The 111503-nt window shown below is 68.6% G+C and carries 109 protein-coding genes, 2 tRNA genes, 1 other RNA gene and 2 pseudogenes (2 of these 114 running past the window's edge); 35 read left to right on the forward strand and 79 right to left on the reverse strand.

Annotated elements, in window-relative coordinates; genetic code table 11:
• Positions 1-146, reverse strand: partial view of a glycosyltransferase family 39 protein gene (locus tag J5226_RS21040; RefSeq protein WP_215836730.1) — the 5' end (the start) only. It extends 1699 nt beyond the left edge of the window; 146 of the gene's 1845 nt are visible here — the first part of the coding sequence; the start codon lies at positions 144-146; its stop codon lies beyond the left edge, outside the window.
• A gap of 240 nt (positions 147-386) precedes the next feature.
• Here J5226_RS21040 and J5226_RS21045 point away from each other — a divergent pair, with 240 nt between their 5' ends.
• The 4 genes from J5226_RS21045 (at position 387) to J5226_RS21060 (ending at position 4897) form a co-directional block, all read left to right on the forward strand.
• On the forward strand, positions 387-1355 hold the full coding sequence (locus tag J5226_RS21045; protein ID WP_215836731.1) for an AAA family ATPase: 969 nt from the start codon (positions 387-389) through the stop codon (positions 1353-1355).
• Positions 1356-1429: 74 nt separating this feature from the next.
• A complete protein-coding gene (locus tag J5226_RS21050; protein ID WP_215840520.1) occupies positions 1430-2362 on the forward strand; it encodes a DUF58 domain-containing protein in 933 nt (310 codons plus the stop codon).
• The gene (locus J5226_RS21055) at positions 2355-4415 is read left to right on the forward strand and encodes a DUF3488 and transglutaminase-like domain-containing protein (RefSeq protein ID WP_255322876.1); all 2061 of its coding nucleotides are present in this window, start codon (positions 2355-2357) and stop codon (positions 4413-4415) included. Before J5226_RS21050 ends, J5226_RS21055 begins: the two co-directional genes overlap by 8 nt.
• Entirely contained in the window at positions 4412-4897 is a 486-nt protein-coding gene (locus J5226_RS21060; RefSeq protein WP_215836732.1) for a Slp family lipoprotein, read from the forward strand. The genes J5226_RS21055 and J5226_RS21060 overlap by 4 nt, the downstream gene beginning before the upstream one ends.
• A 93-nt stretch (positions 4898-4990) precedes the next feature.
• On the opposite strand, the gene J5226_RS21065 is transcribed toward J5226_RS21060, so the two are convergent.
• From J5226_RS21065 to dnaX, 5 genes and pseudogenes are all read right to left on the reverse strand, one after another.
• The gene (locus tag J5226_RS21065) at positions 4991-5344 is read right to left on the reverse strand and encodes a histidine triad nucleotide-binding protein (RefSeq protein WP_215836733.1); all 354 of its coding nucleotides are present in this window, start codon (positions 5342-5344) and stop codon (positions 4991-4993) included.
• 159 nt (positions 5345-5503) lie between these two features.
• Positions 5504-6100 (reverse strand): recombination mediator RecR, encoded by a 597-nt coding sequence (gene recR / locus J5226_RS21070; protein WP_215836734.1) that lies wholly within the window; start codon positions 6098-6100, stop codon positions 5504-5506.
• Positions 6101-6134: 34 nt separating this feature from the next.
• Complete coding sequence (locus J5226_RS21075) at positions 6135-6368, reverse strand: hypothetical protein (protein ID WP_215836735.1); 234 nt, start codon at positions 6366-6368, stop codon at positions 6135-6137.
• 17 nt (positions 6369-6385) lie between these two features.
• The gene (locus J5226_RS21080) at positions 6386-6706 is read right to left on the reverse strand and encodes a YbaB/EbfC family nucleoid-associated protein (RefSeq protein WP_215836736.1); all 321 of its coding nucleotides are present in this window, start codon (positions 6704-6706) and stop codon (positions 6386-6388) included.
• Between the two features lie 926 nt (positions 6707-7632).
• Positions 7633-9288, reverse strand: a pseudogene (gene dnaX, locus J5226_RS21085) (DNA polymerase III subunit gamma/tau); the annotation flags it as partial.
• A 289-nt stretch (positions 9289-9577) separates the two neighbouring features.
• Here dnaX and J5226_RS21090 point away from each other — a divergent pair.
• A tRNA-Ser gene (locus tag J5226_RS21090) sits at positions 9578-9670 on the forward strand.
• A gap of 285 nt (positions 9671-9955) precedes the next feature.
• Here J5226_RS21090 and J5226_RS21100 read toward each other — a convergent pair.
• The 6 genes from J5226_RS21100 to J5226_RS21125 form a co-directional block, all read right to left on the reverse strand.
• On the reverse strand, positions 9956-10195 hold the full coding sequence (locus tag J5226_RS21100; RefSeq protein ID WP_215836738.1) for a hypothetical protein: 240 nt from the start codon (positions 10193-10195) through the stop codon (positions 9956-9958).
• Complete coding sequence (locus J5226_RS21105) at positions 10192-10401, reverse strand: hypothetical protein (protein WP_215836739.1); 210 nt, start codon at positions 10399-10401, stop codon at positions 10192-10194. Before J5226_RS21105 ends, J5226_RS21100 begins: the two co-directional genes overlap by 4 nt.
• Before the next feature lie 14 nt (positions 10402-10415).
• On the reverse strand, positions 10416-10646 hold the full coding sequence (locus J5226_RS21110; RefSeq protein ID WP_215836747.1) for a hypothetical protein: 231 nt from the start codon (positions 10644-10646) through the stop codon (positions 10416-10418).
• A gap of 258 nt (positions 10647-10904) precedes the next feature.
• Positions 10905-11561: a hypothetical protein gene (locus tag J5226_RS21115; protein ID WP_215836748.1), complete on the reverse strand. Its 657-nt coding sequence runs from the start codon at positions 11559-11561 to the stop codon at positions 10905-10907.
• A 66-nt stretch (positions 11562-11627) separates the two neighbouring features.
• Positions 11628-14324 carry a toprim domain-containing protein gene (locus tag J5226_RS21120; RefSeq protein WP_215836750.1) on the reverse strand — a complete coding sequence of 899 codons (2697 nt, stop codon included), beginning with the start codon at positions 14322-14324 and terminating at the stop codon, positions 11628-11630.
• A 31-nt stretch (positions 14325-14355) separates the two neighbouring features.
• Positions 14356-14637, reverse strand: a complete 282-nt coding sequence (locus tag J5226_RS21125) for an ogr/Delta-like zinc finger family protein (RefSeq protein WP_215836752.1) — start codon at positions 14635-14637, stop codon at positions 14356-14358.
• A 297-nt stretch (positions 14638-14934) separates the two neighbouring features.
• On the opposite strand from J5226_RS21125, the gene J5226_RS21135 reads away from it, so the two are divergent.
• The gene (locus J5226_RS21135; RefSeq protein WP_215836763.1) at positions 14935-15405 is read left to right on the forward strand and encodes a helix-turn-helix domain-containing protein; all 471 of its coding nucleotides are present in this window, start codon (positions 14935-14937) and stop codon (positions 15403-15405) included.
• Between the two features lie 559 nt (positions 15406-15964).
• Here J5226_RS21135 and J5226_RS21140 read toward each other — a convergent pair.
• The 12 genes from J5226_RS21140 to J5226_RS21200 all read right to left on the reverse strand — a co-directional run bounded on the left by J5226_RS21140 (position 15965) and on the right by J5226_RS21200 (position 27448).
• Positions 15965-16951: a phage late control D family protein gene (locus J5226_RS21140; RefSeq protein ID WP_215840522.1), complete on the reverse strand. Its 987-nt coding sequence runs from the start codon at positions 16949-16951 to the stop codon at positions 15965-15967.
• Positions 16951-17352 carry a phage tail protein gene (locus J5226_RS21145; RefSeq protein ID WP_215836765.1) on the reverse strand — a complete coding sequence of 134 codons (402 nt, stop codon included), beginning with the start codon at positions 17350-17352 and terminating at the stop codon, positions 16951-16953. The genes J5226_RS21140 and J5226_RS21145 overlap by 1 nt, the downstream gene beginning before the upstream one ends.
• Before the next feature lie 2 nt (positions 17353-17354).
• Positions 17355-20324 carry a phage tail tape measure protein gene (locus J5226_RS21150; RefSeq protein ID WP_215836767.1) on the reverse strand — a complete coding sequence of 990 codons (2970 nt, stop codon included), beginning with the start codon at positions 20322-20324 and terminating at the stop codon, positions 17355-17357.
• Positions 20325-20445: 121 nt separating this feature from the next.
• Positions 20446-20799, reverse strand: coding sequence for a phage tail assembly protein (locus tag J5226_RS21160; protein ID WP_215836778.1), 354 nt, complete (start codon positions 20797-20799; stop codon positions 20446-20448).
• Between the two features lie 53 nt (positions 20800-20852).
• A complete protein-coding gene (locus J5226_RS21165; RefSeq protein WP_215836780.1) occupies positions 20853-21365 on the reverse strand; it encodes a phage major tail tube protein in 513 nt (170 codons plus the stop codon).
• Between the two features lie 15 nt (positions 21366-21380).
• Positions 21381-22547 carry a phage tail sheath protein gene (locus J5226_RS21170; RefSeq protein ID WP_215836782.1) on the reverse strand — a complete coding sequence of 389 codons (1167 nt, stop codon included), beginning with the start codon at positions 22545-22547 and terminating at the stop codon, positions 21381-21383.
• A gap of 10 nt (positions 22548-22557) precedes the next feature.
• Complete coding sequence (locus J5226_RS21175) at positions 22558-22920, reverse strand: GPW/gp25 family protein (protein WP_215836784.1); 363 nt, start codon at positions 22918-22920, stop codon at positions 22558-22560.
• Entirely contained in the window at positions 22917-23489 is a 573-nt protein-coding gene (locus J5226_RS21180) for a phage baseplate assembly protein V (protein ID WP_215836786.1), read from the reverse strand. Before J5226_RS21180 ends, J5226_RS21175 begins: the two co-directional genes overlap by 4 nt.
• A gap of 84 nt (positions 23490-23573) precedes the next feature.
• On the reverse strand, positions 23574-24197 hold the full coding sequence (locus J5226_RS21185; protein WP_215836788.1) for a hypothetical protein: 624 nt from the start codon (positions 24195-24197) through the stop codon (positions 23574-23576).
• Positions 24197-26002 carry a hypothetical protein gene (locus J5226_RS21190; protein WP_215836790.1) on the reverse strand — a complete coding sequence of 602 codons (1806 nt, stop codon included), beginning with the start codon at positions 26000-26002 and terminating at the stop codon, positions 24197-24199. The genes J5226_RS21185 and J5226_RS21190 overlap by 1 nt, the downstream gene beginning before the upstream one ends.
• Positions 25999-26565 (reverse strand): phage tail protein I, encoded by a 567-nt coding sequence (locus J5226_RS21195; RefSeq protein ID WP_215836800.1) that lies wholly within the window; start codon positions 26563-26565, stop codon positions 25999-26001. The genes J5226_RS21190 and J5226_RS21195 overlap by 4 nt, the downstream gene beginning before the upstream one ends.
• Positions 26558-27448 (reverse strand): baseplate J/gp47 family protein, encoded by an 891-nt coding sequence (locus tag J5226_RS21200; protein WP_215836809.1) that lies wholly within the window; start codon positions 27446-27448, stop codon positions 26558-26560. Before J5226_RS21200 ends, J5226_RS21195 begins: the two co-directional genes overlap by 8 nt.
• Before the next feature lie 143 nt (positions 27449-27591).
• On the opposite strand from J5226_RS21200, the gene J5226_RS21205 reads away from it, so the two are divergent.
• On the forward strand, positions 27592-28059 hold the full coding sequence (locus tag J5226_RS21205; protein ID WP_215836811.1) for a hypothetical protein: 468 nt from the start codon (positions 27592-27594) through the stop codon (positions 28057-28059).
• Positions 28060-28188: 129 nt separating this feature from the next.
• The gene (locus tag J5226_RS21210) at positions 28189-28995 is read left to right on the forward strand and encodes a hypothetical protein (protein ID WP_215836813.1); all 807 of its coding nucleotides are present in this window, start codon (positions 28189-28191) and stop codon (positions 28993-28995) included.
• Between the two features lie 72 nt (positions 28996-29067).
• Here the strand turns inward: J5226_RS21210 and J5226_RS21215 are convergent, their stop codons facing one another.
• The 13 genes from J5226_RS21215 to J5226_RS21275 all read right to left on the reverse strand — a co-directional run bounded on the left by J5226_RS21215 (position 29068) and on the right by J5226_RS21275 (position 37361).
• Entirely contained in the window at positions 29068-29229 is a 162-nt protein-coding gene (locus J5226_RS21215) for a hypothetical protein (protein WP_215836815.1), read from the reverse strand.
• Positions 29230-29308: 79 nt separating this feature from the next.
• Complete coding sequence (locus tag J5226_RS21220; RefSeq protein ID WP_215836817.1) at positions 29309-30988, reverse strand: diguanylate cyclase; 1680 nt, start codon at positions 30986-30988, stop codon at positions 29309-29311.
• 97 nt (positions 30989-31085) lie between these two features.
• The gene (locus tag J5226_RS21225) at positions 31086-31550 is read right to left on the reverse strand and encodes a phage virion morphogenesis protein (protein WP_215836819.1); all 465 of its coding nucleotides are present in this window, start codon (positions 31548-31550) and stop codon (positions 31086-31088) included.
• Positions 31547-31963 carry a phage tail protein gene (locus J5226_RS21230; RefSeq protein WP_215836829.1) on the reverse strand — a complete coding sequence of 139 codons (417 nt, stop codon included), beginning with the start codon at positions 31961-31963 and terminating at the stop codon, positions 31547-31549. The genes J5226_RS21225 and J5226_RS21230 overlap by 4 nt, the downstream gene beginning before the upstream one ends.
• A complete protein-coding gene (locus J5226_RS21235) occupies positions 31960-32505 on the reverse strand; it encodes a hypothetical protein (protein ID WP_255322877.1) in 546 nt (181 codons plus the stop codon). Before J5226_RS21235 ends, J5226_RS21230 begins: the two co-directional genes overlap by 4 nt.
• On the reverse strand, positions 32502-33140 hold the full coding sequence (locus J5226_RS21240) for a glycoside hydrolase family 19 protein (protein ID WP_215840524.1): 639 nt from the start codon (positions 33138-33140) through the stop codon (positions 32502-32504). The genes J5226_RS21235 and J5226_RS21240 overlap by 4 nt, the downstream gene beginning before the upstream one ends.
• The gene (locus J5226_RS21245; protein ID WP_215836831.1) at positions 33130-33549 is read right to left on the reverse strand and encodes a hypothetical protein; all 420 of its coding nucleotides are present in this window, start codon (positions 33547-33549) and stop codon (positions 33130-33132) included. The genes J5226_RS21240 and J5226_RS21245 overlap by 11 nt, the downstream gene beginning before the upstream one ends.
• Positions 33546-33944, reverse strand: coding sequence for a hypothetical protein (locus J5226_RS21250; protein ID WP_215836833.1), 399 nt, complete (start codon positions 33942-33944; stop codon positions 33546-33548). The genes J5226_RS21245 and J5226_RS21250 overlap by 4 nt, the downstream gene beginning before the upstream one ends.
• An 8-nt stretch (positions 33945-33952) precedes the next feature.
• Positions 33953-34162, reverse strand: coding sequence for a tail protein X (locus J5226_RS21255; RefSeq protein ID WP_215836835.1), 210 nt, complete (start codon positions 34160-34162; stop codon positions 33953-33955).
• Positions 34162-34635 carry a head completion/stabilization protein gene (locus J5226_RS21260; RefSeq protein WP_215836843.1) on the reverse strand — a complete coding sequence of 158 codons (474 nt, stop codon included), beginning with the start codon at positions 34633-34635 and terminating at the stop codon, positions 34162-34164. Before J5226_RS21260 ends, J5226_RS21255 begins: the two co-directional genes overlap by 1 nt.
• A gap of 116 nt (positions 34636-34751) precedes the next feature.
• Positions 34752-35486, reverse strand: a complete 735-nt coding sequence (gpM, locus tag J5226_RS21265) for a phage terminase small subunit (protein ID WP_215836845.1) — start codon at positions 35484-35486, stop codon at positions 34752-34754.
• Between the two features lie 3 nt (positions 35487-35489).
• Complete coding sequence (locus J5226_RS21270) at positions 35490-36497, reverse strand: phage major capsid protein, P2 family (protein WP_215836855.1); 1008 nt, start codon at positions 36495-36497, stop codon at positions 35490-35492.
• 51 nt (positions 36498-36548) lie between these two features.
• Positions 36549-37361 carry a GPO family capsid scaffolding protein gene (locus J5226_RS21275; RefSeq protein WP_215836857.1) on the reverse strand — a complete coding sequence of 271 codons (813 nt, stop codon included), beginning with the start codon at positions 37359-37361 and terminating at the stop codon, positions 36549-36551.
• 141 nt (positions 37362-37502) lie between these two features.
• Here J5226_RS21275 and J5226_RS21280 point away from each other — a divergent pair, with 141 nt between their 5' ends.
• Entirely contained in the window at positions 37503-39263 is a 1761-nt protein-coding gene (locus tag J5226_RS21280; RefSeq protein ID WP_215836859.1) for a terminase ATPase subunit family protein, read from the forward strand.
• The gene (locus tag J5226_RS21285) at positions 39263-40267 is read left to right on the forward strand and encodes a phage portal protein (RefSeq protein WP_215836861.1); all 1005 of its coding nucleotides are present in this window, start codon (positions 39263-39265) and stop codon (positions 40265-40267) included. The genes J5226_RS21280 and J5226_RS21285 overlap by 1 nt, the downstream gene beginning before the upstream one ends.
• A gap of 19 nt (positions 40268-40286) precedes the next feature.
• Here J5226_RS21285 and J5226_RS21290 read toward each other — a convergent pair whose 3' ends face one another.
• The 7 genes from J5226_RS21290 to J5226_RS21320 all read right to left on the reverse strand — a co-directional run bounded on the left by J5226_RS21290 (position 40287) and on the right by J5226_RS21320 (position 49506).
• Entirely contained in the window at positions 40287-41156 is an 870-nt protein-coding gene (locus J5226_RS21290; RefSeq protein WP_215836863.1) for a hypothetical protein, read from the reverse strand.
• Between the two features lies 1 nt (position 41157).
• On the reverse strand, positions 41158-41526 hold the full coding sequence (locus J5226_RS21295) for a tetratricopeptide repeat protein (protein WP_215836864.1): 369 nt from the start codon (positions 41524-41526) through the stop codon (positions 41158-41160).
• Between the two features lie 11 nt (positions 41527-41537).
• Positions 41538-42137: an RHS repeat-associated core domain-containing protein gene (locus J5226_RS21300; RefSeq protein WP_215836866.1), complete on the reverse strand. Its 600-nt coding sequence runs from the start codon at positions 42135-42137 to the stop codon at positions 41538-41540.
• Positions 42134-43147, reverse strand: a complete 1014-nt coding sequence (locus J5226_RS21305) for a transglutaminase family protein (protein ID WP_215836868.1) — start codon at positions 43145-43147, stop codon at positions 42134-42136. The genes J5226_RS21300 and J5226_RS21305 overlap by 4 nt, the downstream gene beginning before the upstream one ends.
• A 38-nt stretch (positions 43148-43185) precedes the next feature.
• A complete protein-coding gene (locus J5226_RS21310) occupies positions 43186-46776 on the reverse strand; it encodes a peptidoglycan-binding protein (protein ID WP_215836870.1) in 3591 nt (1196 codons plus the stop codon).
• 47 nt (positions 46777-46823) lie between these two features.
• Positions 46824-47462 carry a DUF1629 domain-containing protein gene (locus J5226_RS21315; RefSeq protein ID WP_215836872.1) on the reverse strand — a complete coding sequence of 213 codons (639 nt, stop codon included), beginning with the start codon at positions 47460-47462 and terminating at the stop codon, positions 46824-46826.
• A gap of 880 nt (positions 47463-48342) precedes the next feature.
• Entirely contained in the window at positions 48343-49506 is a 1164-nt protein-coding gene (locus J5226_RS21320; RefSeq protein WP_215836874.1) for a site-specific integrase, read from the reverse strand.
• 635 nt (positions 49507-50141) lie between these two features.
• Here J5226_RS21320 and J5226_RS21325 point away from each other — a divergent pair.
• Entirely contained in the window at positions 50142-51467 is a 1326-nt protein-coding gene (locus J5226_RS21325) for a glycosyl hydrolase family 28-related protein (RefSeq protein WP_215836876.1), read from the forward strand.
• A 150-nt stretch (positions 51468-51617) separates the two neighbouring features.
• On the opposite strand, the gene J5226_RS21330 is transcribed toward J5226_RS21325, so the two are convergent.
• Positions 51618-52352: a metallophosphoesterase family protein gene (locus J5226_RS21330; protein WP_215836878.1), complete on the reverse strand. Its 735-nt coding sequence runs from the start codon at positions 52350-52352 to the stop codon at positions 51618-51620.
• Positions 52353-52601: 249 nt separating this feature from the next.
• On the opposite strand from J5226_RS21330, the gene ffs reads away from it, so the two are divergent.
• Positions 52602-52698, forward strand: an RNA gene (gene ffs, locus J5226_RS21335) — signal recognition particle sRNA small type.
• Positions 52699-52816: 118 nt separating this feature from the next.
• Here ffs and J5226_RS21340 read toward each other — a convergent pair.
• Positions 52817-53716 carry an NAD(P)H-binding protein gene (locus J5226_RS21340; protein ID WP_215836880.1) on the reverse strand — a complete coding sequence of 300 codons (900 nt, stop codon included), beginning with the start codon at positions 53714-53716 and terminating at the stop codon, positions 52817-52819.
• Between the two features lie 198 nt (positions 53717-53914).
• Between J5226_RS21340 and J5226_RS21345 the strand changes: the two genes are divergently transcribed.
• Positions 53915-54889 (forward strand): AraC family transcriptional regulator, encoded by a 975-nt coding sequence (locus J5226_RS21345; protein ID WP_215836882.1) that lies wholly within the window; start codon positions 53915-53917, stop codon positions 54887-54889.
• Between the two features lie 12 nt (positions 54890-54901).
• Here J5226_RS21345 and J5226_RS21350 read toward each other — a convergent pair whose 3' ends face one another.
• The 8 genes from J5226_RS21350 to J5226_RS21385 form a co-directional block, all read right to left on the reverse strand.
• Positions 54902-55909, reverse strand: coding sequence for a YncE family protein (locus J5226_RS21350; protein ID WP_215836884.1), 1008 nt, complete (start codon positions 55907-55909; stop codon positions 54902-54904).
• A 199-nt stretch (positions 55910-56108) separates the two neighbouring features.
• Entirely contained in the window at positions 56109-56540 is a 432-nt protein-coding gene (locus tag J5226_RS21355; protein ID WP_215836887.1) for a molybdenum cofactor biosynthesis protein MoaE, read from the reverse strand.
• Between the two features lie 3 nt (positions 56541-56543).
• Entirely contained in the window at positions 56544-56786 is a 243-nt protein-coding gene (gene moaD / locus J5226_RS21360; protein ID WP_215836889.1) for a molybdopterin converting factor subunit 1, read from the reverse strand.
• On the reverse strand, positions 56783-57319 hold the full coding sequence (moaC, locus tag J5226_RS21365) for a cyclic pyranopterin monophosphate synthase MoaC (RefSeq protein ID WP_255322878.1): 537 nt from the start codon (positions 57317-57319) through the stop codon (positions 56783-56785). The genes moaD and moaC overlap by 4 nt, the downstream gene beginning before the upstream one ends.
• Positions 57316-57996, reverse strand: a complete 681-nt coding sequence (locus tag J5226_RS21370; protein ID WP_215836895.1) for a phytanoyl-CoA dioxygenase family protein — start codon at positions 57994-57996, stop codon at positions 57316-57318. The genes moaC and J5226_RS21370 overlap by 4 nt, the downstream gene beginning before the upstream one ends.
• Positions 57997-58029: 33 nt before the next feature.
• A complete protein-coding gene (gene moaA, locus J5226_RS21375) occupies positions 58030-59070 on the reverse strand; it encodes a GTP 3',8-cyclase MoaA (RefSeq protein ID WP_215836896.1) in 1041 nt (346 codons plus the stop codon).
• On the reverse strand, positions 59067-59828 hold the full coding sequence (locus J5226_RS21380) for an MBL fold metallo-hydrolase (protein WP_215836897.1): 762 nt from the start codon (positions 59826-59828) through the stop codon (positions 59067-59069). The genes moaA and J5226_RS21380 overlap by 4 nt, the downstream gene beginning before the upstream one ends.
• A 49-nt stretch (positions 59829-59877) precedes the next feature.
• Entirely contained in the window at positions 59878-60627 is a 750-nt protein-coding gene (locus J5226_RS21385; protein WP_215836898.1) for a 3-deoxy-D-manno-octulosonic acid kinase, read from the reverse strand.
• Between the two features lie 37 nt (positions 60628-60664).
• Here J5226_RS21385 and J5226_RS21390 point away from each other — a divergent pair, with 37 nt between their 5' ends.
• Together J5226_RS21390 and J5226_RS21395 are read left to right on the forward strand one after the other, a co-directional pair.
• Positions 60665-61726 carry a glycosyltransferase family 9 protein gene (locus J5226_RS21390; RefSeq protein ID WP_215840526.1) on the forward strand — a complete coding sequence of 354 codons (1062 nt, stop codon included), beginning with the start codon at positions 60665-60667 and terminating at the stop codon, positions 61724-61726.
• Between the two features lie 114 nt (positions 61727-61840).
• Positions 61841-62395 carry an NADAR family protein gene (locus tag J5226_RS21395; protein WP_215836899.1) on the forward strand — a complete coding sequence of 185 codons (555 nt, stop codon included), beginning with the start codon at positions 61841-61843 and terminating at the stop codon, positions 62393-62395.
• A gap of 3 nt (positions 62396-62398) precedes the next feature.
• Here the strand turns inward: J5226_RS21395 and J5226_RS21400 are convergent, their stop codons facing one another.
• Positions 62399-63079 (reverse strand): hypothetical protein, encoded by a 681-nt coding sequence (locus J5226_RS21400; RefSeq protein ID WP_215836900.1) that lies wholly within the window; start codon positions 63077-63079, stop codon positions 62399-62401.
• Positions 63080-63083: 4 nt separating this feature from the next.
• Positions 63084-63488 carry a DUF6165 family protein gene (locus tag J5226_RS21405; RefSeq protein ID WP_215836901.1) on the reverse strand — a complete coding sequence of 135 codons (405 nt, stop codon included), beginning with the start codon at positions 63486-63488 and terminating at the stop codon, positions 63084-63086.
• 165 nt (positions 63489-63653) lie between these two features.
• Here J5226_RS21405 and J5226_RS21410 point away from each other — a divergent pair.
• Both J5226_RS21410 and J5226_RS21415 read left to right on the forward strand, forming a co-directional pair.
• A tRNA-Ser gene (locus J5226_RS21410) sits at positions 63654-63744 on the forward strand.
• Between the two features lie 353 nt (positions 63745-64097).
• Complete coding sequence (locus J5226_RS21415) at positions 64098-64802, forward strand: protein phosphatase 2C domain-containing protein (protein WP_207523894.1); 705 nt, start codon at positions 64098-64100, stop codon at positions 64800-64802.
• A 367-nt stretch (positions 64803-65169) separates the two neighbouring features.
• Here the strand turns inward: J5226_RS21415 and dnaQ are convergent, their stop codons facing one another.
• The 3 genes from dnaQ to J5226_RS21430 all read right to left on the reverse strand — a co-directional run bounded on the left by dnaQ (position 65170) and on the right by J5226_RS21430 (position 67496).
• Positions 65170-65910: a DNA polymerase III subunit epsilon gene (gene dnaQ / locus J5226_RS21420; RefSeq protein ID WP_215836902.1), complete on the reverse strand. Its 741-nt coding sequence runs from the start codon at positions 65908-65910 to the stop codon at positions 65170-65172.
• Between the two features lie 108 nt (positions 65911-66018).
• A complete protein-coding gene (gene rnhA, locus J5226_RS21425; protein ID WP_255322879.1) occupies positions 66019-66489 on the reverse strand; it encodes a ribonuclease HI in 471 nt (156 codons plus the stop codon).
• Between the two features lie 260 nt (positions 66490-66749).
• Positions 66750-67496 carry a methyltransferase domain-containing protein gene (locus tag J5226_RS21430; protein WP_255322880.1) on the reverse strand — a complete coding sequence of 249 codons (747 nt, stop codon included), beginning with the start codon at positions 67494-67496 and terminating at the stop codon, positions 66750-66752.
• 171 nt (positions 67497-67667) lie between these two features.
• Between J5226_RS21430 and gloB the strand changes: the two genes are divergently transcribed.
• The 4 genes and pseudogenes from gloB to J5226_RS21450 all read left to right on the forward strand — a co-directional run bounded on the left by gloB (position 67668) and on the right by J5226_RS21450 (position 71410).
• A complete protein-coding gene (gene gloB, locus J5226_RS21435) occupies positions 67668-68450 on the forward strand; it encodes a hydroxyacylglutathione hydrolase (RefSeq protein WP_215836903.1) in 783 nt (260 codons plus the stop codon).
• Positions 68451-68782: 332 nt separating this feature from the next.
• A pseudogene (locus J5226_RS21440) lies at positions 68783-69388 on the forward strand (lytic transglycosylase domain-containing protein); the annotation flags it as partial.
• A gap of 531 nt (positions 69389-69919) precedes the next feature.
• Positions 69920-70168 carry a LysM domain-containing protein gene (locus J5226_RS21445; RefSeq protein ID WP_215840528.1) on the forward strand — a complete coding sequence of 83 codons (249 nt, stop codon included), beginning with the start codon at positions 69920-69922 and terminating at the stop codon, positions 70166-70168.
• Between the two features lie 123 nt (positions 70169-70291).
• Complete coding sequence (locus J5226_RS21450; RefSeq protein ID WP_215836904.1) at positions 70292-71410, forward strand: acyltransferase; 1119 nt, start codon at positions 70292-70294, stop codon at positions 71408-71410.
• Between the two features lie 36 nt (positions 71411-71446).
• On the opposite strand, the gene J5226_RS21455 is transcribed toward J5226_RS21450, so the two are convergent.
• The 5 genes from J5226_RS21455 to grxC all read right to left on the reverse strand — a co-directional run bounded on the left by J5226_RS21455 (position 71447) and on the right by grxC (position 75853).
• Positions 71447-72793 (reverse strand): Na+/H+ antiporter NhaC family protein, encoded by a 1347-nt coding sequence (locus J5226_RS21455; protein WP_215836905.1) that lies wholly within the window; start codon positions 72791-72793, stop codon positions 71447-71449.
• Between the two features lie 426 nt (positions 72794-73219).
• Positions 73220-73456, reverse strand: a complete 237-nt coding sequence (locus J5226_RS21460) for a hypothetical protein (protein WP_215836906.1) — start codon at positions 73454-73456, stop codon at positions 73220-73222.
• 351 nt (positions 73457-73807) lie between these two features.
• Positions 73808-74821, reverse strand: a complete 1014-nt coding sequence (locus tag J5226_RS21465; RefSeq protein WP_215836907.1) for an isocitrate dehydrogenase — start codon at positions 74819-74821, stop codon at positions 73808-73810.
• 352 nt (positions 74822-75173) lie between these two features.
• The gene (locus J5226_RS21470; RefSeq protein ID WP_057946948.1) at positions 75174-75575 is read right to left on the reverse strand and encodes a carboxymuconolactone decarboxylase family protein; all 402 of its coding nucleotides are present in this window, start codon (positions 75573-75575) and stop codon (positions 75174-75176) included.
• Positions 75572-75853 carry a glutaredoxin 3 gene (gene grxC, locus J5226_RS21475; protein WP_215836908.1) on the reverse strand — a complete coding sequence of 94 codons (282 nt, stop codon included), beginning with the start codon at positions 75851-75853 and terminating at the stop codon, positions 75572-75574. Before grxC ends, J5226_RS21470 begins: the two co-directional genes overlap by 4 nt.
• Before the next feature lie 300 nt (positions 75854-76153).
• On the opposite strand from grxC, the gene J5226_RS21480 reads away from it, so the two are divergent.
• The 5 genes from J5226_RS21480 (at position 76154) to ppx (ending at position 84038) form a co-directional block, all read left to right on the forward strand.
• Positions 76154-77782: a M48 family metalloprotease gene (locus tag J5226_RS21480; protein ID WP_255323132.1), complete on the forward strand. Its 1629-nt coding sequence runs from the start codon at positions 76154-76156 to the stop codon at positions 77780-77782.
• 509 nt (positions 77783-78291) lie between these two features.
• Complete coding sequence (gene phoB / locus J5226_RS21485) at positions 78292-78999, forward strand: phosphate regulon transcriptional regulator PhoB (RefSeq protein WP_057946945.1); 708 nt, start codon at positions 78292-78294, stop codon at positions 78997-78999.
• A gap of 9 nt (positions 79000-79008) precedes the next feature.
• Complete coding sequence (gene phoR / locus J5226_RS21490) at positions 79009-80367, forward strand: phosphate regulon sensor histidine kinase PhoR (RefSeq protein WP_215836910.1); 1359 nt, start codon at positions 79009-79011, stop codon at positions 80365-80367.
• Between the two features lie 40 nt (positions 80368-80407).
• Positions 80408-82492: a polyphosphate kinase 1 gene (ppk1, locus tag J5226_RS21495; protein ID WP_215836911.1), complete on the forward strand. Its 2085-nt coding sequence runs from the start codon at positions 80408-80410 to the stop codon at positions 82490-82492.
• Between the two features lie 16 nt (positions 82493-82508).
• Positions 82509-84038 carry an exopolyphosphatase gene (gene ppx / locus J5226_RS21500; RefSeq protein WP_215836912.1) on the forward strand — a complete coding sequence of 510 codons (1530 nt, stop codon included), beginning with the start codon at positions 82509-82511 and terminating at the stop codon, positions 84036-84038.
• An 18-nt stretch (positions 84039-84056) separates the two neighbouring features.
• On the opposite strand, the gene J5226_RS21505 is transcribed toward ppx, so the two are convergent.
• The 3 genes from J5226_RS21505 to J5226_RS21515 form a co-directional block, all read right to left on the reverse strand.
• The gene (locus J5226_RS21505; protein WP_215836913.1) at positions 84057-85763 is read right to left on the reverse strand and encodes an AMP-binding protein; all 1707 of its coding nucleotides are present in this window, start codon (positions 85761-85763) and stop codon (positions 84057-84059) included.
• Between the two features lie 70 nt (positions 85764-85833).
• A complete protein-coding gene (mdoH, locus tag J5226_RS21510) occupies positions 85834-87756 on the reverse strand; it encodes a glucans biosynthesis glucosyltransferase MdoH (RefSeq protein ID WP_215836914.1) in 1923 nt (640 codons plus the stop codon).
• Positions 87753-89279, reverse strand: coding sequence for a glucan biosynthesis protein G (locus J5226_RS21515; RefSeq protein ID WP_215836915.1), 1527 nt, complete (start codon positions 89277-89279; stop codon positions 87753-87755). The genes mdoH and J5226_RS21515 overlap by 4 nt, the downstream gene beginning before the upstream one ends.
• A gap of 277 nt (positions 89280-89556) precedes the next feature.
• Here J5226_RS21515 and J5226_RS21520 point away from each other — a divergent pair, with 277 nt between their 5' ends.
• Both J5226_RS21520 and J5226_RS21525 read left to right on the forward strand, forming a co-directional pair.
• Positions 89557-90747, forward strand: coding sequence for a glycosyltransferase family 1 protein (locus J5226_RS21520; protein ID WP_215836916.1), 1191 nt, complete (start codon positions 89557-89559; stop codon positions 90745-90747).
• On the forward strand, positions 90744-91295 hold the full coding sequence (locus J5226_RS21525) for a phosphatase PAP2 family protein (protein ID WP_215836917.1): 552 nt from the start codon (positions 90744-90746) through the stop codon (positions 91293-91295). The genes J5226_RS21520 and J5226_RS21525 overlap by 4 nt, the downstream gene beginning before the upstream one ends.
• 119 nt (positions 91296-91414) lie before the next feature.
• Here the strand turns inward: J5226_RS21525 and J5226_RS21530 are convergent, their stop codons facing one another.
• The 3 genes from J5226_RS21530 to creD all read right to left on the reverse strand — a co-directional run bounded on the left by J5226_RS21530 (position 91415) and on the right by creD (position 94456).
• Entirely contained in the window at positions 91415-92308 is an 894-nt protein-coding gene (locus J5226_RS21530; protein WP_215836918.1) for a carbon-nitrogen hydrolase family protein, read from the reverse strand.
• Positions 92305-92913, reverse strand: a complete 609-nt coding sequence (locus J5226_RS21535) for a GNAT family N-acetyltransferase (RefSeq protein ID WP_215836919.1) — start codon at positions 92911-92913, stop codon at positions 92305-92307. The genes J5226_RS21530 and J5226_RS21535 overlap by 4 nt, the downstream gene beginning before the upstream one ends.
• A gap of 103 nt (positions 92914-93016) precedes the next feature.
• Positions 93017-94456, reverse strand: coding sequence for a cell envelope integrity protein CreD (creD, locus tag J5226_RS21540; protein ID WP_215836920.1), 1440 nt, complete (start codon positions 94454-94456; stop codon positions 93017-93019).
• 219 nt (positions 94457-94675) lie between these two features.
• Here creD and J5226_RS21545 point away from each other — a divergent pair, with 219 nt between their 5' ends.
• On the forward strand, positions 94676-96550 hold the full coding sequence (locus tag J5226_RS21545; RefSeq protein WP_215836921.1) for a DUF1266 domain-containing protein: 1875 nt from the start codon (positions 94676-94678) through the stop codon (positions 96548-96550).
• A 30-nt stretch (positions 96551-96580) separates the two neighbouring features.
• Positions 96581-98611, forward strand: coding sequence for a DUF4034 domain-containing protein (locus J5226_RS21550; RefSeq protein ID WP_215836922.1), 2031 nt, complete (start codon positions 96581-96583; stop codon positions 98609-98611).
• Between the two features lie 53 nt (positions 98612-98664).
• Here J5226_RS21550 and creC read toward each other — a convergent pair whose 3' ends face one another.
• Together creC and creB are read right to left on the reverse strand one after the other, a co-directional pair.
• On the reverse strand, positions 98665-100107 hold the full coding sequence (creC, locus tag J5226_RS21555) for a two-component system sensor histidine kinase CreC (protein WP_215836923.1): 1443 nt from the start codon (positions 100105-100107) through the stop codon (positions 98665-98667).
• Positions 100108-100117: 10 nt separating this feature from the next.
• Positions 100118-100822, reverse strand: coding sequence for a two-component system response regulator CreB (gene creB / locus J5226_RS21560; protein WP_215836924.1), 705 nt, complete (start codon positions 100820-100822; stop codon positions 100118-100120).
• A 176-nt stretch (positions 100823-100998) separates the two neighbouring features.
• On the opposite strand from creB, the gene rlmJ reads away from it, so the two are divergent.
• Positions 100999-101859: a 23S rRNA (adenine(2030)-N(6))-methyltransferase RlmJ gene (rlmJ, locus tag J5226_RS21565; protein WP_215836925.1), complete on the forward strand. Its 861-nt coding sequence runs from the start codon at positions 100999-101001 to the stop codon at positions 101857-101859.
• A gap of 192 nt (positions 101860-102051) precedes the next feature.
• Complete coding sequence (locus tag J5226_RS21570) at positions 102052-102252, forward strand: hypothetical protein (protein WP_215836926.1); 201 nt, start codon at positions 102052-102054, stop codon at positions 102250-102252.
• A 39-nt stretch (positions 102253-102291) separates the two neighbouring features.
• Here J5226_RS21570 and J5226_RS21575 read toward each other — a convergent pair whose 3' ends face one another.
• The 3 genes from J5226_RS21575 to J5226_RS21585 all read right to left on the reverse strand — a co-directional run bounded on the left by J5226_RS21575 (position 102292) and on the right by J5226_RS21585 (position 104889).
• The gene (locus J5226_RS21575; RefSeq protein WP_215836927.1) at positions 102292-103305 is read right to left on the reverse strand and encodes a DUF1963 domain-containing protein; all 1014 of its coding nucleotides are present in this window, start codon (positions 103303-103305) and stop codon (positions 102292-102294) included.
• 99 nt (positions 103306-103404) lie between these two features.
• Complete coding sequence (locus tag J5226_RS21580; protein WP_215836928.1) at positions 103405-104319, reverse strand: cation diffusion facilitator family transporter; 915 nt, start codon at positions 104317-104319, stop codon at positions 103405-103407.
• Between the two features lie 363 nt (positions 104320-104682).
• A complete protein-coding gene (locus tag J5226_RS21585) occupies positions 104683-104889 on the reverse strand; it encodes a hypothetical protein (protein WP_215836929.1) in 207 nt (68 codons plus the stop codon).
• A 400-nt stretch (positions 104890-105289) separates the two neighbouring features.
• Here J5226_RS21585 and J5226_RS21590 point away from each other — a divergent pair, with 400 nt between their 5' ends.
• On the forward strand, positions 105290-105865 hold the full coding sequence (locus J5226_RS21590; protein ID WP_215836930.1) for a GNAT family N-acetyltransferase: 576 nt from the start codon (positions 105290-105292) through the stop codon (positions 105863-105865).
• A 69-nt stretch (positions 105866-105934) separates the two neighbouring features.
• Here the strand turns inward: J5226_RS21590 and J5226_RS21595 are convergent, their stop codons facing one another.
• Genes J5226_RS21595 through J5226_RS21605 form a run of 3 tightly spaced genes read right to left on the reverse strand, consistent with a single transcriptional unit; the run spans position 105935 to position 106910 of the window.
• A complete protein-coding gene (locus tag J5226_RS21595; RefSeq protein ID WP_215836931.1) occupies positions 105935-106225 on the reverse strand; it encodes a hypothetical protein in 291 nt (96 codons plus the stop codon).
• A 35-nt stretch (positions 106226-106260) separates the two neighbouring features.
• The gene (locus tag J5226_RS21600; protein WP_215836932.1) at positions 106261-106512 is read right to left on the reverse strand and encodes a hypothetical protein; all 252 of its coding nucleotides are present in this window, start codon (positions 106510-106512) and stop codon (positions 106261-106263) included.
• Positions 106509-106910 carry a hypothetical protein gene (locus J5226_RS21605; RefSeq protein ID WP_215836933.1) on the reverse strand — a complete coding sequence of 134 codons (402 nt, stop codon included), beginning with the start codon at positions 106908-106910 and terminating at the stop codon, positions 106509-106511. The genes J5226_RS21600 and J5226_RS21605 overlap by 4 nt, the downstream gene beginning before the upstream one ends.
• A gap of 92 nt (positions 106911-107002) precedes the next feature.
• Between J5226_RS21605 and mfd the strand changes: the two genes are divergently transcribed.
• Together mfd and J5226_RS21615 are read left to right on the forward strand one after the other, a co-directional pair.
• Complete coding sequence (gene mfd / locus J5226_RS21610) at positions 107003-110479, forward strand: transcription-repair coupling factor (RefSeq protein WP_215836934.1); 3477 nt, start codon at positions 107003-107005, stop codon at positions 110477-110479.
• Between the two features lie 304 nt (positions 110480-110783).
• Positions 110784-111266 (forward strand): heme-binding protein, encoded by a 483-nt coding sequence (locus J5226_RS21615; RefSeq protein WP_215836935.1) that lies wholly within the window; start codon positions 110784-110786, stop codon positions 111264-111266.
• A 229-nt stretch (positions 111267-111495) separates the two neighbouring features.
• Here the strand turns inward: J5226_RS21615 and J5226_RS21620 are convergent, their stop codons facing one another.
• Positions 111496-111503: the 3' portion of an alpha/beta hydrolase gene (locus tag J5226_RS21620; protein ID WP_255322882.1), read on the reverse strand. 1375 nt of this gene lie beyond the right edge of the window; 8 of the gene's 1383 nt are visible here — the last part of the coding sequence; its start codon lies beyond the right edge, outside the window; its stop codon occupies positions 111496-111498.

Raw genomic sequence — 111503 nt, forward strand, 5'->3', positions numbered from 1 at the left:
AGTCCCGGCAAATCGGAATAGGCCGCGGCCGGATGCCGGCCTTCCTGCCAATAGAAGGCTTCGTCGACGAACAACGGCAGCTTGGCGGCGACGGCGAGCTTGAGCAGCAGCACCAACGTCCACAGCGCCCAGAACACATTGCGCATCGCGCTGGCTTCGTCCCTGTCCCGCATCGGCACCCGACCTCGCTACACTCTGGAACTTGGGGGAACGTCTCGGCTCAAAGCATCGTCGTCGCACTGCGTTTTATTGACACCCATCGCAGAAGCGGGTTCCGCGCAACGACGGCGACGCTCACGAACCTGACAAAAACGACAGTTTCGACGCCTTGCGTTTCACGGCATCGAGGCTTCATCCACATCACGCTTTCTACGACGGCAGGCCCGATGAGCGCAGGCAAGATCACCGCAAACGGCGCGACGAACGACGCGATCATCCTAACCGATGCGCTGCGCGGCGCTCTCGAACAGGCGCAGGCGCAAGTCAACGCGCTGGTGCTGGGCAAGGCGCAGGCGGTGCGGCTGGCGTTCGTCGCGCTGCTGTCCGACGGGCATCTGCTGATCGAGGATTTGCCCGGATTGGGCAAGACCACGCTGGCGCACGCGCTGGCCGCGACGCTGGGGCTGGAGTTCCAGCGCGTGCAGTTCACCTCGGATCTGTTGCCGGCCGATGTGGTCGGCGTGTCGGTGTTCGATCCGACCTCGCGCCAGTTCCAGTTCCACCCCGGCCCGGTGTTCACCCAAGTGCTGCTGGCCGACGAGATCAACCGCGCGCCGCCGCGCACCCAGAGCGCGCTGCTGGAGGCGATGGCCGAGCATCAGGTGACCATCGACGGGCGCACCCATCCGCTGCCCGATCCGTTCTTCGTGATCGCCACGCAGAATCCGGTGGACCTGTCGGGCACCTACCCGTTGCCGGATTCGCAGCTCGACCGCTTCCTGCTGCGCCTGCATCTGGGCTATCCCGACGAAGCCGCCGAACGCGACCTGCTCGCCGGCACCGACCGCCGGCATCTGATCGCGCAGGCGCGCGCGGTGCTGTCGAGCGAGGACGTGCTGGCGATCCGCCGCGCGGTCGATTCGGTGTACGCCGGCGAATCGCTGATCGCCTACGTGCAGGCGCTGCTCGCGCGCAGCCGCAAGCACCCGGGCGTGCGCGTGGGCCTGTCGCCGCGCGCCGGGCTCGCGCTGCTGCGCGCGGCGCGCGCGTACGCGCTGCTGCTCGGCCGCGCGCACGTGGTGCCCGAGGACGTGCAGGCGCTGTTCGCCGCGGTCGCCACCCACCGTCTGGTCGCCGAGGCCGATGCGGCGGCCGATCTGGCCAAGTCGATCCTCTACGCCGTGGCCGTGGATTGAACGCGGCGATGGCCGGCACCGACGAGGCGCCCGCCTCCGCGCTGCGCGCGCTGTGGCGGCGCTGGCGCCTGCGCATGCACGCCTGGACCCGGCCGCGCCGGCCCGAAACCCTGCCCGTGCAGTTCGACCGCCGCCGCATCTACGTGCTGCCGACCGGTTTCGGTGCGTTCTACGGCGCCTTGCTCGGCGCGATGGTGCTGGGCGCGCTGAACTACAACAACAATCCCGCGTTCTTGCTGGCGCTGCTGCTCGGCGGCGCCGGCCTGGCCAGCCTGATCGCCGCGCAGTTGCAGCTCTCGGGCCTGCGCGTGATCGCGGTGGACGCCGAACCGGTGCCGGCCGGCAGCGCGATGCGCGTGCGCGTCCACGTGCGCGCCGCGCCCGACCGGCTGCGGCGCGGCTTGCAGGTCGACGACGGCATCGCGCGCGAGATCGAACCGGCGCGGCTGGACCTGGACCACGGCGTCGGCGAAGCCGAGCTGCACATCGCCACCCACCGACGCGGCTGGCTCGACCTGCCCAAGCTGCGCGTGTCCACCACCCGTCCGCTCGGATTGGCGCGGGCCTGGTCGCACCTGTGGCCGGAAGCGCCGCTGCTGGTGTATCCGGCGCCGGAAGCGCACGGCCCGCCGCTGCCGGTCGGCGGCGGCGATCAGACCGTGACCCGGGTCCATCCCAGCGGCGACGACGTGCACCACCTGCGCGGTTATCGCCCCGGCGACGCGCGCCGGGCGATCGCCTGGAAGCATTCGGCGCGACGCGACATGCTGTTGGTGCGCGAGTACGAACAGCCGCTCGGCGCCGACGTCGAACTGGAATGGCAGCGCCTGCACGGGCTGCAGCACGAAGCGCGGATCGCGCGGCTGGCGCGCTGGATCGACGAGGCCGAGCGCGACGGTTGCCGCTATCGCCTGAGCCTGCCCGGCCATCCCGCGCTCGGCCCCGGCAACGGCGCGGCGCATCGCCACGCCTGCCTGCGCGCGCTGGCGCTGCTGCCGCATGGCTAAGTCCGCGTCCGCCGCCGTCGCGCCCGCCGCGCCGATGCCGCCGATACGCGGCGGCAAGCCCGCGGCGATCGCGCTGGAACCCGGCGTGCGCCGCTGGGCGCTGCTGGCCGGCGCCAGCTGCCTGTTGCCGCTGCTGCTGCAGTTGCCGCCGTCGATCGCCGCGGTGATCGCCGTGGTCGGCATCGGCGTCGGCGCGCTGTCGTGGCGGCGCGCGCAGCCGGCGCTGCTGCGGCTGGTGCTGGTGATCGCGCTGGTCGGCACGGTGCTGGTGCTGGCGCGCTTCTCCTTCGGCCGCGACACCGGCTGCGCGCTGCTGGCGGCGATGTTCGCGATCAAGCCGGCGGAAACCTACACCTTGCGCGATGCGCGCAGCCTGATCGGTTTCGCCTTGTTCGGACCGTTCGCGACCTTCCTGCTCGATCAGGGGCCGCTGTCGCTGGCGTTGGGCCTGGCCGCGTCGGTGTTCGCCTTGGTCTCGCTGCAGCGGCTGGCCGAACTCGACGGCGTGGCCGCGCCGGGCCAGCCGCGCGCGCCGGCGCCGCCGGCGCGGCAGCAGCTGTGGTCGGTCGCGCGCCTGATCGGCATCGGCCTGCCGCTGGCGCTGGCGGTGTTCTGGCTGTTCCCGCGTCTGGCCGCGCCGCTGTGGGGCGTGCCCGACCGCGCCCTCGCCCGTCCCGGCCTGTCGGACCGGATGTCGCCGGGCGAAATGGTCGATCTGATGAACGACGAGACGGTGACCCTGCGCGCGCGCTTCAACGGCGACGCGCCGCCGACCTCGCAGATGTATTGGCGCGGGCCGGTGCTGTGGCACTTCGACGGCCGCAGTTGGACCCAGGCGGGCTGGTTCCGCGGGCTGCCGCCGCCGGCGTTCCAGCCTTCGGCCACGGTCTGGGACTACGAACTGGAGGTGGAGCCCACCGACGACCGCCAGTTCGTCGCCCTCGACCTGCCGCTCAACACGCCAGACGGTTCGCGCCTGAGCCACGACTACGGCCTCTACGCGCGGCGTCCGCTGGCCGCGCTCAGCCGCTGGCATCTGCGCTCCTCGCCGCCGCGCAAGTTCGAGCTGGACCTGCCCGCGCCGCTGCGCCGCGCCGCGCTGGAACTGCCGGTCGGCTACAACCCGCGCACCCTCGCGCTGGCCGCGCAGTGGCGGCGCGAGGCCGGCGGCGACGACGCGGCCATCGTCAAGCGCGCGCTGGACATGTACCACCGCCAGTTCGCCTACACCTTGGCCACGCCGCTGCTGGGCCGGCATTCGGTCGACGAATTCCTGTTCGAGCAGAAGGCCGGCTACTGCGAGCACTTCAGCTCCTCGTTCGTGGTGCTGATGCGCGCGGCCGGCGTGCCGGCGCGGGTGGTCACCGGTTATGCCGGCGGCTACTACAACCCGGTCGGCGGTTATTGGCTGGTGCGCCGCTCCGACGCGCACGCCTGGGCCGAGGCGTGGTTGCCGGGGCGCGGCTGGACCCGGGTCGATCCGACCGCCGCGGTCGCGCCCGAACGCATCTACGACACCCTCGCCGACCGCACGCCCGGCGCCGGCGGTTTGTTCGGCGGGATCGGCGCGGTCACGCCCTTGTTCAATCTCGGCGACTGGGCGCGGCGCGGCTGGAACGACTTCGTGCTCGGCTTCGACGCCAGCCGCCAGGAACGCCTGCTGCAGCCCTTGGGCGTGGACCGGCTCGACGGGCCGCGCCTGATCGGGCTGTTCGTGCTGTTCGCCAGCCTCGCCGGCGCCTGGATGGTGTGGCTCAGCAGCCGCGGCGAACGCCAGCGCGATCCGGTCCTGCGCGCCTGGCACGCGCTCGGCCGGCGCTACCGCCGCCTGGGCCTGGAGCGCGCGCCGCACGAGCCGGCCCTGGCCTGGGCTGAACGTGTCGGAAAGGCGCGGCCGGATCTGGGCGTGGCGCTGCTGCGGCTCAGCCAAACTTTCAGCGATTGGCGGTACGCTGGCAGCCAAGCCGGGCGGCGCGAGGCCCGAGAACTGCGCAACGAACTGGTCCGGGCGCTCCGCGCGCACCGCCCCGGCCGCACAGGAGAACCCCGATGAAGCTCCGACTTGCCTTGTTAGCCGCCGGCGTGGCGTTGCTCAGCGCCTGCGTCTCGGCGCCCCAGCCTTTGCAGGGCGCATTCACCGCGATCACCCCGTCCGACGCGGCGGCCCGCGATTCCACCGGCGCGACGGTGCGCTGGGGCGGCCGCATCGTCAGCGTCGAACCGCAGGCCAACCGCACCTGCTTCGAAATGATCTCGACCCGCCTGGGCGACAGCGCCCGGCCGTACTGGGCCACCGACGACACCGGCGGCCGCTTCCTCGCCTGCCGCACCGGCTTCTACGATCCGGCGCTGTTCGAGAAGAACCGCGAAGTGACCTTCACCGGCCGCATCGCCGGTTACGAGTCGCGCCGCATCGGCGAATACGACTACCGCTTCCCCAAGCTCGACGCCGACGTCGTGTACCTGTGGCCGGTGCGCCAGCAGGTCGACGTGATCGAACGCCCGGCGCCGTGGCCGTGGTGGGGTTGGTGGTGACGCCGGCGCGGAGCTGAGGCTCCGCCGCCCGGATGCGACGAAGGCGCCTTACGGCGCCTTCGTGCGTTTTGCGGCCGCGGAAATTTCGCGAACTCAGCGCGGCGTGCCGAAGCGGCCCAGGTGATCGCCGGCGAGCAGGTGCAGATGCAGTTGGAACACGGTCTGGCCGCCGTGCGCGTTGCAGTTCATCACCACGCGGTAGCCGTCGTCGGCGAAGCCTTCGCGCTTGGCGTACTGCGCGGCGGCATAGGCCAGCTTGCCGACCACGGCTTCCTGCTCGGGCTTGAGCTCGTTGAGCGTGGCGATCGGCGTCTTCGGCACGAACAGCACGTGCACCGGCGCCTGCGGGGCGATGTCGCGGAACGCGATCAGGTCGTCGTCTTCGTAGACGATGTCGGCCGGGAGTTCGCGGCGGATGATCTTGCCGAAGATGGTCGGGTCGGTCATGGGTCGAGGGCCAGGGGAATGAGGGGAATGAAGGGAACCGGGAATGGTTGGATCGTAGCAGCGTGATGCGGCTTGCAGGCTTCGGGTTCGCCGAACGGCCACTGAAGTCGCGAAACCCGCCATTCCCCGTTCCCCTCTTTCCCCTTACTCCCCTCGCCCTCAACCCACTTCCGTGCGGCTGCCGAACGCATGCGACAGCGTGCCGCGATCCACGTACTCCAGCTCGCCGCCCAGCGGCACGCCGTGGGCCAGCCGGCTCGGCTTGACCCCGTGCTGGCGCGCCAACTGCGCCAGATAGTGCGCAGTGGCCTCGCCTTCGACCGTGGGATTGGTGGCGATGATGAGCTCCTGCACCTCGCCCTCGCCCAGGCGCGCGGCCAGGGTGTCCAGGCCGAGTTCGCGCGGGCCGATGCCGTCGAGCGGGCTGAGCCGGCCCTGCAGCACGAAGTACAGGCCGCGGTAGCCGGTGGCCTGTTCGATCGCCAGCCGGTCGGCCGGCGATTCCACCGCGCACAGCAGGTGCGCGTCGCGCGCGGCGCTGGCGCAGGTCGGGCAGACCGGCGTTTCGCTGAAGTCGCGGCAGCGCGCGCAATGGCCGATCTTCTCGATCGCCTCGCTCAGCGCCTGCGACAAACGCTGGCCGCCGGCGCGCTCGCGTTCGAGCAGGTGGTAGGCCATGCGCTGGGCCGATTTCTGGCCCACGCCCGGCAGCACCCGCAGCGCGTCGATGAGTTGTTCGAGCAGGGCGCTGCTCATGCGCGCGCCCCGCCCGCGACCGCGGCGCCGGCGTTCACTCGGAGGTGGTGAAGGTGCTGCGCGCGGCCGGCTCGCGGTTCATCGAGCGCACCACGTTGAGCACGACGATCGCGCCGAGCAGCGGCAGCAGCCAGACCATCGCCGACTGGAAGCCCTTCTGCGCGCCGGTGAGGTCGGGCTCGCGCCAAACCGCCCAGGTGGCGTAGAGGTCCAAGCCGAACAGGCCGGCCGCGACCAAGAGCGCGGTGATACCAAAATGGAGTCCCATGATTCGGCCCGTCGCGATCAGAACGGCAGCTTCATGCCGGGCGGCATCGGCATGCCGGCGGTGGCCGCCGACATCTTCGCCTGCGACTCGGCGTTGATCTTGTTGACCGCGTCGTTGAACGCCGCGGCGATCAGGTCCTCGGCCATTTCCTGGTCGCTCAGCACGCTCGGGTCGATGCGCACCTTGCGGCACTCCATGCGGCCGGTGACGGTGACGTTGACCATGCCGCCGCCGGCGCTGCCGGTGACTTCGATCTTGGCCAGTTCTTCCTGGGCGCGCTGCACGTTTTCCTGCATCCGCTGCGCCTGTTGCATGAGTTGGGCGATGTTGCCGCGCATGGTGGTGGTCCTGCTGTGTCGTGAAAGGGTCGGTGGGCCGAGGGATACGGCGCCCAGTGAAGCACGGCGCGATGTCGGTCTAGGTGTTGGGCCGGCGGCGGCCGCGCGCAAGGGCGCGCGGCGCCGGCGGCTCAGGGTTCGTCGAAGGGGCGGATCGAATCGGGTACGACCTTGGCGCCGTATTGCTCGATCAAGCGGCGCACGTCGGGATCGTTCATGAACATGTCCTCGGCCCGCGCCTGACGCTCGTCGCGCGCGCGCAGGTTGCGCTCGTGGACCGATTCGCCGTTGCCGGCGGCGGCGCCGTCCGGCGCGGTCTCGAAGCGGATCTGCGGCGCCGCGCCGAGGCGCTGCGCCAGCGCGTCGGCGACCAGCTTGACCAGCGCCGGCGCCTTCAGGTGCTCGTCGTTGGGCCCCAGCGCCAGGGTCAGCACGCCGTGGGCGTAGCCGAGGAAGGCGGCGTGCTCGGCCAGGATCCGGGCCGGGCCGCGCAGGCCGCTGCCGTCGATCAGGGCGTGCCAGGCTCGGTCGTCGGCGATGCCGGCGCCGGCCGCCGGCGCGGCGGCGCGCGCGGGCATGGTGATCGGCTCGGCCGGGGCGAGGATCGCCTCGCGCGCGGCGGGCGCCGCAGCGACAGGCACCGGACGCGCGGGCGCGGCCTCGCGCGGCGGCGGCGCGTCGCGCGGGTCGTCTTGCGGCAGCGGGCCGGGCGACGACGCGGGCGCGGCGAGGCTGTCGGCGTCGCGCGGGTCGTCTTCGAACGGGTTGGCGCGAACCGGCGCGACGGGCTTCGCTGCGGCCGGCGCCGCCGCCTCGCTCTGGGCTTCGTCGAAAGGATTGGCGCGGGCCGACGCGGCGGGCTTCGACGCGACCGGCGCCGCCGCTTCGCGCGGATCGTCTTCGAACGGATTGACGCGGGCCGGCGCGACGGGCTTCGCTGCGACCGGCGCCGCCGCTTCGCGCGGATCGTCCTCGAACGGATTGGTGCGAGCCGGCGCGGCAGACTTCGCCGCGACCGGCGCCGCCGCTTCGCGCGGAACGTCCTCGAACGGATTGACGCGAGCCGGCGCGACCGGCTTCGGCGCGGCCGGCGCCGCCGCTTCACGCAGATCGTCTTCGAACGGATTGACGCGAGCCGGCGCGGCCGGCGCCGCCGCTTCGCGCGGATCGTCTTCGAACGGATGGGCGCGGGCCGGCGCGGCAGGCTTCGGCGCGGCGACCGCTTCGCGCACCGGCGCCGCCGGCTGGGCCGGTTCCGGCGCCCACGGCGGTGCGTCGTTGCGGTCCGCTTGCGCCGGCGCATCGGTGCGATACGCCGCCGGCGCCTCGCGCACCATCAGCGGCGCGCGCGCTTCGGCCGCGGGCTGGGCCTGAGCCGCCGACGCCCCGCCCATCTCGCGCATCGCCGCGGCCGCCTGGGCGGCGGCGTTGGCGTGACGCGCCGGTTCGGCGCGTCCGCCCGAACCCGGCGGCGGGGTCGCGTCGCCGCCCGCGCTGGGGCGGAAGGCCAACATGCGCAATACGCTCATCTCGAAGCCGGCGCGCGGGCTCGGCGCCAGCGGCAGGTCGCGGCGGCCGCTCAGGCACATCTGGTACCACAGCTGGATCAGCTCCGGCCGCAGTTGCGCGGCCAAGCCGTCGACGTCGACGCCGTCGGCTTCCACCGCCGCCTCCGGCACCAGCTGGCGCACCTGGATACGGTGCAGCGCATCGCCGAGCGACTCGAGCACGTTGCCCCAATCGGGCGAAAACTCGGCCAACGTCGCCACCTCGTCGAGCAGGCGGCGGCCGTCGCCGTCGGCCAGCGCCGACAGCACCGCGCCGACCCGGGTGCGGTCGACCGAACCGAGCATCGCCGCGACCGCGGCGCCCTGCAGCGCCTGTTCGCCGCCGGCGCCGCCGTAGGCGATGGCCTGATCGAGCAGCGACAACCCGTCGCGCAGGCTGCCGTCGGCGGCCTTGGCGAGTTGGCGGATCGCCGATTCCTCGGCCGGAATCTCTTCCGCCGCGAGGATGCGGGTCATCTGCCCGGCGATCTGCTGCTCGTCCAGGCGCTTGAGGTTGAACTGCAGGCAGCGCGACAGCACCGTCACCGGCAGTTTCTGCGGGTCGGTGGTGGCGAGCAGGAATTTCACGTGCCCCGGCGGCTCTTCCAGCGTCTTGAGCAAGGCGTTGAAGGCCGACTTGGACAGCATGTGGACTTCGTCGATCAGATAGACCTTGACCCGTCCGCGGCTGGGCATGTACTGCGCGTTGTCGATCACCTCGCGCACGTCGTCCACGCCGGTGTTGCTGGCGGCGTCGATTTCCAGCAGGTCGATGAAGCGGCCGGCGTCGATGTCGCGGCAAGCGTTGCACTCGCCGCACGGATCGGCCGAGGTGCCCTGCTCGCAGTTGAGCGACTTGGCGAAGATGCGCGCGATCGTGGTCTTGCCCACGCCGCGGGTGCCGGTGAACAAGAACGCGTGGTGCACGCGTCCGGTGCCGAGCGCATTGGTCAGCGCGCGCACCACGTGCTCCTGCCCGACCAGTTCGGCGAAACGCTTGGGGCGCCATTTACGGGCGAGGACGAGATAGGACATCGGATCCTTAAGACACGTTGGGCGGGGACACGGTGGACGGAGGCACGGTGGACATGACGCGTGGGCGGTCCGCGCGGCCGTCGAGGCGCCGCGGGGGCCGGCGACGGCGCCGCGAGCGGCGCGCGCCGGCCGGCGGCGCGATGCGCGCGGACCGGCCCCGCATTGTGCCACGCCCCACCCCCGCTCCCCAGATCGGCGGCGTCCGCCGGCACGGCAACTTGTCCATCGGCGCCGCGCCGGCTAGAATCCCTGGCCCTGCACGGCCCGCCGCTGGCGGCCGGACAGTTCCGGAGAGGTGTCCGAGTGGTTGAAGGAGCACGCCTGGAAAGTGTGTAAGCGTCTAAACCGCGCTTCGGGGGTTCGAATCCCCCTCTCTCCGCCAAACCAATGAAAAAGCCCCTAGAAATAGGGGCTTTTTTGTTGCCTACGTTTTCCTACCCATGTTTCTACCCACCGCCGCGAGCACGCTTTCTGCCCGCGATGTAGGCCCGAATTTCGGAGTCCAGCCAACGCACAGTTGTTCCGTCTTCGTCGGGAACTGGGACGGGGAACACGCCCTTTGCGATGCGCTGATAGATCGCCGTTTTCTTGAGGCCCACTTTCTCCTCAACCTCTTTGCGCCGCAGCAGACGTTCATTTGCCGGCACTCGACCTTGCGCTGTTCGCATCACGCCTCCCGCCAGCTCGCCGCCAGTTCGCGGCGGCGCCGTGGATCGGTGCGGACGGCGTTGTACCGCCGCAGCCAGATAAGGAAGGCCCGCAAACGGCACCAGCGATTCACGTCGCCGCCTGCGCTGTAGCAAATTCGGCCATTCAGGCAGGCCACCACGCGGCGGGAAGGGGTGCGGGTGCGCCGCTTACGCGCCACCCACACCTGCCCCGCCCCGATATCGGGGGATCGGCTCACTTGCAGCACTCCGCGCAGGTGAATTCGTTGACCCGGTGGCCGCGCCGCAGAACGATCCGCACCCGCCCGCCGCCGACGCCCTTGGCGGCGTTGCAGCGATGGCAACGCCGGGCGATGACCGTCAGCGGCGACGGCACAGCGGGGGTGAGCCTGCCGGGAACAGCAACGTCCTGGCGGGGCGTCTGCCGCCCGCCAAAGCGGTTCATGGTCCTGGCCATCCTCAAGCCCCCCTCGCGAACGCCAAAGGGAACTGAACGACCCCGGCGACGACCTGGGGCGCGGCCGGGGTGACCGCGGTCGGCTCCGGCCGCCGGACGGGCGCCCGCCGCTTGGTGTTGAGCCGGCGCCACTGCGCGAGCGCGTCGCCCACGCTCGGGTGCTTGGCGGTCTGCCGGCACTCGCATTCCAGAAGATGCCCGCCGCCCGCCTGGGGACGGCGCAGGTCGTGCATGTGGCGCACTGCATGACCCTCGGCGCAGGGCGGCAAGGTGACTTGGTGGGCAATCTGCCGTTGCGTCATACGGCCTCCCGGACGCGGCGCACGGCCTGTGCCTGGGCCGGGGCACGCAAGCCGATGGCGGACGCGGCGCAGGCGTCCAGGGCGAGCCGCAGTTCGCGCCCGGCCTGAGCCTGGGCGCGCCGACGCGCCCAGGCACGCCCAACCCCACAAACCCCGCTCACGCACCCGCGAACGGCTTGGGAAAGGCGCTCAAGCATGGGCGCCCCCTTCGGCCGGCAGCAGGTCGGCGAGCGGCGCCGGAAGCGGCCAAGCGTCGAGCGCGGTTTGCAGCGCCGCCGCGATGCCTTCCAGCGAAGCGGACTTGAACTCATAGCGTCCGAAGGGGCCAAGGTCACGAACCTCGTTCGCGACGCCGCCGTGACGGACGATCAGCAGCCAACCGTTCTCATCGCGGCTCCAAATCTCATTGAAACCGACACTTCTCGCGCCGCCTTCGTAGATCGCTGTTCGGTGGATGCAATCGTTATGGACTTCCGCCGTCAAGCGAATGCACGGTTCGGCGCGCAATTCGGGATTGAACTTGCGCATCCGTTCCGCCCTGGCGGCGTAGCCTGCCGCTGCCTTGTCCGCGATTCGCGCCCTGGCCTCATAGTCCGCCGCCGACACATGCCGCTTCCGCAGCGACAAGAGCGGGTGCAACAGCGCAGCGGCCGCCGCTGCGCGGCGTTGTTTGGCCTCGGCCAAATAGCGTTCGTGGGCCGCATCCAGATAAAGCACGCAGGCGCGGGCGTGCGTGGTCAAAACGCTGTCGAGATTCCCGGCCGTGATAGCCTGAGCCCCGGTCCCGGTGCCGTGATCCGCGTGGCGTGCGTCCGCTGCCGGCTGCATGTCGGTCGTGTGTTGCATAGGTTTCTCTCCGTTGCTTCGTGGTGATGGCCTTGGGGAGAGCGGCAACTCTCCCGCCGGGACCGCTTAGGATTCGCGCTGGAACACCCAGCACTTTTTCGCCCCGTTGTTGATACGGGAATTGATCGTCTTGTGATCGACGAACTTGCGCGCACGCGATGTGCGCAAAATGGATTTGAGTTCGGACAGGTCGCAGGGCATCCGACTGCCGGCGCGCATGACCCGCGCCTCAAACTCGACCAAGCTGATAGCGATGAGGTTCGGGTCGCGCGAGTGATTCAGCGTCGTGCCGTCGTGGTCTCCGCCCAGGAAGTCGTAAAGCTCCCAGAACGTTTGCACGTGGGCGTGATCGATATCGAGCGCTACTTGTCGCGCTAGGGCCATCTCGATCAAAGCCGCGTGCGTGGCGCGGTGCTGTTCGTCCGTCAACGGCGCCACCAGCTTCAAGGCGTCGACCAATGCCATCATTTGCGCATGGTTGTGCGCGAGGCGCACGTTCTTCATATCGCCCAGGCCCAACAGTTGGTTAGCGTAGTCCTTGGCTGCATCGTTGACGATGCGCAACACCTCGGCCTCACGCTGGGTCGCCATCAGCACGAAGGCCGACACCTCCGATACGTCGATAGCGGCCAACTGCTCGGCAATGGCCTTGTTCTCGCGACTGTGCAACGACTTGTCGAACGTCATATGCACGATGCGCTCCAACACGGCGCGGCTCGCGGATACCGGCGCGTTCTGTTCGATCAAGAGCGCGCCGCGAAACGGCGGGTCGTGGGTGTCGGTGCCGGTGTTCTTGACACCGATCGCGCGGCCAATGTGCCCATTGAACATGGGCTTAATTTCTTCCCAATCGAACTTCTTTTGCTTCAAGTCGTCCTCTTTGCCGCGATCCGCTTCGATCAGGACGACCGGCAAATTGCCGACCTGGGTATAGGTGCGAATGCGCCCCGCGAGCGAGGATTTCGACGGGTCGATGCCTTCGTGCCCGACCCGGCCAACCAGCTTCCACAAAAAATCGATCAGCGTCGATTTGCCGGTGCCGGGCTCGCCGGACATTTCAAGAAACGGATAGCTCTGTTGCTTGGCGCGGATTTGCTCCACGAACAGCGAGCCGAACCAAAACGCGGTTGCCACCATGCCTTTGACGCCGTAGCAGGCCCAAATCATGTTCAGCCAATCGCTTCGGTAGTCCTCGCGCTTGCGGTTGATGGTCAGGGTCGTGCTAAGGCTCAGGCTCTTTATCGAGAGCTTGTTCATATCAAAATAGTCCTCGTCGTTGCGTTTGTAGACGGCGCCGTCTTTGACGGCCACGTCGCCGAACACGTAGCAGCCGTGTTCGCGGGCGTAGCCAATGAAAGGGATGGTTTCGACCGTTTTCAGGCCGTACAAGGTCGCTTTCGCGATGCGGATAACCTGCGCGGTGGTGCCGTCCCAGAACGCGCCGGACGCCAAGTCCAACAGGCGATTGCGGAACTCGGTCGCCGACGTAAGTTGATTGGACTTGAACGTGCCTTTGATTTCGGTTCCGTGATACGGGCCGGGCGGGAACGTCACGCGGTAGTAGTACCAACTTTCGCCGGTTAGCCGATTGGCTTGGTAGTACAGCGGTTGCGGATAGCAGTTGCAGATTTCGGACACGCACAGCGCCTCGGTCAACGCCGCGTCGCGCACTTCATCGTCGGACATGTCGTCGGAGTCGCTTTTCAACTTTTCGCGTGCTTCGTCGTAGGCTTTTACGTCGAAGCTCGACCAATACAGGCGGCGACCGTGTTCAAAGTAGAACGTGGCGCGCCCGACGCGCTTGTGCATGAGCCGGGCTTTCTCGCTCGGCGTCGTGGCTACCAGCAACGCGCCGTGGTACAGGAACGTTTCCAGATCGACCGGACCCAGCGTGTTGCGCAGGTGCAAATCGTTCCAATCGATTTTTTGCGATCCAGACTGCGGAATCTGCGCCGCCTTGGATTTCCAGCCATCGGCCAGTGCCCGCGCATGCCACTTGGCGGTGTAGTCGCGCCCCGCCTTGTCGCCGTCCAGCGCCCACACCAGCACCGGAAGCGGTCGGCCGGCGGCTTCATAAGCGGCGCGCAGTCGCGCTAGCGCAACATCCGGGTAGTTGTTGCACGACAACAACGCGCGGGCGGCGACGCCGTGGTGTTCCAGCGCGATTGCATCAAAGATGCCCTCGACCAGCCACAGTTCCGCAGGCCATTGCGCGCTGTCCAGCATCTGCCACCATTCGCCCGCGCGGTCTTTTCCGTAGGCGAATTTCGCTTTTTGCTTGCCGAACCGTTCGGCGCGGTCAATGAAGCGTTCCCACCAACTGCCGCCGGGCAGCGGGAAACGGACGGTCGCCGTCGTGATCTTGAGTTCGGCGTCGCGGTGCCATTCCTGGGTATACAGGCCGCGCAGCCGCGACAGATCGAAGCCCCGCGACTCGGACAGGTAGGCATCGGCGGCGGCGTGCGGCTTGTCGGCCGTCTGCGGGTTGCGGTCGGAGTACGCCTCGAACAGATCGGGGTACAACTGGCGCACCGACACCCAGGCCCCGCAGTTGTTCGCACGGCCGCATTTGAGCGTGTTCGGCTTCGCCTCACTGGTGAACAGTTCCTTGTGGCCGCACTCGGGGCATTTGCCCTCCTGCAAATAGCCGCTGCGCGACTTAAACCCAAAGTCGTTGCGCAGGCGCTTCACAATGTCGTTTACAAGTGCTTCGTTCATTTCTTCAGGCAACAAGGGGCCGTGCCCGGCCAAAGTGCCGCGCAAAGGCAAGAGCTAGGGAGAGCCGCCGAAGCGGTTACGCGGGGTCGTTCGCGGCGTCGCGGAACGCCAGTTCCAATTGCAGACTCAGATTGCGCAGCTTCACGGTCTTAGCGAAGGGCAACGTAATTTCGGGGTTGGGGCAAGCGGACGGCGAGACGGTGCGAACGGCCACAAGGTCCGCGACAAACACATGCCCGCACAGATCGTTACTGCACCGGAACACAAGTTGACGATAAAGCGCCGTCATGGGTTGGCTGGAGCGCACATAGGCGATGACTTCGCAGTGCGGGCACAGCATCGTGACGATGCGGCTCACTCGTCCCCCTGATCGATGACCCCGCGCTTGATGCCCAGTAGTACGGCCGCGCGGTGCGCCTCGCCCCGAACGGCAGGGCTCACGCCGCTGAGGACGTGATAGACGGTTCCCGCTGAAAGGCCGTGCTTACGTGCGAACTGAGCGACGCTAACGCCGCGTCGGTGTAGATCGGCCTTGGCCTGTTTCTTGGTGCGGATGCGTGCCGGATTTGACATTGGTGTGAACAAAGATAAGTTCGTACAAGTTCCGAGACATGATTGTCTCGTTTTGTTTACATGTCAATAGCTGGAGTTCGTTTTGTTTACTATCGCAAGTCGCCTCAAGGAAGAACGTGAACGCCTGGGGCTCAAGCAGGCCCCGATGGCGGACGCGTGCGGCGTATCCCGTCCTACTCAGGTCGCATACGAAAGCGGCAACCGCGTTCCCGACGCGGCCTATCTCGCGCTTGCCGCGTCGCTGGGTGTGGACGTGGGTTACATCATCACGGGCATGGCAACCGCGATGCCGCGTCCCGAGGAAGTCGAGTTGTTGCGACGCTACCGCAGCGCGTCAGCGGAATATCGCAATGCAGCGATGGCCGTCCTTGGCGCCGCGCTGCAACCGATGATGGCGGCGCAGGCTCCGAACGATCAGCAAACGCGAGGCGGCGCAGTCGTTGGCGGCGACGTTCACGGACAAGTTTTGTCGGGCAATCAGACCATCGGAAGCCAAACTTTGCACATCGGCGGCGCCGGCCAGAAGGCCAAAAAAAAGGGCGCGACGAAGTGACGCACGGCGTCAACGTCAATCACTACATTGGCGGTGACGTACACATCGGGTCATTCGTCATGTATGCGGATTTGCCGCATGCGCTGCATGGCTTTGCGCGAGCAGCTTTGACGGGTTCGCCGGAATGGTCGCAATGCGCGCTCATGCAGCGAGCCGCGAACGAACCTGCACGCGGTCGGCGCAGCGGCAAAGGGCGGCGCCAACCGTGCGACCGACCGTGCGCAGTTCGCGCAAAACAGCCCAGCCCGCGCCCGGTGTTCGGGTACGAACAGCGCGACACCGCGTCGGGAAACAGCGCGCCGACGTGTAGGAAAAATCCTAGTCCGCAAATCACGGTGTGGCGTCAGGAAAAAACGCCCCTGCTGCACATGCTGCCGGGGCGGGTTGTTGACCAGGGAAGAGAGAGGACGCCGGCGCTTGGGGTCCATGCGGTCGATTCGTCGCGATCCATCGCAACGCGAAGTGGCCGAGGCGTCCGCGCACAGTATCGCGGCGGACGGGGTGCGCTGCCTAGCGGGCTCGTGCCCGCCTACGGGTAAGAAAACACCCTCGCCCGGCATCAGCCCCCGCCGGCTTCCAGGTCCAGGCTAGTGCGCAATCCCTCCGATGGATTCATGGTGTGCGTAGCTTTGGCGATCAGCCACGACACGCCGTCGATTTCCGGTTTGAACCCGCGCACGCGCACGCGCTGTTCGGGATAGAGTTCCGGCCGGCCGACCGCCAGGGTTAGGCCGAACGTCGCCGCGCCGCGCTGCACGCGCGCCCATTCGGCTTGCGCATGTTCGCGGGCCTGCGTTTCGTTCGGGAACGTTTCGCCCAAGCGCTTCGCGTTCCCACTCTCGCCGACCAGGACGGATTTGCGGTTCGCCCCCTCGCGGTCGGACCAGTACGCGCGCACGCCGCTGTAGCGGTCGCGGTCGGCGTAGGCGAAGCGGTGCCGCTCGCAGTCCTTGCGCTGCACGGTGGCTTCCGGGATCGCGGCGCCGCTTGCGGTGCGCCCGCTGCCGACCGGCGCGAACAGCAGGCACCCGGCTTTGACCGTCGCCACGGCGTCATAGCGCTTGCCCAGGCGAGCCAACAGCGCCACGTCGCTTTCGGTTTGGTCTAGGTGCGCGACGGCGACGCCGGCCAGCGCGGGCGCGATACGGGGCTGCAAGCCATGTTCGCCCGCAATCTCCCGCAGCACCGTGCCCAGCGTGGCGCCGTGCCACGAACGCTCACGGCGGATGCGCAGCGGCTTGGTCAGGTCCGCGCTACGGCCGCGAATCGCGATCACGCTCGGCGGCCCCGAATGCTCCACCTCGTCAACCGTAAACGTCCCCTTGTCCACCAGCCCGCCATCGCGCCAGCCCAGCGCGACCGAAAGCGCGACGCCGCGACGCGGCAGCGCCATCGCGTTATCCGGGTCCAGCACGGTCAGGTCCAGTTGGTCGGCTTCGCCGTCGCGGGATTCGATCAGCGTCAGGTCGAGCAAGTGCGGGTCGATGCGGTCGGTCAAATCCTTGCCGTCGAGCGTGACCCGCCACGCCGGGATCGCATGCGCGATCATGCGCGCCGCTCCGCGTCGCGGTTGTCGTCCACGCGGGTCAACGTCATGGTGAACTCGATGCGCCACGCCGCGCCATCCGCAAAGAACTGTGTTTTGACTTCGTTGACCTCGCCCACCGTGAACGCGCCGTAGACCACGCCCGTACCTTCCACCAATGCATACGCGTTGCCGTCGTCGGCCATCGCCCGCAGTACGTCGAGCGAGGCCGCCATGCCGGTCAACTCCGGTGCGATCAAGCCCGATAAGCGGATGGTGTCATCGCCGGGACCGACGAACTGTCGCGACGGGCGGGCGCCGAGGCGGTCGGCCGCGACGTGTCGCCATGTGGTGCTGCGTTCCAGACGGTCATAGGCGAGCGTCGGCAGGGAGAAAACGAACGTATCCAGGGCCATCAACATCGTTAGTCGTAATCGGCGTAAGTCGAGCGTTGGCGAGCGGCGCGCTCGCGTTCGATGCGTTCCAGTTCCGCGCGGACGGCGGCGGCGATGGCCTGTCCGGTGTCGGTGTCGCGCACATGAATGTGAATCTCAATCGGTGCCGGCGGCGGCGCGGCCGATACGGCGGCTGCACGCGGCGCCAGCGGCGGGCGTTGATCGATCGCCACGGCCGGCGCGGTCGCCGCGGTCGTTAGCGCCAGCGCCGCGCCGGCTCGCTGCATGCCGCCGGTCACGCGCGTCAACGCCGCCAGCGGCGCCGACTGGCTGCGGTCCAGGCCGACCGCAAGGCCGGTCATGGTGTGATCGCCGAACCGCGCGAACACCCGCGACGGGCTGCGAATGTCCAGGCGCTTAGCGAACCATCCGGCGACGTTGCCGGCGACGTTGGTCACCGTGGACTTGAGCGCATCCAGACGGCCCAACACGCCGTTGATGAGCCCTTGCACCATGTCCGCGCCGAACTGCACGAAGCGCGCCGGCCAGCCCAGAAACACGCCGTTGATGCCGTTCCAGAGCATACCCAGCGCATCGCGCAGCCGCGCCCCGTCGCCTGTGAACACGCCGACCAGCACATTCCATCCGCCGCGCACGATGTTCTGCAGGGCGGCCCACAGGCCGACGAAGTAGCCGCGCAGCGCGTCCCAGTTCGCCGCGATGAGCCCCAGCGGCGAATAGGCGAACAAGGTTTTGAACCATCCGGCCAGCGTGGTCACCACAGCGATAACCGCGCGGACCTGCCCGGCGACGAACGAACCCAGCACCGCGCCGAACGCGCGGCCGTTGGCGGTCGCCCCGGCGAGTTGGTCGGCGGTGGCCTGGAACGGCGTAAACAGATCCCGCACCCAGCCGCCGACGACGGCCAGCGCGGCGCCGACCGCTTCCCACAGCGGGCGCAGCGGCGACAGCGCATCGGCCAGGATGGCGCCCAGCGGCGCCAGCTCGGCCAGGACCGGCCGCAGCGCATCGGAGAAGCCCGCCCACAGGCCGATGAAAAACGCCTTGATCGGCGCCCAATACTTCCAGACCGCCAGGGCTACGGCCGCCAGCACCGCCAGCAGCGCCAGGACGGGCGCGGAGAGCCCGCCCAGGACCGGCAGCAAGGCGCGAGCCCCGTTCATCAGCAACGGCAGCACGCGCCCGCCCAGGCCGCTTAGCGCGGTCTGTGCCTGGGTCAGCGCCGGACCCAGCGACGCGAGGCCATAGCGGATCACGGCCAGCGGTCCGAGCAGGCCGGCCAGGACCAGGGCCAGACCGCCGACGACGGACAGCAGCACCGCCCCGGCCGCCGCCGCTTTGACCAGGCCGGCGGCCATCGCCGGATTGGCCGCGATCCAGGCGCGGGCGGCCTGGGTCGCGCCCTTGAGTTGGTCGCCCAGGCCGCGCAGTTCCGGGGCCAGCAGCGCGCCGGCATCGCTGGCGAAATTGCGGCCGGTATCGCGGGCGTTGGCCCAGATCGCCGACAGGTTGTTTGCGCGGGCCGACGCCTCGCGCTGCGCCGACCCGCGCGCCTTGGCGCTCTCGGTCAGCGCGATTTGCTTTTCGTACTCCTTGAGGTTGTTTGCGAGCTTCGCCGCGTCGTCGCCGAACTCCTTTCCGAAAAGCTGGGTCGTGACGGTCAGTTGATCTTTGCCCGGAAGCGACTTGATCGCCTTCAACACCGACAGAATCGTGCCCTGCGCATCGTTCACCATGCGCTGTTGCACCGCGTCCGCGTCCAGGCCCAAGGCGCGCAAGCCCTGTTGAAAGCGCTTGCCCTGCATCGTCGCCACGGCGAGTTCGCGCACCATCGCGTTCGCGGCGCTGGCGGCGACCTCGGGCGCGCTGCCCAGCGACAGGAACGTGCTACCCAGCGCCGCCGCCTGCTTGTAATTGAGCTTGTCGGCCACGCCGCCCAGGCGCTGCATGACCTCGATAATGTCGCGGCCCTGCGACTGCGCGTTGTCGTCCAGATAGTTGATCGCGTCGCCGAGGTCGTCGATGTTCGCAATCGGAATCTTGTAGAGATTCGCGATTTTGCCCATGCTCTCGCCGATTTCATCGGTCGGCAGATTGAACGCGTCGGCCAGGATGGAAACGGACTTGGTGAAGGCAAGAATGTTGTCCTTGCCCTGGACGCCCATGCGTGCCGCGCCCTCGGCAATCGCCGCCAATTCTTCGGCGGTGCCCGGCAGGCGTTCGGACAGCGCTTGCAGCTCGCGGCCCATTTCGTAATACAGCGGCGTCAGCTTGCCGAACTCGTCGCGCGTGCCTGCAACCTGCCGCGCAACGCCGGTCATCGCATCTTCAAACGACGAATAGGAGCGCACCGCGAACGCGACCGGCGCGGCCAGCGTCGCACCGGCCGCGCCAATGCCGGCGCCAGCCCCGGCCAGCGCGCCGGCTCGCTGCTGCGAGCGGGCCATGCGCTGCTGCGCGGCCTGGGCTTGGCGGGCCTGCTGCGACAGCCGGCCGAGTTCGGCCCGCTGCGCGGCGACGCGCTGGGTCGTTTGCGCCACATCGTGCGCTAGGCGGCGCTCATGCTCGCCCAGGCGCTTGACCTCCACGCCCGACGCGGCCAGCCCTTCGCGTGCGCTCTTGAGCGCTTGCAGCTTGCGAATGTGCGCGGAGCGCAGCCGTTCGGTCGCCCGCTCGGCCTTCGCGTAGTCGCGCGACATGCGTTCGCTGGCGACGCCGACGCGCTGCATCTCGCCGCGCATCGCGTTCAATTTCTGCTGCGCGGCCTTGAGCGCAAGGCCGCTGGCATCGGTTTCGTTCTTGAGCCGGCGGAAGCCGGCAATCTGCTGTTGTGCGCGCTCCAAGCCCTTGAGCTTGTCTTGCGTCTCGCGCAAGGCGCGGGAAGCCGCTTGCGCGGCGGCGGCGACCTGCTGCATCGGCTTCGTGGTGCGGTCAAGCACGTCAAGCCGCAGTTTCAACGCCAGATCGCCGCCGCTCATTCCTCAACACCGCTCCGCACACGGGCGCGCTCGCGCCATGCGACTAACTCACTTAGGGAGAAGTCCCCCATGACGGCGGGGGACCAGCCGAACACGGCGGCAATGTCCGCCATCGCGTTTTCTACGCAGTCAGGGAGCCCGCCCGCTGCGCCCTCGTCAGAAAAAAATCCGCAATCGCCATCGCGAACTGCGCGGTATCGGCGGGGTCGAGCTGGGCCACGTCGAACGCGGTCAGGGTCGGCAGGGTGACGCGCGGCAGCACCTTATGCACGGCGTCGACCTCCATGCGCATCAGGTCGAGCATGGACAGGCCGCGCAGCTCGCCCGAGGCCGGGCGGCGCACGGTGACGGCGGTGATTTCGCTGTCGCCGCGCTTGAGCGGCTGTTCCAGGGTGATGACGGCGGAGCCGACCGCCGTGGCGTGCGCAGCGGCGGCGCTGGCGGCGGCCACGGCCGCCGGGGAAGACTTGGACATTCGGGGAATTCCTTGCAGGGAGAGAGAAGGCCCGGCACGACGCCGGGCAGAACTTACAGGCCGAGCGCGGCGCGGCGCTGCGCGAGCCGATCCACGCCGCCGACGATTTCGATCATCGAAAGGCGGTCGCACTCGATCTCGGTCGCACCGTTGACGGTGAGGCGGTAGTAACTGCACGTGGTCTTGATGGCGAATTCGGTTTGTTCGCCAACCTTCGCCGTGCCCAGCGCGATTTCCTTGTGCCGGCCGCGCACGACGATTTCCACCGCAAGCACTTCGCCGGTATCGGCGCGCTGGTAGGCGCCCGCGAACCGAATCTGCACCGCGTCGTGGCGAACGGCGCCGTACTGGCGCAGCACGTCCACGACCAAGCCGCCGCACTTCCATCCGAACTCAATCGGGCCATCGGGGCCGTTGTCCAGATCGACGGGGCCGGACATGCCACCGGCCAAATACGGCGTCATGCTGCGCACCAGCGGCGGCAATTCGACCTCGGTCACCAAGCCGGCGTAGCTGGTGCCGTTGTGGAACACATGAAAATTACTCAGTACAGCAGGCAGTGCCATGCATTCTCCAAAGGATCAGGCGACAAGACGGTTTGCGAAGTCTTGGAAATACGTATCGGTGATGGACTGATAAAGCGTGATGTCTTCGGCGGGCGGCACGGGCGTGAAGTTGTGTGCCAACGAGAGCTTTCCGCTGAACAATCGCTCTTTGGAGTTCAACTCATCGTCGAACCAGCACTGGCCGCCGATCAGGTATTGCCGGCGCGTCCAGTCGCGAAAGCGCGCATTGCCCTCATCGAGAATGTCGCGAACGAGCATCGTCGTAAGCGGGCCGTCCACCATTCGCCCGCTGATTTCGGCGAGCGTGTCCGCGACCACGTGCGCGGTTCGCACGAACGGCTCAAACGCGAACTGCGGATCGTCGCTGCACGTGCGCGAGCCCCAAAAGCGATAGCCGTTGCTGTTGATGAGCGTCGTCACGTCGCCCGCGTTGAGATAGCCCGCGTCCGTGCTGGGGTCTTGCAAGTCCCAAAACACGTCGCGCGACAGGCCCGTGACGCCCGCGACCGCGACGTTCGACAGCGATTTGTGCCAGCCCTGTTCCTGATCGATCATGGCGCGCAGGCCGAGGGCGCGAGCCGTCGCGTAGGCGTTGTGCGCGGTGCTGGTCGTGGTGTCGAACGACACGAAGTCCGGCCAGATGACCATCAGCTCACGCTGCGCGAAGTTCTTGCGGTACAACACCGCGTCTTCCTTCGTCGCGCTCGCTGCCGCGCTCACATAGGCCATTGCGCGCAGGCGCTTGGCGATCACGGCCAGGGCCACCGCGACCGGCTGGGTATCCAGACCGGGCGCGCCGAGGATGCGCGGGCGCACGCCGAGCTGCGCCTGAGCCGCCAGCAGCGCATAGAGGCCGGTGAAGCTGGCGCCCTCGGCGCTGCCGATAACGGCGCTGGTCGTCGCGGCGTCGTCGCTGCCGGTCGGCACGCGAACCACGATGGTCGGCGTATTGCATTGGTCGGAAATGGCTTGCAGCGTCGGCCGCAGCGTGCCGGTCTTGCCCGCCTTGGCGAGCGCGCGGCGAACGTCGGTCAGGACGACCGGCCGATCAATCGGGAACGTCGCGGCGTCGGCGTCGGTCGAGGTGCAGACCACGCCGATAACGGACGTGGCGACGGCGCGGACGGTGCGGGCACCGCCCTTGACCTCGATGACGCGAACGCCGTGGTGAAAATCATCCAAAGGGAAACTCCTAGGGGAACAAGCGCAGGGGGAGCGGGACGGAAAGGGACGCGGGCACGCGCCGGCCGCCGGGGTCGATGCGTTCGACGGTCAGGGTCAGTTCGGCGGCGCCGGGCCGTGCGCCCGGTTCCAGTTGGATGCGGCGCACACGCACGCGCGGTTCCCAACGCTGCAACGCCGTCGCGGTCGCGCCGTAAATGCGCGTGCGCGTGGCCTCGTTGAGCGCTTGGTCAATCAGTTCCGGCAGGCGCGACCCGTAGTCGCGGCGCATCACGCGCGAGCCCAGCGGCGTACACAGAATGTCCGCGATGGATTGGCGCAGGTGCGCGTCGCTGTCGAGCGCGCGGCCGGTAGCACGATCCATGCCCGTCATACCGGCCGCCCGGACTTTCCGCCGCCCGGCTGCACGCCGCCGTGCGGGTGCGTTTCCAGGCTCACGCCCGCGCCGACCACATCGCCCGACGCGGTGACCTTGCCGTCAATCGACGCATCGCCCTTGATCGTGGTCGCCCCAAAGATCGTCACCGGGCCGTTGATGGTCAGCCCGCCATCGGCGGTCAGCGTGGCCGTGCCGCCGCCGGGCAGCGTCGCGGATAGCGCATGCGCCTCGTCGTCGTAGGCGATGACGGCGCCGTCGCTGTAGCGCGTTACATGCCGGCTAGGCGCATCGTCGGGCGACGGGTTCGCGTCGCTGTACTCGGAACACAAGATGAAACCGCCGGTCGTCTCGCCCTGCGGGCAAACGAGAATGACTTGCTCGCCGATGCTGGGTGGCGACCACACCGCCCGGCGACCGGCGCGGGCAGTGCCCCACTTGAGAAAGTCGGTCAGCAGATCGCCCGAGGCGACGCGGGCGCGTTTCCTTTTGTAATCAATTTCGGCAATGGTGCCGACGCGAATCATGTTCGCGAGTCGGCGAAGAAGGTCGGCGTTGCGTTGCATACCGACAAGGATCGGGCGCACGTCCCGTGCGCTCACGAAAGCGCGAGGGTGTAAGCGGCTTACACCCTGCGCTGTGCCGATGCGTTAGCCGTCCGAGGCGACGGTGCAAAAGAACTGCATTTGCTTGTCCATCCAAACGCGCCCGTCCTGCCGGCGGCGGATTTGGCCGCGCAGCGTCCGAGAGGCGGAGGCCGAACGCCCGCCGGACGCACTGACCGTCAAAGACACAAATCGCTCCTGAGTCAACGGCAACCATTGGTCGAGCGTGGCGTTTAGATAACCGCTGCTGCCGTTCTGAATCAGCGTAAACAGAATGTCGTAATCACCGGGCTTGGATCGCGTCCAAATGTTGGTGCCGCTGCCGCCGCCGGTTTCCGAACTCCAAAACGTCGTGCCGTCCGGTCGGAACGAGAATGCCGCGGTTGCCTTCGCGCTGTTCTTGCCCACGTCCGACGCGTTCAACCGGCCGCCCCATCCGCCGTCGCTCACATAGGACGCGGTGCCCTTGGCGGCCCACAGCCGCGCAACGTCTACGCCGCCGGTCCGCCGGCCCACGTCGGCGCGGATGGTGCCGTACTGCGCGTGTGCATAGCGCAGCGGCGTCCCATCCGCACGGCGCAGAAACCCGGCGGTGGGCCCGTCGCCGATCACGTCGGGCTCGAACAGGTCATCAAAATCCACACCGCCGCTACGGTGGCCGCTCGCCATTAAGCGGCCTCCGCGTCAGGCGCGATGCGTTCGCGCAGCGCGTCCAGTTCGCGCGCGAGCGCGTCCAGGCGGTCCCGCACGCTCGCAAGCTCCGCGCGGTCGGCGCGGGCGTTCGCGGCGAGTTGCTGCACGCTTACGATGACCGGCGGCAGCAGTTGCGAATACTGCACCGTTCCATACGACTGACCGTCGATGACCACGCCGTCATCGTTGACCGCTTCGGGGATCACGCCGCGCAACTGCTCGGACAGCACGAACAGGCGCAGACGGCCGTCGCGGTTGTAGAAGTCGCGATAGCGGCCGATCCGGGTCACGATCCGTTCGACCTCGGGCAAGCCGTAAGGCAGCGGCTTCAAATCCCGCTTGAGCCGATACGACGATCCGTCGTCAAAACCGCCGTTGGCGATGATCGCGCCCCACGGCGTGATCGTCGCAATGTCGCCGGCGCCGTTGTGGAATGCGATCCGATCCGACCGGCCGTAGATCGCCCAACTACGTCCGGAATCGCGGTCGGTTAGGTAATAGGCCGCGCTACCGCCGGTCATGTGCAGAAAGCCCGGCGTCGGAGTGTTAAGGCTCGGCTTCGTATTCGGGTTGAAGTTGCCGCCGTGCCACATATCGAAGCGGTTGCCGGTGTTGGCCCACAGCGCGAGCGTGGTTCCGCCTTCGTAGACCAGGGCGACGGCATCGGCGCCGGAACGATGGAATCCCAGCCGGGGGAAGCTGGTGTTCATCGTCTTCAGTTCGATATGGCCGGTGTTGTACGCGCTGCCGTCCGGCGGCGGATTGTCGCGGGTCAGCAACAGGCGGCCATAGATTTCGCCGCCGCTGGTGCTGACCTTTGCGGCCAAGGTCGATTCCAAACCGCTGACGCGGGCAATCGGCAGCGACGGCACGCGCTCCACCGCCAACACGCCGGACGTGATGGCGCTGGCCGAGTGTTCGTGCGGATCGGGCTTGTAGCTGGGCGGCTTGTTTCGCACCTCATCGAAGGTCGGATGCTGGCTCGCGGTGTCGGGCACGCCGTCCAGATCGGCCCAGGCGTGGCGATGCTTCTTCGCCGTGAACTCGCCGGGGACGTTGGTCAGGTTGCCGAAGTCGCGGTAATACGCGCCGTGTTCGCCGTCGAGCTTGTCCGCGTCCAGCCCCTTTCCGGCGCCTTCGTCGCGTACCGCGGCATTGCCCAGGCCCAAGGCCGCACGCAGCAGCAGCGCGCTAGCGGCGCTCAGGATCGACTTCACGAACGGCGACGGCGCCGACTCGCCCAGGCGCGCATCCATCGCCACGCGCACGCCGTCCGGGGTCACGGCGCGGGTGCGGTCGGTGCCGGCGGCCGCTTCGATGCGGTCGGCCAGCTCCACCACGCCTTGCACCGTCTCGGTGGCCGGCGGGTTCAACCATACGGTATCGCCGAACACCAGTTGCGACACGTCGATGCGCTGAAACCGAACGTCGGCGGTCAGCAGCAGCGACACGGCCGCATCCTTGTTCATCAGCACGTCGGGATGACTGTAGACAGCGAACAGCGTGCCGTCGTCCAGGTACAGGCCGAACGCGCGGATGCTGTAGGACTCGGGGCCGTCGTCGCGGATCGACAGGTGCAACGTGTCCTTGGCGACCGCCGCGCCGCCGAACGTGGTCAGGCGCTTGAACTCGCCCGGCAGGGTCACCAGGCCGGGCGCAGCGGCGAACGTCGCCGCCGACAGGCCGATATGGGTCAGGCTTACGGCGCGGGTGCCGGTGTTGGCCGGGTTCACCAGGGCGCGAAAGCCGGCATCGGTGACGGTGATGAAAAGGCCGCTCACGGGCTGGGGATCTCCTGGGGTTCGATGGCAGTCAACTGGATGCGGCGGTACGCGGCGGCGCGGCCGGCGGCAACGACGCCGACGCCGCCCGACGCGTAAGCGCCTTGGGTGAACGTGAAGTGGCTTCGCACGGGCTTGGTGCGCTCGATTTCCGCAATCACGTCGGCGATGAATTCCGAAGTCGGCGGCGCGCCGCCGTCGCCGGCTACGGTGAGGTTTACGTCGAAGGTGTGCGGGCGCCCCTTGGGCTCCATCTGCCACCACTCGCGCAGCACCACGGCGCCGCCAAACGCGGCGACGACCTCGCGCACGCTTTGCGCCGTGCCCTTGCGCCGCTGAATCTGGGTCGCGGCCTGCACGCGCGCACGCTTGACGTGTTCGGGCCAGTACGGTTTCCATGAATCAATCGAGCGTTCCCAGGCCAGCCACGGCAGCGTTTTGAGCGGGCAGCGCATCGGGTCGCGCAGCTCGCGCAACGGGATCGGCACGGACGCAATGGCGGCGTTCGTGGTCGCCAAGGCGCGCATCAGCTTTGATGCGTTCGGCGGCAATAGCTCACTCATCGATGCCGCCCACGCGAACATCAACGAGCGTGCAGTGCGCGGCCTGGGTCCGATCGATCACAACGTCTGCGCTCGGTGCGTGCAGTTCCACGCGCTGCACGCCCTCGGAGTGCAACACCGAATAGAGACCCGATTGCGGTACGTCACGGCCGAGACGGTGAGATTCCTCAACGTAGCGGCGCAGGCGGCGCAACGATTCCTCAATGACCAGCGAGGAATCTGGCCCAGCGTAGGTGTAGACCGTCGCGCGAACCTCGAACGGCACGATGCGCGCCGACTGCACTATCACGTAGTCGGTGAGCGGACGGATGCGGTCATCGGTTAGCACGCGCTCAACCGCTCGCACCAGTGCGGGCGACGCGGTGCCGTCGCCTTGACGCGCGAGGACCGTCACCAGCACTTCGCCCGGCGCAGGACTAGTCGCACTGGCGTCCAACACGTCGGGGTCCGCGCTCAGTGCGTGGAAGATATAGGCGCCTTCGGGGCCGGCCACCGAGAAACCTTCCGGCGCAAGTTGGATGCGACGGCGAAAATCCGCATCGCTCTCCATCGTCGGCGGCACGCCGCGCTGCGGGTCGCCGGGCTCGATGACGTAGCGCAGCAGATTGTCGCGGGCGGCGATGTGGTCCAGATCGGCGCCGACCGCGTACGCGAGCATGCCGGCCTTTGCCGCGTCGTTGACGCGCTGGCGCCAGCCGATTTCACGATAGGCGTTTTCCTGCAGCAAGATCATTGCAGGATCGGAGTCGGTCAGTTCGGTGTGCGCAGGGAATCGCTTGCGGAACTCCGCGACGCGTTCGGCCAGGATGGTTTCGTATTCCAGCGGCTCAACCACCAACGGCGGCGGCAGGCGGGACAAATCAACAGCGGTAAACGTGGACACGCGCAGTTCCGTTTGAACTGCGGTCAGGCTCGCGCGCGCACGACAATTCACGCAGGGATTGCAAGCGTGTAAGCGCGTTTCACGGTCTCATTACGTGAGACGGCAGAGCGTAGACTCCCGCCGTAGTGCCCGAGCGGTGACCTATGCGCCAAGAGCCGCGCAACCCCTATCTAGAATCCGACCTGCTCGACCTTCACGACCTGTTGATGAAGCGTGCGAGGGAGCTAGGCGAGCGCGTAAAGCGGACACCGCAGCAACGCGAGGAATTGGTGCGCGATACGACGTGGTTGCTGTGCGCAGCCGCCAATGCGATTGACGCGAGCGAATACATGCCGGGCCACCCTGAGCATTCCTCGGCGCACGACCGTAAAGCATTGCCCAGCGCTTTCATGGAATGGCATCTGGCCCACGTCCGCAATTCGCGATGGCGCACCTATCTGCGCGCGGCGGATTTCATGCTGGGCAAGAACCGCAACGCGTGGCGCGAGGACGTGCGGATTGAGGGAATGAAGCCCGACGACCTTGCGGCCCGAGACGACGACGGATTAGCGGCCGTCCTGGCTGAACTGGCGAAGCTGCCGTATTGGGGATACCGGCGCCGGGTGAAATGACCGCCCCGCCGCGAGGCGGCAAAAAACTTTGGTCAAAAACAGGTAATTCCCAAGCGGGTCGCCGCCGCGCACGATGGCCCCGCCAGTGAGGCAACCCCGCCCGCAAGGGCATTAACCGGAACCGACAACATGAACGATGTGACCCGCGAATCGTATGTCATAGAAGACGCCCCCAAACTCGCCGATCTCATGCGGCGCGTAGACATGCCCAAAAGCGGCGGGGGTTTCAAGCCGCCCGCAAGCCTCCGCGCGGCAAACGTGTTGCTCGGCGCCTTGATCGTTCTGCACTTCCTGATGGTCTTGTGCGGTCTGGCGGTCGTTGTCGTCGGCGGCGCACTGATTGAACCCGCCCGCCACGTGGGCCTCGCGTTGTTTGGGCTGGTCGTGGTCGTAATTGTCGCTTTGGGGCTGATCGGCCTCGTCGCATTCGTGCGTGTCTCGGCCGACTTCGTCGCTAGAGGGCTCGGTCCCGGCTATGCGGCTCGCGTTGATCGCGCTTGGGCCGTTGAGTCGGCGTTGATCGCCTATCTCGCGGATCGCTATCCCCTGGCGACGCTCGAGCGCTTGCGCCGCCGGATCAAAACGGAACTCGATGCGGTGACGCAACGCATGACGCTGGCGGTCGTGGTCGCAGGCGTGGCGGCAGCGTTGGAAAAGCTCGGGCCGGGAACCGTTGCATTCAGCGATACGTGGTCCTTCGTGACCGCAGGCTATGCCGCTGCGGCAGGCGCTGGGCTCGGCGCGTTGCTGCTCGCCTCGGTGCGCGAAACGCTGCAACGGTTGGAGTACGTCGTGGGTGAAGCGGTGGAACGCGCAAAGGCGCCGCCGCCGGTCGTCAATGCTGGCGCCAATTCCGCCGCGTCGGTGGAAGGCTCGCAACAGCCGACGAACGTCGTTCCGCTGCGCGCACACGATGCCGGCCAGTCGGCCAAATGAACAGCGTTGGATTGCAAAAACAAAAGAGGCGAACCCGGCACTAGGGCCGGGTTCGCCTCGGGGGCATTCGGTTCAAAGGTTGAAATGCGACGTAGGCGCGGGAGCGGATTGCACATGTCCGCCACTCGCACCCGACTGCCCCCGGAGCGGCAGCAATTCAGTCGGCTGCGTGCAGGCGGTGAGCGACAGGACGGCAGCGAAGATGACAGCGGTCAGCATGCGACGGTATTTCATGGCGCGATTCTCCGTTGTGGTGATCGAGACTGATTGAGAATCGCCGATGTGTATGCGACTTGCGTTGCATTACACACGCTCAGGGCATGGCTTCGGCGTGCTCTCCATGCCCCGTGACCCGGCCGCGCCCCTCTCGCTTGCTAGCATAGAGCGCGCTATCGGCGCGTTCCAGCAGTTCGGAAACGGGCTCGTAGTTCTTCAATTGGGCGACACCTACGCTTAAATTCGCGGCAATTCGCTTGTCCTCGATGGCGATGGGACTGTCGGCGATGGCGCGTCGCAACTGCTCGGCCTGCCTGACGGCTTCGGCCAAGGTGGCGTTGGGGAGGACCACCACCATTTCATCGCCGCCGTACCGACCTAGTACGTCCTGGGAGCGCAGTCGGTTACGCAATCGCTTCGCGACGATCCGCAAGACCTCATCGCCTGTCGCGTGACCGTATTCGTCGTTTATGGATTTGAATCGATCAACGTCGATGAATGCAACGCACAACGGGTCGCCGCTGCCATGCGATTGCGCCACGCTAAGCGCTATGGCTTCTTCCAACGCCGGCCGGGTCAGCACGCCGGTCAACCCGTCGTAAGTGGCCCGTTGGCGCGCGGCGTCCCGGTCGTCACGAAGCTGGTGCAGCTTGTAATTGAGACCGACGAACAGCCCCATCCCACCGAACGTTATCGCCGCCGGATACCCGTATTGAATCCACTCGTAGGGCGGCCACCAATGTTGCAGGCCGCCAATCTTGACGAATAGCACGACCATGAGCGGCGCCCATGACCCCAACAGAATGAACGCTTCACGCTGCCGGCGGTAAACCGCTTTGGTGCCGGCGGCGATGACCGTCGCCATCACGCACAGCAAAACCAGATTGCCGACCGTGGCGGTATGTCGCCACACCTTGAACAGCGAGACCGCGACGACGGCGCCGAGGATGTAGCTGCATACGTTCAATATCCGCGCGGCGCGGACCTGGGTCATCGGCAGGTTCAAATAGAACATCAGAAACCGCACGCTCGCCAGCACGGCAACGGTGTTCAATAGGATGTTCGTTCGCCGATCTGTCGCGAATGCGGCGAGCCAATCATTGGAACGAAAGTCGCCGCCTTCAATCGCGAGGCTGATCGTTTGCGCCAGGAGCGTCGCCGCCAAGTAGGCGTAGCCGCGTTGCCGTAGCGAAAAGGCATGACCGAGCGCCAGCGCCGCAACCAGCCCAAGCGCGGTCAACACCGACGTGCGGATGCGGTTATAGCTGTCGTCCTGGCGGTAAACCTCGCGCAGCGGCAGAACGGAAAATTCCGAAGGGATGCGGCCTAATGACGTAATACGAACAAAGATCGAATCGCCGCGCCGCAGCCCATTAGGCAACGGCACCACATGCAACAGCGCGGAATGGGTCAAGTCGCTATCGGGTCCGTACATGGACCGGCGCACGGCAACGGCATCGCCCGGCCGCCACACTTCAAGCTGTTTGAAATACGGCTGGGTCATGACCAACTGCGGCGAGTCGTCCGACGCTATGTCGCGCGTCGCCGTCAAGCGCCACCATCGCGGATCACGGTCATCTAAGAGGACGGACGTTGATCGCGTGCGCTTGAATTTCACGCTCGCTTGCGCTGACTTCACAAACTCGGGCGATTGGTCGCGCGCTTCTTCGGGATACTCGGCCAGCACGAACGGTGGCGATGGCATAGCCCATGCGGTCACCAGCGTGACCAGCAATAGCGCAGCGATATGGAAAGCCCAGCGCGTGTAACGGTCCATGTTGTGCCCCTGTCTCACCTCGCGAGAATACCGCCGGGCCTGGGGCGGCGTCGGCGGTCGGGGTGATGCCCTTCCGGGGGAACTGTGCGGGGCGTCGCTAAAATGCGTCGGCGCCGCCGGCCAGATGCGCCACCAGCCGTTCGCGCAGCCGGTCGCGGTCGGCGGGGCTGAATCCCAGCAATTGTCGGCGGGCGTAGCGCACCAGGGCGCCGCCAGGGCGCACGGCGTCGATGCCGCCGTCTTGGTGGACGCGGGCGATGCGCGCCACGCGCCCAGCGAAGCCGACGCGCACGCCGTCGCCCTGCACCGTGGCTTTCAGGTGCCGCGCCTGTCGGATGCGTTGGAACATGGCGCGGCGACGAATGCGCCCGCCGCGTTCATCGCGCATGCGCCTGCGCGGCGCGTAGGCGCTGCCGTCCGGGTTTTGCTGTCGGGCGATGCGCTCTTGTTGCGAGCGGCGCAGATCGAGCGCCAGGGCGCGCAGCAGGCCGCGCCGCGCGGCCGGCGACAACGCCGCGACCAGCGGCCCGGCCCACTGTTCCAACGCCTCAAGATCGCTCACGGCTCGTCCAGGGGCATGCGCGGCTCGGGCCAGGGCTCGACGCGCTCCACGCCGTTTGCGTCGGTCGTAACGCCGATGCGCTCGCGCAGCGGCAGGCGGATTTGCACGTCGGCGCGTTCGTGGTCGATTACGTCCACCTCAAACGCCAGTTCGCCCCAGCGGTCGGGATGCGCGAGCAAATCCCACTGATTCGCCTGCACCCAACGCAGCACCGCCAGGAACAGCCGCGCGGCGTCGCCGACAAAATCGACCAACACCAACGAGAGCCGGTAGCGCAGTTCAAACGACGCATTGGGCTGCGCCGTGCTGATTACGCTGCCTTCCTCCACGAACACCAGCATGCGTTCGGGATCGGTCGACAGTTCCGGCAGCGCTGCCGCCAGATGCGCCCGCAGGCTCGCCGGCTTGTTCATCGGGCGCAGTGCTCGACCAGGGCGCGCACGTAGTCCTGCAAGCCGGTCACCTGCTCGGCGTTTTCGTGGGCGGTGGCGTAGTTGTCGGCGACGACGGCGGCAACATCAGAGAGCGCAACGCCTTCGGCGGGCGCATCAGGGTTTCCGGTGGCTGGGCCGGCGGGTTCGTTCGCGGCGGCGGCGTCGTGCAAGCGCACAAAGCCGACAGGCACAACGCAAGCAGCATCGGCGTTCGGGGTGACATAGACGGGAACCTCACGGGTGATGATTTGGGCTTTCTCGCGCACGACCTGCACGCGGTCCACGTAGCGCACTTCAATGCGCGCCTCGGCGCGGGCCAGATCGCGGGCGGCCTCGGCGTCGATCCGGGCGCGCTCGGCGCGCTCCGCGCGGCCCTGCGCGTCGCTGGCGCGTCGGTCGGCGTCGCGCAGGCGGCCGACCTGCAAAGCGCCGTAGACGCCGACCAGGGCGACCAGGACCAGCACCAGGCCAAAGAGCCGCGCGACCGGCCGGACCAGCTCCCAGGCAAGCGCGGGGCTCACGGGCCGATCCCGAACACGCGCAGGGCGGTTTTGGTGCGGGCGGCGCGGTCGGTCCAGCCGTTCGGAATCCGCGTGGTGTTGGTGCGGCCCAGGTTGAGTTTGCGGCTCACGGCCAAGGCGTCGTTGCCGTCCGCCAGCAGGTTCAAGCCGCGCCCGGCCCAGTACGCCGCCGCGATTTCCGCGCCGACCTCGACGGTTGCGGCGCGGTCGGGCTCGGCTTCAAGCGGCACGCCGATCAATCCGCCAATCCATCCGTAATTGGCGCGGCCGGTCAGTTGGACGGGGCTGCGGCCCCGGTAGCGGTAGCCGTCGCCGCTGGCTTCGTCGCCGTTGCCGAGGCGCAGCGCATAGGCGCGGCTGCCGATGCGCTCGGGCTGGCCGGCGTACTGCGCTGCGGTCGCCGGGCTGAAATAGTCCTCGAACACCTCCACCAGTCGCGACGCGGAGTAGTTCAGATTTTCCTCCAGGCGCAGCAATCCGCCGCTTTCGTGGCCGACTTGGGCGAGAAAGTGCGCGATGCGGCGCGGCGTGGTGATCGCGCGGCGGTGCATCGCGGCCATGAGCGGTTCGTGCCAGCGCACGGCGCGAGCGTGCGGGCACTGCACGGCGGCGGCCAATTGGGTTTCAGTGAACAGCATTGCGGCGACGGCTCCGAAGCGATGAGCGGGACAGGCGGGGGTGGCCGTGGGCGACGTAGCGCCACCACGGGCAAGGGACTTGCAGCGCCAGCAGGACGCACAGCGCGGCCCGCAGCACGCGTTCGTGGTCCGGCGCGGGTGCGACGCCAAGGACGGGTTGCAGGACGATCACGCCCGCGCCTGCGACGACGCCGACCAGGGCCAGCAGACGCGCGGCGTAGCGCGCCAGGGCTCCCAGCGCAGCGCCATCGATCGCGCGCACGCCCGCCGCGCGAAACGCGGTCCAGGCGCCGCGCAGGATGGCGCGGGCGGTCACGCGCACGTCGTCGTGCGCCGGGGCGTCCTTGAGCATCGCTAGGGCCGTGACCAGGGCGACCAGGGCGGTCAGCCAATCCGCGACGGTCATTCGGACTTGCCTCCCAGCTCGCGCCTAATCCGCTCGGCCAAGGCGTCGCCGACGACGGGAATCAGCGATTGGGAGAAGAACGCCACCAGCAGCGCCAGGGCGGGCGCCACGGGTTGCAGGAAGCCCAGACCAGGCACACTGGGCAGGACGATGGCGACGCAGGCGGAAACCGCCGCATACGCGAGCGCCAGCGCGTACAGGCGCCAGCGGGTGCCGCCGGGGCGGTTGACCAGCAGGCCGCAGGCGACCCCGGCAAAGGCCATGAACAGCACCGCCGCCGGCACACCGACGTGGGTCAGCGGCGAGGCCCAGGCGACCACACCGGCCGACGTGGACGCGGCGGCGGTGCCGCTTAGAACGGGAATGGACAGCAGCGGTTCGGTCGGTGTGGTCACAGGGCGAATCAGTCCCAAAGCTGGATGAGGGGGCGGGCATCGGGCGTGCGCGTTGCCGGGTCGGGAAGATCCACCCAGGTTCCATGCGGCAGCACCGGACCCAGATCGGCTAAGCCGGGATTGGCGATCAAGGCGGCTTCCACGACGCCAGCCGTGCGGCCCAGCACGCGCCAGCACAACGCGTCCAAGGTCTCTCCCTGCAACGCGTAGACGCGCACTAGATCAGTTCAACGACGGTGCGCGTTTGGCCGGTGATATCGCTCACGGCCCACGTCGCGTTGCGCCGCCACGTATCGGCGGCGGGGTCTTGATCGTCGGCGCGACGCTGGCCGCTGTCGGTGCTGTCGAAGTCGCGATAGCGCTCGATCACGTCGGCTTTTAGCAGGCAGGCCACGGCGCGGCGGTACAGCACCAACAGCCGCGATTCGCCGCCGATGCGCGAGGCCGGCACCGCCGCCAGCGAGGCATAGCCGGCGCCTTCATGGCCGGCGCGGAACTCGCGCAGGCGCGCATTGACCGCCAGGGCGGCGGCCATCGCCAGTTCGCGCAGGCGGTCGGCGGGCACGGTGCCGTCGATGCGGCCAGCAAGGCGCAGCGACGACAGCGACAGGTTGGGGAACCAGCCATCGTTTTGCAGGGTGTCGGCGTCCGGCGCTGTCTTGGCGGGCGCGGCGGCAATGAAAGCGCTCATGCAGGGATCCAGGTAAAAACGGCGGTGGGGGGCGGAAGCGGTAGGGGGAGAGAGGCCCGCGCTTCCGCCCCGCCGCCGTGGCGCGGGTGGGCGACTCGGGGTGACCGGGGCCGGCGTTACGAACGGCGCTTTCTGCGCTTCGCAACGCCCGGCGCCCCGGACGTGGTAAGGGGTTGTTTCAATGCACGGTCCAGCCGCTCGATTTCCTTTTTAACGCCAACGCGGTCGTGTAACTGCAAGGCGCGGCGCAGGTGTTCGCGGGCCGACTCGGCCCAGGGCCGCAAGGCGCCCGAATACGGCGCCTCGCCAGCCCGGCCCATGTGTTCGATGCCGATGGCCTTGTGCAGCTTGGCCCGCACTTCGTCCGGCATATCCGCCTCGCGGGTCATCGCCTCGGCCTGGGTCAACACGTCCAGATCGAACGCGGCGCCTGCGGCCTGGGCGAGCAACGCCGCGTCGGCGATTTCATCGCCGATGACGGTCGCGGTCGTGCGCTGGTAGTCGTCGGGCATCGCCAGATCGAAACGCAGCGCGTAGTCGGCGATGCGCAGCCCTTCAGCGAAGTTGCCGGCGTCCATGTGCCAGACCATGACCGTCATCAGCACCTTGTCCTGTCCGCCGCGCCCGCCCTGCAACACGCCGTCAACCCACGGCGCGTATTCGGGCAGGATGCGGCGCTTCATCTCCACCTTGCGTTCGACCGACTGCACCGTCTTGAGCCGTCGCCGATGCTCGCCCAACTGCATGAGCATCAGCTCATACGCGCTCGCGTCGATGGGTTCGCCGTGCGCCGCCGAAGCCGAAGCCTCGGCGGCGCGAACGCGCAGGTAGTGGGCTTTTGCCAGCGACATCGGTCAGCGCAGCAGTTCGATGTTTTCGACCAAGCAGCCGGCGCCGAAGTCCTCGACCACATACGCCTCGTTCGACGATTCGTAGTTCTCGATACAGTCGGTTTCCGGGCAGTCCTTGAAATAGCGTCGGCGGGCGCCCTCTTGGTAGTAGATCGAAAGGTTCTTCAGCGGCGTGATGAAGATCGCGTTATCGAGCATGAACGGAACTTGCGCCGCCGGCTTGCCGCCGACTTCCTGATTGCTGATGACGATGTTCGCCGACAGTTGTTCGCTGGGCGGAAGGTTCCCGTTGACCATCGGGAAATACTTGCGGTGCAGCAAGTCGGAACCCAGGATCGCAACGAGTGCGCCGCTCTTCTTGTGCCACGGGTCGATCAGACCATGCACCGCGTCCATGACCAGCGCATCCAGGTTCGCGAAGTCGCCGCCGGTGCCGACCGTGATCTTGCCGGCGGTCTTGCCGTCCTTGAGGACGCGGGCCGGCGCCTGCTCGCGGTAGTGCTGCAACCACCCCTTGTTCACGTCGTCCAGAAACGGGAACTTGGCCAGATCGGTATTCGGCGCCGCGTGCGTACCGTTGAAGCCGATGGAAATGCGGTCGAGCGCGCAGCGATCCAGCACCGCATTGCGGCACATCGCCTGAAAGTTCGGAAACTTCGCCCAGGCGTCCAGCTTCCAATACTTCAGGTGGGTGTCGAAGTTGGTCTTCTGGCACTCGTAGCCGGTCGAGTCCAGCGAAGTCGGATCGCGGGTCGTGCGCTTGCCGACATTGGTATCGGTGCGGCTGGCGATGGGGGCGCCGATGCCCAGGCCGATTTTCTGGCCCTTGATCTCGGTCACCGGCATGATGTTGATGGACTTGAGGAACGAGGAACTTTCCTGCATGCGCGCTTCCATCGTCTGCTGCACGCTGGGCGTTACGTTGAAGCTCTTGTAAGGGTCGGCGGTGCCGTTGAGGTTCGCCACTTGGGCGACGTAGCTGTCGAATCGCTGTCGGGTAATGCCTTGCATGGTGTCCGCTTGTGTGGGGTGACGGTAGGGCGTGCGGTCGGTCGGCGCGGATCAGCAGTCGGTCAGGTCGTCGCCGCCGCCGCCAATCGCGGACGGCCGCGCAGGAACGCCGTTCGGCGTGCTGTCCAGCAGGCCGCGCAGCTCGGCGAGTTGGGTTGCGGTATCGGTCTTGAACTGCGCCAGCGCGTCGCGGGTGGCGACAGCAATGCGGTCAGCTTCGGCGGCGGCGGTGGCGACGGTTTCGACGGCGCGGGTCACGTCGGTGAAACGCGAATCGTCGCTGGCCGCGCGGCGGCTCAGGAGCGAACGCACCTTGTTGAACAGCGATTCGCCCTGCGGCGCCGGCTCGGCTTCGTCCTCAAACGACAGTTCGACCGGCTCGGCGACGGTGAAGACATTGGCGGGGCTGTGCTTGCGGCGGCCTAGGGTGGATTCGGGATTGGACGCGCAGAACGACAACGCTTCGGTGCCCAGGCTCGCGGGGCTGTCGGTGACGGCCAAGCCGACGAGATAGGCGCGGCCGGAATCGGCGAAGTCGGGATCGATCTCAATCGACGAATACAGCTTCTGGCTGTTCTTGTTCAGCGCGATCAGCGACGGCAACGGCGCGACCTGGGCGAACAGCGCCAGCCGTTCCGCGCCGTCGATGACGACGGTCTCCGTCTTGAGCGACAGCACGTCGCCGTAGGCGCCGAACTGCGAATCGGCGGACACGCCCCGGATATGTTCCAGCCACACACGCGCCGGGTATTTCTCACGGTTGTAGGTCGCCGCGGCGTCCAGCAGCCACGACCGTTCGATGGTGCGCTTATCGCAGGTCTTACCCTCGACCGCGACCCGGAAAAACCTGCTCTTGCTTGCCACGAATAACCCCGAACGTGTGTGCTTTCGATGGATTCATGGTCGGCGGCGGACGCGGTTTGTCCAACGGATACGCCGCGTGTAACGCGCTTACACCGACGCAAGCAATGCAGGCCACACGCGCGCGCGACTTAGCTTTTGCGGATGCTTTCTCTCGCACCCGCTCCGCACATCGATCAACGCCGCAGCGCCCGTGCGCTCTATTGGCAGGGCTGGCGCGTGACCGACATTGCGCAAAGCCTCGGCCTCAAGCGGACCACGGTCGAAAGCTGGAAAACGCGCGACGCCTGGGACGACGCACCGCCGATTGCTCGCGTTGAAGCCTCGATAGAGGCGCGCTTGACGCAATTGGTCCTGAAGGAAGTCAAGACCGGCGGCGACTACAAGGAAATTGACCTGCTTGGCCGGCAGATCGAGCGGCTAGCGCGCGTGCGGCGCTACGGCGAGCCCGGCGGCCACGAAGGCGACTTGAATCCGAACATCGAGCGGCGCAACGCCAAGCCCAAGCGCAAGCCGGTGCGCAACGTGTTCAGCGACGATCAGAAGGCGCATCTTCTGCGCACGTTCGATCAGCAGCTATTCGGCTATCAACGCACGTGGCGCAAGGCCGGGTTGACCGAGCGAATCCGAAATATTCTGAAGTCGCGACAGATCGGCGCAACGTTCTACTTCGCCCGCGAAGCGTTGGTAGACGCGTTAGAGACCGGGCGAAACCAAATCTTCCTGTCGGCGAGCAAGAAGCAGGCGCACGTTTTCCGCCAGTACATCATCGAGTTTGCGCAAACGGCCGACGTTGACCTGTCGGGCGATCCGATCGTGCTGCCCAACGGCGCAACGCTGTACTTCCTCGGCACGAACATGCGCACCGCGCAGAGCTATCACGGCAATCTGTACTTTGACGAATACTTTTGGACGTTCCAGTTCGCAGCGTTGCAGAAGGTCGCCGCCGGCATGGCCTTGCATAAGCAATGGCGGCAAACGTATTTCTCCACCCCGTCCAGCGTCACGCACGAAGCCTATGCGTTCTGGACTGGCGAGCAGTTCAACAAGGGCCGCCCGCGCGACCAGCGCATCAAGCTCGATGTGTCGCACGACGCCTTGCAGCACGGCCTGCGCTGCGCGGACGGACATTGGCGCCAGATTGTTACTGTCATGGACGCGGCGCGGTTGGGCTGCGACCTGTTCGACCTGGAGGCGTTGCGCAAGGAAAAGAGCCCCGAGGAATGGGCGAACCTGCTTATGTGCGAGTTCGCCGACGACACGGCGTCGGTGTTCCCGCTCGCCGAATTGCAGCGGTGCTTTGTCGATTCCTGGGAAGCCTGGGAGGACTACAAGCCGTTCGCGATGCGCCCGTTCGGCTATCGCGAAGTCTGGATCGGCTACGACCCCGCGTTGAGCAGCGACAGCGCCGGCCTAGTGGTCGTAGCGCCGCCCGCCGTGCCCGGCGGCAAGTTCCGCGTGCTGGAAAAGCACCAGTGGCGCGGCATGGACTTCAAGGTTCAGGCCGAGCGCATCCGTAAGATTACGCAACAGTACAACGTGACGTATATCGGCATCGACGCAACCGGCGTCGGCGCGGGCGTGTACCCGCTGGTGCGCGACTTCTTCCCGGCCGCGCGAAATATTACGTACTCGGTCGAAACCAAAACCCGCATGGTCCTGAAAGCCAAGGACGTGATCGGGAGCGGTCGCCTGGAGTTCGATGCGTCGTGGTCCGACTTGGCGCAGGCGTTCATGGCGATTCGCAAGACCATGACCGCGAGCGGCCGGCAGGCCACGTTTGAAGCGAGCCGCAGCGACGACATTGGGCACGCCGACCTCGCGTGGGCGGTGATGCACGCACTTGACCATGAACCGCTCAGCGGCGACAGCCCGCGCGGAAAATCCATTGTGGAGATGTTTTGATGACTGCTGCACCCCAAGCCGCCGACACAACGCCGAAGGCGGCGAAGGCGCAGGCGTTTACCTTCGGCGATCCGGTGCCAGTGCTGGACAAACGCGGCGTACTGGATCATGGCGAATGCGTGCGCGTCGGCCGCTGGTACGAACCGCCCGTATCCATGAGCGGCCTTGCAAGTGCGTTCCGATCCAGCCCGCACCACGCGTCGGCGATCTATACGAAGTGCAATATCCTGTCCTCGACGTTCGTTCCGCACCGACTGCTCAGCGGCGATCAGTTCGAGCGCTTGGCGCTGGATATGATCGCGCTGGGCAATGCCTACTTGGAACGGCGCAACGCCCGCAGTGGCAAGGCAATTGCGCTTAAGCACTCGCTTGCGGTCTACACGCGACGCGGCATTGAGGACGGCGCCTACTACTTCACCCAGGGCGGCGAGGAACACGAATTCGCGCGCGACTCGGTATTCCAGTTCATCGAACCGGACTTGACCCAAGAGCTTTACGGCGTGCCGCAGTACGTCGGCGCGTTGCAGTCGGCGTTCCTCAACGAGTCGGCGACGCTGTTCCGGCGCCGCTACTACCTCAACGGCAGCCATGCCGGTTTCATCATGTACGTAAACGACGCCGCGCAGGATCAAGCCGACATTGACGCCATGCGCCAAGCGCTGCGCGACTCCAAGGGCGTCGGCAACTTCCGCAATCTGTTCCTGTACTCGCCGAACGGGAAAAAGGACGGCGTGCAGGTGATTCCGATCAGCGAGGTTGCGGCGAAGGATGAATTCCTGGGCATCAAGGGCGCGACGCGGGATGACATTCTGGCCGCGCATCGCGTGCCGCCGCAGTTGCTAGGCATGCCGCCGAACAACACGGGCGGGTTTGGCGACGTGGAGAAGGCCGCCCGCGTGTTCGCTCGCAATGAGTTGATCCCTTTACAAGCGCGATTTCGACGCATCAATGAATGGGTGGGCGAGGAAGTTGTCCGTTTCATTCCATACGCACTCGGGGAGTAGACCCCGAGGCGCTGAAACTTCATCTTTGGCCGGTGACGCCAGCCGACAGCAAGCTTTGATGTTCGGCCAGGAAGAACTGGATATAGCTTCTTGTCAGGTTGCAGAACAGACGCGCTTGCTGCGGATCTATCGCCACATTTGAACTAAGGTCCATGCCGTGACGCACGCCGCCGCCAGTTGGCGAGGATAGATAACCGTGCATGGTCGTTACCCAGTTCAAAATCTGATCTAGCGTCGTGCCCGGGCGTTTGTTGCGCAAGTCCCGGATGATCGTATTGAAATACTTTCCTTCAATTTTTCCGGATTCGGTTTCTACCCCACGTAATGCTGTCGAAACAGTCTCCAGCAGCCACACAACTTCCTGCACAGCTTCACGCCCGCGCCCTTCTAGTAGCAGCACCTCAGACCTAGCCAAGGAAGCCTCGATAGTGCTTTTAGCCTGCTCAGCCATCGTAGGCGCTTCGACCTTTACTGGAATCGCGATAGTAGTGAGGTCGCGGGGAAGTAGGTCAGGCGGACGAATTTCGTAGCCGATGTTGTGCTTGGCTAATACAACGTTTATGCCCGAGGCGTCAGGAGCGAACAAACCCTGCGCCTGAATCTCCTGGCAAGCGTTAAAAAACCTCTCGATGAATAGTGGTGCGGTATTGGAGCCCAGTGTCATCGCGTGGCGTAAGTCACTTTCGGCCCAGCCTTCGTTTGAACTACGGCTATCAATGCCGAAATGCGTTTTGAAATGCTCCAGCATTTCCCACCGATCACCTTGCCCGCTGATTCGGTCAATGATGTCAACGAACTCCAGCACGGCCTCGGGAGGGATCGCGGAATAGATGTACTGGCCGTCTGCGGGAGGCTGGAACCGCCACGAACCCGGGAAGCGAAGCCCCACTTTATGCTCCCCGGCCGATTCGCTTTAGCACTTCTTGATGCTCCTGCAGCACGGAACTGGAACTTGACTTTGACCTATCCGCAACGCGGCCGAACCTTGCGATTTCTTCCCGAGCCCGGTCGTAATGATGAAGCCCAACCAGTGACGCAACGAGGCCGGATGAAGCTAGCGCATCAGATGGGCGCAACCGAGTCAACGCAGTGAAGGCCGTTTCTCCCAGCGTCCAATCTTGAGTGCGCGTCGAGATGCCGGCGAGCAATAGCCACGCGCGCGCTTCGTCTGGGTCGCTGTCCGTTAAAGCGATCAGCAAGGCCCTAGCTCTATCGATCTCGCCGGCCTCAAGCAGCCCCTTAATTTCCTCAATGCTCATGTTCTTTCCTGTCAAAGTTCGTCCATGCAGCGCCAGCTAACGCACCCTAGCATGCAGCGTGCCCGGCTACCGCCCCAAACATTGGGCATATCAGGATCGGTTTGCGCGCGGTCGCATAGCTTTTCGCATGCGGCAATTTCTTTCGCGCAACTGTTCTCTTCTTCCTCATCGGGACACACCGCCTGACCAATCAGATTACCGGCAGCACCGCCAACCGCCGCGCCGAGTAGGCCACCGGCTTTGCTTCCGGCGACAGCACCGCCGGTGCCTGTCGCAGCTGCGCACGCTAGCGCACCGGGACCGGACGGGCTGCACACCAAGCCGCCCGCCGCGCCGCCGGCCGCAGCTCCCGCCAGCCCGCCACCATAGTAGCCCGCTGCCCCCACGCACACCGCGCCACCTGTCGTGTACGCGGCGACGCAAGCCGCATTCTTCGCCAGCCCCAAGGGGTCGTAGTACATGAGCGGGCTATTGGACACGTAGGCGTAGGTGCTAGGTCCGTCATGCAATCCGAGGGGGTCGGATTGGAGGAAGCGCGCGAACGCCGAATTGCTGGTGATAGCGAGTGCGCAAAGCAATGCCGTGCACGCGATAAGTTTTGAACGGTTCATGGGTTTCGTCCTTGATTGAGTTTCGCTTGATTGACGCCGCGCCGATACTTCGCTTTTTCTTTCTGTTGCTCGGCCCGCCAGCCTAACGCCTCAGCCTTGGCGAAGGCAGCGCTATTACAGCTCGCCAATGCTGCAAGGTCTTGTTGTTGCGCCGGGGTTAGCGCCTGCTGCGGTTGGCCGTCATAGCGCTTTCGAGCCAGCCGGCCGCACGCGCTGCCCCTGTGCAAGATGGCTGATACATTGCGCGGATCGCTTTTCAGTACCATGTCCGCTACCGCTAGGCGCTGTTCATTCGCGCCGCTCTTGCTGTAGTGCTCCAATAGCGTTTCCAGCGTGACGCCTAACGACTCTTTCGGCGACAAGGTGCGTAGATAGATGCCGCTTTTGATCGCCGTCGCGGTGATGTTCAGTTCCTTGCGATAGCTGTCGTCGGTTTTTGTGCCGAAGCTCGTGGCCTCGATGTTGACCCATTGGCCGCCGTCAACCTTCGCCCGTGCAAACAGATGGTGCGGCGCGACCGCTAGCGAAGCGTCCAGCCCGATGCGTTGCGCGAGAATCGCAAACAGGATCGGCATCGAGACGCAATTGCCCTTGCGGGTGGCGAGATACGTTGCGAGTAGTTTGTTTCGTATGTCCTCGCCGAACGGGTCATCCAGGTCATAGCGAAAGGGTCGTGCATCGTTCCAAGGCCCAGGCTGCGCCAGCGAGTCCACGAGGATTCGCAATTTTTCGCGCCGGCTTGCCCCGACGGGTATACGGGCCTGGATTGCACGCGTAAGGGAGTCCAACTGACGCAACGTCACGGCTTCATCGGTGCGCGGATCAATCAGTCGGTCAATCGCGATCTTGGCGCGGGCCAAGTCCAGTTGCGCATCCGGTGTCGCCAAGACGCGGCGCACCTGGGCGAGCGGATCGGACGGACTTGCGATTGCAGAAGGAACAGCGAAAGCAAGCGCAAGGCCGCATGCCGCGAAGAATTGCGGGGCGCGCCAACGTCTTCGTTTTCTCATGCCATCCTCCATGATGGGCTAAGTTGCGAACAGGTCGGTTACATCAGTGACATTTTCAGCGCTTTGTCTGTTTGCTCTTGGTTCTGTTGCTGTTGTTGCTGCTGCGCCTGTTCCTGCGCTTGCTTTTGCGTCTGCTCGTAGTTGAATTGTTCCGTTTCGCGAACGGTGTCCTGCAAGGGGGGCGCCTGCTGGGAAACATCAATGGCGGTATGGAAGCCCTCGACCTTTCCGCCCATCCAAAGCGTATCGCCGACGAGGGCGACCGGGCCGAGGCGGTCAACGTCTTGGATGCCGTTGCACTTCGCCGCCAGCATCGCCGCTGCCGCGTGTTCGTCCGATAGCCCTCCGGGCACGTTCGCGCGAATCTTCGCGATCATCGCTTGATCGCTTCGCGAGAAGTGCGACAGGTCAATGGCCGGCTCAGGCTCGGGCGCTGCCGGCTGCGGTGTCGGCGCAGGGGCCATGCGGTCGGCCAACTCGGCCGCGTGGCGGGGAGTCGTCGCCGGTTCGATAGGCGTCGGAGCCCCGGCCATCGCGGGCGGTATCGACGGGACCGGGCTAGGCTCAGGCGACGAAGGCCGGGCATCGGGCGTCGCTCGCTCGGGGTCGGCGCGGGGGGCTTCTGGAATGCTCGCCGATTCGTCGGAACGGTCCTGGCGGCGTGCGCGGTCCTGTTCGGCGCGCTCGCCCGGTTGGGTCGGCGCGGATGGCTCCGGCTCTGAGCGGCGCGCCTCGCGTGAATTCTGCGGGGCTGCGCGGTCGTCGCGGTCTGCGGGTGGGGGTGTCGGTGCGACGGATGCAGGGGCCTCGTCGTAGGCGCGTGCGGGCGTTTCCCGCTCGGTTTTCGGTTCGTCCGGTTCGCGTTGGACGCCGGACGCTGGGCGAACTGCGCGGGTCTGCTGGGCGACGGCGAGCGCTTGCACGGTATCGGGGTCGACCACGCCCGTTGACGGCAGTCGATTTGCCTCCTGGAACTGGCGCACGCCGTGTTCCGTTGCCGCGTCGAACTGCCCATGTTGCGGCAGCGGGGATTCCCCCGGCCCTCGATAGCCCATGCGATCCAGGCGGTATTGCAGCAACGCCACGTCCTGGCCCTCGCTTCCGCGCCGCAGGGCATCGTCCTGGCCGCTCGGCGGCGCTGGCGTGGCCTGCGCGTCGTTTTGCGCCGGCAGTGACCGCGGCGACGCCTGGGCTTCGGCTGCGGGCTGCTCGGGCTCTACGGGTTTGCGCGCTTCGTCTGCGCGGGCCTGGACCTGGGCGGCATCCGCTGACGGTTCCGCCTTTGGCGGCAGGGGCGCGGCTGGTTGGCTAGGGGCCGGCGACGATGGCGCGGGGGTTGGTTGCGCGTCCTGCCGTGGCGCGGCCTGGGCGCGGTCGGCGTCAATGGGGCGGGTAACGATTTCCGGTTCGCGATCCGCCGCAATCGCCGCTGCGGCGGCCGCCTGCTGGGCGGTCAACTGCACGTCATCGCGCGACAGGCCGAGCCGGTTTGCCTCGCGCAGCGCTTGTTCCTGCGCCTCGCGCTGCTGCGGCGACAACGCCTCAATGCGCAACTCGGGTGTGTCCGGGACCGGAGCCGGGCGCGCCTGGACTTCCGTCAGCGCTTGCGCGATCTCTGGCGCCGTCGTCACGGCCGCGACGCGCCGGACGCCATCGGCGTACCCGTAAACGTGAGCGATCGGACTGCGCACGTCGTAACCACGATCAGCGTTCGGCTCAAGCTGAAACGTCGTCATGCCCGGCGCGATGCCATTGGCGTCGCGGGTGCGGCTGATGGCGAGCATGGACGCGTCCATCTGCTCGGGCGTCGGGTTCACGCCGCGTTGCTGATACGTGTCTAGCAGAATTGCGCGGTCGCGGTCCTGCTCTGCCGGCGCCGGCATGGGAGACAGCGCGGCCACATACTGCCGGTGCTGGGCCAACTGCGGAGCGAGTTCGGCGTTGGTGCGCTCTAACTCCACCGGCAGGTTTCCGGGTGCGGGAGCGCCGTTCGGGCTCAGCCATTGGCCGGCGTCGTCGCGGCGGTACAACTCGCCGTTGCTGGCGGTGACATAGCCCTGCGCCAGCGCGGTTGTTGCGGCGGGCAGCTTATCGCCATCAAAGCCGCTGGCACGGAAGGCGATTTCGTAACGCGACGCGATAGGCGCGGGGCCATTGGCGATATTTTCGCGGATGACCTGGTTAGCGGCTTGTTCCAACGCGGCAGCACGTTGCGGCGACGCGATTTCCGGGCGAATGTCATTCGCGCCGTGATCGACCCGGCCGACCACCACATTACGTTCCCACTGCCCGGTGCGGCTATTACGCTCCCACGGCGCGGGATCTAGGCTCGGCGCATCCCCCGGCGATTGCGGTTGAATGAATGGGCTGCGCGGCGGCGGCACGTCCTTGAGTTCCAGCGCCGTCGCCGCATTGAGCGCGGCCAGATTCAGTTCCCGCGCTTTCTCTGGCGGCGCGGCGAATGTGGTAACGGTTGGATTGTCGATACCGTCGCGGCTTAGGTCCGCAGTGCGCTCGCGCACCCATTGCCGGCCGGTGAATTCCCACGACACGTTGTCGCGGTCGGTTTGGTGATAGACCTGCCGGTTATCCCACCATTTCGCGACTTTCTCGCCGGCTTCGCTGCCGGCGTACGCGCCAACCGCGACCGTAATGAGCGCGCCGGGACCGGTCCACGAACCCGCGATGAGTCCAGCGGCGGCGCCACCGGCAACGCCGCCGACACCGCGCCCGCCGTAGTGCATAGCGTGCGACTGCGCGGCGAGCGGGTTATCTCGGTCGAGCGCCGACGATATGCGCTCACCGGCTTCTGCCGCCTCTGCAAGGCTGACCGCCCCCGCAGCGGCTACGATGCCTTTGATCGCGATAGCACGCCCGCCGGGCTTGGGCGCTAAGTGTTCGGCTTGCACCGAATTCAAACTACTGTTCGCGAGAGAGTCGCGCGCGCTCGCCAATCCTTCCGCCGAAAACGTTAGGCGCCCGCCGTTGTGTGCTTGCTCTATCGCTTCCAACAAAGAGGCTCGGCCGTCAGCGGCCGTGCCGAGACTTGGCTTGAATCCCGGCCTATTTACCAACTGAACTGCGTCGAGCGCCTGCTGTTCTGTGCGAAGAACGCTGACCCATTGTGATTGTGGCGGGCCAAGCTGCGCAACTTCAGCAATTTGTGCGGCGTGCGTTTCTTGATACGTGTAGAACTTTGAATGGAAGTCCTGATTAATTGCCCGAACCTGACTATTCGATAGTCCATGAGTGTTGTTCGTGTAAAGATCGCCATTCACCAGGGCGGTTTTTATCGTGCTTTCGACGTGATGCACTCGCTGCACCACTCTTTGCACTGCCGCTTGGTCTCCGCTTTCTAGATACGACTGCCAGTCCGCGCTGTCCTCAATGTCCTTCAACGCGCTAACGACTACATTCGTATAGGACTTCAAATGCCCGCCAACGTGCGGGGACACTTCCAGTTGGGCGCCGAGTGGCTTTCCGTCGGGCAAGTAGACTAAATTGCCGGGATTATCGATGTTGTATAGCTTGTCTCGGCCTAGCGTCTGCAATAGCTCGCTGTTCTCGAAAACGTTGTTCTGCTCGATGCAATGATGCAGCTCAAAAGTATGCTGAAGCTTGTCATTCATTTTGGCAGTTCCGTTGCTCTCTCACTCATCCATTTCCACGGATGACCTCAGAAGTCCGCAGCATCTTCTAGCGAAATGCCGACGCAACCGCTGTCGATGATCGCGCCCCTTAGCTCTCTGTCGCAAAAGACATAGCTAGAAAAAGGCGTTCTGAACACATGAGCCTCGGAAATTTCACGCTCCCTGAAAGCTAGGCTCGCGCCGGGTCCAATGCGGTAGTGTTTCCCCTTCGCATATTCCTCGCCAATTCTTATATCGAGCTTCGACCGGCTTTCGTCCAGAACATCGATAACTCTCAAAACGTCGCACAGATGATAGTCGCCAAGCGAAGCTCCATCCGCCGACACTACACTGCACGGCGTAAACGCGAATCCTTCAGCGTCGTGGCGCTCAAATACCTGCTTGAGTTCATCAGACACAAGCCAATAGCCGCTAAATACGCCTTCCAAGTCTTTCAACGGACGCCCCTGCGCGCTCTGAATGAGGACGGGAAGTTCGGAAAGGACGGGGAAACCGCCTTCGGCTGGCCGAAGAATGCGCCGGGGGGGCGTCAGCAGCCGCTCTAGGTTTGAAAATGTCAAACCGTGACCGGAACCGCCACTGTAAATATCAGGTTGAAGGACATAGAAACGGCCTGTCGGCGCGTCGGATGGTTGCGCGGTGACAGAGTGTGATTCGATGTTCATCAGATGAACTCTTCCTTGTCGGCAGTTGCAGAACGCGAGCAGGCGGGGCCGCGAACCGTGGCCTGAGTATCGCCCAGAAGGCGCCCTAGGCGCGTCAGATTTTTCCGACGCCGGGGTCAGGGAAGTCCATCGGGCGACGGGAGCAGCTTCGGACAGGCATATCTCGCGCCTATCTGCGAACGCGCCGGGGGCGCCCCGGCGACCGGCGTTCGGCGCGCTGGCGCGCGGTCGAGACCCCGCCACGCCTTCCCGCTAGTTGTGCGTCTTTCGACTCAAACGCGGGAGCCCCTTCAAGCCCTGCGCGGCCAGTTCGCCGCGCGGGTGAACCCGCCCCCTTGCCGCGACGCATTTCGACGCACGCGAGCCCCAATTTCGCCCCACTCGCCGACCGTCGCCAAGGACAGGCGTCGTGATCGCACAAGCCCGCAGGGAGGGGCCTTCGGAAAACGGTAACTTCGGTAATCCACCCCGAAAATAGCTATCAACTGACTGATTTATAAGGCTTTTCGTGGTTACCGCTGCACGGTAATTTTGGGTAACCTCTCCGGTAATCATCTGCTAAGCCATTGATTTATATGAGAGCAATTCATCATCTTAGTTACTTAGAAGATCGGTAACCAATTACCTCTTAGTTACCGCAAAGGTTACCGCAGCCTAGGCGCTCTAACTCGATGATTCTTATGCATTTGTTGATCGATTTTCGTACAGGTTACCGAAATTACCGTTTTCCGAAGCTCTCCCAAATCCTCAGCCACAATTGGGCTACGGCCAAAGTCGGCACAATCTCGCGTCACTGTCGGCAGCCGACCGTCGTACCCTCGGGAGCGGTTGGGCTCCGCCACGACAAACGAAAAGGCCGCCCAGCGGGCGGCCTTGGGAACTATTCCGGCTTGGGCTTGGGGATAACGCGGAGGAAAGCATCCCACGCAGTCATAAGCACCTTTCGCTTGGCGATCAGTTGCCCGCGTCGGTAAGCCGCTTCGGTCTTATCCTTGATGACGTGCGCTAATGCCATTTCAACAATGAAATTCTCCGTCTCGGTTTCCTCGGCCGCCCAATCTCGGAACGAAGACCGGAAGCCGTGGACCGTGTACTGAGAAAACCCGAGCTTGTCCGGTTTCTGCAATAAGTAGAGCATCGTGTTTTCGGATAAGCGGAACGGCGGCTTGTCCTTCGGCAAAGATTTGAGAATTTCCAACGCCTCCGCACACAACGGCACCACATGCTCTTTCCCGCCCTTGATTCGTTCTGGCGGAATGGTCCATCTCGCTTTATCTAGGTCGAACTCGTGCCAGTCGGAGCCGGTAGTTTCTTCGGTGCGCACCGCAGTCAGAATCGTAAATCGCAATGCCTTCGCTGAGCGGCCAGTACGCGTTCGTAGCTTCGCCATCAGCGCAGGCACTTCCGCGTAGGGCATCGCCGCGTGGTGCTTGACCTTTTTGACCTTGGACGCCTTCGGGAGTGCGTGTTCTAGGTGGCCTTTCATCCGCGCAGGGTTTTCACCCGTCACCAGCTTTTCATAATGGGCGTAGCCCCATATGCGCTCGATTCGTCCGCGCAACCTTGTTGCTGTCTCGGTCTTGTCCATCCAAATCTTGCGCAGACAGGCCAACACAACGCCGTCGGTCACATGCTCAAGCGGCAAGTCGGCTTTAGGCCCGTGATCCTTCAACGACTGACGCCATTGGGCAGCCTGGGCGTCGTTCTTCCATTCCTCCGACGCCTTGGTGATGTAGGCGTCGCAGACCTCACCCCAGGTGTACCGTTTGGCGGCTTTGCGGGCGATCCTGGCCGCCATCGGATCATCGCCCCTGGCGAGGGCTTTGCGATGCTCGGCGGCCCGCTCCCGCGCTTCCTGCACGTCCACGGCCGTCAGCGAACCTAGTCCCATCTCCCGGCGCCGCCGGTTCCGCTCGTAGCGAAATACCCAACTGCGGGCGTTGGTCTTGGTCACCTGTAAGTAGAGCCCGCCCCCGTCCGCGTGATGTCCCGTCCTGGCCGTGGCAATCTGCCGGGCCGACAATCGATGAACCCCTTTCGCCATGCCACCTCCTACCCATGTCCCTACCCATGTTTGGGCGGCGGATCATAGCGGAACGATACGGACATGTGCGGAACATCTTTTGTTGCTGGACAACCACTTACAACCGAAACGCGGACCGATACGGACCGATACGGAACGGTTATGGCGGCCCCTCTCTCCGCCAGATTCAAACAAAAGCCCCCGAGCGATCGGGGGCTTTTCGTTTTTCCGGTCTCGGCGTTTTCGCGATGGCGCCCTGTAGGAGCGGCGCGAGCCGCGACCGCGACATCGCGCTTACGACGCCACCGAGAGGTCGCGGTCGCGGCTCGCGCCGCTCCTACAGGGCGCCATCGCGCCGCGCAGTCCGCTGGACGAAACAAACGCTAACCCCACACGCAAGCATCGCTCGCGCGCCGCGATCCGAACCCCGACGCCCAAGCGCGACTGCGGACGCATTCGCACGAATCATTACAAACGCCACCTGTCATACGCGTCGCGAACTGAGCCGCCGTTCGCGTTCGCGCGCTCGCGCCGCCTTCTAGATTGCGCGCGCCTCGCGGCATGCAGGGGATGCAAGGACACGCCGCGCGGATCACGCGCGCGCCGCGCGATGCGGCGACGCGATCACTTAAGGGTTGTCCACGCAAGGAATCCTCATGAGCAAGCACTCTTCCAACGGCCCGGCCGGGGACGCCGCGCCGGCGTCGCGCGCGCGCCGCAAATTGATCGGCGCGGCCGGCATGGTCGCCGGCGCCGGCGTCGCCGCAGCGGCCACGACGGTGGCGCAGATCGGCGCCTCGGGCGCGCAGGCGCCCATCGGCGGCGCGCCTTCGCCGCGCCGGTCGGGCGCGGCGACGGCGGCCGACCCCGCGCCGTCCGGCCGCATCAACGTCAAGGACTACGGCGCGCTCGGCAACGGCAGCGCCGACGACACCGCGGCGATCGAGAACGCCCGCAACGCGGTGTTCGCCTCGCGCAACGGCAACGGCTTCCTGACCCATCACCTGTACTTCCCCGCCGGCATCTACCGCGTCACCCGCGCCGACGCGCTGCTGCCCAAGGGCGCGCCGAGCGACAAGATCAACGGCTACACCATCGAAGGCCAGGGCAAGCGCTGTTCGGAGATCCTGTTCGACGCGCCCGCCGGCAGCGCCGATCCCTACAGCGGCAATCTGCTGACCGCGCACGGCCGGGTGCGCCAGTTGCGCGTGCGCGAACTCACCTTCCGCAGCGCGCGCGCCGGGCTCAACTGGATGTACTGCTGGTCCTCGGTCAACGGCGGCCAGAGCAATCAGGACTTCGCCTTCGACGATGTGGAATGGCGCGGCCCGTGGAACCGCATCATCGGCCTGGACGGCGACGACAAGTCCAACCTCAACTCGGAGTGGTCGTTCAACCGCTGCCATCTGGCCAACGACGTGGCGCTGGGCGACGCCTTCCTGCATTCGGGCATGTCGCCGACGATCAGCCAGCAGGACCAGTTCCTCAACTTCTGGTTCCGCGACTGCAAGTTCGAATACCGCAGCGGCACCTTGCTGCGCTTCGCCCGCGGCGGCTACATCAACGTCTACGGCGGCTCGTGGATCCAGTGCAACACCGACCCGGCGGTGCGTTCGGTGTTCTTCGACCTGCCGCCCGGCCCGCACAACAACACGGTCAAGACCTTGCTGGTGTGCGGCGTGCGCTTCGAGCTGCGCTCGCGCGCGAGCAAGCTGATGGACTGCGGCTGGGACGCCAAGAACGCCAACCTCACCTTCATCGCCTGCACCGACGCGGCGCTGGCGCACAGCGCCGAGGTCAGCACCGAGTGCTATCCGGTGACCTACCGCCCGCGCAACGGCGACATGCCGTTCGTGAAGTGGCAGTCGTGCCAGTTGATGGGGCATCACGAGTCCTACGCGACGGCCAATCGCGAGCGGCTGGTGTTCGAGCAGTGCAACACCTTGAACTCGGCGATGGAGCAGTTCGTGGTGCAGCGCTGAGCGGCGGCCCGCGGCGCGTTCGGCGCGCCGCGGGGTTCGCGGCGAAAGAAACCGGAAGCGTCGGGCTGGCTGACCTTCGCCCGGGAGCCGCATCGCGGCGCGCGCGGAACCTGCAGCGCCCGCGCTGTTCGCCGGGATCGCGGCGCGCGTTCACATGTAGCCGGTCGCCAACGCCTTGGCCCAATCCGGCCGGCCGTTGCGCTGCGCCAAGGCCGCCGCCGAGGTCCAGTCGTAATCGACTTGCAGCGACTGCGCGCTCCACTCGCCGTCGTCGCCGCGTTCGACGATGGCGTAACGCGCGTGCGGGCTGCCGTTCTCGACCTGATGCGGATGCGGCAACCCGCTCGCGTACGCCTGCAAGCCGACGCTGCCCGGATTGACGATCAATCGCCCATCGGCGAGCCGCGCGACGCGCGGCGTGTGGGTGTGCCCGCACAGGATCAGCCGCGCATCCGCGGCGCCGGCGCGCGCGGCGACTTCGGCCGGCGTGGCGGCGCGGATGCCGCCGGCGTCGATGGTTTCCAGGAATGCTTCCAGATCGCTGGCCGGCGTGCCGTGGACCATCAGCACCTCGTCCAGGCGCAGGCTCGGCGGCAGCGAACGCAGCCACGCGCGCTGGTCGGGACGCAAGCGGACCGCGGCGTGGCGGTCGGATTCGCCCATGCGTTCGGGCGGGTCGTCGAGCACTTGCCGTTCGTGGTTGCCGGCAATGGTCGGCCAGCCCAGTTCGATCAGGCGGTCGCAGGTTTCGCTCGGCAACAGCGGGCCGGACAGCAGGTCGCCCAGGTCGAGCACGCGCTCGACGCCGCGGCCGCGCAGGTCGGCGACGACCGCGTCGAGCGCGGCGAGGTTGCCGTGGATATCGGAGACGACGGCGATGCGCATGCGCCGATCATAAGTCTTCGCGGGCCGGCGATTCGCGGCGCGCGGGTGCGGCGCGAGGTGCGGCGCAAGATTCGGCGCGGACCGAGCCGGCCGCATCGGCCCGAACGGCCCTTCCGGCCGGCCGCGCGGCCCGGTACGGCCCGGGTTTGCGCCGCGCCCCTGCTTTCAGGCAGAATGCCGGCCCTCCGGCAGCGATCCCCGCGTCTCGCGCGAATCGGTCGCCGCCGTTGCAAGAGTCCATGGTGGCCCCGTTGGCGCCTCCGCGACGATAGATCGAAAACCCCGCCAGGGCCGGAAGGCAGCAACGGTATCGGTCGATTCGGGCGCCGGAGTCACGCTTGCGGGGCCGCCGCCTTTTCGGCGCCCCGTTCGCGCGTCCGGCCGTTCCGCGGCCGCCCTGCCCCGTCCTCGCGACCGCCGGCGCGCAGCTCGCGCACGATGATGGCGATCGCCGGCCGCCGCGCTCACATCGCCCGATACGCCTGCGCCAATTCCTCGGCGAAGGCCTCGAAACTCGTCGCCGTGGTGTTGCCCGCGTTGCGCCCTTCCAGCGACCGCACCCGCCCGGCGCTGATGGTGTGCGCGAGTTCGACGTACTGCGCCGCCAGATCCGGCGCGAAGCCGCCTTGCACCAGCGCATCGAGCGCGTCGCCGCCTTCCAGCCGCACGTACGCCAGCTCCGGCAGACCGATGCGCTCGCCGAGGATGCGGGTGGCCTGCGCATAGCTCAGATCGCGCTCACCGAGCAGTTCGCGCACGCTCAGGCCGCGCCAGTCGCGGCGCAGCAGCGCGCCGGCGGCCGCGTCGGCGATGTCGCGCGCGGCGATCATCGGCAACGGGTAATCCGCGTCGAAGGCGTCGCCGTTGAAGCCGAAGGCCTTGATCACCTCCAGCGAGCCGTAGAAGTTCTCCATGAAGGCGCCGGCGCGCAGCGCCAGCGCGTTGCGCCCGGCGTCCTCGTCGGCCCAGGCGCGCAGGCGCTGTTCCTGCCGGCGCATGCTCATGATCGGGCCGGTGCCCTGGGCCAGATCGGCGCCCAGGCTGCTCAGCGCGACGACCTCGCGCAGGCCGCTGCGGCGCAGCGCTTCGACGATGGCCTCGCCCTGCCGGTCCTGCTGCGCGTCGTAGCCCGGCGCGGACAACTCGTACGGCAGCAAGGTGTAGGCGGCGGTCGCGCCGCGGAAGGCCTCGGCGAGAAACGCCGGATCGGTCTGCTCGCCCGCGCGCACCTGCGCGCCGGCCGCGGCCAGCGGCGCCAGCCGCGATTCGCTGCGGCCCAGCGCGAGCACGCGCTCGCCGGCTTGCAGCAGGTGATGAACGATGCGATGGCCAGTGCGGCCGGTGGCGCCCATGACGACGTACATGACGGAACTCCTGAAGGTCGGAAGAGACGGCCCCGCGGCGCCGCGCGTTCCGCGCCGGCCGCCGCGGCCGTGGCGTCAATGTCCCGCGGACCGCCGGCGCGGCCCATGCCGGCGCGTCGCCATCGCTTGATCGCGCGTCCAGGCGTGCGCCGCGGCCGCGCCTGGACCGTCTTGCGGGCGCGGCGCACACTGCGCGCCATGAACGCCGCCCCCGACGTCTGGCTGCCGGTCGATCCGCTCGGCGAAGCCCTGCATTCGCTGCGCATGAGCGGCGCGTTCTATTGCCGTTCCGAATTCACCGCGCCGTGGGGCCTGGCCCTGCCGGCGATGCCGCAGTGCCTGATGCTGCACGTGGTCACCGCCGGCGAGCCGTGGCTGGAAATGGACGGCCGCGCGCCGCTGCAATTGCGCGAGTTCGATCTGTTGCTGGTGCCGCACGGCCACGGCCACAGCCTGTCCAGCCGCCCCGGCGTGCTGGCCGCGCCGCTGTTCGATTTGCCGCGCGAGTACGCCGCCGAGCGCTTCGAGCTGATCCGCCACGGCGGCGGCGGCGCGGCGACCGGGCTGGTGTGCGCGGCGGTGCGCTTCGACCATCCGGCCGCGCAGCGGCTGGTCGCACTGCTGCCGCCGGTGCTGCACGTGCGCGACGCCGATTCGCCGGGCATGCAGTGGGTGCGCGGCACCTTGCAGTTCATCGCCCAGGAAGCGCGCGACCTGCGCCCCGGCGGCGAAACGGTGATCACCCGGCTGGCCGACATTCTGGTGATCCAGGCGATCCGCCACTGGATCGCGCGCGACCCGGCCGCGCGCGACGGCTGGCTCGGCGCGCTGCAGGACAAGCAGATCGGCCGCGCGATCGCGCAGATCCACCGCGATCCGGCGCGCGATTGGACCCTGGCGGAGATGGCCCAGGCCGCGGCGATGTCGCGCTCGGCCTTCGCCGCGCGCTTCAACGAACTCGTCGGCGAACCGGCGATGCACTATCTGGCGCGCTGGCGCATGCACGTCGGCCTGACCTGGCTGCGCGAGGGCGACCGCAGCATCGCCGAGATCGCCGAAAAACTCGGCTACCAGTCCGAAGCCGCGTTCAACCGCGCGTTCAAGCGGGTGATGGGGGTGACGCCGGGCGCGGCGCGGCAAGGCGCCGCGGTGCTGGAACCCGCGCAGGGCTGACGCGCGCGCCGCTCACTCGGCCGCCACCGCCACCGCGTCGGGTTCGCGCCCGGTCTTCCAATACGCGACCGGCTTCCAGGTCTTGCGGTCGATCACCGCGATTTCGTCGCCGCCGCTGATCGCCACGAACACGCGCGGCTTGGCCGGATCGGCGACCACGCCGATCGGCAGCGCCGCGCGTCCGAGCATGGTGTCGCGGTACTGCGCGCCGTCGCGGCTCAGCGCCACCGTCGCCACAGGCCGCTTGCGCCGCGCGTCGAACACCGACAGCGTCGCCGCGCGCGCGTTGCTGACCAAGGCCCAACGGCCGTCGGGCGTGAACGCGACGCGGATCGGGAAGCCCGGGCTCGGCAACGTGCGCAGGATCGCCAAGGTCTTCGGCTGGTGTACCGTCACCGTGCCGGCCTCGCGGTTGCTCACCCACACCTCGCCGCTGCCCGGCCGCACCGCGACGCCTTCGGCGCCCTTACCGGCCTCGACTTCCTCGAGCTTGCGGTTGCTCGTCAGATCGATGCGGCTGACGGTGCCGCGATCGACCTTGGTCACGAACGCGCTCTTGCCGTCGGCGGCGACCGCGACCATGTGGCCCTTGCCTTCGCCGAGCGGAATGTCCGCGACGATCTTGCCGCTGGCCACGTCGATGCGCAGCAGATGCTGCGAGGCCTCGGTGGTCGCCAGCGCCTCGCGGCCGCCGGGCAGGAAGCGCAGCCCGTGCGGGCGGCCGTGGCGGCCGAGGTCGACGATGCGCGGCGGCGCGTCGCCGCGCAGGTCGAGCACGCTGAGGGTGGTGCCGGCGGCGTCGCGGTCGCCGTAGTTGGCGACCAGCGCGGTCTTGCCGTCGGGCGCGACGACGATTTCGTGCGGGGCTTTATGGGTGGGGAATTCGCCGAGCTTGCGGCCGTCGTCGAGCGACAGGCGCCAGACGGTGTCGGCGGCTTTGTTGCCGACCAAAAGCTCGCCGGACACCGCGGGACGCGCCGCGCACAACAGCAGCGGCAGACACAAGACACTCAGGCGCATGGCGTTCTCGCTTTCGATCCGATCGCCCGACGCTAGCGCATCGCGGCGGCGCGGACATGTGCCGGGCGCTCGCGCCGGTGCGAGCCGCGGCGCGGACGCGGCGAAAACCTCGACACGCTCGCCGCGCGGAGGCGTGCGATGCGCTTGCGCCGCTGCTCGGCGGAAACTCGCGCGCCGACGCCCGCCGCTGCGACGCGGCTCACCCCGCCGCCGGCGGCTCCGGGTGCAGCCAATCCGCATCGCCATCGGCGTAGCGCTCGCGCTTCCAGATCGGCACCCGCGCCTTGGTCTCGTCGATGATGTAGCGGCAGGCCGCGAACGCCGCGTCGCGGTGCGCCGCGCTCACGCCCACCCACACCGCCAACTCGCCGATGGCCAGATCGCCGACCCGGTGCACGCAGCGCGCGTCCACGATCGCGAAACGCTCCAGCGCCTCGGCCAGCACCTTCTCGCCCTCGTTGAGCGCGAGTTCGGCGTAGCTTTCGTAACGCAACCCCAGCACCGCGCGGCCGCCGTGGTGGTCGCGCACCCAGCCCTCGAAACTGGCGTAGGCGCCGGCCTGCGCGCTCAGCAACGCCTGGCGCAGCGGGGCGATCTCGAATCCGACCTCGGACAAAGCGAATCGCGCCATCGCTCAGCCTCCCGAGACCGGCGGAATGAAGGCGACCTCGCTGCCCGCGCGCGGCGCCTCGTCCCAGCGCGCGAACGCGCCGTCCACGGCCACGCGCAGGCGCTCGACCGGCAAGGCGAAGCCGTGGCGTTCGCGCAAGGTTTCGTACAGCGCGCGCAAATCGCGCGCATCGGCCTCGACCGACTCGCTGGCGGTGCCGGCGGCGTCGCGCAGGCTGGCGAAATACAGCACGGTCAGCCGGCTCATGCGCGCTGCCCCACGACGCCGAAATCGCGCTTGCCGCCGCGTTTGCCCGCCAACTGCGCCGGGCCGATGACGATGGCGTGCGACAGCGCCTTGCACATGTCGTAGACGGTCAACGCGGCGACGGTGGCGCCGGTCAGCGCCTCCATCTCCACGCCGGTGCGGTGGGTGGTGCGCACCTCGCATTCGATCGACAGCGCGGTGTCGGTCGCCCACTCCACGGCGAAGCGGCAGCCGTCGATGGGCAGCGGGTGGCAGAACGGGATCAGCTCGTGGGTGCGCTTGACCGCCATCGTGCCGGCGACGATCGCGGTGTCGATCACCGCGCCCTTCTTGCTCTTCATGCCGCCGGCGCGCAGCTGCGCGGCCACCGCGGCGGGAAAGCGCACCCGGCAGCGCGCCAGCGCGGCGCGCGCGGTGACCGGCTTGGCGCTCACGTCGACCATGGCCGGACGGCCGTCGCGATCCACGTGGGTCAGGGCCGCGCGCGCTTGGGCCGCGCCGGTTTTCTTCGTGCTCGCTTTTGCGGATTTCAAATCGCCAGACTCCAATGCAGCGCGTACCCGGGTTCGCGCGGGCCGTACAGGAAATGCAGGACGCGCCGCCGCCCCTCGGGCCGGGTCGCCTTGGACGAGGCGTGCAGCAGCAACGGCCGCATGATAAGCAGATCGCCGCGGCGCGCGGTGCACGCGGTCTCGCCTTGCGCCGCGCGCAGGGCCGCGGCGGCGTCCGCGTCCAGGCGTCCGTGACGGTGCGAGCCCGGTACCACGCGCAGCGGGCCGTCGCCGGCGCCGCAGTCGTCCAGGTGCAGGCGCACCGCCAGCAGCCGCTCCAGCAGTTCCGGCGGCGGCTGCACGAACGCCCCGCCCTGCTTGCGCGACCACGCGCTCAGGCGGGCGTCGTCCACGCGCGCGGCGACCGGGATCGACAGGTCCTGATGCAAGGTCACTTTCCAATTGCGGCCCGCGCTCTTGCGGAACAGCGTGCATTGCACCGCGACCGCATCGGCCGCGAGCAGCCCGGCGCCGCTCAGGCGCTCGCGCAAGGCCGCCGCCAATTCGCCGCACCACGGTTCGCGCAGCAGGTCGCGGTCGCCGGCGTCGTCTTCGGTCGAGTCGTTCACGGCGGGCCGCGAGGCCAGCGTTTCGACTTCGGCGGGACCGAGCGCATCCGGCCACAGCGCGAACCCGCGCTCGTTCAAGGAGTCACGCATCGCCATCGCCGCCGCGCGCCCGAACCGACGGCCTCAACCGCCGATCAGAAACATCTCCACGTGCCGCTTCGCCCGCGGCGCATCGGCCGCGCGCAGTTCGCTGTAGCGGTCGTTGCGGCCGCTCCACAGCGCGCCGACCCGCTCGACCAGGGCGTCTTCGCCCTGCGCCAGCGCCGGGCGCAAGTCGCTGCCTTCCGAAGCGAACAAGCAGGTGTACAAGCGGCCGTCGGCCGACACCCGCGCGCGGTGGCAGTCGCCGCAGAACGGTTCGCTGATCGAGGACACGAAGCCGACTTCGCCGGCGCCGTCGCGGTAGGCGTAGCGCGAGGCGACTTCGCCGCGGTACTGCGCGTCCAGCGCGCGCAGCGGCCAACGCGCGTCGATGGCGTCGCGCAGTTCCTGCGAACCGACCACGCCGCGCGGATCCCAGCCGTTGCAGTTGCCGACGTCCATGTATTCGATGAAGCGCAGCACGTCGCCGCTGGCGCGGAAATGCTCGGCCAGCGGCAGGATCTGATCTTCGTTGACGCCGCGCTGGATCACCGTATTGATCTTCAGCGGGCCGAACCCGGCCGCGCGCGCGGCCTCAATCCCGGCCAGCACCTGGGCGATCTCGCCGCGGCCGCCGGACAGGCGCCGGAACAGGTCCGGATCCAGCGCGTCCAGGCTCACCGTCAACCGGCGCAACCCGGCCTCGCGCAGCGCGCGCGCCTGCCGCGCCAGCAGCGCGCCGTTGGTGGTCAGGGCCAGATCGTCCAGGCCGTCGATCCGGGTCAGCCGCGCGATCAGCTCGGGCAACCCTTTGCGCAGCAGCGGCTCGCCGCCGGTCAGGCGCAGCTTGCGCACGCCGACGCGGACGAAGCCGCGCACCAGGGTCTCGATCTCGTCGAAGCTCAGCCGCGAGGCCGCGTCCAGGCCGTAGTCGTCCGGCACGCGCTCGGCCGGCATGCAGTAGGGGCAGCGGAAGTTGCAGGCCTCGATCAGCGACAAGCGCAAGTCCCGCAACGGCCGGCCGCGGCGGTCGAGCGGACCGGGCGCGGCGAGCGGGACGAGGCGGTCGAGGGCGGCATTCACGAAGGCGGCACCTGTGCGGCAGTGGGGTCGGCCAGGTCGATGGCCTCGCCGGGCCTGCCGACACGATACCCCCGCGCGGCCAGCGCGTCGCCCTCTTCGCGGCTGGCGTAGTGATACAGGACACAGCGGTTCAGCAGCGCCGGCGGGTATTCGCGCTCCAGGTCCTCGATCCCGCTGTGCGAGGGGTTGCCGTGCAGGGCGCAGTCGTGCGCGATCAGTTCGCCGTCGCCGGCGAACCGGGCCAGCATTTCCGGGATCGGCCGGGTGTCGCCGGTCCACACCGCGCTGCCGCGCAGGCGCAGGCCGAACGCGCTGTCGGGCCAGTGATGCCGGACCGGGAACACTTCCATGCGCACGCCGCGGTGCCAGAAATGGCCGCTGACCGGAATCAGCTGGAACGCGTCCCAGAAATTCACCCCGCCCTCGGCCAGCACGTTGGGGTAATCGGCCACGCGCTGCTGCAGCAGCGGCACCAGCGGCGCGGGGATGTACAGCCGCGGCCGCTGGCCGCCGCGGTTCTCATCGAAATAGTGGGCGACGAACAAGCGCTCGAAGCCGGCGATGTGATCCATGTGGGCATGGGTCAGGAACACCGCCTCGGGCATGCGCCCGTAGTGCGCCAGGAACGCGGTCAGGCCCTCGCCGCCGCAATCGATGGTGAGCCAGGGCTCGCCGTCGCGCTCCAGCGTGGCCATCGCCGATCCCAATTCCACCGCCGACGCATTGCCGACACCGTGCAGACGCAGCCGCCAAGTCATTCCGCCCCCCTTACCGACACGTTCCTACCTCGTTCTTCGCTGTCTTCTCTCAGTAACCACGTTCCCAGGCGCGGTCATAGGCCGTGCGCAATCGGGCGAAGTCGCGCTCGACCTCCTCGACGGGACGCGCGCCGCGCAATTTCAGCAGCGAGCGCTTGAGCCGGGCGAGGTTGCGCTCGCGCCAGCCGGTGGCGGGGATGCGGAACTGGCCGCGGTCCAGGTCGATCACCCAGCCGCGCCCGCTGGCGTCGAACAGCAGGTTGGTGGCGTTGAGGTCGGCGTGGTCGAGCCCGGCGCGGTGGCAGCGGGCGATCAGGCGGCCGGTTTCCTCCCACGGCGCGCCGTCGCCGGCGACCGCGGCGCGGTCGGCCAGCGAGCGCACGTCGTCGAGCCGCGCGACCAGGATCGCGGCGCGGTACTGCAGGCCCTCGCGCCGGTACAGCGCGGCGATCGGCGCCGGCACCGGCAGGCCGCGGCGTGCGGCTTCGCGGGTCAGGCGGAATTCGGCGAAGCTGCGGGTGCGGTCGCCGCTTTGCCACCAGTAGCGGTCGCGGTTGAAGCGCGCGACCAGCCCGCCGCGCAGATAGCGGCGCAGCACCGCGTGGCCGAACGGCGCGTCGACGAACCAGGCGCCGCCGCGGCCGCCGCTGTCCACCGGCCGGGCCGCCGCGCCCCAGTGCGCGGGCGCGAACCATTCCGGCGCGGCTTGCTGCACCCGGGCGCGGTCGAACAAAATCGCCCCGTAGCCGCTGTCGTCGCGGTACGGCGTCAGTCCTTCGGCGGCGTCATAACCGGTCATCCGTCCGAGTCTAACAAGTCACGTGAACCAAGCGACCCTGGGACCCACCCCAACTCTTTGCCTGCTGCGCCTGTCGGCGCTGGGCGACGTCACCCACGTGGTGCCGCTGGTGCGCACCCTGCGCAAGGCGCGGCCGCAGGCGAGCATCGCCTGGATCATCGGCAAGGGCGAGCGCCGCCTGCTCGAAGGCCTGGACGGCGTGGATTTCATCGAATACGACAAGAAGAGCGGCTGGGCCGGCATGCGCGCGCTGCGCCGCGGCCTGCGCGAGCGCGGCCTGCCCGGCGGGCGCTTCGACGCGCTGCTGCAGATGCAGGTGGCCGCGCGCGCCAACCTGCTGTCGGCGTTCGTGCCGGCGACGCGGCGGGTCGGCTACGACCGCTCGCGCTCGAAGGACCTGCACGGCCTGTTCGTCAACGAACGCATCCCCGACCGCCCCGGCATCCACGTGCTCGACGCCATCGGCAGCTTCTGCGAGCCGCTGGGCCTGCGCCAGACCGAAGTGGTCTGGGACTTGCCCGTGCCCGACGACGCGCGCGAATGGGCGCGGGCGCAGTGGCCCGTGGACGCGACGCCGACGCTCTTGGTCTCGCCGTGCTCCAGCCACCCCCTGCGCAACTGGCGCCCCGAGCGCTACGCCGCGGTCGCCGACCACGCCGCTAGCCTCGGCTGGCGCGTGGTGATGTGCGGCGGCCGCAGCCAGCTCGAACGCGACACCACCGACGCCATCGTCGCGGCGATGGCGCACCCCGTCCTCGATCTGGTCGGCAAGGACACGCTCAAGCAATTGCCGGCCCTGCTCGAACGCGGCCAGCTGCTGATGACCCCGGACTCCGGCCCGATGCACATCGCCAACGCGATGGGCACCAAGGTGCTGGGCCTGCACGCGGCCAGCAACCCCGCGCGCAGCGGCCCCTACAGCGACCTGCGCTACTGCGCCGACCGCTACGACGACGCCGCGCGCAAGTACCTGGGCAAATCCGCGGCGCAGATCGGCTGGGGCACCAAGATCGAACACGACGGCGTCATGGATCTGATCTCGGTCGAGGACGGCATCGCCGCGTTCGAGCGGTATCGCGCCGATCATCCGGGGCGCTGAGCCACGCCTTTCCCGCCCTGGGGAAGCAAGCCCGTTCGCGCACCGCCGGACGGGCGTGGCGCGCGACGCCGAAGCGGGCACACTCGCCCGCTGAATCGCCTGCAAGGAATCGCCATGCCCCCGCTTTCGCTCGACCGACTCATCGCCGCCGTCCGCGACGGCGCCCGGTTCGATTACCTGTGCTTCTGGGGCCATCGCGCCGCGCCCGGCCGGGTCGGCAAGAGCTGCTTCAGCCAGTGGTACCCGGCCGCGTTCGAGCTCGACGGCGAGCGCTATGCCAGCGCCGAGCATTGGATGATGGCCGGCAAGGCGCGCCTGTTCGGCGATGCCGGGATCGCCGCGCGCATCCTTGCCAGCCGGGACCCGGCCGAGGCCAAGGCGCTGGGCCGCAAAATCGCGGGCTTCGACGAGGCGCACTGGGCCGAGCATCGCTACGCGCTGGTGGTCGCCGGCAACCGGGCCAAGTTCGCGCAAAACCCACCGCTGCGCGAATTCCTGCTGTCCACCGGCGAGCAGGTGCTGGTCGAAGCCAGCCCGGTCGATCCGGTCTGGGGCATCGGGCTGGCCGCCGACCATCCCGACGCGACCCGGCCGGAACGCTGGCGCGGCCTCAACCTGCTCGGCTTCGCGCTGATGGACGCGCGGGCTCAGCTCGCCGCGGGCGGCTGAACCTCATTCTTCGCCGCGCTCGATCCGCACCCGCCGCCACACCGACAACTGAGTGCGCTGGCGACGGCGCTCGCGGTAGACCGCGGCGGTCAGCGCCAGCGCGATCGCGCCGGCGGCGATCGCCACGCGGCCGCCGCTCCAGTCGGCGAGGCCGCCGGACGCCACGTCGGTCAGCACGAACACGAAACAGCCCGCGGCGGCGTTGCAGGCCAGGCTGCACAGCACTTTCATCCGGTCCAAGGTGGCGCGCGATTCGGGCGCGACCGCTTCCAGGTATTCGCGCAGGCGGCGGTCGGCGTCGTGGAACTGGGACGAGGTCATCGTCGCCGGTGGCGGCAGTTCCAGGCCTTCGCTGCGGCGCAGGCGTTCGCTGAGGAATTCCAGCGCCGGCGTCCAGGCCCGGCGCAGACGCGGCCAGACCACGGCCTGGGCGAAGGTGTAGACCAGCCGGCCGAGCGGGCTCAGCGCCAGCCCCAGCACGTAGGCGCCGGCCAACCACGTCGGCAGGACCAGTTCCGGCGCTTGTTCGCGCAGCGCGTGCAGGCCGCCGGGGTGGCGCAGCACCAGCGCGGTCAGCAGCAAACCGCCCGGGCACAGCCAGGCGAGCAGATCGTCGTACAGCCAGGCCGCGGCCGAGCGCGGCCGCGGCGGCGAAGGCGCGTCGTCCCTGCGCGCGGGGTTCACGGCCTCAGACCGGGCCGGTGCCGTAGTCCTGGTAGGACTTCTCTTCCACATAGGTCGAGCCCAGGGCGAGGTTGATCTGCTTCTTGACCCGCGCGCGCTCGTCGTTCTCGACGTAGACCGAACGCGCCAGACGGATGAACTCGGCGTCGAACTCCTGGCGCTTTTCCTTGACCCGGATGTCGTCCTCGATCACCCACAGGCGCTCGTTGACCGCCTTGAGCTCGGCGCGCAGGCGCACGATGTCGTTGCCGGCGGCCGGGTGCGCCATCCAGGTGCGCTCCAGCGCGGTGAGTTCGTTGCGCACGTTGGCCAGCTTGGCTTCGTCGGTCATGCGCTCGGACTTGATCTGCAGGATCGCGATCTTGTCGAGCAGTTCGCCAAAGGACACCGGGACCAGGATTTCGGACATGGGCGCAACCGTCGAATACAGAGGGGACGGCTAGTGTAGCCCCGCGCCGCTCGCGCGGGCTTTGCGCGCTGCGCCGGGGCGCGCGACGCCGGATGCGAAGCGAATGCGCGCGGACGCTTGCTCCCGCGCGCGACAGCCCGTAACATACGCGGCTCGACTGCACCCGGAGAGGTGGCAGAGCGGTTGATTGTACCTGACTCGAAATCAGGCGTACGTTTATAGCGTACCGGGGGTTCGAATCCCCCCCTCTCCGCCAGATTCAAGCGCAACGGGCCCCTCGCGGGCCCGTTGCGTTTTTCGGCACCGCGCACCCGCCCTTCCCCGCCAACGGCCTCGCCCATGCGCCACGCCATCGCCATCGCGAGCTCCGGGCCGGCCGCGCTCACCGCGCGCCTTCATCGAACGTTTTGCCGGAACCGGCCAGTCTCGCTTTCGCGGCCGCGGCATGGCACGGTGAAACCGCGACGCACGCACACGCGGCCTTCATGGCCGCTCATGCATGAAACGCAGCAGGGATCACGCTTTTCTTGCCACCCGGCCGCTCGCTCGCGATGATTCCGTATACCTCTTCAGTGACGATCCCGACGACGCGAATGGCATGACCGGCAGATGATCGAATTCGGACACCTCACGCACGTCGGCCTGCGCCGCGAACTCAACGAAGACACCTATTACGGCGACAGCGAGCTGGGCTTGTGGCTGGTCGCCGACGGCATGGGCGGTCACGAGTACGGCGAGGTCGCCAGCGCGCTGGCGCGCGAGGTGATCGTGCGCGAGGTCCGCGGCGGCGCCGCGCTGGCGCAGGCCATCCGCATCGCCGACGAGGAGATCATCCGCACCTCGCGCCGGCGCAACGACACCTTGCCGATGGGCACCACCGTGGTCGCCGCGCGCATCAACGGCAACCGCTTCGAGGTCGCCTGGGTCGGCGACAGCCGCGTGTACCTGTGGCGCGACGGGCATCTGGCCCAGCTCTCGCAGGATCACAGCTACGTGCAGGAACTCATCGCCAACGGCGTGATCACCCACGAGCAGGCGCGCAGCCACCCGCACCGCAGCGTGGTGACCCAGGCGCTGGGCGTGACCGACCCGCGCAACCTCAACGTCGAGACCATGACCGGCGAACTGCGCCCGGGCATGCAGCTGCTGCTGTGCAGCGACGGCCTGACCGAGGAAGTCGACGACCGCGCGATCGCGCGGGTGCTCGCGCACAACGACTGCAGCGCGCAGGAATGCGTGGATTCGCTGGTGGCCGCGGCGCTGGACGGCGGCGGGTCGGACAACATCACCGTGGTGTTGGTGCGCAGCCACTGAGGGTCCGCGGTCGCGGCTTGCGCCGCTCCTGCAGGGAGCCATGCAAGTCCCGCGCGACTCGCGACATCAGTTCGCGCCGCCGCTGCCTGGGCTCCCTGCAGGAGCGGCGCAAGCCGCGACCGCGCCACAAAGACAGCCGGCGCAACGCCGACCGCGCGAAAGCCCGGCCGAAAAGCGCCTCAGATCGCCGCGACAGCGCGCGCCGACGACAGGCGGCCGAGAAAAAGCGAATGGGTTCCGGCCTTCGCTGGAAAGGACGGCACCCGAGAAAAGCCGGAGCGGCGAGCCGCTGCAACAGCGCCGCTCTAGGCCAGAAGGCCGATGCCCGGCAAAGCCGCAGCGACGAACCGCCGCGACCGCGCCGCCCTCAGCCTTCGGCCGCCACCGCCTCCAGCACCGGCGGATCGACCAGATCCCACACGCACTTGCCCGCCTTCTTGCGCAGCTTCTCCAAGCGCGCCTGATGCGCGGCCAGCTCCGCCGCCGGCACCACCACGCGCGGACGCGGCACGCTCAGGTCGACCCGCACGCTGACCTGCTGCTCCTGCGCCGCCAGCCCGGCCGGATCGCCGAAGCCGATCTCCTCCTGGCCCGAGGTCAGCGCGATGTAGACCTCGCCCAGAATCTGGGCGTCGAGCAAGGCGCCGTGCAACTGACGGTGCGAGTTGTCCACGCCCAAGCGCTTGCACAACGCGTCCAGCGAATTGCGCTGGCCGGGGAAGCGCTGGCGCGCCATCAGCAGCGAGTCTTCGATGCCGGTGACGTGGTCGCCGAGCTTGCCGTACTGCGCACCGCAGATCGACAGCTCGTTGTTGAGGAAGCCGACGTCGAAGGCCGCGTTGTGGATGATGAGTTCGGCGCCGCGGATGAATTCCAGGAACGCCTCGACCACCTGCTCCATCGGCGGCTCGTTGGCCAGCCGCTCCAGCGACAGGCCGGTGACTTCCTGCGCGCCGGCCTCGAAGTCGCAATCGGGCTTGATGTACTGGTGGTAGGTGCGGCCGGTGGGACGGCGTTCGACGAACTCGACGCAGCCGATTTCGACCACGCGGTTGCCGCGTTCCCAGCTCAGGCCGGTGGTTTCGGTGTCCAGGATGATTTGACGCATGGCGGGCATTCTAGCGAGGAGATAGCGGATAGAAGTTAGGAGATAGCGAAAGCGCGGCCGGGAGACTCGCTCTCGCTATCTCCTAACGCCTTCCGCCATCTCCCGCCGTCAAGGCCGATAAGGCCGCAACCGCTCGGCCTGCAACCGCGCCAACGTATCCACGCGCTCGTTCTCCGGATGCCCGGAGTGGCCCTTGACCCACTTCCAGTCGATCGAATGGCGCTGGCTGGCCAGATGCAGGCGCTCCCACAGGTCGCGGTTCTTGACCGGATCGCCGCCGGCGGTCTTCCAGCCGCGCCGCACCCAGTTGCCGATCCACTCGGTGATGCCCTGGCGCACGTATTGCGAGTCGGTGGTCAGCACCACCTGGCAGGGTTCGGTCAGCGCTTCCAGGCCCATGATCGCGCCCATCAGCTCCATGCGGTTGTTGGTGGTGTCGGGCTCGCCGCCGGACAGTTCGCGCTCGTGGCCCTTGTAGCGCAGCAGCGCGGCCCAGCCGCCGGGACCGGGATTGCCGAGGCAGGCGCCGTCGGTGTGGATGGAAACGATCTTGTCGGCGCCCGGGTCGGTTTGGCTCACGCAACGCTACTCATGGAAAACGGCCGCGCATTATCGCTGTTTCGGCGGCGGGCGGTCGGCCGGCGGCTTGCGTTGCCGGGCGCTTGGCCGGCGGCGCCGGAGCGACGGCCCGCGAGCGCTTCGCGGACGAGGATCGGATCGGCGGCCTTGCAGCCACCAGGCGCTTCGCCGGCGAACGCCGGCCGGCGGCGGGTTTCGGAGCGGCCGCGAATCGCCGCGGCCGGTTCGGCGAGCCCGCTCCCTCGTAGCGGCCCGGCCGATCAGTCCGCGCCGTCCTCGCCCTTGCGCGCGGCGGCGGCGGCGGCCGCGCCGCGCTGGGCGGCCGCATCGCGCGGCACCAACCCGGTCTGCCAACGCAGTTGCTGCAAGCGCGTCGGCGGAATCGCGGCGTGCACGCGCTTGGTCAGGCTCAGCGCCAGCCCGGCGCGCAGCACGTCGGCCGCGCCGACCCCGGCCTCGCCGTGCGCGACCCGCCAGCGCGGGCCCAGCCACTGCAGGCTAACCGGGTCGGCGGCGAAGCCCGAACCGCGCAGCGCCGCCTGCCAGTGGCCGGCGTCGCGCGCCTGCAGGCCGCTGCGCGCCCAGCGCAGGCGGTACGGGCTCCAGGGATTGAGGGTGGCCAGCCACAGCCGTCCGCCCGGGGCGAGGATGCGCGCGCATTCGCCCAGCAGCGGCAGCGGATCGGCGCCGTCGTCGAACACGTGCTGCAGCAGCACCGCGCCGAAGGCCTCGCTGGCCAGTGGCAACGGCAGACGGCAGCGCAGCGCGCCCTCGAAGCCTTCGGCGCTGCGGCGCAGGGACACCCCGCGGCCGTGCGGCGGCGAGGCCGCGGCGACGCCGAACCACGCCCAGGGCAAGCTCGGGCTGGCCGCCAAGACCCGCGCCATCGCGCCGGATTCGACCTCCAGCAGGCCGTGCCCGGACACCTCGCCGAACCAGCGCAGGGACTGGCCCGGGCCGGAACCGTGACCGGGGTTGGGTTGACGTCCGTGGGACAGGGCGGGCATGGTCGCCTCTCGGTAGGGGGCCGGGACCGTGGCGGTCCGGGAGCCGAGACAGGGATATAGCAAAAACACCACGGCGCCGGCGCGAACCGCTCCGGCACCGACCAGCCTACTGCGCCGGCGTCCCCGCCGCGCGTGCGCCAGCGGCCCCGGCGCCACCAGGAGATCCGGTTCATGCGGCTGCTCGCGTTGCCCGCCCTCAGCGACAATTACATCTGGACCCTGGCCGGCGACGACGGCCGCGCCCTGATCGTCGATCCGGGCGAAGCCGGCCCGGTGCTGACCGCCGCCGCCGAGGGCCTGCGCCCGGCGGCGATCCTGCTGACCCACCACCACAACGACCACATCGGCGGAACCGCGGCGTTGCTGCAACGTTGGCCGCAGATTCCGGTGTATTCGCCGCAGGACGAGCGCATCGCCGAGGCCACCGAGCGGCTCGGCGACGGCGCCGCGTTCGAGGCGGCCGGCCACGCTCTGCGCGTCATGGAAGTGCCCGGCCACACCCTTAGCCACATCGCTTACGTGCTCGACGACGGCCCCGACGGCGCCCCGCTGGCCTTTACCGGGGACACCTTGTTCAGCCTGGGCTGTGGCCGCCTGTTTGAAGGTACGCCCGCCCAGATGCTGGCCTCGCTGAGCCGGCTGGCCGCCCTGCCCGGCCCGACCCGGGTCTGCTGCGGCCACGAATACACCTTGTCCAACGCCGCCTTCGCGCGCGTGGTCGAACCCGACAACCCGGCGCTGCTGCGCCGCATCGAACAGGCCCAGGCCATGCGCACCGCCGGACAACCGACCCTGCCCAGCACCCTCGCCGACGAGCGCGCGGCCAACCCGTTCCTGCGCAGCCGCGAGCCGGCGGTGATCGCCGCGGTCGCCGCGCGCCTGGGCCGCGCGCCGGCCGACGAGGTGGAGACGTTCGCCGAATTGCGGCGCTGGAAGGACGGGTTCCGCGCGTGAACGCGCGCGAGCGCAAGCCGGCGGCGGCAAGGCCGGCGCTGGGTCCGGCTTCGGCGACTCGGCAGCGCCCGGCGGCGGCGCCGCTCCCGGCCACCGTCCCGCACCCCGGCGAACGCCTCGGGCCGAACGACACGGCCTTCGCCCGGCGCTCGCCCCTGCGCCGTCCGCTGCTCGCCGCCCTCGCCGCCGGCCTGTGCTGGCTGACCGCCCTGCCCGGCGCGGTCGCCGCCGAAGCGCCCGCCGCCGACGCCACGACCCGCAACGGCCGCGAGATCTACCAAGCCTTCCGCGCCGGCCTCGCCGACCCGGCGTGCGAGCCCGGGGTCAGCAGCCGCTGGCGCCAACACTTCGCCAACGCGCCCAAACGCCTCGCGTCCAAGGACGACGACCTGCTGCCGCTGTTCGGCTACGTGGTCGACGCCCTGCGCGAAAACAGCCTGCCGACCGAATACGCGCTGATCCCCTTCGTCGAAAGCGGCTACCGTCCCGGCGCGCGCAGCGCTTCCGGCCCCGCCGGCCTGTGGCAGATGATCGCCGCGACCGCGCGCAACCACCGCGTGCCGATGCGCGAGGGCTACGACGGCCGCCTGTCGCCGGTGGAATCCACCCAAGCCGCGGTGCGCTACCTCAAGACCCTGCACGGCATGTTCGGCGGCGACTGGCGCCTGACCGTGATGGCCTACAACGCCGGCGAATACCGCGTGTTCAACGCGATCAAGCGCGCCGGCCTGAGCATCGCCGACGCCCGCCACGACCAGCTCACCGGCCTGTCCGACATCACCACCGCCTACGTGCGCAAGCTGCACGCGCTGTCGTGCCTGATGGAGCAGGCTGACGACCGCCAGGAATGGCTGACCGCGCTCGACCGCCCGGTGCCGCGGCTGGCCGCGGTGACCGTGCCCGACGGCGTCGACAGCCTCGGCGAATGGGCCGCGCGCACCGATCAGGACATCGCCTGGCTGCAACGCCTCAACCCGGTGTTCGGCGACGGCCGCATCGGCCGTCCCGGCGGCCGCCGCTCGCCGGTGCTGGCGGTGGCCGCGACCGCGGTCGGCGCGCCGTCCGCGACGACGCCGGAGCTGGACGTCGCCTCGGGCGATTTGCCGGCGAGCGAGGCCAACGCCAAGACCGCCGCAAACGCGAAAACCGGCGATGCGGCCAAGAGCGACGCGAAGACCGTCGCCAGCGCGAAAACCGGCGAGGCCGCCAAGGGCGACGCCAACGCCAAGCCGGGCGACGCCGCGAAGAGCGACATCAAGCTCGCCGCCAAGCCGGCAGACGCCGCGAAGAACGATGCCAAGCTCGCCGCCAAATCCGCCGATACCGCGAAGGGCGAGCGCAAGCCGCTCGCCGACGCCAAACCGAACGATGCGGCGAAGAACGAATCCAAGGCCGTCGCGGCGAACCCGCCGGGCGATGCCGCCAAGGACGACGCCGTCGCCTCCGTCTCGCCGCGCGACGCCGACCCGATGACGCTCGGCTCCGCCGACGACCGCCCGGCCGACGCCGCGGCGCGCCCGGCCAAGCCGCAGCGCGCGCAGGCCGCGGCCGCGCCGCGCAAGCACGCCGTCGGCCGCGGCGAAAATCCCTGGACCATCGCCAAGCGCTACGGCGTGCGCGCCGCGGACCTGCTCAAGCTCAACGGCCTGGACGCCAAGGCCGTGCTCAAACCGGGGCAAGTGCTGTTGATCGACGCGCCGGCGACGCGCCGCAAGTAAGCCCCGGACGAAATCGCCGATTCGAGCGCGCGCGAACCGCCGCGCCCGGCAAACCCGGCGCGGTCGGCCGGCGGCCGCCTGCTCTACACTCCCCGCCGGCCTCAGGCAAAGGACGTCGGCACCGTGGGACTCGCAAACGCATCCGGCGCGCAACTCGCGGCGCCCGCCGCCAAGCCGGTGTTTTCGTCGATCCAGATGCTGCGCGGCATCGCCGCGCTGCTGATCGTGCTGATGCATCTGGCGAGCATGGAACGCGAGGCCGGCGCGGGCCACGTCCTGCTGCCGGACTTCTTCCGCCACGCCTACGGCGGCGTGGATCTGTTCTTCGTCATTTCCGGCTTCGTCATGGTCACCGTGGCGCGCGGGCGCTACCGCTCGCCGGCCGAAGCGCGCCGCTTCCTGGCGCGCCGCGCCTGGCGCATCTATCCGACCTACTGGGTCTACACCAGCGTACTGGTCGCGGCCATCGCGCTGAGTCGCGGCGTGTCGGGTTTCCCGTACGACGCGGCGCAGATCGCGCAGTCCTACCTGCTGTTGCCGCAGCAGAAGGGGCCGATGCTCGCGGTCGGCTGGACCCTCGTGCACGAGCTGTATTTCTATCTGGTCGGCGCGCTCGCCATCGCGTTCGTGCCCGAACGCCGGGTGGCGTGGTTCCTGCTCGGCTGGGGCCTGCTCGCCAGCGCGGTGTACGCGGTCACGCCGGTGGACGCTTCGCCCTGGCTGACCGTGATCGCCAGCCCGCTGACCTGGGAATTCATCGCCGGCGCGATGATCGCGCTGTACGCGCAGCGTCTGCCGCGCGCGCTGGCGCCGTGGTGCGCGGCGCTGGGCGCGGCGGGACTGTTCGCCAGCTTCCTGGTCGCCCGCGAACTGACTTCGGTGCATGCGGCCGGCGCGTTGCGCGCGAGCCTGTACGGGCCGGTCAGCGCCTTGCTCGTGCTGGGCATGGCGGCCTGGGAAGGACGTCCCGGCGGACTGCGGCTGCCCGCGCTGCCGGTGGCCTTGGGCGACGCGTCCTACTCGCTGTATCTGTCGCACCCGCTGATCATCTTCGCCCTGGTCCGGGTCTGGCGGCACGGACTGACGCCGTGGATGCACGACGCCTCGGTGATCGCCTGCATCGTCGCCTGCATCGTTTTCAGCCTGGCCTCGTACCGCTGGCTGGAAAAACCGCTGCTGGCCTTCGGCGAACGGCGCCTGTTTCCGCGCCGCCCGCCGGTTCGAGCGTTGCAGCCGGCCTGAGCCGCGCCCGCGAGACGAAACCGCGGCGGCGCGCGATCAGGCCGCGGCCGCTTCGGCGGCCTTGGCTTTGCGCGACGGCCACAGCATCGCCACGATCGTCACCGCGCCGAGCAGCCAGCTGTAATGCACGTTGCCGACGAGTTGCAGCGGCGAGACCTTGCTCAGCGACGCCGCCAGCAGGATCTGCGCGCCGTACGGCAGGATGCCTTGAGTGACGCAGGCGAAGATGTCGAGCACGCTGGCCGCGCGCGCCGGCGGCACGCCGTGCTGCTGGGCCACGTCGCGCGCCAAGCCGCCGCTGATCAGGATCGCCACCGTGTTGTTGGCGGTGAACACGTCGGTGGTCGCCGACAGCGCGGCGATGCTGATCTCGCCGGCGCGGCGGCTGCGGTGGCCGCGGGCGAACTTGCCGATCGCCTGCGCCAGCCACGCCAAGCCGCCGGCGGCCTTCATCAGCGCGCCGAGGCCGCCGACCAGCAGCGACAGCAAGGTGATTTCGACCATGCTCTCGAAGCCGTCCCAGATGTGCGTGGTGTAGGCGGCGAAGCCGAAGTCCTCGGCGAAGAACACGCCGAACAGACCGGCCACGACCAAGCCCAGGCTCAGCACGATGATCACGTCGACGCCGGCGATGGCCAGGCCGAGCACGATCAGGTACGGCAGGATCAGCCACGGCGAGACCGGATCGGGCGTCTGCACCGGCGCGGTTTCGCCGAGGAACCCGAGCAGCACCAAGGTGCCCAGCGCCGCCGGCAGCGCCAGCTTGAGGTTCTCGCGGAATTTCTCCCGCATCGTGCAGCCCTGGGTGCGGCTGGCGACGATCGCGGTGTCGGAGATCACCGACAGGTTGTCGCCGAAGGTGGCGCCGCCGATCACCGCGCCGAGCACCAGCGCGCGGTCCAGGCCGGAGGCGTCGGACACGCCCAGCGCGATCGGCGCGACCGCGGCGATGGTGCCCATCGAGGTGCCCAGCGACAGCGAGATGAAGCCCGCGACCACGAACAGCGCCGGCAGCAGCAGCGCCGGATGCACGTTGCCGACGCCGAGCGCGACGATGGCGTCGACCGCGCCGATGGCCTTGGACACTTCGACGAAGCCGCCGGCGAGCAGGAAGATCAGGCACATCAGCACCACGTTGTGGTCGCCCATGCCCTCCAGCAGCGTCTCCAGCGGCTTGATCCCGCGCCGCCAGGCGATGAAGGCGGCCAGGCCCAGCGCCGGCAGGATCGCCACCGGCGCGTGCAGCTGATAGAAGCCCATCGCATCGCCGTGCGCGGTGAAGTACAGCCCGGCGCCGAAGAACAGCGCCAGGAACAGCAGCAACGGGGTCAGGGCCAGGGCGCTCGGCGCGATCGGGGCGCCCGGGCGCAACGGATCATTCATCGCTTCATCCAGATGGATTAATTAACCTGGCGATTTTGCAGTGCAGCACACAGTTCTGTCGAGTGCCTGGGGTGGAATGCTGTGGCGGGATTAATGCTGACTAGGGCGCTGGCTCGGCGAAGCGGGCCAGGACCACGCCGGCTCCCGCCGATTCCGAACCGCCCGCCTCCCGCGTCGCGGCCGCCGCCCCCTGTAGGAGCGGCGCGAGCCGCGACCGCGGGCGATCCGGTCGCGCCGCATGCGCGGGACCGAGACCGGCTTCGATGCTTGCGCCGTAGCCGAGGCGGCGCGGTCGCGGCTCGCGCCGCTCCTACAGGGAGGCTTCCGGCATCGGCCCGTGTCCAAAAAACGAACGGGGCGCCCGAAGGCGCCCCGTTCTCGGCGTCGCGGCGCCGCAGCCCGAATCCGGGCCGGCGCGGCGTCCGCTCAGATCACCACGATGCAGCGGTTGTACTTGTCGCAAATCTTATACGTCTGCCAGAACCCGTCGTCGCACATGTAGATGCGCGAGCTGCCGTCCGACGAATCCTCGCGCACCTGCTGCCCCTGATTGGCCGCGGTGCACGTGCCGCGCGCCGGAATCGCCGCGACCGTCCCGGCCGCGCCCATCAGCGCGATCGCCAGCAGCGCCAGCGCCTTGCCCTTCATCTTCCTGATCTTCATGACCTTCCTCGATACGAACCTGACCGCCGGAATGCGGGGCCGCCGCCGCTCCCCAGCGGTGACGGACGATCGGCGCGCGCGGCCCCGTCGGCAGTCGACGGCGACCTGCCGAAATCTCGCCGCGCGAGCCTAGCGCCGCGCGCCGCGCACGGGCGTGCGGCGCGCCGCAAAAACGAGGCGTCGCGGCGCGAACCGCGCGCGGGCCGAACGCGCCTCGCCGAACGCGCGGCGCAATGCATCCCAGCGAGCAGCGGGAACCCCTGAGCCTCAGCCGCGCGAGTCTGCTTCGCCAAAAACGAACGGGGCGCCCGAAGGCGCCCCGTCGTCGTGCATCGATGGCGTCGCCGCGGCTTAGGCGGTGGCGCGGGCCGCGATGGCCTTGGCGAACGACAGCGTGTTGCCTTCGCCGCCCAGGTCCGGGGTCAGCGAATCCTTGGCTTCCAGCGTGGCGATGATGGCTTCGCGCAGCTTGGTCGCCTTCTCCGGCTGGCCGAGGTGGTCGAGCATCTGCGCCGCGCCCAGCAGCAGCGCGCAGGGGTTGGCGATGCCCTTGCCGGCGATGTCCGGCGCCGAGCCGTGCACGGCTTCGAAGATCGCCGCGTCGGTGCCGATGTTGGCGCCCGGGGCCAGACCCAGGCCGCCGACGAGGCCGGCGCACAGGTCGGAAATGATGTCGCCGAACAGGTTGGTGGTGACGATGATGTCGAACTGTTCCGGACGCATCACCAACTGCATGCAGGTGTTGTCCACGATCATCTCGTTGCACTGGATGTCGGGGTACTGCTGCGCCACTTCGCGCGCGGTCTTCAGGAACAGGCCCGAGGTCGACTTCAGGATGTTGGCCTTGTGCACCACGGTGACCTTCTTGCGGCCGGTCTTGCGGGCCAGATCGAAGGCGTAGCGGACGATGCGCTCGGAACCGCGGCGGGTGATCTTCTGGGTCAGGGTCGCGACTTCGCCGTCTTCCGACAGGGTCTGGCCTTCGCCGATGTACGCGCCTTCGGTGTTCTCGCGCACCGTGATCAGATCCACGCCCGAGGGGAAGCGCGACTTGGTGTTCGGGAACGACTTGGCCGGACGCACGTTGGCGTACAGGTCGAAGCGCTTGCGCAGCTCGACGTTGATCGAGCTGAAGCCCTCGCCGACCGGCGTGGTCAGCGGGCTCTTGAGCGCGATGCGGTTCTTGCGGATCGAGTCCAGGGTGGCCTGCGGCAGCAGCTCGCCGTGCTTCTCCAGCGCGACCAGACCGGCGTCGGCGAATTCGTAGCTCAGACCGACGTTCATCGCGTCGAGCACGTGCAGGGTGGCGTCCATGATCTCCGGGCCGATGCCGTCGCCACGGATGACCGTAATCGTTTGCGTCATGAGGGAATTCTTCCAGCAGTGAGGCGAGCGCCGTTGCGGCGCTGCGCACGAATCGAACGGTGTTAACCGCACAATTATGCCGGAAGCCGCCCCGGCCTGCATTCGCGGCCGTACTGGACCCAGGTCGCAGGGCGGTGAACGGGGCCAACCCGCCCGATTGGGCTAAGCCCGGCCGCTCCGTGTGTAGGAGCGGCGTGAGCCGCGACCGCATCAATCCGGCCACAGCGCCAGCCCGGGTTTCCGCGTCTTTCCGAACCGCGAGACCGGCGTTGCGCCGGCCCGCGGGCGTTTCGCCGTCGGCGCCCTGGCGCGGTCGCGGCTTACGCCGCTCCTACCGGGGGCTGCGGGGCGATCAGCCGTGGTCGTGGGCGGCCGGGGCCGCCGATTCGCCGGCTTCGAGCTGGTCGAGGAAGTCCACCGCGCGGCGCAGGTGCGGGATCACGATCGAGCCGCCGACGACGAGGCCGACCGAGAAGGTCTCGAACATCTCGTCGCGGTCGACCCCGGCTTCCTTGCACTGGGCCACGTGGTAGCTGATGCAGTCGTCGCAGCGCAGCACCAGGGACGCGACCAGACCGAGCAGTTCCTTGGTCTTCACGTCCAGCGCGCCGGCCTGATAGGTCTGGGTGTCCAGGGCGAAGAACCGCCGCACGACCTGATTCGGCTCGGCCAGGATGCGCTCGTTCATGCGCTTGCGGAACGCGGTGAACTCGGCGACGCGGTCCTTTTGCGCCTGCTCGTCGGCGCCGCTCATGCCGCGCCCGCCAGCAGCGGTTCCAGGCCGCCGGCGCGGTGCAGCGCCATCATGTCGTCGTAGCCGCCGACATGGGTCGGGCCGATGAAGATTTGCGGCACGCTGGTGCGCTTGGTCAGCGCGATCATCTTCTCGCGCTCGGCCGGATCCAGGTCGATGCGCACCTCGCTCCAGGTCTGGCCTTTGCTCTTGAGGAAATTCTTGGCGGCGACGCAATAGGGGCAGATCGCGGTGGTATAGATCACGATCGCCGGGGTCTGGGAGGCGGTGTCGCTCAAAACGGTTCTCCGGAAACTTCGGGATGGGCTTGCGGTCGAAATATGGACGCGCACCGGGGCAGTTTAAAGCGTGCCGGTGGAACGCAGTCCGTCGCGGCGCAATACGCTTGCGTCGGGTCGCGTCCGGGCCTCAGGGTGGCGCGGCGCGGCTTCGGGCCGGAATTAACGGCCGGTTCACGCCCCCGTCGCGGGCCGGCGGCATCCTGCCCCCGTAATCGCGGCGACCCCATCGTCCCGTTTCGTCCGTTGCATCCGTTCGTCCGTCACGCACACGCCACCGAGGATTCCCGTTTGCGCCGCATCGCCCTGCTCACCGCCGCCGTCACTCTCGCCCTGGGCAGCGTCTGCGCCGGAGCGCAGGAGAACAAGCTGCCCGACATCGGCTCCTCGGCCGCGGAGCTGCTGACCCCGGCCAAGCAGCGCGAATACGGTTCGATGATGCTGGCGCAGCTGCGCCACTACGACTACCTGCTCGAAGACCCGCTGATCGACAGCTGGCTCGACACCCTCGGCACCCGCCTGGCCGCCAACAGCGACAAGCCGCGCCAGCCTTTCACGTTCTTCATGCTGCGCGAGCGCCAGATCAACGCGTTCGCCACGCTCGGCGGCTACGTCGGGGTGAACTCGGGCCTGGTGCTGACCGCGGAAAAGGAAGACGAAGTGGCGGCGGTGCTGTCGCACGAAATCGCCCACGTCACCCAGCAGCACGTGCTGCGCGGGGTCGAGCGCGCCCAGCGCGATCAGCTGCCGATCCTGCTGGCGATGCTCGGCGCGATCGTCGCCGCGCAAGGCGCCGGCGGCAATTCCAGCGACGACGCGACCATGGCCGCGATCACTTCCGGCCTGGGCCTGATGCAGCAGCGCCAGATCAACTACACCCGCTCCAACGAATCCGAAGCCGACCGCATCGGCATCCAGACGCTGTACCGCAGCAACTACGACACCGGGGCGATGGCCGGCTTCTTCCAGCGCATGCAGCTGGCCACGCGCAGCAACAAGGCCAACTGGTACGGCGAGACGCCCGATTACCTGATGACCCACCCGGTCACCACCACCCGCATCAGCGAGGCCAAGGAACGCGCCGAGCAGATCGCGGCCAAGAACAGCCTCACCGCGATCACCGCCACGCCCAACGCGACCCTGGTCGAGCGCATTCCCAAGGCGCAGATCACCCTGCCGCCGAACGCGGCCGGCACCGACAACCCGCTGCTGCCCAACGGGATCAAGCTCAACGACCAGGGGCTCAGCTCCGGCGGCACCGGCGTGTTCGACTACGCCCGCGAGCGCGTGCGCGTGCTCAGCGCCAACTCGCCGCGCGACGCGCTGCGCGAGTACGAAAAGCTCGGCAAGGACAGCGACGCGCAGCGCTACGGCCTGGCCCTGGCGCAGTTGCGCGCCAACCAAACCGCGCCCGCCACCGAGGCGCTGAGCGCGCTGCTGGCCAAGCACCCGGGCCAGCTGTGGCTGAGCATCGCGATGGGCGAAGCCGAGGCCCAGGCCGGCAAGCACGCCGCCGCCGAGGCCCGCTTCGACGCCCTGCTGCGGCAGAGCCCGAACAACCGCGCCGCCGCGCTGAGCTACGCCAAGGTGCTCAACGACCGCGCCACCGCCGCCGCCGGCCAGCGCGCCCAGGCGGTGCTGCGCCCGCTGCTGGGCGCCTACTCCGACGATCCGCTGCTGCAGCAGACCTACGCCCGCGCCTGCGAGATCGCCGGCGACTCGGTCCGCGCCGGCGAGGCCTACGCCGAAGCCGCCTACCTGCGCGGCCGGCCGGAGCAGGCGCTGGTCCAGCTCAACAACCTCAAGCGCCAGCCGGACCTGGACTACTACGCCCGCGCCCGGATCGAGGCGCGCATCGCCGCGATCACCCCGACCGTGCTCGAGCTCAAGCGCCAGGGCGTGCGCGACGAGGATCTGCGCAAGCAGTGAGGCGGCGCGGCCTCGCGCCGCGAACGGCCGCCGGCTCAGGCCGCGCCGTGAACGGGCCGGTTTTCCCCTACCGAAAAAATTTCGCCCGACCGGGGTGGATTCCGCGCGCCGCTGCGTCTCAACCAACGGGCCCGGCCTCATCGCCCGGTTCGCCGCCGCCACCCTACGGCGCCACGGCGATCCGTATGCCCGCACCGCTGTCATCCAGCCTGAGCGCACACCCTCCCGGCGACGCGAAACCGTCGCCGCGCCGCCGCGCGGCTGCCATCGCGATGTAACTTGGCCGCCAAACTCCAGCGTCGCCGATCTCGCGGCCAACGCCGCCGAAATCGCCGCCCCTCGGCGCAAGTTCCCGCCCCGCTTAGATCATCGCGCCCGGCCGTGCACACTCGGGCGACAAGGATCGGAGCACAATGCCGCCCGTCCCGTGTCATGGACGCGTCATAAAACGGTAGTGTACTGGCGCGGTTTCAGGGAAGAACCCCTCCCCGCCTCCCCTCGGTGACCGTGTGCAGAAGCGCATCCTGATAGTCGAAGACGAACCCGCCATCCGCGACATGGTGTCCTTCGCCCTGCGCAAGGGCGAATACGACCCCGTCCACGCCGGCGACGCCCGCGAAGCCCAAGCCGCCATCGCCGACCGCGTGCCGGACCTGATCCTGCTGGACTGGATGCTGCCCGGCACCAGCGGCCTGGAGCTGGCCCGGCGCTGGCGCAAGGAATCGCTGACCCGCGAGATTCCGATCATCATGCTGACCGCGCGCGGCGAAGAGAACGACCGCGTCGGCGGCCTGGAAGCCGGCGTCGACGACTACGTCGTGAAACCTTTTTCGGCGCGCGAACTGCTCGCCCGCATCCGCGCCGTGCTGCGCCGCTCGCGCGAGGACGACGAGGACGGCAGCGTCGGCGTCGGCCCGCTGCGCATCGACGGCGCCGCCCACCGGGTGTTCGCCCAGGTCGACGGCGGCGATCAGCCGGTCCAGATCGGCCCGACCGAATACCGCCTGCTGCACTTCTTCATGACCCACCCCGAACGCGTCTACTCGCGCACCCAGTTGCTCGACCACGTCTGGGGCGGCAGCGTGTACGTGGAGGAGCGCACCGTCGACGTGCACATCCGCCGCCTGCGCAAGACGCTGGAGCCGCACCGGCTCGACGGCATGGTCCAGACCGTGCGCGGAGCGGGCTACCGCTTCTCCGCCTCGCTCGCCGCGTAAGCTGGAGGTATGCCGCCCCGCGCGCGCTCCGCCTGGTTCCGCACCCTCGGTCAGCTCGCGCTGATCCTGGTCGGCGCCGCCGTACTCGGCATTCTGGTCGGCTATCCCTGGCCGATCGTCACCGCCGCCGCCATCGGCGTGGTCGCCTGGCATTACTGGCGGCTGCGCCGGGTGCTGATCCGGCTGACCGCGCGCCAGCGCCTGACCCCGCCGCTGGGCGAAGGCATCTGGAACGAACTCGACCGGCTGCTGCACCGCAGCCAGGCCGAGATGCGCGGGCGCAAGCGCCGCCTGATCGAAATGCTGCGCGCCTACCGCGCCGCCGCGGCGGCGATGCCCGACGCGATCGTGGTGGTGGAACGCAACAGCCAGCGCATCCAGTGGTTCAACGAAGCCGCCACCGGCCTGTTCGGGCTGCGCTACCCGCGCGACATCGGCGGCCCGGTGGTCGACCGGCTGCAGCCGCTGCAGATCTCGCACTGGCTGGCCTCCGGCCGCAACGCCGAGCCGCTGGAAGCGGCCTCGCCGTGGAACCCGGCGGTCACCTTGAGCCTGCGCCTGATCCCGTACTCGGAAAACCTGTGGCTGCTGGTCGCGCGCGACGTCAGCCGCATGCTCCAGCTCGAACAGATGCGCCGCGACTTCGTCGCCAACGTCTCGCACGAGCTGCGCACGCCGCTGACCGTGGTCCACGGCTATCTGGACATGCTCGATCCGGAGGAACACCCGGATTGGGCGCCGATGCTGGCGGAAATGCAGCGCCAGTCGCAGCGCATGACCCAGCTGGTCGAGGACTTGCTCACGCTCTCGCGCCTGGAATCGCAGGACAGCCTGCCGGCCGAGGAAACCGTGTCGATGTCCTCGATGCTGGCCACGCTCAAGCGCGAGGCCAATGCGCTGAGCCAGGGGCGGCACGAGATCGCGATGGACGATCTGGCCGGGGTGGACCTGTTCGGATCGAACAAGGAACTGCACAGCGCGTTCTCGAATTTGGTCAGCAACGCGATCCGCTACACCCCGGCCGGCGGCACCATCCGCATCCGCTTCCGCCCGGAGAGCGCCGGCATCGCCCGCGGCGCGGTGCTGGAAGTGACCGACAGCGGCTACGGCATCCCGGCCGCGCACCTGCCGCGCATCACCGAGCGTTTCTACCGCGTCTCCACCAGCCGCTCGCGCGAGAGCGGCGGCACCGGCCTGGGGCTGTCGATCGTCAAGCACGTGCTGCATCTGCATCAGGCGCGGCTGGAGATCGCCAGCGAAGTCGGCCGCGGCAGCACCTTCGCCTGCCACTTCATCCCCGAACGCATCCGCCGCCGCGATCTGTACGGCGACGCGCAACACGATACTCTCCCCGACGTATTGCCCTGATCCACTTGGGGTTCCCGAATTTAGGACGCAACGCAGCGCCATGAACGCGATGACCGAACCCTCGCTCGACACCGACCCGCTGCGCGACGCCTCGCTGTACTTCAACCGCGAACTGTCGCAACTGGACTTCAACTTCCGCGTCCTGGCCCAGGCCCAGGACCCGCAAGTGCCGCTGCTGGAACGGCTGAAGTACCTGTGCATCTCCTGCACCAACCTCGACGAATTCTTCGAGATCCGCGCCGGCACCCTGCGCCACGCCCAGGACCTCGGCCTCGCCCCCGGCCCGGACGGACTGGCCCCGCAGACCGTGCTCGCGCGCATCCACGAGCGCGCCGCCGAACTCGTGCAAGCCCAGTACGAATGCTGGAACGACGTGCTGCGCCCGGCGCTGTCGGACAGCGGCGTGCGCGTGCTCGGCCGCAATTCCTGGAACGCGCGCCAGACCCGCTGGCTGCGCGCCTACTTCCGCGACGAGATCATGCCGGTGCTGTCGCCGCTCGGCCTCGACCCGGCGCACCCGTTCCCGAAGATCCTCAACAAGTCGCTCAACATCGTCGTCGTGCTCAAGGGCAAGGACGCGTTCGGCCGCGCCGGCAACCTCGCCATCGTGCGCGCGCCGCGTTCGCTGCCGCGCATCATCCAGATGCCGGAGAACGTCTCCGGCGGCAAGCACGACTTCGTGTTCCTGTCCTCGGTGCTGTCGGCCTTCGTCGACGAGCTGTTCCCGGGCATGGAGGTCAAGGGCGCCTACCAGTTCCGCGTCACCCGCAACTCCGAGCTGCTGGTGGACGAGGAAGAAGTCGACAACATCGCGCTCGCCCTGCGCGACGAGCTGGTCGGCCGCGGCTACCTGCGCGCGGTGCGGCTGGAGATCGCCGATCAGTGCCCCAAGCCGATCGTGCGCACCTTGCTGGAGAACTTCGACCTGCCCGAGAACGCGGTCTACCGCATCAACGGCCCGGTCAACCTCAACCGCGTGATCCAGGTCTACGATCTGGTCCAGCGCCCGGAGCTGAAATTCCCGCCGTACCAGCAGCGCGTCGCGCCCGGCATCGAAACCATCTTCGACACCGTCGCCGACGGCGACATGCTGCTGCATCACCCCTTCGACTCGTTCGCGCCGGTGCTGGAGCTGATCCGGCAGGCCGCCGAAGACCCGAACGTGCTGGCGATCAAGCAGACGCTGTACCGCGCCGGCAAGGACTCGCCGATCGTCGAGCAACTGGTCCAGGCCGCGCGCAACGGCAAGGACGTGACCGTGGTGGTCGAACTGCGCGCGCGCTTCGACGAGGAAGCCAACCTGGGCCTCGCCGACCGCCTGCAGGAAGCCGGCGTGCAAGTGGTGTACGGCGTGGTCGGCTACAAGACCCACGCCAAGATGCTGCTGATCGTCCGCCGCGAAGGCCGCAAGCTCAAGCGCTACGTGCACCTGGGCACCGGCAACTACCACAGCGGCACCGCGCGCGCCTACACCGACTTCGGCCTGATCACCGCCGATCCGGACATCGGCAACGACGTGCACCTGATCTTCCAGCAGCTCTCGGGTCTGGCGCCGTCGCTCAAGCTCAAGTGCCTGCTGCAATCGCCGTTCACCCTGCACGCCGGCGTGCTCAAGCGCATCGACCGCGAGACCAAGCACGCCCGTGCCGGCAAGCCCGCGCGCATCGTCGCCAAGATGAACGCCTTGAACGAGCCGCAGGTGATCCGCGCGCTGTATCAGGCCTCGCAGGCCGGCGTGCAGATCGACCTGATCGTGCGCGGCGCCTGCACCCTGCGTCCGGGCGTGGAAGGCGTGTCGGAGAACATCCGCGTGCGCTCCATCGTCGGCCGTTTCCTCGAACACCACCGCGTCTATTGGTTCGCCAACGACGGCGCGCCGGACCTGTTCTGCTCCAGCGCCGACTGGCTGGAACGCAACCTGCTGCGCCGGGTCGAGACCGGCTTCCCGATCCTGGATTCGGACCTGCGCGGCCGCGTCTACGAGGAAGCGCTGGCCAATTATCTGGCCGACAACCTCAACGCCTGGGCGCTGCAGCCCGACGGCGCCTACGAGCGGGTGGTCCCGGCCGAGGGCGCGATGCCGCATTCGGCGCAGGCGACCTTGTTGGCTAAGTTGTGCGGATGACCGAAAATCCCCGCGCATGAATAACGTATTCCCCACCAGCCGCCTGCCGCTCGAGGACGGCGACCTGCTCGCCGCGGTCGACATGGGCTCGAACAGCTTCCACATGGTGGTGGCGCGCTACGTGCTCGGGCAGCTGCGCACCGTCGACCGGCTGCGCGAAACCGTGCGCATGGCCGAGGGTCTGGACCGCAAGGGCGGCCTCGCCCCCGAGGTGCGCCAGCGCGCGCTGGAGTGCCTGTCGCGCTTCGGCCAGCGCATCCGCGACGTGCCGCCGCAGCGGGTCCGCGCGATCGCGACCAACACCGTGCGCCGCCTCGCCGCGCCGCAGGCCTTCCTGATGCCGGCCGAGTCGGCCCTGGGCCACGCCATCGAAGTGGTGTCCGGCCGCGAAGAAGCGCGCCTGATCTACCTCGGCGTCGCCCACGCGCAGCCGTCCAAGCCCGGCGAGCGCCGGCTGGTGATCGACATCGGCGGCGGCTCGACCGAGTGCATCGTCGGTTCCGGCTTCGAGGCGATCGAGCGCGAAAGCCTGCAGGTGGGCTGCATCGCCACCACCCGCCGCTTCTTCGAAAGCGGCAAGCTGTCGAAGAAGAAGTGGCGCGACGCGCTGACCGAGGTCTCGGCCGAATTCCAGCAATTCGCCGGCACCTACCGCTCGCTGGGCTGGCACGAGGCGCTGGGCTCGTCGGGCACCAACAAGGCCATCGGCGAGATCTGCGCGGCGATGAAGCTGACCAAGGGCGCGGTCACCGCCGAGGCCCTGCCGGTGCTGCGCGACAAGCTGCTGCAGGCCGACCGCATCGACGCCATCGACCTGCCCGGCCTGTCGGCCGACCGCCGCCCGGTCATCGCCGGCGGCATCCTGATTCTGGAAGCCGCCTTCAACGTGCTCGGCCTGCAGCGCATGGCGATCAGCAAGGCGGCGATGCGCGAAGGCGTGCTGTACGACATGCTCGGCCGCGGCGGCGCCGACGACCCGCGCGACGCGGCCGTCACCGCCCTGGTCAAGCGCTACGGCATCGACGAGCAGCAGTCGGCGCGGGTCGAAGCGACCTTGCTGCGCCTGTTCGACCAAGTCGCCAAGGCCTGGAACCTGGACGCCGACGACCGCCTGATGCTGCAGCGCGCCGCGCGCCTGCACGAGCTGGGTCTGGTGATCGCGCACAGCCAGTACCACGTGCACAGCTCCTACGTGATCGAGAATTCGGACATCTCCGGTTTCTCGCGCCAGCAGCAGCAATTCCTCGCCGCGCTGGTGCGCACGCACCGCCGCAGCATCCCCAAGTCCGCGTTCGACGCCCTGCCCGACCGCCTGCTCTCGGCGGTGCGGCGCAGTTCGGCGCTGCTGCGCCTGGCGGTGCTGCTGCACCGCGCGCACGAATCCGACCCGATCCCGCAGCTCGACGCCCACGCCGACGGCAACACCCTCGCCCTGACCGTGTCGCGCCGCTGGCTGGATTCGCGGCCGCTGGTGCGCGCGGACCTGGAAGGCGAACCGCAGGACATGGCGGGGCTGGGGATTTCGCTGAAGCTGTTGGCCAATTGAGCGCGCGGCGGCGCGCGCTCAGACTTCGCGCGCCGCCAACAGTTCGACCATCTTCTCGCGCATCAAATACTTCTGCGGCTTGCCGCTGATCGTCATCGGCAGGCTGTCGACGAACTCGATGTAGCGCGGAATCTTGTAATGGGCGATGCGGCCCTGGCAGAAGCCGCGCACCGCGTCGGCGTCGAGCGCCGCGCCGTCGGCCAGACGGATCCAGGCGCAGACCTCTTCGCCGAATTTTTCGTCGGGCACGCCGAACACCTGCACATCGGCGATCGCCGGATGCAGGTAGAGGAATTCCTCGATCTCGCGCGGATACACGTTCTCGCCGCCGCGGATCAGCATGTCCTTGAGGCGACCGACGATGCGGCAATAACCGTCGGCGTCGATCGTGGCCTGATCGCCGGTGTGCATCCAACCGTCGGCGTCGACCGCTTCGGCGCTGCGCTTCGGGTCGCCCCAATAACCTTGCATCACCGAGTAGCCGCGGGTCAGCAGTTCGCCGACTTCGCCGCGCGGCACGGTGGCGCCGCGTTCGTCGACGATGCGCACTTCCACGTGCGGATGCACGCGTCCGACCGAATCCACGCGCCGCTCCAGCGGGTCGCCGGGCACGGTCTGGAAACTCACCGGGCTGGTTTCGGTCATGCCGTAGGCGATGGTCACCTGCTCCATGTGCATGCGCGCGACCACCTGCTTCATCACCTCGATCGGGCAGTTGGCGCCGGCCATGATGCCGGTGCGCAGTTGCGACAGGTCGAACTCGGCGAAACGCGGATGCTGCAGTTCGGCGATGAACATGGTCGGCACGCCGTGCAGGCCGGTGCAGTGTTCGGCGGCGACGGTCTGCAAGGTCGCCAGCGGGTCGAAACCTTCGCCGGGGATCACCATGCACGCGCCGTGGGTGACGCAGGCCATGTTGCCCAGGACCATGCCGAAGCAGTGATAGAACGGCACCGGGATGCACAGCCGGTCGCGCTCGCTCAGCCGCATCGCCTCGCCGACGAAGAAGCCGTTGTTGACGATGTTGCGATGGGTCAGGGTCGCACCCTTGGGCGCGCCGGTGGTGCCGGAGGTGAACTGGATGTTGATCGCGTCGTCCGGCGACAGGCGCTCGCTCACCCGCTGCAGCAGCGCGTGCGCGGCCGGGTCGTCGCAGGCGGCGACCGCGTCGAACGCGTAGGTGCCCGGCGGCGGCTCGCCCGCGCCCATCGTCAGCACGTGGCGCAGGTCCGGCAAGCGCCGCGCGCGCAGCCAGCCGGGCGGATCGCGGCCGAGTTCGGGCGCCAGCTCGCGCAGCATGTCGAGGTAATTCGAGCTCTTGAACGAGGGCACGATCGCCAACGCGCGGCAACCGACCAGGTTCAGCGCGTACTCCAACTCGTGGGTGCGATACGCCGGATTGATGTTGACCAGGATCAAGCCGGCGCGCGCGCTGGCGAATTGCAGCAGCACCCATTCGGCGCGGTTGAGCGACCACACGCCGATGCGGTCGCCGGGCGTCAGGCCGAGCTTGAGCAGGCCGGCGGCGAGCCGGGTGACCGCCGCGTCGAACGCGCGCCAGCTCAGGCGCACGTGCTGCGGCGGCACCACCAGCGCTTCGCGCTTGGGCCACAGCGCGGCGATGCGCGCGAGCATCGCGCCGATGGTTTCGTCCAGCAGCGGCGGCGCGCTCGCGCCGACGACGTGGCTCAGCGCGGGATCGGGAGCGAGGCGGGCCGGTTCCATGCCCCGAGCATAGCCGCTCGCCGCCTCGCGCAGCGGTCGCGGATGCCGGCGTCCGCGACCGATCCGTGACTCAAACCGAAGAACGCTTCGCCGCTTCGGCGCGCAACTGGGTCGCGCGCACCAGCACCGGCGGCGGGCTGATCTCTTCGGGAATGCGGAAGATGCCGAGCTTGCGCAGCCACAGCCCCGGCCCGCGCGCGGAGGTGAAGGCCACCACCGGGATCGACACGATCAGGCCCAGGATCACCGGCGACATCCACGCCGCCAGCGGCGGCGAGATCGCATAGGCCATGCCGCCGATCAGCACGCCGAACAGGGTCAGCCCGCCGTAGCTGCGGATCAGGCCCGACAGCGGCAGGCTGCCGTCGTCGCGGCGCTGCGATTCCCAGCCCGAGTCCTTGCCGGACAGCACTTCGGCGACGCCGCGCGATTGCAGGTACATGGTCACCGGCGCCATCAGCGCGGCCAGCAGGGTTTCGAAGATCATGCTGAAAAACGCGCGGATCGCGCCGCCGCAGCCGCGCCGGGTCTCGCGGTCGGTCAGCAGGGCCAGATAGGCCATGAACTTCGGCGCCAGCAGCACCGCCATGGTGGCGATGAACACCCACAGCACCCGGTCGGGATCCTGATCGCGCCAGTACGCGCTGGGCGAGAAGCCCGGCAAGCGGATGCTCTGCCAGCTGAAGTAATCGAGCTTGTCGAGCGGAATCACCAGACCGATCAGCATCAGCATCGCCCACATCGGCGCGGTGAAGTAATGGCCGATGCCGATCATCAGGTGCATGCGGCTGATCCAGTGCAAGCCCTTGGCCGGCAGCACCGCGGTGTGCTGCAGGTTGCCCTGGCACCAGCGGCGGTCGCGCACCAGCATGTCGGTCAGCGACGGCGGGCCTTCCTCGTAGCTGCCGACCAATCCCGGAATCATGTGCAGCGCCCAGCCGCCGCGGCGCATCAGCGCGGCCTCGACGAAGTCGTGGCTGAGCACGGTGCCGCCGAAGGGCTTGCGCCCGCGCAGCTCGGGCAGACCGGCGTGATCGGCGAAGGCGCGGGTGCGGATGATCGCGTTGTGGCCCCAGTAATTGCTCTCCGCGCCGTGCCACCAGGCGATGCCGTAGGCGATCACCGGGCCGTACACGCGGCCGGCGAACTGCTGCATGCGCGCGAACAGGGTCTGGCCGTTGACGATCATCGGCAGGGTCTGGATCAGCGCCACGTCCGGGTGCCGTTCCATCGCGCCGGACAGCTTCACGATCACCTCGCCGGTCATCAGGCTGTCGGCGTCGAGGATCAGCATCTGCGGATAGGCGCCGCCGAAGCGGCGCACCCACTCGGCGATGTTGCCGGCCTTGCGCTCGGCGTTGTTCTTGCGCCGGCGGTAGAAGATCCGCGCATGGCCGCCGGTGCGTTCGCGCAGCGCGTTGAACGCGCGGATCTCGGCCTGGCGCACCGGTTCCTTGGTGGTGTCGCTGAGGATGAAGAAGTCGAACTTATCGAGTTGGCCGGTGGCCTCGACCGATTCGTAGATCGCCTGCAAGCCGGCCATCAGCCGCTCGGGATCTTCGTTGTAGGTCGGCGCCAGCAGCGCGGTGCGCTCGCCCAGTTCGGGCAGTTCGCCGCCTTGCTTGAGCCCCATCCGCCAACGCCGGCGCGACAGGATCAGGACGAAGCCCGCCAGCGAACTGGTGAAGGCCAGCGCGATCCACGCGAACAGGAACAAGAACAGGCCCAGCAAGGCGCCTTCCAGCACGCTGAGCCCGCCGACGTAGAGCACGCGCAGGATGTGGTACGCCGCGATCAGGGTCAGCAGCGCGGCGCCGCCGATCACGTACAGGCGGCGCAGGGCCATGCCGCGCGGCGCGGTCGGCAGCGGATTGGACGACAAGGCCCCGGCCTTGAGCGACTGCACCGGCATCGCCATCGGCGATTCGGGCGGCAGCGCTTCGTAAGGCACGGAGGCGGCGGGGCGGTGCGGGGGTGCGGCAGTTGCGTTCATGCAGTCCAACGATAAAGCCAAGTTTCGGAAAGAGGGCCGGAGGCGTCCTCCATTACCGCGCGCAGCTCGATGGCGCGCGCGTCTCCGGGAGCGAGTTGGAACGACAGCCGCCACGCGCCGCTGCCGGCGATGGCGTGCGCGGTGGCTTGCGCCACCTGCCCGGCCGAGGCCCAGACCACGGCGCGCGCTTGCGCGCCGGCCGCCAGTTTAGGCAGACGGCCGCCGTCGAAGTCGAGCACGATCAAGCGCGCGCCGTCGGTGCCGGCGCCGATTCGAGTGCGCGAGACCGTCGCGAGTTCCGGCTTCCACGCATGTTTCGCGCACCAGTGCAGACGGTAATCGAAACGGTGCTCGCGCCCGGCCGCCAGCGGCGCGCGCGGGCGCCAGAACGCGACGATGTTGTCGTGGTACTCGTCGCCGGTCGGAATCTCCAGCAGATGCACCGCGCCCTCGCCCCAGTCGCCCGACGGCTCCACCCACAGGCTCGGGCGGCGCTCGTAATGGGCTTCGCTGTCGGCGTAATCGGCGAAGGCGCGCTTGCGCTGCATCAGCCCGAACCCGCGCGGGCGGCGGTCCTGGAACGCGCTTTCCTGCACGCTCTTGGGATTGTGCAGCGGGCGCCAGATCTGCTCGCCGGCGCCGTTGAACAGGGCCAAACCGTCGGAATCGTGCACGGCCGGGCGGAAGTCGTCGACGCCGCGACGGTCGGTGTCGTCGAAGTGGTACATGCTGGTCAGCGGCGCGATGCCGACCCGGTCCAGGGCCACGCGCGGGTACAAACGCAGCGTGGTGTCGAAGGTGGTGTCGGCGCCGGGGGTGACGACGAAGCGCATCGCGCCGGCGGTGCTGGGGCTGTCGAGCAGCGCGTGCACGACGACGGACTGGGCGTTCTTCGCCGGCCGCTCGATCCAGAACGCCACGAACGCGGGGAATTCCTCGCGGTCGCCGACGCCGGTGTTCAGCGCCAGACCGCGCGCCGACAAGCCGTACAGCAGATCGCGCGCCACCGCGCGGAAATAGCTGGCGCCGAGGAAGGCGCAGACTTCGTCGAAGTAGTCCGCACGATTGATCGGCGCGTGCACGCGGAAGCCGGCGAAGCCCAGGTCCGCGTCCTTAGGCGGGCGCGGCGCCTTGCCGAAATCGAACAGCTCGCTGCGATAGCGCACCGGCACCGCTTGGCCGCCGTCGACCAGATTCAGCTCGACGCGCTGCTTGAACAAGAACGCGCGATGGAACAACTGCACCTGGAACGGCAGGCCATCGTTCTTCCACAGCGCCTGCTTGGGATCGAAGCGGATGTCGCGCCAGCGGTCGTAATCGACCTGCCCCAAGCCCGCCGGCAGATCGGTCGCCGGCGCGCGATACGGCTGGGCCGCGAGCGCGCGCGCCAGCGCCGGCACGGTGTCGGCGCCGAAGGCCTGCGCCGGTCCCGCCGCGACTGCCCAGGTCGGCCACGCGCCGCCCGCGGCCCAGGCGGCCAGCGGCAGGCTCAGTCCGGCCTTGATCAGTTCGCGTCGGTGCAAGCGCGGTTCCCCGGGGGTGGAAGAAGGTTCAGCAGATAAACGGGGCGATTGTAGGGACAGGCTTGTTAACGAAGCGGAAGCCGCGCGATCGCCGACGTTGCCGCGCCGGTCTTGACGGATCGCGACAAAACCGGCGCCCGCGCGGCGTTTCGTGACGCCGCCTGCATGAAATCGGTTTCCGGAAACGGTTACCCGGAGCGAGTCACGCGCACGTCATGCGCCGGCAACGGCGAGGACACGGCCCACGCCCAGGATTGCGCAAACCGGGAGCCGCGCCATGCGCTACGCGATCGTCACCGAGACCTATCCGCCGGAAATCAACGGCGTCGCCCTGACCGTTCACGGTCTGGAGCAAGGTCTGCGCGCCCGCGGCCATGAGGTGAGCGTGGTGCGCCCGCGCCAGAACGCCGACGGCCAGGGCGACGGCGCCGCGCACGAACTGCTGGTGCGCGGCCTGCCGCTGCCGCGCTACCCCGGCCTGCGCTTCGGCCTGCCCTGCGCCGCGCGTCTGCGCGAGGCCTGGGCCGCGAACCGCCCCGATGCGATCTACGTCGCCACCGAAGGCCCGCTCGGCTGGTCGGCGCTGCGGGCCGCGCGCAAGCTCGGCATCCCGGCCGCGACCGGCTTCCACACCCGCTTCGACGAGTACATGCGCGATTACGGCGCGCCGTTCCTGGTCGGCACCGCGCTGGCGTGGATGCGCCGCTTCCACAACGGCGCCGACGCCACCTTGGTGCCGACCCGCGAACTCGCCGAATTCCTGCGCGCCAGCGGCTTCCACGACGTGGTGCGGCTGCCGCGCGCGGTCGACACCGTGCTGTTCGATCCCTCGCGCCGCGACCCGGCGCTGCGCGCGCAGTGGGACGCGCACGACGCGACCTTGGTCGCGATCTACGTCGGCCGCATCGCGCCGGAGAAGAATCTCGACCTCGCCGTGCGCGCGTTCCGCGCGCTGCAGCAGCGCCGCCCCGAGGCGCGCTTCGTCTGGGTCGGCGACGGCCCGGCGCGCGAGAAGCTGCAGCGCGACAACCCCGACTTCGTGTTCTGCGGCGTCAAGCGCGGCGAAACCCTGGCCGCGCACTTCGCCAGCGGCGACCTGTTCCTGTTCCCCAGCCTCAGCGAAACCTTCGGCAACGTCACCCTGGAAGCGATGGCCAGCGGCGTGCCGACGGTCGCCTTCGATTACGGCGCCGCGCACGAACACCTGCGCGACGGCGAACACGGCGCGGCGCTCGCCAACGGCGACGAGGCCGGCTTCATCGAAGCCGCCGCGCGCATCGCTGGCGACGACGCGCTGCGCGCGCGCATGGCCCGCGCCGGCCGCGACGCCATCGGCGGACTGCGGCCGCAACAGGTCGCCGCCGACTTCGACGCGGTGCTGCACGGTCTGGCCGACCGCGGCGGCACGCCCCGCCGTCTGCCGCAAGAACCCCGTCCCGACAGCAAGCCCGAGCAGGAGGTCGTATGAACCGGTTGCCCTTGCGCAAGCGTCTGATCGCCGGCGAATCCGGGTGGTGCCTGCGCGCCAACCGCCTCGGCGAACGCAGCGGCTCGCGCGCGTATTTCGCCGCGGTCAGCCGTCTCGGCGACGGCGTGTTCTGGTATGTGCTGATGGCGGTGCTGGTGCTCGCCGACGGTTACGACGGCCTGCGCGCCTCGGTGCATCTGGCCGCGACCGGCGCGATCGCGCTGGCGCTGTACAAGCTGCTCAAGCGTTGGACCCGGCGCCCGCGTCCGTTCGCGTCGGATCAGCGCATCCACGCCTGGGTCGCGCCGCTGGACGAATTCAGCTTCCCCTCGGGGCATACGCTGCATGCGGTCGCCTTCAGTCTGGTGGCGATGGCGCATTACCCGGCGCTGGGGTGGATCCTGGTGCCGTTCACCGCATCGGTGGCGGCCTCGCGCGTGGTGTTGGGCTTGCACTACCCGAGCGACGTGCTGGCGGCGACGGTGATCGGGTCGAGCTTGGCGGGGATTTCGCTGTGGTTGGTGCCGGGGGTGACGTTGTTCGGTTGAGGCCGGGGGCGTTGCTTGCGTCGTGGTTGAACTGTCGCGGTCGCGGCTTACGCCGCTCCTACACCGCCTGTAGGAGCGGCGTAAGCCGCGACCGTGATCGCTCACGCCCGCCGCGCCGCTTACTTCCCATCGCCCCACTCCGCCACCCGCGCCCGCGCCAGCGACGGCGCCCACTGCCCCGCCCAATCGCGATCGTTGGCGACTTGCGCGCGCTCGCGGCTCGCCTCCAGCGCGGCGAAATCCAGGTCGGCGAACGCCCAGCGCTGAGGTCCCTGGGTGCGCGCGAGCACGCCGTCGGCCGGCAGGCCCACGTCCATCGGCGCGTACACCGTCGCCTCGCCGGTGTTGGTGTCCAACGCCGGGCTCCACAGCGCTTCGCCCGCGGTCACCGCCTGGGCGACGAAGGCGCGGTTCTCCAGCGCGCGCGCCAGACAGCCCACGCGCACGCGGGTGGCGCCGGCTTCGGTGTCGGTGCAACTGGGCGAGATCAACAGGCGCGCGCCGGCTTCGCATTGCGCGCGCACCGGCAGCGGGAATTCGATGTCGTAACAGATCGCAATGCCGGCGCGCGCGCCGGCCAACCCGAAGGTCTTGAGCGCGTCGCCGGGTTCGATCACCCCGGCTTGTTTCTCGAAACCGGTCAATTGCAGCTTGTCCTGCCATACGCGGCCGCCGTCCGGCGCGAACGCGTAGCTGCGGTTGCGATAGCGGCCGTGGCCCGGATCGAACAGGAAACTGCCGGCGACGATGTGCAGCCGCAGCTCGCGCGCGAGCAGGCCGAACAGTTCCAGCCACGCGCCGTGATACTGCTGGGTCGCCACCAAGGACGCGTGCAGATCGCCCTGCGTAGCCGCGCCGAAGGTCGCGCCCAACTCCAGCGACAGATACTCCGGCAGCACCGCCACCTGCGCGCCGCCGGCGCGGGCCTGACTCAGCCACTGCGTCTGTTTGTCGGCGAACTCGGCGAAATCGCGCGGCGCGCCGATGCGGTACTTGGCGACCGCCACTTTCATCGCGCACGCTCCAACGGCCGCAGCCAAAAGCTCAAGGCATGGTCGCGTTCGCCGCGGCCGACCTCGTTCCACGGCAGCTTGGCCACCAGTTCCGAACGGTGGGTGTAGCCGCGCTTCTTCCAAAACGCCTCGTTGCCGCGATGGAACGCGGGGCGGCGCGGATCGCCGGCTTCGCGCTCGACCGCGCAGAAGCTGGTCCAGCGGAAGTCGCCGAGCGCGCGCGCATGCGCCTCGCGCGCGTCGAAGAAACGGTGGCCGACGCCGCGGCCGCGGTACTCGGGCAGCAGCACCGATTCGCCGCAATAGAACACGTGCTCGGGCTGGACCAGATGGCCGTCGAAGGCGGCGCGGATCTCGGGCATTTCGTCGCTCAGCGGCAAACCGGTGGAGGCGCCGACGATGCGCTCGCCGTCGAAGGCCAGCACCGCCACGCTGCGCCAGGAGTCGCGGTACACCTGCAGATACTTGGCCTCGTAGGCGGCGTCGCCGTCGTAGAGGTAGGGCCACTCGCGGAATACGGCGATGCGCAACGCGGCGATCGCATTCAGGTACGGCGCGATCTCGGCCCCGGTGACGCTGCGGATCGTGGGCATCGGTTTCTTCATCCGATCATCTTAGGCAAAAGCGCGGCCCCGGCGGCGGCCGCGCGGGCAAAAAAACGGCGGCGGGCTGCGCGGCCCGCCGCCGTTGCGCCTCAGGCGCCTTGCGTCACTGCACGGCCGGACCCTGCGGCAGCGGCGGCGGCACCGGGGCCTCCTCGCGCTTGGCCGGCGTACCGGCGCCGAGCTGGTACCAGTCGACCTTGCGGGTGATCACCATGATCGCGGCCAGGATCAGGAACAGCAGGCCGGCGCCGAGCACCAGCGCGTTGTCCTCGGAGATCAGCAGGCCGTAGAGCGCGCCGTACAAGGTCACCAGCATCGCGCCGAAGCCGAGCGCGCGGACCAGACTGCGCAGCACCGCGCTGAGGTAGAACACCAGCAAGCCGATGCAGGCGACGCTGGCGATCAGATACGACAGGCCGAAATCCATGTGCTCGCTCAGGCTCACCAGCAGCAGGAAGAAGATCGCCAGCGCCAGACCGACCAGACCGTACTGGATCGGGTGGATGCGCAGTTGCTTGATCAACTCGAACATGAAGAAGCCGACGAAGGTCAGCAGCACGAACAGCAGGCCGTACTTGGTCGCGCGGTCGGCCTGCGAATAGACGTTGACCGGGTCCTTGAGGGTGATCTGCACCGCGTTGATCTCGCTGCCGATCGCGCCCTCGGGCGAAGCGACCTCGAAGCTTTCGCTCAGCGCCACCGACGGCAGCACCGCACCGGCCGCGTACTGGCGCTGGGCGTTGGTCGCCACCGACGACACCCGCCAATCGGCGCGGAAACCGTCGGCGCCGATGCTGTCCGAGCTCGGCGGGAAGCTGCCGCCGTAGTTCGGATGTGGCCACTTGGAACGCAGCGAGAAACGGTTGTCCTTGCCCAGCGGCACCAGCGCCAGCGATTCGGTGCCGCCCAGCACGAACTCCAGTTCGGTCTGCGCTTTCAACTGCGTAGCCGGCGCCGGCGCGGCCAGCCGCGCGTGGATGCCGCCGCCGTCGCGCGCGCCCTGCCCGTCCTCAATCGCGGCTTCGATGCCGTCCAAACGCAGCTTGGGATCGCGCAGGCCGCGCACGTCGGCGAAGGCGTAGGTCAGCCACGGCTTGCCGATGCTGCGGCTGATGCCGTTGACCGTGGTGCCGGGCGCGGCGACCGGATTGGCCGGGATGTTCGCGGCGAAACCGGCCTTGGCCTTGCCCTGCCATTCGTACACCAGCACTTTGTAGAGGCCGAGCTTGCGCTCGCGCGGGACGATCTCGCCTTCGACGTCGAGCTTGGCCGGGAAGTACGTCCAGCGGCCTTGTTCGCGATGGGCGACGCGCTTGACCACGCCCTTCTCGTCCTTTTCCTCGCTGATCCAGGTGTCCTCGTACGGCACGATCAGCGCCGGGCCGGAGAACGCCTGCGCGCCGGCGTAGCTGCGCGCCACCGTGGCCACCGCCTGGGCGCGGTAGGTCTGCCGTTCGCCGATCACGCCGCCGATCATCAGCAACGGCACCAAAATCGCCAGGGTCAGCCCCAGCACCATCAACATCTTCAACCAAACCCGCATGTCGTGCTCCTTGTCCGCGACGTTGGCGGCAAGGTTGGCGGGCTTGTGCGGGGAGGCGATGGCGAGGCGGTGCGGCCAGGGTGAAGCGATGGTGAAGCGCGCAGTTTGCCGGTTGCGCCGTGTCGAACGCGCGGGCCTGGGGCGCGGGCGGAAAAACGACGATACTGCGTCCTCCCCCGCCGCCGTGGTCAGGACGCCGCCACAGGAACGACTTCAGGAATGGATTTCCCCGCCGCCTCCCCCGCCGTCAGCGCGCGCGACGTCATCAACGCCGACGCGATCCGCGCCGCGATCGCCCGCCGCAGCCTGCAGCGGCGCGACCACGCCGACATCGCGCGCTGGCTGCGCAGCCATTTCTATCGCTGGGCGATCAACCGCTTCGCCCACGTGCTGCCGGTGCGCAGCGTCGAGAACTGGCGGGTGTGCGTGGGCGCGCAGGCGCCGCCGCCGTGGTTCCTGCGCAAGCTCGCCGACGGCGGCGCGGCGATGATCTACATCGACCCGGAACACAATCTGCTGCGCGAGCGCGAGAACCGCATGGTCGAGTTCTTCAACGCGCGCCTGCATTCGCGCCTGGCCGGCAAGTTCCACCGCATCGCCTTCGACGCCGCCGACGCGGCCTGGCAGCGCGATCACGAACGCATGCAGCGGCGCAGCGGCCGCGGCTGGTGGCCGAGCCAGCCGCATGCGCTGAGCGAAACCGTCGCCACCCCGAACGGCCGCTTCGTCGAACTGCGCGGCAGCGGCCAGACCCTGCGCGCGGAGCTGGCCTACGAGTCGTTCCACATGCAGCACTGCCTGGGCCAGTTCGCCGACCGCGAGCGCTTGCAGGGCGGTTACGGCGAACAGTACGCGCGCGGCTGCGAACAGGGCCGCACGCGCTTGTTCAGCCTGCGCGACGGCAACAACCGACCGCACGTCACCGTCAGCCTGGTCGAGGATCTCGGCGAGTGGAGCCTGGATCAGATCAAGGGCAAGCAGAACACCGTGCCGGCGGCGAAGTACGCGGCGGACGTGCTGTGCCTGCTCAACGCGGTGCGGCCGCGCGACGCGGGCAGCCAGGACATGCTGCGGCTGGGCATCGTCGCGCGCGAGCAGGACGGCGAAGCGGTGTATGCGGGTTTCGCCGAACTCGACGATCCCGCGCGCCGGCACGCGCTGCTCGGCGCGGCGCCGCAGTTGCTGCGGCAGTACCCGCGGCCGGACGCGTTCGTGCAATGGCTGGCCTTGGGCGCGGGCGCGGCGGTGCTCGACGAGGTCGACGCGCCGCATGGGCCGGTGCTGGCGGCGTTGCAGGCCATGCAGCCGGACGCGGACGCGCACGAGCCGTCCGCGCCGCCGCGCGAACGGCTGGCCGAAGCGCTGGCGCGGCATTTTCCGCAATGGCTGGCCGCGCCCGCCGACGCCGCGCGCGACGAGACCCCCAGCTCAGGCGGCTGGCTGCGCCGGTTGCTGAGCAAAAGCCCGCCTACCGCCGCGGACCTCGCGCGCCCGCACCGGCAATGGGCGCTGGCCGTGGGCGAGCCCTTGTTGTTCCGCCTCGGCCTCGACGGCGGCATCGCGCGGACGCGGCTCGCCGCGCCCGCGGGCGTGCCGCAGCGCGTGCGCGATCAAGTCGAAGCCGAGCTGGCGGCCGGATACGAGGACGCCGAGGTCGCGATCCGCGAGTTCCGCGCCGGCTTCTTCCGCATTCCCCACCTCGCCCATGAAGGCTTGCTCGAAGCGCGGCAAGCGCCGGGCGAGGATCTCGCGCGCGATCTGTTGGCCTGGCATGCGATGCGCCAAAGCTACGCGCTGCGCCTGCTGGTGGGCTGGGGTCGGATCGATGAAGCCCAGGCTTGGCCCCTGGCCTTGCTCAACGCGCAGCGCGTGCAGGATGGCTTCGGCTCGTGGCCGGAATTCGGCGCCGCCGCCGTGCGCGGCCACGCCGCCTCATTGCGCTGGAGCGGCCGCGAGGCGCGCCACGCCAAGGCCACCGAAGTCGCGCTGCAGGATTTCCAGGAACAGTTCGGCTGCCCGTGGCAGCGTTTGAGCTGGTCCGCGTTCGATCTCGCCCAAGCCCTCGCCGCCCCCAGCGTGCGCGCCGAGCTGTGAGCGCCCTCTTTCTCTTGTCCAGGTAACGCCATGTCCGATCTGCGAGCCCAATCCGTCGCCGAATCCCTAGTCGCCGAGGTCAGCGTCGATTACGACGCCCTGCTGCCGCAGCAACGTTGGGACGAACTCGAACGCGCGCTGGCCGCGCTGCGCGACGCGCCGCACGACCGCAACGGCCAGCGCGATTACTACGGCGCTTACCGCGAGTTCGCCGACTACAGCGAACGCCACGGCCGCGCCGCGCTTGAGCAACTGCGCGACTGGCGCGCGCAGCGGCCCGACAGCGGCTTTCCCGCGTTCCTGGAAGCGGCCTACTGGACCTCGTGGTTCGAGCGTTACCGCACCACCTCCACCGCCGATCTGGTGACGCCGGCGATGTGGGCCGCCGCGCGCACCGCGCAGGACGCGCTGCTGTGCAGCGTGGTGCGGATGCTGGAGCGCGGCTGCAACGGTTGGCCGGCGCTCGCCAGCGTCATCTACACCGTCGCCGCGCTCGGCGAACCGCAGTGGTGGACGCGCTGGCTGCTGGCCGGCGAGCGCCCGCAAACGCTGAAGCCACACGGCGCCTCGGCCGCGGTCGACGAATTGCTCGCGCCCTCCGGCGCCGCCGAGGCGGTGCGCGACTACGCCGGCGCCCTGCCCGCGCAGCTGCCTGCGGTGCTGACCGGCGAAGCGCTGGCGTGGCGGCGCCAACAGGACGAGGACGGCCCGGCGCCGCAGCAGTATTGGCTGCGGGTCGCGTTCGCGTTGGATGCGTCCGCGCTGGAAGCCGCGGTCGCCTACATCTCGCTGCGCATGCCGCGCTGGGGCGGCAGCTGGGAGGAAATGCTGGCCTTCGCCGATTCGCCGCTGTGCGACCGCTTCGACGAGGAAGAGCGCAACGTGCTGCGCTTCTTCGCCTGGTTCGACGAGCTGGAAGTCGACGACAGCGATTGGCTGCAAGACCCGCGCGTGCTGCGCCACCACCTGCGCCTGGGCCAGCAGTTGCTGGAACGTCCGTTGCCGCAGAACCTGCGCGGCCGCGTGCACAAGTACCTCGCGTATCTGGAAGCGCTCAACGGCCGCATCGACGCGGCCTGCGCGCACTACCCGCACAGCGCGCCGCACAACCACTACAACGAGTGGGAAATCGTGCGCGCGGTGACGACCTGGTCGGCCAGCCAGGACCGCGGCGCGTGGCTGGGCCGGATCGCCGAGACCAATCGTCTGGTCACGCCGCACGGCGCGGCGCTGTACGGCCTGCTGAGCCTCAACGGCTGGGCCGGCGTGGAGCGCAAGCCCGAGGTCGCCGACGGCTGGTTCGAGCGCGCGGCCGCGACGTCGCCCGATCCCGCCAGCGTGCCGGATTCGCCGTTCAACGCGCTGTCGGATCTGGCCGAGATCTACGGCTCGCAGGCGCTCAAGCCGATGTGGCTGAAGGCCGCCGAGCTCGGCGACGCGTCCGCGCAGTTCCGCTGCGGCGCGTATTTCGCCGACGAAGAGAACGACATGCCGCGCGCGGTCGAGTACTACCGGCTCGCCGCCGACAACCGCCACGAGGTGGCGATGTACAACGTCGCCGCGCTGTCGCTGATTCCGATACGCGACGGCGAAACCGCCGGCGCGCAGGCCGAGGCCGTGGCCCAGGACTCGCTCGGCTATCTCGACCGCGCGCTGGCGCGCACCGAGGAACTGCTCGAGGACAACCAAAGCGAGTTCAACCTGGAGCAGATCGAGCGGGTCAAGGACCTCTACGGCACGGTGCTGTTCAGCGACTGGCCGCCGCTGAGCGCGCGCCAGCGCGCGCTGCCGAAGGTGCTGGAATTCGCCCGCCGGGGCCGCTTCAACTCGATGATCTCGCTGGCGTGGTGGTACGGCGACAAGGATCTGCCGGCGTTCGATTTCGACGAGGCGGTGTATTGGATCGAAGCCGCGCGCCATCTGGAACCCGACAACGAGTACGTGCAGAAGGTGCGCGCCTACGTCGAGGTCGATACGTTCTTCGGCCGGATGAAGTTCGCCTCGGCGCAGAACAAGGCCAAGCGCCGCGGCTTCCCGGGCCAGGACGACGCGGCGCTGTAAGCCGCCGCGCGTTCGCAAGGCGCGGCGCGCGGCACCGCGCCGCCGGCAAGCAGCTAGCCCGGCACGCTCAGGCTCGCCTGCGCGCCGCCGCCTTCGCGATTGGCCAGCGCCGCCTCGCCGCCGTGCAGCGCAGCCACCTCGGCCACGAAACACAGCCCCAAACCGCTGCTGCGGCTGCCGCCGGCCGGACGCGGCAGCGAATAGAAACGCTCGAACACCCGGCCCACCGCGTAATCGGGCACGCCCGGCCCGCGGTCGCTGATTTCGATGCGCTGGCGGTCGCCGTCGCGGCGCAGGCGCAGCGTCACCTCGCCGCCCTCGGGCGAGAAATCGGCGGCGTTGTCGATCAGGTTGACCAGCGCCTGGCGCAGCAAGAACGCGTCGCCCTGCACCGGCGGCAGGTTCGGTTCCAGATCCAGCAGCAGCTTGGCGCCGCTGTCGCGCAGGCGCTGCGCGCAGTGCTCGGCCGCTTCCTGGGCGATGTGCGCCAGCGCGGCCGGCTCGGGTTTGTCCAGGCTCTGGCGATGCTCGACCGCGGCCAGCGCCAGCAGTTTGTCGATCATCTGCGCCAGCCGTTCGGCCTGGCGGCGGATGCTGCCGGCGAAGCGGGCGCGGTCGGCGCCGCTCATGCCGCCTTCGCCGGGCGGCGATTCCAGCAACTCGGCGCTGCCGCGGATCGCCGCCAGCGGGCTCTTCATTTCGTGGGTCAAGGTGTGCACGTACTGCTCGACGTACTGCTTGCCCTCCAGCCGCGAGCGCATCGTTTCCAGCGCCTGACCGAGCTCGCCGAACTCGCCGGCCGCGCGCGGCGGCGCCGCGCGCGCGCCGGCGGTGACCGCGTGCGCGTAGCGCCGCAGCAAGCCGATCTGGCGCGACAGCCACCACGACACGCCGACGCCGACCAGCAACGCCGCGCCCATCAGCACGAAGCCCCAGCGCGCGACCACGCGCTGGCTGCGGGCGATGAACGGCGCGATCGCGCTGTTGGGCTTGGCGACGCTGAGCGCGCCGACGATGCGGCCGTCGTCGTCGCGGATCGGCGCGGCCACGTGCATCACCGTGTCGTCGGGATCGCCGCTCTCGCCCGGGCTGGAACGCGCGCCGTAGCGGCCGCGCAGGGTGAGGTAGACGTCGTTCCAGCGCGAATAATCCTTGCCCACGTCGCGCCCGCCGCTGTCGAACACGACTTTGCCGCTGGCGTCGGTGATGTAGACGCGATAGCTGGAAGAACGCTTGCGGAAGCCCCAGATCGCCGCGCCGACGTCGCGCTCGCCGAGCGCGCGCACGCGCTTGGCGAAATCGCCTTGGTCGATGCGCCCGGCGAGGAAATCGTCGGCGGCCAGTTCCGCCAGCACGTTGGCGGTGTCGACCAAGGTGTCTTCCATCGCCTGACGCACGCCGGGCTTGACCTCGGCCACGAACACCCGCGCCAGCAAGGTCGCGGCCAGCGCCACGATCAGGAAATACCCCAGGAATATCCGCAGTCCGATCTTCATGCGCGCCGGCTCAGCCGTTGTCGAGCGAATAGCCCAGGCCGCGGTGGGTGCGGATCGGATCGCCGTCGGCGTCGACCTCGCGCAGCTTGGCGCGCAAGGTCTTGATGTGGGTGTCGACGGTGCGGTCGCCGCTGTCGAGCGCGTCGCCCCAGACCCGGTCCATCAGCTGCGCGCGCGACAGCACCGCGCCGGGGCGCTGCAGCAGCGCGGCCAGCAGGCCGTATTCGTAGCGGGTCAGATCCAGCGCCTGGCCGCGGTAGCGGATGCGCTTGCCCTCGCTGTCGTGGACGAAGCCCGGGTCCGGCTCGGCCGCCGCGCCGGCGTTGCCTGCGCTCGCGCTGACGCCCGCGCCCGCGACGCCGGCGCGGCGCAGCACCACGCGCACGCGCGTGGCCAGCTCGCGCGGCGAGAACGGCTTGGTGACGTAATCGTCGGCGCCGATCTCCAGCCCGAGGATGCGGTCGGCCTCGGCGTTCTGCGCGGTCAGGAAGATCACCGGCAGGTCGCGCCCGCGGCGCAGCTCGCGGCACAGCGCGAAGCCGCCGATGTCGGGCAGGCCGATGTCCAGCACGGCCAGATCGAACGGCGTGCGCGCCGCCTCGCGCAGCGCCTCGCCGCCGGTGAGGCAATGCACCGCCTCGAAGCCCTCGGCGCGCAGCGCGTAGAGCACGGTGTCGGCGATGGCGCTTTCGTCTTCTACCAGGAGGATGCGCATGGTTTGGAGCAGGGGAATTAAGGGAAATAGGGGGAAAAGGGGAATGGTGGGCGCGTGGGGCGGCGAGGTTTCACCGCCTTTGGCCGACCGCGGGCGGTCCAGACGGCATAATGCCCCATCCCGGGTCGGCGCCGCCGTCCCTTCTTTCCCCTGATTCCCCTCTTCCCGGCTCCACCATGAACTACCGCCACGCCTTCCACGCCGGCAACCACGCCGACGTGCTCAAGCACATCGCCCTGCTCGCCCTGTGCGACGCGCTGACCGCCAAGCCGGCGCCGCTGTTCGCCCTGGACACCCACGCCGGGCGCGGGCTGTACGCGCTGGACGGCAATTCGGCGCAGCGCACCGGCGAGGCCGAGGGCGGCATCGGCCGCTTGCTGGCCGAAGCGCCCAAGCAGCCGCTGATCGGCCGCTATCTGGCCGCGGTGCGCGCCTGCCGCCAGGAACACGGCGCGGCCGCCTATCCGGGCTCGCCCTGGCTGCTGGCGCACGCGCTGCGCGCGGACGACCGCATCGCCGCCTGCGAACTGCAGCCGGAGGAAGCCGCCCAGCTCAAGCACGCGTTCGCCCGCGACGAGCGCGTCGCCGCGCATCAACGCGACGGCTATGCGGCGATGAAGGCGCTGCTGCCGCCGCGCATCGGCGAGACCCGCTACAACCGCGGGCTGGTGCTGATCGACCCGCCGTTCGAGGCGCAGTTGGCCGAGTTCGACACCGCGCTGGCCGCGCTGCGCGACGCGCTGGGCCGCTGGCCGCAGGGCACCTACGCGCTGTGGTATCCGATCAAGCGCCGGCGCGCGCTGCAGCCGTTCTACCGCCGCGCCGCGACCTTGCCGGCCAAATCCGCGCTCACCGTCGAACTGCTGGTGCGCGCCGACGATTCGCCGCTGCGCATGAACGGCAGCGGCCTGCTGGTGCTCAACGCGCCGTGGCATTTCGATCAGCAGATGCAGGCGGTGCTGCCGGCGCTGGCGCGCACGCTGGGCGAAACCGCGGACGCGGCCGGCGCGGTGCAGTGGTTGAAACAGCCCGACTGAACGAATCGCGGCAGGCTTGGTCCCGCCGCCGCGATCGCACGCTGCAGCGCAACGAAAACCGCGGCGCGAGGCGTCGCCGCGAGCGCCGGGCGCGCCCGGCCATCACACTTCCGCCGCGACCGGCTTGCCGCGCCGCGGCCGCATGCCGTAAGACCGACGGCGCCCAATGACGGGCCCGACAAGGATTTCGCCATGCTTAGGAAGAAAGCCGTCCTGCTCGCGTGCTGCGCGTTCGCCTTCGGCGTCGGCATGACCGCCACCGCGGTCGCCGCCTGCAACAACACCTGCCGCCTGGGTTGCGAACGCGCCTATGCGTCGTGCAATCCGGCCACGACCGATTGCGAACTCAACTACGCCAACTGCTATCGCCGCTGCGGTTGCGTGCTGCCCTGAGGATCGGGGCCCGGCCGCGGCGCGACGCCGCGGCCGGCGTCAGTAGCAATCCCAGTGATACGACACGCGGCTGAAATCCGCGCGCGCCAGATCGTCGGGATCGATGAAGAAATTGGCGATGCCCGAATCGCCCCACATCATTTCGTCGTCGCTGTCGAGCTGGAACAACAGCACGCGGCGGTCGCCGGCGTCGCGCGGATCGCTCTGGGTGAACTGCGGGTGGCCGCCGAGCTTATGGCCGCCGCGGTCTAGGTAATCGGCGACTTCGTCGGTGAGCTCCTCGTCGGTTTCCGCCACCTCCGGGTGCTCGCTGCGATAGCGTGCGGCCAGTTCGGCCGGATCGCCGCCGAGCGTCTCGTTCAAGCCGACATCGCCGATGCCGACGCTTTCGTAGTCGGTCGTGAAGCTCATCCGCCGCGGCTTGGCCGGATCGAACGGCAGCTGTTCGGTCGCCGCGATCGCCGGCGGCGCGACCTGCGGCGCCGACACGTCGGCCCAATACACCACGCGGAAACCTGTCTGCTGCGCCAGCGCGCGCATGCGGTCGCCGCGGTCGGCGGCGTCCAGCGCGGCGCCGTAGTAGTCGTCGCCGCTGATGAAGAACTGCAACAGGCCGCGCTCGGGATACCCCGGCATCTTCGGCGTCGCGGCCAGATCGATCTGCGCCAGCAGGTTCATCGGCCGGCCCTGCGCATCGCGCGGATAATCGCGGCCGGCCGCCCAGTAGGCGCGGCCGCCGACCTTGCTGGCGCGCGCCTCGTCCTGGGCCATCGGCGCCAGCGCGATGCGCAGCACCGGCCGCTGGCTGCGTTCCAACGCCAACGCGGCCGGGGCCAGCACCGCCTTGGCCTGGCGATGCTCGTCCTGCGAAGCGCAGCCGGGCGCGCTCTTGCCGCCGGCCTGTTTTTTCGCCTTGTCCTTCGGCAGATCGACCTGGAATTGGTAGCCGTTGGCTTTGATCTTTCGGTCGAGCAAATACAACCCGCCGCCGGCCGCGCCGAGCAGCACCGCCACGATCGCGCTCGACAACAGCACCGCCTTGCCCGTGTTCATCGCATCCCTTCCCAAAACGTCACGGCCGGATTATCGCCGCGCGCGGCGCGCAAACGAAACGCCCGGCGCGAGGCCGGGCGTTTCGCGAACCCGAGCGGCTCAGGCCGCCGGTTTGAAATCCGGCTCGAAGAAGCTCCAGCGCACTTCCGGGAAAGCCTGCTTCATCGCCCGCTCGACCGTGTTGATCTGCTCGGTCAGGCCGGCGACGCTGTGCTCCTCGCGCATCTGCGCCTGCACCGAGACCATCACTTCGTTGCCGAGCTGCAGGGTGATCAGGCTGATCACGCGCGCCACTTCCGGACGCGCGTCGAGGAACTCGCGGATCTGCTGCTGACGCAGCGGATCGACACTCTGGCCGATCAGCATCGCCTTGACCTCGATGGCGACGAACACCGCCACGATGATCAGCAGCGCGCCGATGCACACCGTGCCGATGGCGTCCCAGATCGGGTTGCCGGTCAGCACCGTCAGCATCACCGCGATCAGCGCCAGCACCAGGCCGAGCAGCGCGGCCAGGTCTTCGCCGAAGATCACCACCAATTCGGCCTGACGGCTCTCGCGGAACCACTGCCACAGCGAACGCTGGCCGCGCGCCTTGGCCACTTCCTGCAGGCAGGCGCGCATCGACACGCCCTCGGCGACGATGCCGAACACCAGCACGCCGGCCGCCCACCACCACTGCTTCAGCGGCTCGGGGTGCTGCAGCTTATGAATGCCTTCGTACAGCGAGAACATGCCGCCGACGGTGAACAGCATCACCGCGACCAGGAACGACCAGAAATAGATGGCCTTGCCGTAGCCCAGCGGATAGTCCGGCGACGGCGGGCGCTTGGCTTGCTTGAGGCCGAGGATCAGCAGGCCCTGATTGCCGCAGTCGGCGAGCGAGTGGACGGTCTCGGCCAGCATCGCGCTGGAGCCGGTGAAGAACGCCGCCACGCCCTTGGCGGCCGCGATCGCGAAATTGGCGCCGAGCGCGAACAAGATCGCGCGGGTCGAATCACCACCACCTGCCATGACTGAACTGCTCCTTGGGTCGAGGCGCCGGAGTCTAGCATTGCCGATGCTGGCGGTTGAGTGGCTTGCGCTGGGTCGGCTCGGCGCCGCGCGCGCGGCTGCGGCGCGGTGCGGAGGCGGGGCGTTCTGAGTCCGGGAGGACGGCGTCGGCGATGGCTTGTGCGGGCCGTCGACGTTGCGGCACGCCGGCTGCGGCAGGTCGCCATCACTTGATCGCGCGATGCGAAACGTCGCGCCTCGCGTCGGGATGGCCTGCGTGCGGCGTTGGCGCGTGTTCGATCCGCCGCGCTGCGGGGTTCTCGCTGGGCTCTCGCGAGCTTCGCGCTCGCAGCCTTCGCTCCGTTAAAGCGGGGCCCGGAGACTTCACCGTCCTGTCGCGATAAAGCCCTGGATTCCCGCTTTCGCGGGAATGACGGCGTGGAGGTTTTCGCCATCGCTTTCGTTTTCGATGCCGTCGCGCCATCTCCGCGCGAGGCCGGAGCGCGTCGCCGCGCAGCGGCATGACGTCGCGACACAAAGGCGGGCGCTGCGGCGCGATGCGAACGAGGCCTGCGCTGCGGAGAAGGACATCGTCGGCCCCAGCTTCGCGGCGCGAACATCGCCGCGCGCATGCCCTCGAACGCCCCCTCCGCCCGGCCGCAATCGCGATCAAGCCGCCATCCGCTCAAGACTAAGCATCGGACCGTCCACCCGCGAGGTGCCGCCCCCACCTGCCCGCCCACCCGCCCGGCACTGGCGTTGCGTCCGTCGGCTGGGCATTGTCAGGCCGCATTCACACGGCCATCATGCGAACGACTCGCATCCCCCAGCGACGGCCGTACCCATATGAAAGTGCCGTAATGGTCCGGCGGGGCCCACCCTTCACCCCGCCGGAGGCGCATTCAGGCTGTTCAGTGTCGCTGGGCGACCGGCGGCCGCGCCTGAATCAGGATGAAGGGCCAAATTCGTCACAATGTGCCACTATCCGCTCATGGCCACGCGTGAACGTCTCCCGCCCTGGCACGAACGCCAGCGCCTCCCCAACGGACGCGAAGTCCTGATCCGTCCGGTCAGGCCCGAGGACGCCGATCCTCTTCGCGCCGGCTTCGCCCTGCTCCAGCCCGACGAGGTGCGCCAGCGCTTCCTCTACGCGCTGAAGGAGCTCACCCCCGAGATGGCCGAGCGCTTCACCCGGGTCGATCCGCGCACCGAGTTCGCCCTGGTCGCGGCCGAGCCGCTGCCGCCGGGCGAGGCCCTGGTCGGCGCGGTGGCGCGGGTCGCCATCGACGAGCGCACCCAGGACGCCGAGTTCGCGATCCTGGTCAGCCGCTACATCGCCAACATGGGCCTGGGCCGTTATCTGATGACCCGGCTGGTGAAGTGGGCGCGCGGCAAGAAGGTGCACCGGCTTTACGGCGACGTGTTCGAGCACAACACGCCGATGCTGTCGCTGGCCCAGTCGCTGGGCTTCGAGCGCGAGTTCCACCAAGACTCGCCGGGCCTGATCCGGGTCTCGCTGGACCTGCGCAGCAAGCCCGCGCCGGCCGAAGCCGCCGGCGGCACCTGATTCTTCGCCTCGTTTCGCCGTCCGCCGCCGCGCGCGGCGGCGGCGGCGGACGACTTGCGTACCCCTGTTTCAGAACGGCAACGGCACGTTGCCGACTTGATCGCACATCACCGTGACGGTGTCGGAGTACGGCCCCGACTGACCGATCAACTGGCCGGACACGATCTCGGGGCAGTCGCCATAAAAGCTCACGCCCACCAACGCGGTGCGCGCGGCGTCGCTGTAATAGCTGGTGACCGACACCGGACTCGGCGGCGTCGCCGGCCCGGCCGCCCCGGCCGAAGCCGACACGACTGAGGCGGCCAGCAACGCCCACGCCAGCGGCTTGCGCGCGGCGGCGAAACGAACAGTGCTCAGCATGGGATTCCTCGCTTGAAGTTCGCCACGACGCGGGCTCAGGGCTCGGTGCCCGGCGGCGCCGGACACGGCATGTAGTAGTAGGTCTTCTGGCTGGTGCGGGTGCCCCACGGCAACGGCCGCGGCGATCCTTCCGGGCACACGCCGTCGACATCGCCGCCGACCGCCTCGCCTTCGAGCCAGTACGTGGTGATCAACAGCTTGCCGGTGGGCGGCGATATCCCGGCCGTGGCGGTCGCGGCGAAGCCCAGGGCCGCGGCCAGCGCCGCGCGGTACAGGAGCGGTTTCATCGTGCTTCCTCCAACGGTTCGACGCGCGGCGCCGCGATTTCGACGCTGCCGCAAGGCAGATAGCTGATGACCGGCGTGCCGCCCGTGCGTCCCCACGCCAGCGGCTGCGGGCCGGGACAATGGCCATAGACGCTGCGGCCCACGACCGTGCCGTTCTGGGTCCAATCCACGATCATCCAGGCGCCGTCCGGCGGCGCCGGCAGCGCCGAACCGGTCGACGAGAACGCGCCGCCCAGCACCAGCAGCGCGGCCGCGAGCGGCCATTTGCGATGGTTCCCTTTCATTTCGTCCTCCTTGTCTCCATTGAGAGTGGGCGCGCGCTGCGCGGCCCGCGCCGAACGACCGGTTCGCGCAAAGTCCGCGATCGCGGACCGATCCTGGCCGGTATAGCGCGTCATCGTCGCCGCTTCCGCGAACTCCCCCGCAAAGCGCGCGTCCGTCCGTCGCCGCTTCCCGCCGCCGCCTCTGGAATTACACTAGCCGCCCCGCAATGACCCAAGCTTCCGCATCCGTGTCCCTGCTGCCCAAATCCGGCCAGCAGCGCGCCTGGTGGCGCGCGCCGGCCTCGCCCTCCGCGTTGGCTTGGGCGATCGCCCAAGCCGCCGGCGAACACGACGGCCCGCTGCTGGCCGTGACCCGCGACAACCACGGCGCGCATCAGCTCGAAGCCGACCTGCGCACCTTGCTCGGCGCCGCCGGCGCGGCCGACGGCGCGCTGCCGGTGCTGCCGTTCCCGGATTGGGAAACGCTGCCCTACGACGTCTTCAGCCCGCACCCGGACATCGTCTCGCAGCGCTTGTCGGCGCTGCACCGCCTGCCCGCGCTCAAGCGCGGCATCGTGGTGGTGCCGGTGCAGACGCTGCTGCAGAAGCTCGCGCCGCTGCGCCACGTGGTCGGCGGCAGCTTCGACGTGCGCGTCGGCCAGCGTCTGGATCTGGACCAGGAAAAGCGCCGGCTCGAATCGGCCGGCTACCGGCACGTGCCGCAAGTGCTCGACCCCGGCGATTTCGCCGTGCGCGGCGGCTTGCTCGACGTGTACCCGATGGGCGCGGATTCGCCGTTCCGGGTCGAGCTGCTCGACGACGAGATCGAAACCATCCGCGCCTTCGATCCCGAATCGCAGCGCTCGCTCGACAAGATCGAACGCGTGCACCTGCTGCCGGGCCGCGAAGTGCCGCTGGACGAGGCCTCGCTCAAGCGCGCGCTCGACGCGCTGCGCGAGCGTTTCGATCTCGACACCCGGCGCAGCGCGCTGTACCAGGACCTCAAGGCCGGCCTGGCGCCGTCGGGCATCGAGTACTACCTGCCGCTGTTCTTCGAGCAGACCTCGACCCTGTTCGACTACCTCGCCGGCAACGTGCTGCCGGTGATCGCCGACGGCGCGCTGGAGGCGGCCGACGCGTTCTGGACCCACACCGGCGAGCGCTACGAACAGCGCCGCCACGACATCGAACGCCCGCTGCTGCCGCCGGATCAGCTGTACCTGACCCCGGTCGGCCTGCGCGAACGCCTCAACCAGGGCGAGCGCATCGAACTGTGCGGCGAACAGCACGCGCAGCGAACGCGCGCGCTGGCGCTGGGCGACCAGCCCGCGCCGAGCCTGCCGGTGGCCGCGCGCGACGCCGCGCCGGCCGAGGCGCTCAAGTCGTTCTTGTCGAACTACCCCGGCCGCGTGCTGATCGCCGCCGACACCGCCGGCCGCCGCGAGGCGCTGCTGGAAGTGCTGCAATCGGCCGGCCTGCGCCCGGACGTGGTCGCCGACTGGGCCGCGTTCCGCGACGGCGCGGCGCGCTTCGCCATCGCGGTGGCGCCGCTCGACGACGGCTTCGCCATCGACGAACCGGCGCTGGCGATCCTGACCGAACGCCAGCTGTTCCCCGAACGCGCCTCGCAGCCGCGCCGGCGCAAGCGCGCCGGACGCGAGCCCGAGGCGATCATCCGCGACCTCGGCGAATTGTCCGAAGGCGCGCCGATCGTCCACGAAGATCACGGCGTCGGCCGTTACCGCGGCCTGATCGTGCTCGAAGCCGGCGGCCAGCCCGGCGAATACCTGGAAATCGAATACGCCAAGGGCGACCGGTTGTATGTGCCGGTCGCGCAGTTGCACCTGATCAGCCGCTACTCCGGCGCGTCGGTGGAAACCGCGCCGCTGCATTCGCTCGGCGGCGAGCAATGGACCAAGGCCAAGCGCAAAGCCGCGGAGAAAGTCCGCGACGTCGCCGCCGAACTGCTGGAAATCCAGGCCAAGCGGCAAGCCCGCGCGGGTCTGGCGCTGGACGTGGACCGGGCCATGTACGAGCCCTTCGCCGCGGCGTTCCCGTTCGAGGAAACGCCCGATCAGCACTCCTCGATCGAAGCGGTGATCCGCGACCTCGGCAGCAGCCAGCCGATGGACCGGGTGGTCTGCGGCGACGTCGGCTTCGGCAAGACCGAAGTCGCGGTGCGCGCGGCCTTCGTCGCCGCCGCGGCCGGCAAGCAGGTCGCGGTGCTGGTGCCGACCACGCTGCTGGCCGAGCAGCACTACCGCAACTTCCGCGACCGCTTCGCCGATTGGCCGCTCAAGGTCGAGGTGCTGTCGCGCTTCAAGACCAGCAAGGAGATCAAGGCCGAGCTGGAGAAGCTCACCGAAGGCAAGATCGACGTGGTGGTCGGCACCCATCGCCTGTTGCAGAACGATGTGCGCTTCAAGGATCTCGGCCTCGTCATCGTCGACGAAGAGCAGCGCTTCGGCGTGCGCCAGAAGGAAGCGCTGAAGGCGCTGCGCGCCAACGTGCACTTGCTGACGCTCACCGCCACGCCGATCCCGCGCACGCTCAACATGGCCATGGCCGGCCTGCGCGACCTCAGCATCATCGCCACCCCGCCGGCGCACCGGCTGGCGGTGCAGACCTTCGTCGTGCCCTGGGACGACATGCAGCTGCGCGAAGCGTTCCAGCGCGAGCTCTCGCGCGGCGGGCAGGTCTACTTCCTGCACAACGACGTGGAAAGCATCGGCCGCATGAAGCGCCAGCTCGAAGAGTTGGTGCCCGAAGCGCGCATCGGCATCGCCCACGGCCAGATGGCCGAGCGCGAGCTGGAGAGCGTGATGCTCGACTTCCACAAGCAGCGCTTCAACGTGCTGCTGTGCACGACCATCATCGAGTCGGGCATCGACATCCCCAACGCCAACACCATCATCATGAACCGCGCCGACAAGTTCGGCCTGGCCCAGCTGCATCAGCTGCGCGGCCGCGTCGGCCGTTCGCACCATCGCGCCTACGCGTATCTGGTGATCCCGGACCAGCGCTCGATCACCGCCGACGCGCAGAAGCGCCTGGAGGCCATCGCCTCGATGGACGAACTCGGCGCCGGCTTCACCCTGGCCACCCACGATCTGGAAATCCGCGGCGCCGGCGAGTTGCTCGGCGAGGATCAGAGCGGGCAGATGGCCGAGGTCGGCTTCAGCCTCTACACCGAGTTGCTGGAACGCGCGGTGCGTTCGATCCGCCAGGGCAAGCTGCCGGACGTGGACTCCACCGACGCGCGCGGCGCCGAAGTGGAGCTGCATATCCCCGCGCTGATTCCCGAGGATTATCTGCCCGACGTGCACACCCGCCTGACGCTGTACAAGCGCATCAGCGGCGCGCGCGGCACCGACGAGCTGCGCGAGTTGCAGGTCGAGATGATCGACCGCTTCGGCCTGTTGCCCGATGCGTCCAAGCACTTGTTCGCGGTGGCCGAACTCAAGCTCGGCGCGACCGCGCTGGGCATCCGCAAGCTCGACCTCGGCGACAAGGGCGGCCGTTTGCAGTTCGTCGAACGGCCGAACGTGGATCCGCTGTCGATCATCAAGATGATTCAGGGGCAGCCCAAGCTGTATCAGATGGACGGGCCGGACAAGCTGCGGATCAAGTTGGAGTTGCCCGATGCGCCGGCGCGTTTGGCGGCGGCGAAGGGATTGCTGACCTTGCTCGACACCAAGCATTGAGTTGGGCGGCCCCGTGCGTAGGAGCGGCGTGAGCCGCGACCGCGGGGTGGCCCGGTTGCGTCGTAAGCGAGGTGTCGCGGTCGCGGCTTGCGCCGCTCCTACAGGGAGCGATCGCCGCGCTGCCCGCGTCTGGAAGGAAAAGCCGGCTCACCGCGAACCAGCCGCAGCCCCTGTAGGAGCGGCGCAAGCCGCGACCGCGCCAACCCAACCACGCCGCAACCAACCACGCACCCAGTACAAAACACACTGCCGCCCCGCCCGCCGCGCCGCTAGCCTGCCCGCACCTTCGACCCAAGGCCCGCGCATGCTCCGCCACTCGCTCCCACTCGCCCTGTTGCTCGCCGCCGCCATGCCCACCCACGCCGCTCCGCCGCTCAAATCGCAGCTCCCGCAGCGCACCGTGCTCAACCTCGCCGCCGCCGAACAAATCGCCGCGGCGGCCGCCGCCAAGGCGCGCGAGCAGAACCTGACGGTCTCCATCGCCGTCGTCGACGAAGCCGGCCGGCTCATGCACTTCCAGCGCATGGACGGCACGCCCAACTCCAGCGTCGAAGTCGCCATCGGCAAGGCCGTGCACGCCGCCGACTATCGCCGCGACAGCGGGTTCCATCAGAAGCTGCTGGAAGGCGGCAACCATGTCGTGCTCGGCTTGCCGCATGCGCTGCCGATCGAGGGCGGCGTGCGCTTGCTGCTCGACGGTCAGGTGATTGGCGGGATCGGCGTGTCGGGCGCGCAGGCGGCGCAGGACGGGCAGATCGCGCAGGCCGGCGCCGATTTGTTGAAGTGAGGCGGCGAGGCGGCTGGTTGAAGCTCGCCGGGTCGCCTTCTTCCTACGACGATCGAGCCCGGAAGGCTCGACCTCCGCATCCGGCCGGACCGAGGCCATCGCACCGTCCGCCTAAGCGCCGCCGAACGCAGCGCTTCGACGCGCGCCGCGTCGCGCGTTGCAACGGAGCGAGGGCTTACGGCCGCCCCGCCGACGCAGCGTTCCCCGACGCGCTCCCTACAACCGCGTATCAACGCC

Origin of the sequence: Lysobacter sp. K5869 (assembly GCF_018847975.1) — a bacterium.
GTDB lineage: Bacteria > Pseudomonadota > Gammaproteobacteria > Xanthomonadales > Xanthomonadaceae > Lysobacter.

What these genes read in the sequence shown, in the direction of transcription:
- rlmJ (WP_215836925.1), top strand. Translation starts at nt 100,999, where the DNA reads ATGAACTACCGCCACGCCTTCCACGCCGGCAACCACGCCGACGTGCTC.
- J5226_RS21050 (WP_215840520.1), top strand. Translation starts at nt 1,430, where the DNA reads ATGCACGCCTGGACCCGGCCGCGCCGGCCCGAAACCCTGCCCGTGCAG.
- J5226_RS21330 (WP_215836878.1), bottom strand. Translation starts at nt 52,352, where the DNA reads ATGCGCATCGCCGTCGTCTCCGATATCCACGGCAACCTCGCCGCGCTC.
- J5226_RS21605 (WP_215836933.1), bottom strand. Translation starts at nt 106,910, where the DNA reads ATGACGCGCTATACCGGCCAGGATCGGTCCGCGATCGCGGACTTTGCG.
- J5226_RS21580 (WP_215836928.1), bottom strand. Translation starts at nt 104,319, where the DNA reads ATGGCAGGTGGTGGTGATTCGACCCGCGCGATCTTGTTCGCGCTCGGC.
- J5226_RS21385 (WP_215836898.1), bottom strand. Translation starts at nt 60,627, where the DNA reads ATGACCGGTTATGACGCCGCCGAAGGACTGACGCCGTACCGCGACGAC.
- J5226_RS21415 (WP_207523894.1), top strand. Translation starts at nt 64,098, where the DNA reads ATGATCGAATTCGGACACCTCACGCACGTCGGCCTGCGCCGCGAACTC.
- J5226_RS21115 (WP_215836748.1), bottom strand. Translation starts at nt 11,561, where the DNA reads ATGCAACACACGACCGACATGCAGCCGGCAGCGGACGCACGCCACGCG.
- J5226_RS21205 (WP_215836811.1), top strand. Translation starts at nt 27,592, where the DNA reads ATGCGCCAAGAGCCGCGCAACCCCTATCTAGAATCCGACCTGCTCGAC.
- J5226_RS21600 (WP_215836932.1), bottom strand. Translation starts at nt 106,512, where the DNA reads ATGAAACCGCTCCTGTACCGCGCGGCGCTGGCCGCGGCCCTGGGCTTC.
- J5226_RS21220 (WP_215836817.1), bottom strand. Translation starts at nt 30,988, where the DNA reads ATGGACCGTTACACGCGCTGGGCTTTCCATATCGCTGCGCTATTGCTG.
- creB (WP_215836924.1), bottom strand. Translation starts at nt 100,822, where the DNA reads ATGCGCATCCTCCTGGTAGAAGACGAAAGCGCCATCGCCGACACCGTG.
- J5226_RS21545 (WP_215836921.1), top strand. Translation starts at nt 94,676, where the DNA reads ATGGATTTCCCCGCCGCCTCCCCCGCCGTCAGCGCGCGCGACGTCATC.
- moaD (WP_215836889.1), bottom strand. Translation starts at nt 56,786, where the DNA reads ATGAGCCGGCTGACCGTGCTGTATTTCGCCAGCCTGCGCGACGCCGCC.
- J5226_RS21350 (WP_215836884.1), bottom strand. Translation starts at nt 55,909, where the DNA reads ATGCGCCTGAGTGTCTTGTGTCTGCCGCTGCTGTTGTGCGCGGCGCGT.
- creD (WP_215836920.1), bottom strand. Translation starts at nt 94,456, where the DNA reads ATGCGGGTTTGGTTGAAGATGTTGATGGTGCTGGGGCTGACCCTGGCG.
- gloB (WP_215836903.1), top strand. Translation starts at nt 67,668, where the DNA reads ATGCGGCTGCTCGCGTTGCCCGCCCTCAGCGACAATTACATCTGGACC.
- J5226_RS21470 (WP_057946948.1), bottom strand. Translation starts at nt 75,575, where the DNA reads ATGAGCGGCGCCGACGAGCAGGCGCAAAAGGACCGCGTCGCCGAGTTC.
- J5226_RS21270 (WP_215836855.1), bottom strand. Translation starts at nt 36,497, where the DNA reads ATGCAAGGCATTACCCGACAGCGATTCGACAGCTACGTCGCCCAAGTG.
- J5226_RS21245 (WP_215836831.1), bottom strand. Translation starts at nt 33,549, where the DNA reads ATGACCGTCGCGGATTGGCTGACCGCCCTGGTCGCCCTGGTCACGGCC.
- J5226_RS21355 (WP_215836887.1), bottom strand. Translation starts at nt 56,540, where the DNA reads ATGGCGCGATTCGCTTTGTCCGAGGTCGGATTCGAGATCGCCCCGCTG.
- J5226_RS21075 (WP_215836735.1), bottom strand. Translation starts at nt 6,368, where the DNA reads ATGGGACTCCATTTTGGTATCACCGCGCTCTTGGTCGCGGCCGGCCTG.
- J5226_RS21165 (WP_215836780.1), bottom strand. Translation starts at nt 21,365, where the DNA reads ATGGCACTGCCTGCTGTACTGAGTAATTTTCATGTGTTCCACAACGGC.
- J5226_RS21460 (WP_215836906.1), bottom strand. Translation starts at nt 73,456, where the DNA reads ATGAAGATCAGGAAGATGAAGGGCAAGGCGCTGGCGCTGCTGGCGATC.
- J5226_RS21395 (WP_215836899.1), top strand. Translation starts at nt 61,841, where the DNA reads ATGCCCCCGCTTTCGCTCGACCGACTCATCGCCGCCGTCCGCGACGGC.
- J5226_RS21215 (WP_215836815.1), bottom strand. Translation starts at nt 29,229, where the DNA reads ATGAAATACCGTCGCATGCTGACCGCTGTCATCTTCGCTGCCGTCCTG.
- J5226_RS21430 (WP_255322880.1), bottom strand. Translation starts at nt 67,496, where the DNA reads ATGCCCGCCCTGTCCCACGGACGTCAACCCAACCCCGGTCACGGTTCC.
- J5226_RS21550 (WP_215836922.1), top strand. Translation starts at nt 96,581, where the DNA reads ATGTCCGATCTGCGAGCCCAATCCGTCGCCGAATCCCTAGTCGCCGAG.
- J5226_RS21370 (WP_215836895.1), bottom strand. Translation starts at nt 57,996, where the DNA reads ATGCGTGACTCCTTGAACGAGCGCGGGTTCGCGCTGTGGCCGGATGCG.
- J5226_RS21585 (WP_215836929.1), bottom strand. Translation starts at nt 104,889, where the DNA reads ATGTCCTTCTCCGCAGCGCAGGCCTCGTTCGCATCGCGCCGCAGCGCC.
- J5226_RS21445 (WP_215840528.1), top strand. Translation starts at nt 69,920, where the DNA reads ATGACGCTCGGCTCCGCCGACGACCGCCCGGCCGACGCCGCGGCGCGC.
- ppk1 (WP_215836911.1), top strand. Translation starts at nt 80,408, where the DNA reads ATGAACGCGATGACCGAACCCTCGCTCGACACCGACCCGCTGCGCGAC.
- J5226_RS21525 (WP_215836917.1), top strand. Translation starts at nt 90,744, where the DNA reads ATGAACCGGTTGCCCTTGCGCAAGCGTCTGATCGCCGGCGAATCCGGG.
- J5226_RS21590 (WP_215836930.1), top strand. Translation starts at nt 105,290, where the DNA reads ATGGCCACGCGTGAACGTCTCCCGCCCTGGCACGAACGCCAGCGCCTC.
- mdoH (WP_215836914.1), bottom strand. Translation starts at nt 87,756, where the DNA reads ATGAACGCAACTGCCGCACCCCCGCACCGCCCCGCCGCCTCCGTGCCT.
- dnaQ (WP_215836902.1), bottom strand. Translation starts at nt 65,910, where the DNA reads ATGCGTCAAATCATCCTGGACACCGAAACCACCGGCCTGAGCTGGGAA.
- J5226_RS21260 (WP_215836843.1), bottom strand. Translation starts at nt 34,635, where the DNA reads ATGAGCGCTTTCATTGCCGCCGCGCCCGCCAAGACAGCGCCGGACGCC.
- J5226_RS21300 (WP_215836866.1), bottom strand. Translation starts at nt 42,137, where the DNA reads ATGAACCGTTCAAAACTTATCGCGTGCACGGCATTGCTTTGCGCACTC.
- J5226_RS21195 (WP_215836800.1), bottom strand. Translation starts at nt 26,565, where the DNA reads ATGAGTGAGCTATTGCCGCCGAACGCATCAAAGCTGATGCGCGCCTTG.
- J5226_RS21575 (WP_215836927.1), bottom strand. Translation starts at nt 103,305, where the DNA reads ATGAACACGGGCAAGGCGGTGCTGTTGTCGAGCGCGATCGTGGCGGTG.
- J5226_RS21320 (WP_215836874.1), bottom strand. Translation starts at nt 49,506, where the DNA reads ATGGCGAAAGGGGTTCATCGATTGTCGGCCCGGCAGATTGCCACGGCC.
- J5226_RS21315 (WP_215836872.1), bottom strand. Translation starts at nt 47,462, where the DNA reads ATGAACATCGAATCACACTCTGTCACCGCGCAACCATCCGACGCGCCG.
- J5226_RS21150 (WP_215836767.1), bottom strand. Translation starts at nt 20,324, where the DNA reads ATGAGCGGCGGCGATCTGGCGTTGAAACTGCGGCTTGACGTGCTTGAC.
- phoR (WP_215836910.1), top strand. Translation starts at nt 79,009, where the DNA reads ATGCCGCCCCGCGCGCGCTCCGCCTGGTTCCGCACCCTCGGTCAGCTC.
- J5226_RS21180 (WP_215836786.1), bottom strand. Translation starts at nt 23,489, where the DNA reads ATGCAACGCAACGCCGACCTTCTTCGCCGACTCGCGAACATGATTCGC.
- J5226_RS21145 (WP_215836765.1), bottom strand. Translation starts at nt 17,352, where the DNA reads ATGTTGATGGCCCTGGATACGTTCGTTTTCTCCCTGCCGACGCTCGCC.
- J5226_RS21310 (WP_215836870.1), bottom strand. Translation starts at nt 46,776, where the DNA reads ATGAATGACAAGCTTCAGCATACTTTTGAGCTGCATCATTGCATCGAG.
- J5226_RS21185 (WP_215836788.1), bottom strand. Translation starts at nt 24,197, where the DNA reads ATGGCGAGCGGCCACCGTAGCGGCGGTGTGGATTTTGATGACCTGTTC.
- J5226_RS21305 (WP_215836868.1), bottom strand. Translation starts at nt 43,147, where the DNA reads ATGAGAAAACGAAGACGTTGGCGCGCCCCGCAATTCTTCGCGGCATGC.
- J5226_RS21080 (WP_215836736.1), bottom strand. Translation starts at nt 6,706, where the DNA reads ATGCGCGGCAACATCGCCCAACTCATGCAACAGGCGCAGCGGATGCAG.
- J5226_RS21110 (WP_215836747.1), bottom strand. Translation starts at nt 10,646, where the DNA reads ATGCACGACCTGCGCCGTCCCCAGGCGGGCGGCGGGCATCTTCTGGAA.
- J5226_RS21065 (WP_215836733.1), bottom strand. Translation starts at nt 5,344, where the DNA reads ATGACCGACCCGACCATCTTCGGCAAGATCATCCGCCGCGAACTCCCG.
- J5226_RS21285 (WP_215836861.1), top strand. Translation starts at nt 39,263, where the DNA reads ATGACTGCTGCACCCCAAGCCGCCGACACAACGCCGAAGGCGGCGAAG.
- J5226_RS21295 (WP_215836864.1), bottom strand. Translation starts at nt 41,526, where the DNA reads ATGAGCATTGAGGAAATTAAGGGGCTGCTTGAGGCCGGCGAGATCGAT.
- J5226_RS21210 (WP_215836813.1), top strand. Translation starts at nt 28,189, where the DNA reads ATGAACGATGTGACCCGCGAATCGTATGTCATAGAAGACGCCCCCAAA.
- J5226_RS21280 (WP_215836859.1), top strand. Translation starts at nt 37,503, where the DNA reads ATGCTTTCTCTCGCACCCGCTCCGCACATCGATCAACGCCGCAGCGCC.
- J5226_RS21505 (WP_215836913.1), bottom strand. Translation starts at nt 85,763, where the DNA reads ATGGAACCGGCCCGCCTCGCTCCCGATCCCGCGCTGAGCCACGTCGTC.
- J5226_RS21345 (WP_215836882.1), top strand. Translation starts at nt 53,915, where the DNA reads ATGAACGCCGCCCCCGACGTCTGGCTGCCGGTCGATCCGCTCGGCGAA.
- J5226_RS21535 (WP_215836919.1), bottom strand. Translation starts at nt 92,913, where the DNA reads ATGAAGAAACCGATGCCCACGATCCGCAGCGTCACCGGGGCCGAGATC.
- mfd (WP_215836934.1), top strand. Translation starts at nt 107,003, where the DNA reads ATGACCCAAGCTTCCGCATCCGTGTCCCTGCTGCCCAAATCCGGCCAG.
- J5226_RS21340 (WP_215836880.1), bottom strand. Translation starts at nt 53,716, where the DNA reads ATGTACGTCGTCATGGGCGCCACCGGCCGCACTGGCCATCGCATCGTT.
- J5226_RS21595 (WP_215836931.1), bottom strand. Translation starts at nt 106,225, where the DNA reads ATGCTGAGCACTGTTCGTTTCGCCGCCGCGCGCAAGCCGCTGGCGTGG.
- J5226_RS21105 (WP_215836739.1), bottom strand. Translation starts at nt 10,401, where the DNA reads ATGAACCGCTTTGGCGGGCGGCAGACGCCCCGCCAGGACGTTGCTGTT.
- J5226_RS21160 (WP_215836778.1), bottom strand. Translation starts at nt 20,799, where the DNA reads ATGTCCAAGTCTTCCCCGGCGGCCGTGGCCGCCGCCAGCGCCGCCGCT.
- J5226_RS21615 (WP_215836935.1), top strand. Translation starts at nt 110,784, where the DNA reads ATGCTCCGCCACTCGCTCCCACTCGCCCTGTTGCTCGCCGCCGCCATG.
- recR (WP_215836734.1), bottom strand. Translation starts at nt 6,100, where the DNA reads ATGAGCAGCGCCCTGCTCGAACAACTCATCGACGCGCTGCGGGTGCTG.
- J5226_RS21380 (WP_215836897.1), bottom strand. Translation starts at nt 59,828, where the DNA reads ATGACTTGGCGGCTGCGTCTGCACGGTGTCGGCAATGCGTCGGCGGTG.
- gpM (WP_215836845.1), bottom strand. Translation starts at nt 35,486, where the DNA reads ATGTCGCTGGCAAAAGCCCACTACCTGCGCGTTCGCGCCGCCGAGGCT.
- creC (WP_215836923.1), bottom strand. Translation starts at nt 100,107, where the DNA reads ATGAAGATCGGACTGCGGATATTCCTGGGGTATTTCCTGATCGTGGCG.
- J5226_RS21055 (WP_255322876.1), top strand. Translation starts at nt 2,355, where the DNA reads ATGGCTAAGTCCGCGTCCGCCGCCGTCGCGCCCGCCGCGCCGATGCCG.
- J5226_RS21045 (WP_215836731.1), top strand. Translation starts at nt 387, where the DNA reads ATGAGCGCAGGCAAGATCACCGCAAACGGCGCGACGAACGACGCGATC.
- J5226_RS21465 (WP_215836907.1), bottom strand. Translation starts at nt 74,821, where the DNA reads ATGACGCAAACGATTACGGTCATCCGTGGCGACGGCATCGGCCCGGAG.
- J5226_RS21530 (WP_215836918.1), bottom strand. Translation starts at nt 92,308, where the DNA reads ATGAAAGTGGCGGTCGCCAAGTACCGCATCGGCGCGCCGCGCGATTTC.
- J5226_RS21325 (WP_215836876.1), top strand. Translation starts at nt 50,142, where the DNA reads ATGAGCAAGCACTCTTCCAACGGCCCGGCCGGGGACGCCGCGCCGGCG.
- J5226_RS21230 (WP_215836829.1), bottom strand. Translation starts at nt 31,963, where the DNA reads ATGAACAAGCCGGCGAGCCTGCGGGCGCATCTGGCGGCAGCGCTGCCG.
- J5226_RS21175 (WP_215836784.1), bottom strand. Translation starts at nt 22,920, where the DNA reads ATGACGGGCATGGATCGTGCTACCGGCCGCGCGCTCGACAGCGACGCG.
- ppx (WP_215836912.1), top strand. Translation starts at nt 82,509, where the DNA reads ATGAATAACGTATTCCCCACCAGCCGCCTGCCGCTCGAGGACGGCGAC.
- J5226_RS21520 (WP_215836916.1), top strand. Translation starts at nt 89,557, where the DNA reads ATGCGCTACGCGATCGTCACCGAGACCTATCCGCCGGAAATCAACGGC.
- J5226_RS21455 (WP_215836905.1), bottom strand. Translation starts at nt 72,793, where the DNA reads ATGAATGATCCGTTGCGCCCGGGCGCCCCGATCGCGCCGAGCGCCCTG.
- J5226_RS21060 (WP_215836732.1), top strand. Translation starts at nt 4,412, where the DNA reads ATGAAGCTCCGACTTGCCTTGTTAGCCGCCGGCGTGGCGTTGCTCAGC.
- J5226_RS21570 (WP_215836926.1), top strand. Translation starts at nt 102,052, where the DNA reads ATGCTTAGGAAGAAAGCCGTCCTGCTCGCGTGCTGCGCGTTCGCCTTC.
- J5226_RS21405 (WP_215836901.1), bottom strand. Translation starts at nt 63,488, where the DNA reads ATGTCCGAAATCCTGGTCCCGGTGTCCTTTGGCGAACTGCTCGACAAG.